88 protein-coding genes, 1 pseudogene and 1 riboswitch are annotated in these 93,218 nt (G+C 46.4%); of the genes and pseudogenes, 8 read left to right on the top strand and 81 right to left on the bottom strand.

All coding sequences use genetic code 11. The annotated features are described in order from the left end of the window. Positions 1-215 (top strand): hypothetical protein (locus tag ACFVS2_RS31140; RefSeq protein WP_390240319.1); only part of this gene is annotated, 215 nt, incomplete at its 5' end. 297 nt (positions 216-512) lie between these two features. Here ACFVS2_RS31140 and ACFVS2_RS31135 read toward each other — a convergent pair. From ACFVS2_RS31135 to uvrB, 15 genes are all read right to left on the bottom strand, one after another. Next, the gene (locus tag ACFVS2_RS31135; protein ID WP_390240317.1) at positions 513-1,079 is read right to left on the bottom strand and encodes a GNAT family N-acetyltransferase; all 567 of its coding nucleotides are present in this window, start codon (positions 1,077-1,079) and stop codon (positions 513-515) included. Positions 1,080-1,238: 159 nt separating this feature from the next. After that, positions 1,239-1,883 carry a bifunctional phosphoribosyl-AMP cyclohydrolase/phosphoribosyl-ATP diphosphatase HisIE gene (hisIE, locus tag ACFVS2_RS31130; RefSeq protein ID WP_390240315.1) on the bottom strand — a complete coding sequence of 215 codons (645 nt, stop codon included), beginning with the start codon at positions 1,881-1,883 and terminating at the stop codon, positions 1,239-1,241. Further along, complete coding sequence (gene hisF, locus ACFVS2_RS31125; protein WP_017252223.1) at positions 1,880-2,638, bottom strand: imidazole glycerol phosphate synthase subunit HisF; 759 nt, start codon at positions 2,636-2,638, stop codon at positions 1,880-1,882. Before hisF ends, hisIE begins: the two co-directional genes overlap by 4 nt. Then, entirely contained in the window at positions 2,628-3,377 is a 750-nt protein-coding gene (gene hisA, locus ACFVS2_RS31120; protein ID WP_390240313.1) for a 1-(5-phosphoribosyl)-5-[(5-phosphoribosylamino)methylideneamino]imidazole-4-carboxamide isomerase, read from the bottom strand. Before hisA ends, hisF begins: the two co-directional genes overlap by 11 nt. Next, complete coding sequence (gene hisH, locus ACFVS2_RS31115; RefSeq protein WP_390240311.1) at positions 3,374-3,988, bottom strand: imidazole glycerol phosphate synthase subunit HisH; 615 nt, start codon at positions 3,986-3,988, stop codon at positions 3,374-3,376. Before hisH ends, hisA begins: the two co-directional genes overlap by 4 nt. A 1-nt stretch (position 3,989) precedes the next feature. Further along, positions 3,990-4,589, bottom strand: a complete 600-nt coding sequence (gene hisB / locus ACFVS2_RS31110) for an imidazoleglycerol-phosphate dehydratase HisB (RefSeq protein ID WP_017252226.1) — start codon at positions 4,587-4,589, stop codon at positions 3,990-3,992. Then, positions 4,586-5,884: a histidinol dehydrogenase gene (hisD, locus tag ACFVS2_RS31105; protein ID WP_390240309.1), complete on the bottom strand. Its 1,299-nt coding sequence runs from the start codon at positions 5,882-5,884 to the stop codon at positions 4,586-4,588. The genes hisB and hisD overlap by 4 nt, the downstream gene beginning before the upstream one ends. A 19-nt stretch (positions 5,885-5,903) precedes the next feature. Beyond that, positions 5,904-6,551: an ATP phosphoribosyltransferase gene (gene hisG / locus ACFVS2_RS31100; protein ID WP_173619613.1), complete on the bottom strand. Its 648-nt coding sequence runs from the start codon at positions 6,549-6,551 to the stop codon at positions 5,904-5,906. 3 nt (positions 6,552-6,554) lie between these two features. Then, positions 6,555-7,730, bottom strand: coding sequence for an ATP phosphoribosyltransferase regulatory subunit (locus ACFVS2_RS31095; RefSeq protein ID WP_173619614.1), 1,176 nt, complete (start codon positions 7,728-7,730; stop codon positions 6,555-6,557). A gap of 182 nt (positions 7,731-7,912) precedes the next feature. Further along, positions 7,913-8,416 (bottom strand): acyltransferase, encoded by a 504-nt coding sequence (locus tag ACFVS2_RS31090; RefSeq protein WP_017252230.1) that lies wholly within the window; start codon positions 8,414-8,416, stop codon positions 7,913-7,915. 15 nt (positions 8,417-8,431) lie between these two features. After that, positions 8,432-9,367: an HPr(Ser) kinase/phosphatase gene (gene hprK / locus ACFVS2_RS31085; protein WP_007718288.1), complete on the bottom strand. Its 936-nt coding sequence runs from the start codon at positions 9,365-9,367 to the stop codon at positions 8,432-8,434. 155 nt (positions 9,368-9,522) lie between these two features. Then, complete coding sequence (locus ACFVS2_RS31080) at positions 9,523-9,891, bottom strand: phage holin family protein (protein WP_047069714.1); 369 nt, start codon at positions 9,889-9,891, stop codon at positions 9,523-9,525. A 39-nt stretch (positions 9,892-9,930) separates the two neighbouring features. Continuing rightward, positions 9,931-10,560, bottom strand: coding sequence for an HD domain-containing protein (locus ACFVS2_RS31075; RefSeq protein WP_390240306.1), 630 nt, complete (start codon positions 10,558-10,560; stop codon positions 9,931-9,933). Positions 10,561-10,626: 66 nt separating this feature from the next. Continuing rightward, positions 10,627-13,494 (bottom strand): excinuclease ABC subunit UvrA, encoded by a 2,868-nt coding sequence (gene uvrA / locus ACFVS2_RS31070; RefSeq protein WP_173619617.1) that lies wholly within the window; start codon positions 13,492-13,494, stop codon positions 10,627-10,629. A 15-nt stretch (positions 13,495-13,509) separates the two neighbouring features. Beyond that, positions 13,510-15,486: an excinuclease ABC subunit UvrB gene (gene uvrB, locus ACFVS2_RS31065; RefSeq protein WP_007718279.1), complete on the bottom strand. Its 1,977-nt coding sequence runs from the start codon at positions 15,484-15,486 to the stop codon at positions 13,510-13,512. Between the two features lie 181 nt (positions 15,487-15,667). Between uvrB and ACFVS2_RS31060 the strand changes: the two genes are divergently transcribed. Then, entirely contained in the window at positions 15,668-16,600 is a 933-nt protein-coding gene (locus tag ACFVS2_RS31060; protein ID WP_390240303.1) for a flagellar hook assembly protein FlgD, read from the top strand. Between the two features lie 64 nt (positions 16,601-16,664). Here the strand turns inward: ACFVS2_RS31060 and ACFVS2_RS31055 are convergent, their stop codons facing one another. The 6 genes from ACFVS2_RS31055 to ftsE all read right to left on the bottom strand — a co-directional run bounded on the left by ACFVS2_RS31055 (position 16,665) and on the right by ftsE (position 24,237). Next, positions 16,665-18,374, bottom strand: coding sequence for a hypothetical protein (locus tag ACFVS2_RS31055; RefSeq protein ID WP_390240301.1), 1,710 nt, complete (start codon positions 18,372-18,374; stop codon positions 16,665-16,667). 121 nt (positions 18,375-18,495) lie between these two features. Further along, complete coding sequence (locus ACFVS2_RS31050; protein ID WP_390240299.1) at positions 18,496-19,857, bottom strand: PDZ domain-containing protein; 1,362 nt, start codon at positions 19,855-19,857, stop codon at positions 18,496-18,498. Between the two features lie 15 nt (positions 19,858-19,872). Beyond that, a complete protein-coding gene (locus tag ACFVS2_RS31045) occupies positions 19,873-21,342 on the bottom strand; it encodes a S41 family peptidase (protein ID WP_390240297.1) in 1,470 nt (489 codons plus the stop codon). Positions 21,343-21,434: 92 nt separating this feature from the next. Continuing rightward, entirely contained in the window at positions 21,435-22,637 is a 1,203-nt protein-coding gene (locus ACFVS2_RS31040) for a murein hydrolase activator EnvC family protein (RefSeq protein WP_390240295.1), read from the bottom strand. Positions 22,638-22,664: 27 nt separating this feature from the next. Next, positions 22,665-23,561 carry a permease-like cell division protein FtsX gene (ftsX, locus tag ACFVS2_RS31035; protein ID WP_173619623.1) on the bottom strand — a complete coding sequence of 299 codons (897 nt, stop codon included), beginning with the start codon at positions 23,559-23,561 and terminating at the stop codon, positions 22,665-22,667. Further along, positions 23,551-24,237 (bottom strand): cell division ATP-binding protein FtsE, encoded by a 687-nt coding sequence (gene ftsE / locus ACFVS2_RS31030; RefSeq protein ID WP_173612226.1) that lies wholly within the window; start codon positions 24,235-24,237, stop codon positions 23,551-23,553. Before ftsE ends, ftsX begins: the two co-directional genes overlap by 11 nt. A 336-nt stretch (positions 24,238-24,573) precedes the next feature. On the opposite strand from ftsE, the gene ACFVS2_RS31025 reads away from it, so the two are divergent. Continuing rightward, on the top strand, positions 24,574-25,731 hold the full coding sequence (locus tag ACFVS2_RS31025; RefSeq protein WP_390240292.1) for an iron-containing alcohol dehydrogenase: 1,158 nt from the start codon (positions 24,574-24,576) through the stop codon (positions 25,729-25,731). A 56-nt stretch (positions 25,732-25,787) separates the two neighbouring features. Here ACFVS2_RS31025 and ACFVS2_RS31020 read toward each other — a convergent pair whose 3' ends face one another. After that, positions 25,788-26,888, bottom strand: a complete 1,101-nt coding sequence (locus tag ACFVS2_RS31020) for a GerAB/ArcD/ProY family transporter (protein WP_390240290.1) — start codon at positions 26,886-26,888, stop codon at positions 25,788-25,790. 139 nt (positions 26,889-27,027) lie between these two features. On the opposite strand from ACFVS2_RS31020, the gene ACFVS2_RS31015 reads away from it, so the two are divergent. Then, a complete protein-coding gene (locus ACFVS2_RS31015; protein ID WP_390240288.1) occupies positions 27,028-27,939 on the top strand; it encodes an acetamidase/formamidase family protein in 912 nt (303 codons plus the stop codon). A gap of 59 nt (positions 27,940-27,998) precedes the next feature. Here ACFVS2_RS31015 and argH read toward each other — a convergent pair whose 3' ends face one another. Both argH and ACFVS2_RS31005 read right to left on the bottom strand, forming a co-directional pair. Continuing rightward, entirely contained in the window at positions 27,999-29,444 is a 1,446-nt protein-coding gene (argH, locus tag ACFVS2_RS31010) for an argininosuccinate lyase (protein WP_007718258.1), read from the bottom strand. After that, positions 29,441-30,700, bottom strand: coding sequence for an argininosuccinate synthase (locus ACFVS2_RS31005; RefSeq protein ID WP_390240286.1), 1,260 nt, complete (start codon positions 30,698-30,700; stop codon positions 29,441-29,443). The genes argH and ACFVS2_RS31005 overlap by 4 nt, the downstream gene beginning before the upstream one ends. 276 nt (positions 30,701-30,976) lie before the next feature. Here ACFVS2_RS31005 and ACFVS2_RS31000 point away from each other — a divergent pair, with 276 nt between their 5' ends. Beyond that, positions 30,977-31,516 (top strand): histidine phosphatase family protein, encoded by a 540-nt coding sequence (locus ACFVS2_RS31000; RefSeq protein ID WP_390240284.1) that lies wholly within the window; start codon positions 30,977-30,979, stop codon positions 31,514-31,516. A gap of 28 nt (positions 31,517-31,544) precedes the next feature. On the opposite strand, the gene ACFVS2_RS30995 is transcribed toward ACFVS2_RS31000, so the two are convergent. From ACFVS2_RS30995 to ACFVS2_RS30950, 10 genes are all read right to left on the bottom strand, one after another. After that, positions 31,545-32,882: an HD-GYP domain-containing protein gene (locus ACFVS2_RS30995; RefSeq protein WP_173619628.1), complete on the bottom strand. Its 1,338-nt coding sequence runs from the start codon at positions 32,880-32,882 to the stop codon at positions 31,545-31,547. Continuing rightward, positions 32,866-33,417: a DUF5317 family protein gene (locus ACFVS2_RS30990; protein WP_173619629.1), complete on the bottom strand. Its 552-nt coding sequence runs from the start codon at positions 33,415-33,417 to the stop codon at positions 32,866-32,868. Before ACFVS2_RS30990 ends, ACFVS2_RS30995 begins: the two co-directional genes overlap by 17 nt. Positions 33,418-33,847: 430 nt before the next feature. Further along, the gene (gene argF / locus ACFVS2_RS30985; protein ID WP_390240282.1) at positions 33,848-34,819 is read right to left on the bottom strand and encodes an ornithine carbamoyltransferase; all 972 of its coding nucleotides are present in this window, start codon (positions 34,817-34,819) and stop codon (positions 33,848-33,850) included. Next, positions 34,764-38,006, bottom strand: coding sequence for a carbamoyl-phosphate synthase (glutamine-hydrolyzing) large subunit (gene carB, locus ACFVS2_RS30980; protein WP_390240280.1), 3,243 nt, complete (start codon positions 38,004-38,006; stop codon positions 34,764-34,766). The genes argF and carB overlap by 56 nt, the downstream gene beginning before the upstream one ends. Beyond that, positions 37,999-39,105 carry a carbamoyl phosphate synthase small subunit gene (locus tag ACFVS2_RS30975; protein WP_173619631.1) on the bottom strand — a complete coding sequence of 369 codons (1,107 nt, stop codon included), beginning with the start codon at positions 39,103-39,105 and terminating at the stop codon, positions 37,999-38,001. Before ACFVS2_RS30975 ends, carB begins: the two co-directional genes overlap by 8 nt. Positions 39,106-39,253: 148 nt before the next feature. Next, complete coding sequence (locus tag ACFVS2_RS30970) at positions 39,254-40,438, bottom strand: aspartate aminotransferase family protein (protein ID WP_390240277.1); 1,185 nt, start codon at positions 40,436-40,438, stop codon at positions 39,254-39,256. A gap of 18 nt (positions 40,439-40,456) precedes the next feature. After that, positions 40,457-41,254, bottom strand: coding sequence for an acetylglutamate kinase (argB, locus tag ACFVS2_RS30965; RefSeq protein WP_390240275.1), 798 nt, complete (start codon positions 41,252-41,254; stop codon positions 40,457-40,459). Between the two features lie 13 nt (positions 41,255-41,267). After that, positions 41,268-42,308: an N-acetyl-gamma-glutamyl-phosphate reductase gene (gene argC, locus ACFVS2_RS30960; protein ID WP_390240273.1), complete on the bottom strand. Its 1,041-nt coding sequence runs from the start codon at positions 42,306-42,308 to the stop codon at positions 41,268-41,270. Between the two features lie 136 nt (positions 42,309-42,444). Beyond that, entirely contained in the window at positions 42,445-42,834 is a 390-nt protein-coding gene (locus ACFVS2_RS30955; protein ID WP_026043384.1) for a c-type cytochrome, read from the bottom strand. Between the two features lie 76 nt (positions 42,835-42,910). Continuing rightward, positions 42,911-43,180 (bottom strand): YciI family protein, encoded by a 270-nt coding sequence (locus ACFVS2_RS30950; RefSeq protein ID WP_173619636.1) that lies wholly within the window; start codon positions 43,178-43,180, stop codon positions 42,911-42,913. A gap of 143 nt (positions 43,181-43,323) precedes the next feature. On the opposite strand from ACFVS2_RS30950, the gene ACFVS2_RS30945 reads away from it, so the two are divergent. Further along, positions 43,324-44,760 (top strand): PAS domain-containing sensor histidine kinase, encoded by a 1,437-nt coding sequence (locus ACFVS2_RS30945; RefSeq protein ID WP_390240270.1) that lies wholly within the window; start codon positions 43,324-43,326, stop codon positions 44,758-44,760. Here the strand turns inward: ACFVS2_RS30945 and prfB are convergent. From prfB to hpf, 4 genes are all read right to left on the bottom strand, one after another. Continuing rightward, positions 44,750-45,863 (bottom strand): peptide chain release factor 2 gene (gene prfB / locus ACFVS2_RS30940; RefSeq protein ID WP_173619638.1). Its coding sequence is split into 2 segments (ribosomal slippage): positions 44,750-45,781 and positions 45,783-45,863, totalling 1,113 coding nucleotides; the frame shifts between segments, so codons are not numbered across the junction. The two genes, ACFVS2_RS30945 and prfB, sit on opposite strands and share 11 nt — an antisense overlap. 114 nt (positions 45,864-45,977) lie before the next feature. Continuing rightward, entirely contained in the window at positions 45,978-46,439 is a 462-nt protein-coding gene (locus ACFVS2_RS30935) for a hypothetical protein (protein ID WP_390240268.1), read from the bottom strand. A 245-nt stretch (positions 46,440-46,684) separates the two neighbouring features. Next, a complete protein-coding gene (secA, locus tag ACFVS2_RS30930) occupies positions 46,685-49,204 on the bottom strand; it encodes a preprotein translocase subunit SecA (protein WP_390240266.1) in 2,520 nt (839 codons plus the stop codon). Positions 49,205-49,404: 200 nt separating this feature from the next. Further along, a complete protein-coding gene (gene hpf / locus ACFVS2_RS30925; protein ID WP_017252261.1) occupies positions 49,405-49,968 on the bottom strand; it encodes a ribosome hibernation-promoting factor, HPF/YfiA family in 564 nt (187 codons plus the stop codon). A 209-nt stretch (positions 49,969-50,177) separates the two neighbouring features. Here hpf and ACFVS2_RS30920 point away from each other — a divergent pair, with 209 nt between their 5' ends. After that, on the top strand, positions 50,178-51,230 hold the full coding sequence (locus ACFVS2_RS30920) for an HD-GYP domain-containing protein (RefSeq protein ID WP_390240263.1): 1,053 nt from the start codon (positions 50,178-50,180) through the stop codon (positions 51,228-51,230). A gap of 66 nt (positions 51,231-51,296) precedes the next feature. Here ACFVS2_RS30920 and ACFVS2_RS30915 read toward each other — a convergent pair. The 5 genes and pseudogenes from ACFVS2_RS30915 to ACFVS2_RS30895 all read right to left on the bottom strand — a co-directional run. Then, positions 51,297-51,371 (bottom strand): annotated as a pseudogene (locus ACFVS2_RS30915) (S1 domain-containing protein); the annotation flags it as partial. An 18-nt stretch (positions 51,372-51,389) separates the two neighbouring features. After that, the gene (locus tag ACFVS2_RS30910; protein ID WP_007718198.1) at positions 51,390-52,064 is read right to left on the bottom strand and encodes an amino acid ABC transporter permease; all 675 of its coding nucleotides are present in this window, start codon (positions 52,062-52,064) and stop codon (positions 51,390-51,392) included. An 87-nt stretch (positions 52,065-52,151) separates the two neighbouring features. After that, complete coding sequence (locus tag ACFVS2_RS30905; RefSeq protein WP_048035008.1) at positions 52,152-52,943, bottom strand: basic amino acid ABC transporter substrate-binding protein; 792 nt, start codon at positions 52,941-52,943, stop codon at positions 52,152-52,154. Between the two features lie 289 nt (positions 52,944-53,232). Continuing rightward, entirely contained in the window at positions 53,233-54,018 is a 786-nt protein-coding gene (locus ACFVS2_RS30900) for an OmpA family protein (RefSeq protein WP_390240260.1), read from the bottom strand. After that, positions 54,011-54,820, bottom strand: coding sequence for a motility protein A (locus ACFVS2_RS30895; RefSeq protein ID WP_106838069.1), 810 nt, complete (start codon positions 54,818-54,820; stop codon positions 54,011-54,013). The genes ACFVS2_RS30900 and ACFVS2_RS30895 overlap by 8 nt, the downstream gene beginning before the upstream one ends. Positions 54,821-54,977: 157 nt before the next feature. Here ACFVS2_RS30895 and ACFVS2_RS30890 point away from each other — a divergent pair, with 157 nt between their 5' ends. Beyond that, positions 54,978-55,154, top strand: coding sequence for a putative motility protein (locus ACFVS2_RS30890; protein ID WP_390240258.1), 177 nt, complete (start codon positions 54,978-54,980; stop codon positions 55,152-55,154). A gap of 36 nt (positions 55,155-55,190) precedes the next feature. Here the strand turns inward: ACFVS2_RS30890 and ACFVS2_RS30885 are convergent, their stop codons facing one another. The 38 genes from ACFVS2_RS30885 to ACFVS2_RS30700 form a co-directional block, all read right to left on the bottom strand. Continuing rightward, positions 55,191-55,547 carry a flagellar protein FliT gene (locus tag ACFVS2_RS30885; RefSeq protein WP_390240256.1) on the bottom strand — a complete coding sequence of 119 codons (357 nt, stop codon included), beginning with the start codon at positions 55,545-55,547 and terminating at the stop codon, positions 55,191-55,193. 10 nt (positions 55,548-55,557) lie between these two features. Continuing rightward, complete coding sequence (gene fliS / locus ACFVS2_RS30880; protein WP_390240254.1) at positions 55,558-55,935, bottom strand: flagellar export chaperone FliS; 378 nt, start codon at positions 55,933-55,935, stop codon at positions 55,558-55,560. A 15-nt stretch (positions 55,936-55,950) separates the two neighbouring features. After that, positions 55,951-57,426, bottom strand: coding sequence for a flagellar filament capping protein FliD (gene fliD, locus ACFVS2_RS30875; protein ID WP_390240252.1), 1,476 nt, complete (start codon positions 57,424-57,426; stop codon positions 55,951-55,953). Positions 57,427-57,438: 12 nt separating this feature from the next. Then, entirely contained in the window at positions 57,439-57,774 is a 336-nt protein-coding gene (gene flaG / locus ACFVS2_RS30870) for a flagellar protein FlaG (RefSeq protein ID WP_390240250.1), read from the bottom strand. Positions 57,775-57,857: 83 nt separating this feature from the next. Beyond that, positions 57,858-58,823 (bottom strand): Gfo/Idh/MocA family protein, encoded by a 966-nt coding sequence (locus ACFVS2_RS30865; protein WP_390240248.1) that lies wholly within the window; start codon positions 58,821-58,823, stop codon positions 57,858-57,860. A 14-nt stretch (positions 58,824-58,837) separates the two neighbouring features. After that, positions 58,838-59,869, bottom strand: a complete 1,032-nt coding sequence (locus tag ACFVS2_RS30860; protein WP_390240246.1) for a Gfo/Idh/MocA family protein — start codon at positions 59,867-59,869, stop codon at positions 58,838-58,840. Next, positions 59,866-60,750, bottom strand: coding sequence for an SGNH/GDSL hydrolase family protein (locus ACFVS2_RS30855; protein ID WP_390240244.1), 885 nt, complete (start codon positions 60,748-60,750; stop codon positions 59,866-59,868). The genes ACFVS2_RS30860 and ACFVS2_RS30855 overlap by 4 nt, the downstream gene beginning before the upstream one ends. Before the next feature lie 39 nt (positions 60,751-60,789). Beyond that, positions 60,790-61,617: an SDR family oxidoreductase gene (locus tag ACFVS2_RS30850; protein ID WP_390240242.1), complete on the bottom strand. Its 828-nt coding sequence runs from the start codon at positions 61,615-61,617 to the stop codon at positions 60,790-60,792. Beyond that, positions 61,598-62,317: an acylneuraminate cytidylyltransferase family protein gene (locus ACFVS2_RS30845; protein ID WP_390240240.1), complete on the bottom strand. Its 720-nt coding sequence runs from the start codon at positions 62,315-62,317 to the stop codon at positions 61,598-61,600. Before ACFVS2_RS30845 ends, ACFVS2_RS30850 begins: the two co-directional genes overlap by 20 nt. Then, positions 62,314-63,225 carry a Gfo/Idh/MocA family protein gene (locus tag ACFVS2_RS30840; RefSeq protein ID WP_390240238.1) on the bottom strand — a complete coding sequence of 304 codons (912 nt, stop codon included), beginning with the start codon at positions 63,223-63,225 and terminating at the stop codon, positions 62,314-62,316. The genes ACFVS2_RS30845 and ACFVS2_RS30840 overlap by 4 nt, the downstream gene beginning before the upstream one ends. After that, positions 63,222-64,271: a nucleotidyltransferase family protein gene (locus ACFVS2_RS30835; RefSeq protein WP_390240236.1), complete on the bottom strand. Its 1,050-nt coding sequence runs from the start codon at positions 64,269-64,271 to the stop codon at positions 63,222-63,224. Before ACFVS2_RS30835 ends, ACFVS2_RS30840 begins: the two co-directional genes overlap by 4 nt. A 21-nt stretch (positions 64,272-64,292) precedes the next feature. Continuing rightward, on the bottom strand, positions 64,293-64,916 hold the full coding sequence (locus tag ACFVS2_RS30830; RefSeq protein WP_390240234.1) for an acetyltransferase: 624 nt from the start codon (positions 64,914-64,916) through the stop codon (positions 64,293-64,295). Beyond that, a complete protein-coding gene (gene neuB / locus ACFVS2_RS30825) occupies positions 64,913-65,989 on the bottom strand; it encodes an N-acetylneuraminate synthase (RefSeq protein WP_390240232.1) in 1,077 nt (358 codons plus the stop codon). The genes ACFVS2_RS30830 and neuB overlap by 4 nt, the downstream gene beginning before the upstream one ends. A 34-nt stretch (positions 65,990-66,023) precedes the next feature. Beyond that, on the bottom strand, positions 66,024-67,190 hold the full coding sequence (neuC, locus tag ACFVS2_RS30820) for a UDP-N-acetylglucosamine 2-epimerase (RefSeq protein ID WP_390240231.1): 1,167 nt from the start codon (positions 67,188-67,190) through the stop codon (positions 66,024-66,026). After that, positions 67,177-68,364: a LegC family aminotransferase gene (locus ACFVS2_RS30815; RefSeq protein ID WP_390240230.1), complete on the bottom strand. Its 1,188-nt coding sequence runs from the start codon at positions 68,362-68,364 to the stop codon at positions 67,177-67,179. The genes neuC and ACFVS2_RS30815 overlap by 14 nt, the downstream gene beginning before the upstream one ends. After that, positions 68,361-69,371, bottom strand: coding sequence for an NAD-dependent 4,6-dehydratase LegB (locus tag ACFVS2_RS30810; RefSeq protein ID WP_390240229.1), 1,011 nt, complete (start codon positions 69,369-69,371; stop codon positions 68,361-68,363). The genes ACFVS2_RS30815 and ACFVS2_RS30810 overlap by 4 nt, the downstream gene beginning before the upstream one ends. Positions 69,372-69,386: 15 nt before the next feature. Beyond that, positions 69,387-71,258, bottom strand: a complete 1,872-nt coding sequence (locus tag ACFVS2_RS30805; RefSeq protein ID WP_390240228.1) for a motility associated factor glycosyltransferase family protein — start codon at positions 71,256-71,258, stop codon at positions 69,387-69,389. Further along, complete coding sequence (locus tag ACFVS2_RS30800) at positions 71,245-71,823, bottom strand: hypothetical protein (RefSeq protein ID WP_390240227.1); 579 nt, start codon at positions 71,821-71,823, stop codon at positions 71,245-71,247. Before ACFVS2_RS30800 ends, ACFVS2_RS30805 begins: the two co-directional genes overlap by 14 nt. 129 nt (positions 71,824-71,952) lie before the next feature. Then, positions 71,953-72,777, bottom strand: coding sequence for a flagellin N-terminal helical domain-containing protein (locus tag ACFVS2_RS30795; RefSeq protein WP_390240226.1), 825 nt, complete (start codon positions 72,775-72,777; stop codon positions 71,953-71,955). Positions 72,778-72,952: 175 nt separating this feature from the next. Beyond that, positions 72,953-73,201, bottom strand: coding sequence for a carbon storage regulator CsrA (gene csrA / locus ACFVS2_RS30790; protein ID WP_390240225.1), 249 nt, complete (start codon positions 73,199-73,201; stop codon positions 72,953-72,955). Between the two features lie 11 nt (positions 73,202-73,212). Next, the gene (gene fliW, locus ACFVS2_RS30785; protein ID WP_390240224.1) at positions 73,213-73,629 is read right to left on the bottom strand and encodes a flagellar assembly protein FliW; all 417 of its coding nucleotides are present in this window, start codon (positions 73,627-73,629) and stop codon (positions 73,213-73,215) included. Positions 73,630-73,642: 13 nt separating this feature from the next. Further along, positions 73,643-74,221, bottom strand: coding sequence for a DUF6470 family protein (locus ACFVS2_RS30780; protein ID WP_390240223.1), 579 nt, complete (start codon positions 74,219-74,221; stop codon positions 73,643-73,645). 19 nt (positions 74,222-74,240) lie between these two features. Next, positions 74,241-75,143: a flagellar hook-associated protein FlgL gene (flgL, locus tag ACFVS2_RS30775; RefSeq protein ID WP_390240221.1), complete on the bottom strand. Its 903-nt coding sequence runs from the start codon at positions 75,141-75,143 to the stop codon at positions 74,241-74,243. Positions 75,144-75,160: 17 nt separating this feature from the next. Then, positions 75,161-76,648 (bottom strand): flagellar hook-associated protein FlgK, encoded by a 1,488-nt coding sequence (flgK, locus tag ACFVS2_RS30770; protein WP_390240219.1) that lies wholly within the window; start codon positions 76,646-76,648, stop codon positions 75,161-75,163. A gap of 12 nt (positions 76,649-76,660) precedes the next feature. Further along, entirely contained in the window at positions 76,661-77,152 is a 492-nt protein-coding gene (locus tag ACFVS2_RS30765) for a flagellar protein FlgN (RefSeq protein ID WP_390240217.1), read from the bottom strand. Positions 77,153-77,224: 72 nt separating this feature from the next. Then, the gene (gene flgM, locus ACFVS2_RS30760) at positions 77,225-77,500 is read right to left on the bottom strand and encodes a flagellar biosynthesis anti-sigma factor FlgM (protein ID WP_016742371.1); all 276 of its coding nucleotides are present in this window, start codon (positions 77,498-77,500) and stop codon (positions 77,225-77,227) included. 110 nt (positions 77,501-77,610) lie between these two features. Then, entirely contained in the window at positions 77,611-78,039 is a 429-nt protein-coding gene (locus tag ACFVS2_RS30755; RefSeq protein ID WP_390240215.1) for a TIGR03826 family flagellar region protein, read from the bottom strand. A gap of 87 nt (positions 78,040-78,126) precedes the next feature. Continuing rightward, complete coding sequence (locus ACFVS2_RS30750; protein ID WP_390240213.1) at positions 78,127-78,906, bottom strand: ComF family protein; 780 nt, start codon at positions 78,904-78,906, stop codon at positions 78,127-78,129. After that, positions 78,903-80,891: an ATP-dependent helicase ComFA gene (locus ACFVS2_RS30745; RefSeq protein WP_390240211.1), complete on the bottom strand. Its 1,989-nt coding sequence runs from the start codon at positions 80,889-80,891 to the stop codon at positions 78,903-78,905. The genes ACFVS2_RS30750 and ACFVS2_RS30745 overlap by 4 nt, the downstream gene beginning before the upstream one ends. A gap of 149 nt (positions 80,892-81,040) precedes the next feature. Then, a complete protein-coding gene (locus ACFVS2_RS30740; RefSeq protein WP_173619921.1) occupies positions 81,041-81,406 on the bottom strand; it encodes a glycosyltransferase family 2 protein in 366 nt (121 codons plus the stop codon). A gap of 70 nt (positions 81,407-81,476) precedes the next feature. Next, positions 81,477-82,184, bottom strand: coding sequence for a response regulator (locus tag ACFVS2_RS30735; RefSeq protein WP_015893575.1), 708 nt, complete (start codon positions 82,182-82,184; stop codon positions 81,477-81,479). A 33-nt stretch (positions 82,185-82,217) separates the two neighbouring features. Beyond that, a complete protein-coding gene (locus ACFVS2_RS30730; RefSeq protein WP_173619671.1) occupies positions 82,218-83,360 on the bottom strand; it encodes a sensor histidine kinase in 1,143 nt (380 codons plus the stop codon). Then, positions 83,357-84,373 (bottom strand): polysaccharide deacetylase family protein, encoded by a 1,017-nt coding sequence (locus tag ACFVS2_RS30725; protein WP_390240209.1) that lies wholly within the window; start codon positions 84,371-84,373, stop codon positions 83,357-83,359. The genes ACFVS2_RS30730 and ACFVS2_RS30725 overlap by 4 nt, the downstream gene beginning before the upstream one ends. Before the next feature lie 151 nt (positions 84,374-84,524). Beyond that, a complete protein-coding gene (metK, locus tag ACFVS2_RS30720) occupies positions 84,525-85,730 on the bottom strand; it encodes a methionine adenosyltransferase (protein WP_217367744.1) in 1,206 nt (401 codons plus the stop codon). A gap of 133 nt (positions 85,731-85,863) precedes the next feature. Further along, a riboswitch (SAM riboswitch) is annotated at positions 85,864-85,965 on the bottom strand. A 61-nt stretch (positions 85,966-86,026) separates the two neighbouring features. Next, positions 86,027-88,603, bottom strand: a complete 2,577-nt coding sequence (locus ACFVS2_RS30715) for a S8 family peptidase (protein ID WP_390240206.1) — start codon at positions 88,601-88,603, stop codon at positions 86,027-86,029. Positions 88,604-88,782: 179 nt separating this feature from the next. After that, positions 88,783-89,778, bottom strand: a complete 996-nt coding sequence (locus ACFVS2_RS30710) for an SLAP domain-containing protein (RefSeq protein WP_390240204.1) — start codon at positions 89,776-89,778, stop codon at positions 88,783-88,785. A gap of 41 nt (positions 89,779-89,819) precedes the next feature. Continuing rightward, a complete protein-coding gene (locus ACFVS2_RS30705) occupies positions 89,820-90,767 on the bottom strand; it encodes an SLAP domain-containing protein (RefSeq protein WP_390240202.1) in 948 nt (315 codons plus the stop codon). A gap of 96 nt (positions 90,768-90,863) precedes the next feature. Next, complete coding sequence (locus tag ACFVS2_RS30700) at positions 90,864-91,805, bottom strand: accessory Sec system S-layer assembly protein (RefSeq protein ID WP_390240200.1); 942 nt, start codon at positions 91,803-91,805, stop codon at positions 90,864-90,866. Positions 91,806-93,218 lie beyond the last annotated feature (1,413 nt).

Raw genomic sequence — 93,218 nt, 5'->3', positions numbered from 1 at the left:
GATCAAACTCTCCAATAAAGTTTGTTACTGGTTCAAAGCTGGCAAATCATTTAATGATAGACTCATTAACGCTTTCGCTGTTCAGTTTTCAAAGAGCATTTTTTGTCGAACGTTTTACATCTTATCACGTTCGTTATTATCGAGTCAAGAAGTTTTTTATCGAATCTCGTTTTCTTTTCTCGTATTTTGTCGTCGTTCTTGGCGACAAGGAATAATCTATCACATATAAAATTCTAAATCAAGAGTAATTTTAAAAGTTTTTTTATCGGTAAACGAGAAACAGCTAAAATATCGCGATACGAAAGGAAAAAGAGCGAAAAGACATCTCGCTCTTTCTATCAAATATCTCTACTATATTCAGGCTTGAACTACATACCCGTTTCTTTCCTTACGATATTGAAAGATTCCTACTCCAGCCATAAGAGCCAGTCCTGCGCCCATCGCCAATCATTCCGCGAAGATGAGCAAGATCCCCCTATGCAATTGCCACTAGCGAAAAAGCAACAGGAGACCTATTCCTTTGCTCGCTGGTAAAACTCTTCGCGCAGTAGCCCCATCATGATGGTGTCGTAATACTGCCCATCTACAAATTCATTTTGGCGCAGTCGCCCTTCTATCACAAAGCCTGATTTTTCATAAGCGCGAATGGCACGCGTATTTCCGCTCCACGTATCCAGCTGCACCCGATTCAAGTTCAGCTTGGAAAAGAGGAAGTCGAGTAGGAGACGCAATGTATCTGTACCGTAGCCTTTGCTCCAATACTCTTTTGCCATGATCGCAATGCCAATCGTGGCTGTCCGCGTAATGGGATTCACATCTCGGTAATCACAATTGCCGATGTGTTCTCCGTCCAAGGTATAGACAGAGAATACAAAACCCTTTACTTTATCATCCGGCCGTGAAGCGCGAACGTTTTCCTCATACATGGCTTTTAGTGAGTCGAGTGAAACATAACTATAGGTTACCAGGTCAGAGCCCGCTGCCCATTTGGCCGCTTCTTCGTCGTTGCGCCAATGGAACAGTCTCTCCATATCCTCAGCAATAACTGGTCGTAATTCTACTAAATTCCCTTTGATCATTAAGTATCCTACCCCTCGATTGGTGTTTGAAAATGGAGTCTCTTTGGTTTGAAGTGAGTTTGAATTTATTCATGGTCACCACACCTTTCGAAGTAAGATACCGATTATTCTAACAAAAAAACCACGCTCTGGAAACAGAGGTGGTTATTACTTCATTTGTTAACGACGCCTCTGAAGTTCCGTCAGTACTTCATCCAGCGGCAGCTTTTGCTCGCGTAACAAAACCATCAAGTGGAAGATCAGATCAGAGGCCTCGTACCGCAGCTCCTCACGACTTCGATTTTTCGCTGCAATAATGACCTCTGCAGCCTCTTCCCCGACCTTTTTCAGGATTTTGTCTACGCCTTTTTCGAACAAGTAGGTGGTGTAGGAGCCTTCCGGGCGCTCTACCTCCCGCGCAGCAATCAGTTCCTCCAGCTCACTCAAGATCGCAAACCGATCTGCTTGTACTCGCTCATCTTCTGTATCGGAGAGAACTTCCTGCGAGAAACAGCTGTACACTCCCGTATGACAAGCTGGCCCATTCGGCTCGACCATCACAACCAGTGCATCTCCATCGCAATCATACTGCATAGAGACGATCCGCTGTGTATGACCCGAGGTCTCACCCTTGTGCCACAATTGTTGTCGGGAACGGCTCCAAAACCATGTTTCTTTGGTCTCCAATGACTTTTGTAGCGATTCTTCATTCATATAGGCAAGCGTCAAGACTGTCTTGCTTCCGGCATCCTGCACGATGACAGGAATCAAACCCTTTTCGTCAAAACGCAATTTTTTCACTGCAAACGCTTCTGCTCCTGTCATGGTCGTACGACAACTCCTTTGGTTTGCAAATACTCTTTCACCGAGTGAATCGACGTCTCGTCATAGTGAAAAATGGAAGCGGCCAGCGCGGCATCTGCCTTTCCTTGCGTCAGCACATCGTAAAAATGCTCCCTCGAGCCTGCTCCACCAGAAGCAATGACCGGAATCCCGACCGCTTCTGATACCCGCTTGGTCAATTCGAGTCCAAAGCCTTTCTTTTCCCCATCGTCGTCCATGCTAGTCAACAGGATTTCGCCCGCTCCGAGCGCTTCTGCCTCCTGCGCCCAACGGATGACGTCCCTCCCCGTCGCATTCCGTCCACCGTGGGTATACACTTCCCAGCGATCTTCCCCGACACTTCTCGCGTCGATCGCCACGACGATACATTGTGAGCCGAAGACCGTCGCTCCCTCGCGGATTAATTCTGGACGCAAAACAGCAGCTGTATTCAACGAGATTTTGTCCGCACCCGCACGCAATATCCTTTTCATATCGTCGACGCTGTTAATGCCACCACCAACCGTGAAAGGAATCGTAATGTTTGCGGCCGTTTTTTCGATGACATCCACCATCGTCTTGCGCCCTTCGTGGGACGCAGAAATATCGAGAAAGATCAGCTCGTCTGCTCTTTCCTCGCTATACTTTTTTGCCAGTTCAACCGGGTCTCCTGCATCGCGAAGTCCGACGAACTGCACGCCTTTTACCACCCGTCCGTCTTTTACATCGAGACACGGGATGATTCGTTTAGCCAGCATTCGCTTCACGCCCCTCCATACGCTGTAGCGCTTCTTTCAATGTAAAAGCGTCCGTGTAGAGTGCTTTGCCAACTATGGCACCAGAGACTCCGTCTGAAGCATGGACAGCCAGCGTCAACAAGTCGTCCAGTTGGCTGACGCCTCCCGAGGCAATCACCGATTTACCTGTAGCCATCGCCAAGGCTGCAATTTCTTCTACATTGGGTCCTGTCATCGTGCCATCACGGGCGATATCGGTGTAAATAAACGTCTCGGCGCCATACGTAACCAACCGCTTGGCAAGCTCTGTCGCTTGCACATCTGTCGTGGTCAACCACCCTCTGGTAGCCACCAGCCCATTCCGGCAGTCCAAACCAATCGCAATCTTGTCTCCATAGCTTTGAAGAATTCGCTTCGTAAAAGGCTCGTCTTCGATAGCAGCGGTCCCGACGATCACTCGCGCAACACCCGCTTCCAAATAGTCCGCGATCTGCTCTTCTGTTCGAATGCCGCCTCCAACCTGCACGGGTACAGGGATCGAGCGCGCTATCTCTTTGATGAGCGCTGCATTTGCTGGCTTGCCTTCCTTTGCCCCGTCCAAATCTACGAGATGAACCCAGGTCGCCCCTTGCTCTACCCAGCGCTTTGCCATCGCGAGCGGTGAATCAGCGTACACTGTCTCTTGCCCGTAATCTCCTTGGAAAAGTCGAACACACTTGCCCCCGCGAATATCGATCGCCGGATAAACGATAAAGCTCATGTCAAAACCCCCTCGCATTGAACGGCAAAGTTACGCAGTAGCAGCATTCCTGTCTCTCCGCTCTTTTCCGGGTGAAACTGCATACCGTATACGTTGTCACGATTCACAATGGCTGTGACCTCCTGGTGATAGTCACTCGTCGCAAGCAAGACATCAGACTGGCACAAGACATGATACGAATGGACAAAGTAGACGTAATCGCCATCCTGCACACCGTTTAGTAACGGTTGCTTTTGCTTTATTATCAGTTGGTTCCAGCCCATGTGCGGTACCTTGTAATCCCCGCGAAAACGAACGACCTCACCACCGAGCAGTCCCAAACCCGTATGCTCGCCATGCTCCGCGCTTTTCTCAAATAAAAGTTGCATGCCGAGACAAATGCCCAAGATCGGACGACCTGATACTGCGTATCCCTTGATCGCTTGCTCTAATCCAAGCTCACGTATGTTGGCGATAGCATCCCCGAACGCCCCGACTCCCGGCAAAATCAACCCGCTATATTCTTGCAGACGCTCAGCCTGCGATACGAACTCGTATGAATAGCCCAGCCTTTCCAACGCCTTGCTCAAGCTGTACAAATTCCCCATGCCGTAATCGATGATGCCGATCATGTTACAAAACCCCTTTTGTTGACGGGACCCCTTTTACACGCGGATCGATCGTCGTCGCTTCATCCAATGCACGGCCCAGCGCTTTGAAAATTGCCTCGATCATGTGGTGCGTATTGTGACCGTAGTGCAGGATCACATGCAGATTGATCCGCGCCTCTAGTGCGAGCTTCCATAAAAATTCGTGTACCAGCTCTGTCGGAAACTGACCAACCATATTGGTAGGGTACGTAGCGCGATATTCCAGATGAGGACGGTTGCTGATATCAATGACGACCTGCGCAAGCGCGTCATCCATCGGGACAAACGCATTTCCATAACGCTTGATGCCTTTCTTGTCTCCCAACGCTTCCCGCAGAGCATGCCCAAGACAAATCCCAATATCCTCCACCGTGTGGTGATAGTCGATTTCGATATCTCCCTTTGCCTTGACAGTCAGGTCAAAATGTCCGTGTCGGGTAAACAGGTCTAGCATATGATCCAGAAATGGAACACCCGAATTTTGCTTACTCTCACCCGCGCCGTCTACACCAAAGGAAAGCGCGATCTGCGTCTCATTCGTATTGCGTTCGATCTGTGCTGCACGTTGTTTCCCTTCACTCATCTCTTTTCACTCTCCTGCTCTTCGGTCTCAAAATCTCGCAATCGCGAAAGGATAGCTCGACCGTGCCCAGACAATCCTTCCTGCTCTGCCAGTGCCACAATTTTATGTCCATTGTCTCGCAAATCTCGCTTGCTGTAGGAAACAACACTCGACTTCTTGATAAAATCATCGACGGATAATGGCGAGGAAAAACGCGCCGTTCCATTCGTAGGAATCACATGATTGGTACCAGCAAAATAATCGCCGACTGGTTCTGAGCTGTATGGGCCGAGGAAAATCGCACCTGCATTTTCCACTTTTCCAAGATGCTCAAACGGCTCCGCCACCATGATTTCTAAATGCTCGGGTGCCATACGGTTGATGACGGCAAAACCTTCATCCAAATCGTCGACGAGTAAAATAGCGCCGTAATCGCGTATCGCCGCTTCCGCAATCGATTTGCGTGGAAGATCGGCAAGCTGTCGCTCGACTTCCTGCGACACCTGCTCCGCCAACGATTGCGATGTCGTAACCAATATAGCGGCTGACATCGGATCATGCTCGGCCTGAGACAGCAGGTCTGCCGCAACGTAACGCGAGTTGGCCGTCTCATCTGCGATCACCGCAATTTCACTAGGACCTGCCACCATGTCGATACTGACCAATCCGAAAACTTCTCGCTTTGCCAGTGCCACAAAAATATTGCCGGGCCCGACGATTTTATCAACCGCCTTGATTTGCTCCGTTCCGTAGGTCAGTGCCGCGATCGCCTGTGCCCCACCTACCTTGTATATCTCGGTTACTCCTGCGATTTGAGCCGCAACGAGTATCGCAGGGTTGATTTTCCCATCCGCTCCTGGTGGTGTCGTAATGACGACTTGTGGAACACCTGCGATTTTGGCAGGGATGGCATTCATCAATACACTGGAAGGATAAGCTGCCGTTCCGCCTGGTACATACAATCCTACGCGCTGCAATGGACGTATCAATTGGCCTAGCAAGGTGCCACTCTCTTTGGTGGTAAACCAGGACTGACGCACTTGTCGCTCGTGAAATGCCCGAATATTTTCGGCCGCTTCTATCAATACCGTTTTGACTAGTGGAGAAACGAGCTCACTTGCTTCTGCAAATTCACCTTCGCTCACACGGAAGTTTTGTAGAAGCACACGATCAAATCGTTCTGTGTAATAGCGCAGCGCTTCGTCCCCTTGCTGGCGAACCGAGGTGAGGATCGCCTTCACCGCTTCTTGCTGTTCTCTCGTCCCTGCGTCTACCGATCGTTTCCCGTCATACTGGCTGGCTGACATGATACGCATGACTGTCTCCCCTTTTTCTCTAGTTCCCGCGAGGAATGACCTCTAAAAATTTTCCGGCGATCTCGTCCACCGCTTCACTTTTCATCCGATAGCTGGCTCGATTGGCAATCAGCCTCGTCGTAATTTCACAAATGCTCTCCAGTTCGACCAAGCCATTTTCCCGCAATGTCCTACCTGTTGAGACAATATCCACAATACGATCAGCCAGTCCAATCATCGGTGCAAGCTCTACTGAACCATTCAGCTTGATTACCTCAACCTGCTGTCCCTGCTCACGAAAATAACGTGACGCAATCTTCGGATATTTCGTCGCAACACGCAGCGCTTCCGACGGTTTCCAATCTGGCAGACCCGCTACCATCATGCGACAATAGCCGATATGCAAATCCAACAGCTCGTAAACATCTCGTTCTTCTTCCAATAAAACATCCTTGCCGACGACTCCAACGTCAGCCACCCCATACTCGACATAAGTAGGAACATCGGTAGGCTTCGCCATAATGAATTCAAGCTTGGCATTTTCCACAGGGATAATCAGTTTACGAGAATCTTGTAGATCCGCAGTGACCTGCAAACCAGCCTGCTGGAGGAAGTGGACGGCCTCTTCAAAAATCCGCCCTTTTGGCATGGCGATCGTCAGCTTTTGGTCGTTTTTCGTGAGTGCCATCTCCTACTCCTCCTGTTGTGTCATGCAAATGACCTTAGTATATCCCGCTTCTTGTCCAACCTGTTTCTCATCTATTCTGGAAACGAGACGTGTCACCACCACGAGCCCGTTCTCACGCAATTGCTGTGCCTCTGCCAAAGCGGCGCCGCGGCAATCCTCGGTGTATACAAGCAAAACTCGCGCAGGTGCTTGCCCTTTTTCGAAAGGAGTGACCTGAAGCAGCCGATCCATCTTGATCGCAAAGCCTGTGGCCGATGCCGCACGCCCAAATTGGGAGAGCAACTGATCGTAGCGTCCTCCGCCCAATAGTGGGGAGCCCAGGTCTGCCGCGTACCCTTCGAAAACGACGCCTGTATAGTAGTTCAAATTGATGATCAGATTGAAATCGATCAGCAAATCCTCTGTCACTCCGTAGGCTTCTAACGACTCCCACAAGGAAGCAATCGTCTCGACTGCCCTCCTTGCCTTTCCGTTGCCTGCCAGTTCACGCGCGACTTCAATCTTCCCTTTTCCCCCTTGCAGCCGTAGCAAGGCTTCCAATCGGCTTTTTGCCTCTGTAGGGATGTCTACTGTTGCTAGTAGTTGCCGGAAGCCAACGAAGTCCCGCTCGTACAAAAACTGGCGGAATTGATTGCGAACATGCTCATCCTCAATTTCTTCCTCCAAAAGACCGTCTACGAAATCGACATGCCCAATAGCAATGCGAAACGTCTCTACACCCGCTACCCGCAAGCAAAACACAGCAAGTGCAATTGCTTCCGCATCCGCATCAACAGACGCATCTCCGATCAGCTCGATCCCGGTTTGACAAAACTCTGCATTCCGTCCCGCTTCTTTTTCTTGTGCCCGAAACACATTTGCCTGGTAATACAACCGAATCGGCAATGGAACATCTTTATAAAGGGAGGAAACAACCCTTGCAATTGGCGTTGTCATATCCGGACGCAGGACTACGGTGTGGCCTTGTTTATCCAGGAGGCGAAACATCCGGTCTGTTAGTGTCGCACTTGCTGCTCCTACCGTATCGAAGTACTCCAGAGAGGGTGTGGATATTTCCTCATAGCCCCATCTTTCGATACACTGCCGCAGCTCCCGCTCCAAGTACCGTTGTTTCGCCAGTGATTCCGGCAGTATGTCCCGCATCCCAAGCGGCTTTTCGAATCCCAAGGGTTTTGCCATCCTTGTTCCCTCCATCACATTCGCTTTACTCTGCTAATATGGTAACAAACTAAAGTGTTATGAAGAAGATTACCACGTCGAGATTCTTAGGTCAACCAAGATAAGAATAGTCGGAAAATTTAACACAAAACAAAAAAACCGCCAGGATAAACACCTGACGGCTGATCATAATGGAAGAGACTCTACATGACTTCTTCCTCTGAAGCTTTCATTCGAATGAGCTGCATGGGGTTCCCACCTACAAAGGCACCAGGCGGGACATCTTTATGAACAACCGTTCCCGCTGCGACAATGGCCCCTTTGCCTATCGTTACTCCAGGCAAAATGGTTGTGTTGGCCCCCACCAGGACAGCATCCTCAATAATCACTTCTCCCAAACGGTATTCATCTATCAAATATTCATGCGCAAGTATGGTCGTATTGTACCCGATCACGCAATTACGACCGATCTTGATTTTCTCGGGAAACATAATATCCATCATCACCATCAACGCAACCGCACTATGCTGCCCTACTTCCATACGCAAAAATGTGCGGTACATCCAGTTCTTCCACGAAACGATCGGCGTATATCTGGAGAGTTGGATGACGATAAAATTTTTCATGACTTTCCAGAAGCTTACCGTTCGATACATGTGCCAAAGCGGATTTACCCCATTTACGGGATAACGTGTTGTCTTTCTCATATGCGTCTCTTTCTCCTACAAGTCAGAATCGGCATCTTCTAAAATGGCATTCGACTGTTTCCGTGTGAAGTGCATCGCTGCGTTGTAACCCATCCGTTTCAGACGGAAGTTCATCGCTGCAACCTCAATGATGACTGCCAAGTTTCGTCCTGGTCGAACAGGAACGGTAATAATCGGAATTTCGGTATCCATGATCTTCAATGTTTCCTCATCGAGCCCCAACCGCTCGTACATTTTATGTGGCTCCCACAGTTCTAGCTGAACAACCATCTCGATGTTTTTTACATTGCGCACGGCACCTGCACCAAACATCGTCATAATGTTGATAATCCCCACACCGCGGATTTCCAAGAGATGCTGAATCAGTTCAGGGGCGCTACCGCTTAGCTGCCCACCCTGTGTCTGCTTAATCTCCACTGCGTCATCTGCTACGAGTCGGTGTCCGCGCTTTACAAGCTCAAGTGCGGCTTCACTCTTCCCGATCCCGCTCGATCCCATAATCAAAACGCCGACACCGTAAATGTCTGTAAGTACCCCATGAATCGTCGTCGTTGGTGCAAGACGATTCTCCAGGAAGTTGGTCACTTTCCCGACTAGCGTCGTCGTTGCGAGCGGGGACTGAAGTACAGGTACCCCCAACCGATTGGAAACGTCAATCATCTCTTCAGGCACCATCTGATTACGGGTCACACAGAAGCAAGGAACCTGACTTTGCATGAGAAAATTCATCCGTTCCAGCCGTTCCTCTGGAGTCAGCGTTTGAAAAAAGTTGATTTCCGTCAAGCCGAACAATTGAATCCGCTCTTCCGCATAATACGAATAGTAACCGGCTAACTGCAGGCCGGGGCGACTCAAATCCGTTACGGTAATCTCACGCCCCAAGCCCTCTTCCCCGCTCAAGATCGTCATATTGAAATGGTCCACTAGATGGCTCACATTCGTCTTACGCATGAAGCTTCCCCCTCACATGGGATTTTCCGTCCCTATGGTTGTGTCTCTATTGTATCGAAACCTCTGTACTTACGACAACCTAATAAGACCGAGCATCCTTATTAGGCAAAAACCCCGCGACTCGTTTGAGAGAATACGGGGCTTTTTCGAACATACTACCTCTTTTCTTTTTTCATCCCTACTACAACTTCAATGAGGTAGCCAAAAATACTCATCAGTGCTGCTGCCACAATGACCGTGCCAATGTTATCAGGCCATGGACCCACTTCAAATCCATCAATAAAATAGGCAGTCAACGCAAACGTCACGGCATTAATGACAAACCAGAACAAACCGATCGTCAATACTTGCAAGGGAAAAGTAAAAAACAGCAGAATCGGCCGAATCACTGTGTTGACCATCCCTAAAATCAACGTAGCCCATAGTGCTACAGTGAAATTCGCGACATAAATGGAATGGAACCAATTGCTGATCAAAAGTAGCGCAGCCCCATTTAAAAGCATTTTGATTATCCAGCGGCTCATGGTGCATTCCCCCTATACAGTCTTGCCTTCGCGCAACGATTAACGATTCCCCGTTACTTCCCATTCCCATTGCTCAAAAAACGTTGTCATGAATCGATGTCTGTCTTCGGCGATTTTCTGGGCAGTCTTGGTGAAAAGCTTGTCTTTGATGCGCTGCAGCTTCCAAGTGTATTCCTTATACGGTGTATGCTGATTGGGATCATCCGATTGTATGGGTTGCCCAATAACCCCAGTATAAGCAAAAACCCGAGCCACTCCAATAGCCCCAATCGAATCCAGCTTGTCTGCATCAAACAAGACCTTTTCTTCCAAGGTATGTGGCGGTCGGTTTTTGCGAAAACGATGGGCGAGAATTGCAGACTGTACACGTGAGATGAATGCTTCCGTCATACTGCGTTCGGAGAGCCATTCCCCTGCTAGTCTTGCGCTGATTTCGGCATGGCACTCGCCTGTTTGCCGTTCTTCTGCTCTCCCGATATCATGCAGCAAAGCAGCGAGGCGCAGCACTTCCATATCTGCCCCTTCCTCGCAGCCAATCCGCTCACACATCGCCATCACACGCAAATTATGCTGCCAATCGTGTGCAGGATCTTGTCCATCAAAGCGCTTCTGTGCTTCTGCCACCAGATCGGCAGGTAGTGCGGCAAGAGAATCCTTCACGTAATCCATCTTTTCCTCCCCCTTTGCGTCCACCTAGAAAAGATGCCCCCCTGGATCAGGGAGGCTATCTCTCGATTACTTCGAAACGAATTGCTCTAGCTTGGCATTCGTCCGTTCTTTATCGCGTTCCAAAATCGGCTTCAAATAGATACCCGTGTACGAGCCTTCCAATTGTGCCACTTCTTCCGGTGTACCCGTTCCGATAATCTCTCCGCCGCGGGTACCGCCCTCTGGACCTAAATCTACGATGTAGTCCACCGTTTTGATGACATCCAGATTGTGCTCGATGACCAGCACCGTCTCCCCGTTTTCCACCAATCGTTGCAGTACCTTCAATAAACGATCAATGTCATCCGTATGCAGACCAGTTGTCGGTTCATCCAGAATGTAAAGCGTACGCCCTGTGCTGCGTCGATACAGCTCAGATGCGAGCTTGACACGTTGCGCTTCCCCGCCTGAGAGCGTCGTAGCAGGCTGCCCAAGCTTTACGTATCCTAGCCCTACGTCTACAATCGTCTGTAGTTTGCGCTCAATCTTTGGCAGGTTGCGGAAAAACTCTACGCCATCCTCAATGGTCATTTCCAGCACATCTGCAATGTTCTTGCCTTTGTATTTTACATCGAGCGTCTCGCGGTTGTAGCGCTTGCCATGGCAAACTTCGCAAGGCACATACACATCCGGCAAAAAGTGCATCTCGATTTTAATGATCCCGTCACCACTGCACGCTTCACAACGGCCGCCCTTGACGTTAAAGCTGAAGCGACCTTTTTTATAGCCGCGCACTTTGGCTTCGTTGGTGGAAGCAAACAGGTCGCGAATATCATCAAAGACACCTGTATATGTCGCCGGATTGGAACGTGGTGTACGTCCAATTGGAGATTGATCGATGTCGATCACCTTATCCAAATGCTCCAGTCCCAGGATGCGGCGATGCTCACCTGGCTTCACCTTTGCCTTATTCAAATCACGAGCTAGTGTCTTTTGCAAAATTTCATTGATCAGCGTGCTTTTTCCTGAGCCAGATACACCTGTTACGGCAACAAAAACGCCTAGAGGAAGCTTCGCAGTGACGTTTTTCAGGTTGTTTTCCTTCGCGCCCTCAATCTTGATCCATTTATCCGAAGGCTTGCGACGCTCCATCGGAACAGGGATGAATTTGCGCCCACTCAAATAGGCACCCGTCAAGGAGTTAGGGTCCTTCATGACTTCATCCGGAGTTCCTGCCGCTACGATTTGACCGCCATGTATGCCAGCGCCCGGTCCAATATCAATAATATAATCGCAGGCCATCATCGTATCCTCGTCATGCTCGACGACGATCAATGTATTCCCCAGCTTGGTCATATGCTCCAACGTCTTGATCAGACGCGCGTTATCCCGCTGATGCAATCCGATACTCGGCTCATCCAAAATGTAGAGAACCCCCATCAGACTAGAACCGATCTGCGTAGCCAGTCGAATCCGCTGCGCTTCTCCCCCGGACAATGTTCCCGCCGCTCGGCTCAGCGTCAAGTAATCCAGTCCGACATCAATCAAAAAGTTCAGTCGCGCCTTGATTTCTTTTACGATCAAGTTCGCGATCTTCGCTTCCCGCTCTGTCAGTTCCAGCCCATCGACAAACTGATGCGCATCGAGAATCGACAGTATAGTCAGCTCGGAAATACTGCGCTCCCCGACCTTTACTGCCAAGCTCTCTTGACGCAAGCGTTGGCCTTTACAGACAGGACACGCCTTTTGGCTCATGAAGCCTTCGATTTGTTCGCGGATGTAATCCGAGCTCGTCTCCAGATGACGTCGTTGCAGGTTGATGACGACACCCTCGAACGGTACGACTGCCTCGCGCACCTGCCCAAACTCGTTCTCATAGCGGAAGTGAATTTTTTCGCCTTCACTGCCGTACATCAAGATTTGTCGGTGCGCTACCGTAAGCTCCTCATATGGCACATCCATCCGAATGTTAAAGTGACGGCAAGCTGATTCCAACAATTGTTGATAGTAAGTAGAAGTCTTCGGCTCCCATGCGCCAATCGCCCCGTCATCGAGCGTCTTCGTCACATCGGGAACGACCATATCCGGGTCTACCTCCAATTTGACACCCAGTCCATCACACTCCGAGCAAGCACCAAACGGGCTGTTAAAGGAGAAAATCCGCGGCTCCAGCTCTCCGATGGAGAATCCGCATACTGGGCAAGCATGCTTTTCACTGAACAGCAGCTCCTCTTGCTCCATCACATCGACGATGACCTTGCCATCTGCTAAACGAAGTGCCGTTTCCAGGGAGTCTGCCAGACGCGCCTGTACATCCGGCTTCACGACGATCCGGTCAACGACAACCTCAATGTTATGCTTCTTGTTCTTTTCCAGCTTGATGTCTTCGGACAGATCGGTAATTTCACCATTGACCCGCACACGGACGAAGCCTTGCTTGCGGATGTCCTCGAGCAGCTTGACGTGCTCTCCCTTGCGTCCTTGTACCATAGGCGCGAGAATCTGCATTTTCGTGCGCTCAGGATACTCCAATAGGCGATCGACCATTTGTTCAATGGTCTGGGATTGGATCTCGATGCCATGCTCCGGACAAACCGCTCTACCGACACGCGCATACAAAAGGCGCAAATAGTCGTAGATTTCCGTAACCGTACCTACCGTGGAGCGAGGGTTGCGGCTCGTCGTTTTCTGGTCAATCGAGATCGCAGGGGAAAGTCCCTCAATCGAATCCACGTCCGGCTTGTCCATCTGTCCGAGAAATTGACGGGCGTATGCGGACAGTGACTCGACATAGCGTCGTTGTCCCTCTGCGTAAATCGTGTCAAAAGCAAGCGAGGACTTACCCGAGCCAGACAAACCCGTCAGAACGACGAATTTGTCCCTCGGAATCACTACATCAACATTTTTTAGGTTGTGGGCACGTGCACCCTTTACGACAATATGTTCTAATGGCATGAAAAAAACCTCTCCTTAGAGTTCCGCCTTCAGCTCAAGAATCAAATCACGCAATTCGGCCGCACGCTCGAACATGAGGTTGCGTGCTGCTTCCTTCATTTCTTCTTCCATACGTTCTATAACAGCCACGCGATCCTTCTTCGGCATTTTCTTGAAATCTGCATGTGGCAAGTAATCTGCTTTTTCCTCCGCTACCTTGGTCGCCTCGATCACTTCGCGGACGGACTTTTTCACGGTTTGCGGCGTGATGCCGTGCTCTTCATTGTAAGCCATCTGAATAGAACGACGACGGTCTGTCTCACGAATCGCAGAGGTCATCGAATCTGTCATTTTGTCAGCGTACATAATAACGCGTCCCTCTGCGTTCCGCGCAGCCCGACCAATCGTCTGAATCAGCGAACGCTCATTGCGAAGGAAGCCTTCCTTGTCTGCATCCAATATCGCTACGAGTGATACTTCCGGCAAGTCAAGACCTTCCCTCAATAGGTTGATCCCGACTAGCACGTCGAATTCACCCAAACGCAATGAACGCAAGATCTGCATCCGCTCAATCGTTTTAATATCCGAGTGAAGATAGCGGACCTTGATTCCGATTTCTTTCAGATAGTCCGTCAAATCCTCAGACATTTTCTTCGTCAGAGTCGTGACGAGAACCCGCTCATTTTTCGCAATCGTGGCTTGAATTTCGCCAATCAAATCGTCAATCTGTCCCTTGATCGGACGTACCGTAACCGTTGGATCAATCAAGCCTGTCGGACGAATCACCTGCTGTACCATTTCCGGACTGTGTTCCAGCTCATAAAGACCAGGTGTAGCCGAAATGTAGATCGCTTGTTTCAGCTTTCCTTCAAACTCCTCGAACTTTAGTGGACGGTTATCGCGTGCAGAGGGCAAACGGAATCCGTGATCGACCAGTACATCCTTCCGTGCGCGGTCACCGTTATACATCCCCCGAACCTGCGGCAAGGTCATGTGCGACTCATCCATCATGACGATAAAATCTTCTGGGAAGTAATCCAGCAAGGTATAAGGAGCATGCCCGGCAGGCAGTCCCGTCAGATGGCGAGAGTAGTTTTCAATACCGGAGCAAAAGCCCATCTCCATCATCATCTCAATATCGTACCGTGTGCGTTGCTCCAGTCGCTGTGCTTCCAGGAGCTTGCCCGCATCACGGAATTCTTTCAGTCTTTCTTCCAGCTCGGCCTCGATGCTTTGGACAGCCAGCTTCATTTTTTCCTCGCGCGTTACGTAGTGAGATTTAGGGAAGATGGCAATGTGATCACGCTGTCCCAAAATCTCGCCGGTCAGTACGTCAATCGAAGTAATCCGTTCTATTTCATCTCCAAAAAACTCAACGCGAATCGCCTGCTCACTCTCTGAAGCAGGGAAAATCTCCACGACGTCACCCCGCACACGGAACGTACCGCGCGTGAAGTTGATGTCGTTGCGTGTATACTGGATATCGACCAGACGATGCAAAATCTCGTCCCGTCCTGTTTCCATGCCAACACGTAAAGACAAGAGCAGCTCCCGATACTCCTCAGGAGAACCCAATCCGTATATGCAGGAGACGGAGGCAACGATGATCACATCTCGGCGTTCAAACAACGCACTGGTAGCGGAGTGACGGAGCTTGTCGATCTCGTCGTTAATGCTCGAGTCTTTTTCAATAAACGTATCCGATTGGGGAATGTACGCTTCGGGTTGATAGTAATCGTAGTAGCTGACGAAGTATTCCACCGCGTTGTTCGGGAAAAACTCCTTAAACTCTGCACAAAGCTGAGCGGCCAGAGTTTTGTTGTGTGCCATCACGAGTGTTGGCCTGTTCACCTGAGCAATTACCTGGGCAGCCGTATAAGTCTTTCCCGTTCCCGTCGCACCCAGCAATGTCTGGTGTCGCTTGCCAGCCTGTAACCCTGCCACCAGCTCGGCAATGGCGGTCGGCTGGTCACCGGACGGTTGAAACTCCGATACCAATTCAAAACGCTCCATTCCCTCGTTCATCTCCTCATAGCATGACTGTTTCTACTTTCCATTATAACACAATTCCGGCTAGTTTAAGCCCAAAATTCGAACAAACGTTTGTCTTCATCTTTCCACCGATTTTTCCGATATAAGATGAAGGAAGTGCAAACATGCGCAGATAGACTCGCCACCTTCAGGGAGGATTGACATGTCAGATACCGGAACAACCGTTAAAAATAACCCTTATATACAACCGCATTTGAGCTATAAAGGCAAAAAAGAATTCACCACCGAGCTCGACCAAAATGCCTTTATGAAGCTCATGCTCGAGCAGTTAAAGCATCAAGACCCTATGTCCCCAATGGACAACTCTCAATTCATCCAGCAAACAAGTATGCTGACCATGGTAGAAAAAATCACAAAAATGACCACGCTGATGGAGCAATCGAACAACAGCATGGTCACTTTGGAAAAGTATGAAAAGCTAGTAGGTCGTACAGCCTCGTATTCCCTTACTACAAAAGACGAGATGACGGGAGAAACTTCGACACAGAAGAAAGAAGGCTTACTTGATGCCGTCTACATGGATCAAGGCAAAATCTACTTCCGCATCGCAGGCGAATCGACACCGATTCCTCTGGCAGACGTCTCCGGACTGGAATCGCAAGGTCTGGCTGGTAATACGCTCGATAACAGCGTGAAGTACATGGAAATGATCGGTCGAGAGATTTCCTATAAAGTTACCAAGGAAGTCGACCGGGATGGCAATCCAGATACCACACACGACGTTTCCAAGGTGGATGAAATCTTGAATGGCGTCATCACTGGCTTTACTACCAAAAATGGTACCGCACAATTCCAACTGGATAATGGATCAACCGTAAAAGCCGAAGAAATCGTAGGCATGACGGTGAAACCTGAAAACAGAACAATGGGCAACTCCCTTGCCTACGCGCAAATGATCGGCTACAACATCACATACAATCAGTCTCAGACGAATCCAGACGGCACCACTACCAATACGCCTCTTACAGGCGTGGTCAAAGCTGTCAGCATGAAAAACGGAGTAGTCGAGTTCGTCCTCCAGGATGATAAGAAAGTCGCTCTCAATCAAATCACAGGATTCGAAGCAACTGCCTAGAATCCCATACAAAAAGCCGCACATCTTCGCAATCGGAGAAGGCGGCTTTTTCTTTTGTAAGGTGCTATTCGTTTACGATCACTTTTCCGGTTATCGCATCCACATAAAACGTATCATCTACTTTAAATTCTCCCCCGCAGAAGCAATGCGAGCGAGCTTGGCGAAACGAAAGGTCATAGCCGAGCTTCCAGGTAATCGTGTCTTTCTCGTGATCTGGCTTGTGGATGTAGGTCAGCTCAAGTGGATAGGTTTGGAGTAAACGGGTCATGGCCACTTGTTCTTTAAGCGCTTGGGAACGGGCCGGGTATTTGACACTTGCCGGTTTGTTTATGCTCACCTGCTCCCATTTACCGGTCCATGAATCGATTCGAATCGTATACATCCCCTGTTCCACACTCTGGTTGATCCCATAAACCGGAATGCCGTTCACAAGGGGATCAGCTACGATCGAGGTGTACCTTTCACCTCCATCCTCCTTTACTTGTATCTGATTGCTTCCAGACGGAGTCAGTCTTTTCAAAAGCTTTTCCGCTTCCATTCGATCCCGCTTCTTATCCGTTTTCACGTTAGACCCTTGCGGATTGTTCACCTTAGTAGAAAATTCAAGCAATTCACCAGTCTTTGCATCCGTCACGAGGAGATGGTGCTGCTCGCCGTTACTGCTTCCCTCAGGAAAGGTCGCCATTCGAGATATCTTGTCGGCATAGGGAACCCCCTCACCAAAGTTTCCCCATATGAAATAACGAAGGGCTGGACCATCATCGTAACTCGCCTCGTAGATGGATAGCGGCAGCTTTTCTGTTTCGATTCTAAACAGCATGCGTAACAAATCACGCGCTTGCGTCTCTGTTTGCGCTACCCACTTTTCACCTGTTCCAGTCACATTGATGGTCTGAGACGGGTTGGTTGTCGCTCGGGTATTCGTTGTTAATAATCGTTTACCACTAAAGGCATCCAATGCACTACCTGTATGTTGTTGCGTTATGATTCCATTTTTCAGGACATAAGCGAGTTTTGCTTCTACCTGATCGCTTTGATTATGAATGGGTAATAAATAAACAAGTTCTAATGGACGGCTTTCTTGCCACTTTCGTACTGCTTGTTCGGAGGAGATGACGCGCTGCGGAGATGGGAGTGAAGAGGGACTTACTTTTTCGTATAATCTGCCATCAAACGTAGAAAACCAAACGATTCTTCCCGATGCATCAAAACTGACTAGACAATCATAATCGTCATCGAGCACCACATTATTCAGGACTCGCACCAGTCGAACCGTCAATAAGTCCTTATTTTTATAAACCTCTCTCGCTTGATAAGTGTTACCTGTGCCTGTTCCCTGCAAACCAGCGACAAAAGCCAGCGCACGCGTTTTTGCCTGCTGCTCAGTCGGATAGGTAGGCTTTGTTGCTGCTTTCGAGGTAAGATTCAGTCTGAGCAACTCCCCTGTCTGTCCGTCAAAAATCGCATCATCCATAGACGATTCAGCCTCAGCAGCAGACTGTGCAAACGTGACCACCACCCCGCTAACACCGGGTCCATCCACTTCACCACCGTAAACGACATAGCGCGAAGACAGCTCCGGTAAAAGCTTGACTAGCTTTTGGACACCTTTCGTCACATGCATCGGCACAGCCACAACCGATTGAGCCTGCGCTACGGTCACAGGACTCGTTGCGCCTACTCCAGACAAGGGGGAGGCAAAAACTGTGGCGGCAGCTAAAGTACCTGACAAAAACCACGAGACCGTTCTTTTCACTTTGAACACCGAACCCACTCCCTCTTTTTTCCTCCTACATTGAGACGCAACAGCCACCCGTAAGTTTCCGAATGGACAAGCTATACTCGAAAAAAAGAAGGTATGCACGTTTGTCTGCATACCTTCTCCCCAACTATCCTTATGCTCCTACATTCAGCTTCTCCAGCTTTTGCTTGATCAGCTCGACTACACTGGCGCGTTTCAAATCAACAAATGCACGGGTATTTGCATCTGGAACCACAATGATCCCCAGTTGGTGATGATTGCCCGCATAGACCGCACACTGTACGAACTTCAGCTCGCCTTCACGCGTGAGTACTTCCATTTTGCAAAAGGCAGGATTGGCTTGTAACGCTGGATAAAGATCTTCTTTTTCCCGCACCGAAATGCCATTTACTTTCACGATAATCTCACCGGGCGTGATGCCGATCTCCTCTGCTCTCGTACCCGGAATGACACCCATTACTTTTACACCACGCGAAGACTGGATGAAATAAGGCGAACGCTTTCTTTCTTGATACTGACTCCAGAAAAACAACGCCTCATGACCGAATAGTGCAAAGATCGCGGCCAGCAAGATCAACGGATAAAACCATACAGCCAGAGCACATAACCCCAACAAACCAATCGCATACAGCGTCAAATTTTTCGCAACCTGCGTTGCTTTTCTATAAGGTGTCATCGTTTGCGTCATATCGGAGAATCCGGTCACCGTCGGCAAAAGCATCAGTCCGAATGAAGCGGCTTCCGGCGAAAAGAACGGCCACCCCGGATACAACGCACCACTGATAGCACCTGGCTCCATCTGTACGAACAGCACGGCTGGCGTCAGCCAAAAAGAATGAAGCAAATAGGCACCGACGATCCGACCACGCTGCCCTTCCACGAACAGCGGAGAAGCGTCCCGCCCGCCATTCCAACGTACGAGCATCGCTTCAATCAGATGCATGACCGCAACTAACGCAAGCAACGGCAAAGGTTTCGCCTGACGAATCATTTCCCAAACAAAGCTCAATCCAGGAACATCCGTAACTGGTGGAATGACCTGTGTGATCGCGTGTAAAATCGCCAAAATCCCTGCAGCATATGCGAAACAGAGAAACCGTAAACGAATCAGCGCCAAGATGAGCGCCAATCCCCATAGTATCCACAAATCCTGTGCTTGCACGACCACGCCGAGTCCTGCGCTAAGAAGAGAAATAAGCAAGCCACCCACCAAGCCCATCCCTACAGCCCGTATCGTCGAGAGCAAGGGGGACTGAATGCGTGCAGAAAAAAGCTGCCTTTCCAGGTTCATCTGTCTGCGATAATGCAAATAAATAAAAACCAGAAAGAGATAGAAAACAGGATTGATAAAAAATGCGGCAAAGCCATATGCAATGGTAAGCATATCTGCCTGTATCGCCAATTGCCTCACCTCAACTAAAAGAAAGAAAAACCACGGCATTTGATTTGCCGTGGTTATCATTTCTACGGATAGAAGGTAATTACCTGCTTCCATTTTCTTGATTATTCATTACTTGCCCGTGACTACTTCCAGAGCTTTTTGCAATTGCAGGTCATTTTCTGGCTTCGTCATCGTTTTACGGAGACTTTCTTCCAGCGAAGAGCGTGTCTTCGCGTCTACTTTGCCAGTTACCTCAAGCTTATTGGAGGTTTGGAACTGCTTGATTACTTCCTCTGTCTTTTCATCAAAATAGCCATCTTCTCGTCCTGGGGACAGATTCAAGCCCTTCAGGATGAGCTGCAGGTTTTTCACGTCCGTACCGGCCATATCGCGCTGCAATACTTTATCTGCCGGCAACAGAGTTGCGTTGAAATAGTCTGGTTGCTTGACTGCAAAGTCTGGCGTAATGCCTTTTTTATGGACCCATTCACCCTTCGGTGTGAGCCACTTGGCAATCGTCAGCTTCAATTGGCTCTTGTCGTTCATTTCCATGGTACTCTGAACGGTTCCTTTACCAAATGTCTTCTCACCGACCAGCTTGTAGTTGCCGCTATCCCGCAGAGCACCTGCGAGAATCTCCGAGGCACTGGCGCTTCCGCCATTAATCAGTACCGAGATTGGGTAAGGCTTAGCAGCTACTGTAGTCGAGAAATACTCTTCCTTTTGCTGTCCGCCATTTCCATACTCGATTTGCACGATCTTACCTTTATTCGGTACGAGGATTTCTCCGATTTCTTTCACGGCTAACAAATACCCGCCCGGATTGCCTCGAACGTCAATTACCAAACCGCCAATCCCCTTCTGTTCGAGAGCAGCCAACTGATCTTTGAAGTGCTTAGCTGTTTCTGTAGAGAATTGGGTAAGGTTGATCACGCCTACTTTGACACCGTTCTTCTCGAGTATCTGACTGTTTACCGTCTCAATCGGAATATCGTCACGTACACACACGATGGTAAGGGGCTCCGGTACTCCGGCTCTCACAACTTTGAGAACCGCCTTTGTTCCTTTAGGCCCGCGAATCTTCGTCACTGCCTGATGCAGGTCCAATCCTTCCAGGGATTCATCATTTACGCTCAAAATTTGGTCGTTTGGCCGCAGCCCTGCACGCTCCGCTGGGGAGTTTTTGAATGGCGAAACAACCGTTACCCGACCATTTTGCATCGTAACTTCTGTCCCGATCCCTTGGAAAGTCGAGTGTAGGGTAGATGTGAACTCCTCAGCAGAACGAGGGTCCATGTAATCACTGTACGGATCTTCGAGCGACCCGACCATTCCGCCAATTGCACCTTCTACTAACTGCTCATTGGTGACATTTTGGATGTAATCTTTCTTGATTGTTGAAAACGCCTCGTACAGCTTCTGGAACTCTTTCGGATAATCTCCGCTCCCAGAAAACAGCGCCATGCTGGATGCTGTTAAAGCCCCACCTTGACTCGAACTGGCGCTAGCCGATGTCTTCATGATCGCCATCGTAATAAAACTGCTGGCTACCATCGAGATGAGTACAAGCGCGATTACGGTACGTCCTTTCCATCTCACTGTTACGTCACCATCCTTTGTGCTACCGGAAAAAGATATGCTGCTAGTGTATGCATGTTCCGTTAACAATATTTGTCTGGTCGCACGAGGGTCTACTTCAAGTACGGCATTGGGTTAACTGCTACGTCATTTTTATAGACGGTAAAGTGTACGTGATTTCCGGTTGAGCGACCTGTTGACCCTACCTCTGCGATCTTTTGACCTCTCGATACGGCTTGCCCAACAGAAACCTTGATACCTCCCTCGCGAATATGACCGTACAGAGTGGTATATTCCGCGTTATGCTTGATCATTACTGTATTCCCGTAGCCGCCGTTATATCCTGCAAAGAGAACGATTCCGTCAGCCGCTGCCATAATAGACGTTCCTTTAGGTGCTGCCATATCTAAACCATTATGCCCAGCCGAGCGGCCTGTAAACGGGTCTGACCGCATTCCGAAGCCTGAAGTGAAGCGAAATTGTCCACTTGCGACAGGCAAGCCAAACTTACCACCCTTGTAGCCTGTACTGGAGGCGCTCATCGCACGTACTCGCTCCGCGTATTTGGCTGATTCCTGTTTAGTGATAGCCAAAAGCTCCTGTCCATACTGCTCTAAATCTACTTCCAGTGCAGATTCTTTCTTATCCAGTTCAGCCTTGACCACTAGACTTTGCTTGTACTGCTTGTCCAATTCGACTTTGAGTTCCTCAGCCTCATCGAACATCCCGGAGTACACAGTCAGCTGATGATCAATTTCTTTCTTTTTGGTCTCGATGGTTTCCTTATCGCGAATGTTATCCTCTAAAATACGCGTGTCCTGCTCCAAAATAAGCTGCAAGGCCTGCATACGCGTCAAAAAGTCCCCAAAGTCAGAGGAACCGAGAAGTACATCCAAATAGGAGATCGTACCGCGTTCATACATGGAAGTCACACGTGTTCTGAGCAAGGCATCCCTTTTCGCCACGCGGTCTTTTGCTTCATCCAGATGATCCTGAGCGTTTGCTGCTTTTTCCTTGGTATCATCCATTTGCTGCTCAAGCTTGTCCAGCTTTTTCTGTGTATCGTTGCGCCGCAAATCGATTTGCATCAATTGCGTTTCCAAGCCCTTTTTCTCTTTTTGCACGACATTGATCTGTTCTTCGGTCTTCTTCAATTGCTGCTGCTGGCTTTTCTTCTTCTTTTGGATGTCTTTTAGCTCTCGATTAATCTTGTCCAAAGAGGCCTTACTAGGCGCTGCCAAGCTCACATTTGTCGGGAGCACAGTACCGACCACAAGCCCAGTGATTACGAGTGCTAGCAGGATTCTCTTTCTCATGTTACTCCTCCCACGCTCTTCAAATTATTAAACTCGCAAGAAGCGACGTACAGACACCAAACTTCCCCAAATCCCGATGAATGCACCAATCGCAAGCAAAGCCAGCGCCACTTGATACACGAGCGGGAATAGCGGCAACAGTTTAAACAGTTGGGAAGCTTCAAAGCTGGAGTGAATGGCATCCAGGAGGTAGTAATACCCAACCGTTAACATAATGGTCGGAATCAATGCCCCTGCCACACCCATCAACAGCCCTTCCACAAAGAATGGCCAACGGATAAACCAGTTCGTGGCCCCAACCAGCTTCATGATTTCAATCTCTCTGCGGCGTGCCACAATCGTCAGCTTAATCGTGTTGGCAATCAAGAACATCGCCGTAAAGCCAAGTCCAATAATAAAGGCAATCCCGACATTACGAACTGCTCCTGTCAAGGAAAACAGCTTATCCACAGTGCCTTCCCCGTAGGTCAGGCTTTTGACATACTGGAGATTTTTAATTTGAGCGGCAACAGCAGCAGTGTCTTGCGGTTGCTTCGTTTTTACGGTAAACGCATCCGGCAGAGGATTGCTTTCCTCCAATCCTTCAAACAAGTACGCTTTTTCACCAAGGCTCTCTTTAAACTGCTTCAGTCCTTCGTCTTTCGGTATAAATGAAACAGACTCCACTTGCGGAAGTTTCTTGATGTTGGTCTCAACCTGCGTGATGTTTTCTTTTGTCGCAAGCAAGTCCATGAAAACGCGAATTTCCACTTGTTTTTCGACGGATTGCGCAAAGTAATTGACGTTCATCGCCAACACGAGAAAAACTCCCAAAATAAACAGGGTAATGGTCACGGCACTAATAGAAGCGAACGACATCCAGCCGTTCCGCCCGAGGTTTTTGACCCCTTCACGGACATGGCGCCCTAGCGTCCTAATCTTCATAACCGTATTCCCCTCTCTGCTCATCACGGGCAATTTGGCCTGCTTCGATTGCAACTACCCGTTTTCTCATGGTGTTTACAATTTCCCTGTTGTGGGTCGCCATGACGACCGTCGTTCCTCGCTGATTGATTTCTTCAAACAGCTTCATGATTTCCCAAGAGGTCTCTGGGTCCAAGTTTCCCGTCGGTTCATCCGCGATAATAATTCCCGGGCTATTCACCAGCGCTCTCGCCAAGGCAACACGTTGCTGCTCACCACCGGACAGCTCGTTTGGCAGCATTTTGGCTTTATGCTTGAGCTTTACGAGGCCCAGAACATCCATCACACGCGGCTTGATTTGTTTAGGATTACTCTCGATTACTTCCATCGCAAATGCGACGTTTTCGAAAACAGTCAATGTCGGCAGCAGCTTGAAGTCTTGGAACACAACACCGATACTGCGGCGGACTAATGGAATTTGACGTTCTTTGATTCTGCTGACATTGAAGCCACCCAAAAAGATTTGTCCTTTCGTCGGCTTCTCTTCACGGTACATCAATTTGATAAACGTAGATTTACCCGCTCCACTGGGGCCAACTACGTACACAAATTCACCCTTTTCGATTCGAATGTTGATACCTTTCAAAGCATTCGTACCATTCGGGTATGTTTTCCACACATCGAACATTTCGATCAAGCAAATCACATCCTACTTCGTCAGATCCTTCTTTATGTATCTTGATCCTGATTTTTTGTTAACGGTAAAATCGACAAAACCCCTCTACCCACTAGCAACCGCTGACATACCTTGTTGAAAAACAGCGGGATTTCCCATCTTATCCATTATACCACCACGATTCAAGGATGGTATCCACTAAATCTCTCATTTCTTGTCGAAACAGCTTCGATTGTTAACAACTGTCACGAATTAGGGAGAAAATAAGATTGCACATTCCCGCCTAGCTTCATGGAAAACAGTTGGCTACAATGAGTGTGACAAGAAAGTCATCATGTAAAAGGAGCTGGTTATACCGTGGAAAATTTTGTTTACCATAACCCGACACAGCTGATTTTTGGACGGGGTCAATTGGCCCAGCTCGAGGAAAAAGCAAGACAGCTAGGTCCCACTGTTCTTTTGGTATATGGTGGTGGCAGTATAAAGCGAACTGGTCTCTACGACAAAGTGATTTCTCTCCTCCAGTCTGCGGGCTGCCGCGTGCATGAGTTGGCAGGAGTGGAGCCAAATCCACGTCTGAGTACCGTGAACAAAGGAATTGAGCTATGTCGCCAAGAAGGCGTTAATTGGATACTCGCTGTTGGTGGAGGCAGTGTAATCGACGCGGCCAAAGCAGTTGCGATTGGTGTGCCCTACGAGGGAGATGTATGGGATTTTTATACGCGTAAAGCGGTCGCACAAGAGGCCCTACCCCTCGGTACCGTACTGACACTTGCTGCTACTGGTTCTGAAATGAACCGGGGAAGTGTCGTCACCAACTGGGAGACACAAGAAAAGCATGGAGCTGGCACGACGTTTCCGGCGTTTTCGATTCTGGACCCTGAGCATACGTTTAGCGTACCTCGCGACCAAACAATCTACGGAATCAGCGACATTTTGTCCCATGTATTCGAGCAGTATTTCACGCATACAACCGAAATTCCATTGCAAACACGTTTTGCTGAGTCGATCATGAAGACCGTCATCGAAAATGCAGAACGCGTCCTCACCAATCCGGAAGACTACGATGCCCGCGCCAACATCCTGTACTGCGGAACAATGGCATTGAACGGCACACTCCCGGTTGGCGTCACAACAGACTGGGCAACCCACTCTATTGAGCATGCTGTCAGTGCTGTTTACGACATCCCGCACGGTGGCGGTCTGGCGATCATCTTCCCGAAATGGATGCGCTATGTGTACCGTGAAAACGTCGCTCGCTTCGTGCGCTTCGCAACAGAGGTATGGAATATCGATCCTTTCAGCAAAACAGATGATGAGATCGCCTTGGAAGGGATTGCCGCTACAGAAGCTTTCTTTGCGCGTATCGGTGCCCCGACCCGATTTGCTGATTACGACATCACCGATGAGCACTTGCAACTCATGGCCGAAAAAGCCACTCCGTTTGGGCCGATCGGTCAGTTTAAGACGTTGACGAGTGACGATGTGGCACAGATTCTTCGCATGTCTTTGTAAACACAAACAAACGCCGCCTTCCAGAAATGGGAGTACGGCGTTTGTTACTTTGATCGTCAGTTTTGATTCAGCCATTTTTTCCGAATTAGATTTCCGCATAACAGCACCAACGGTACACCGATGCTGTAGGTAAAATCATAGAATGGCCAGTACTTCGAAATGATGTCTCCAAAGACGACAATATTGGGCGAGAATATCGTGGACATCACCATGAGCAAAACGATGTACGGCAAGATCAAGACCTTGAAGTTGTCGATTCGAAAGACATGACGGATTCCCAAATGAAAAAACAGGCAGTACAGCGTAATTTTGACGCTCACCGCGATAAACCAGATCACCGCAATAATCGCCTCTAGCCGCTGAATGAAATCCCCGAGCTTTAGCTGTTTGATGAGAACATAGGTCGGATAAAAATGCCGCGCAGTCTGATCTGCCCCCAAAACAAGAATACACATCAGCATGATGATGAACAGGACAATTCCCCCAAGCAATGTCCCCAAGAAAAACGATCTCATCCGTTTTTGGATGGGCGAGACAAACGGAAGAACCGCCATAAAAATGACCAGCTCTGAATAAGGAAAGGCAATTGCCGCCGTAGATCCCTGCAAAATAGGCTTCCACCCGTTTTCAAATACAGGTTGAATTCTCGATATTTCTGCCTGTGGCAGTAGAGTAATCATGAGTAAACCAAAAAAGAAAAAGAACCAGACAAAATAGATTTCTGCCGATTCTGCGACTGTTTGCAGTCCCAAACTGACACCAAACATAATCACAATGACAAACAACAGCTGTATCGCGAATCTTGGAGTCGAGACTAATAGATGCGTGCCAACAAAGTCGCCAATTTCCATCACATGCGCCCCTGCTGAAAACAGCGTATAGCTAATAAACGAGAGTGTAATGATCGTTCCTAGTACTCTCCCAACCGTTTGATCAACGAAGGTGAAAAAGCTTTGATTCGGATAAAGCTTCCCCACAGCTATGAGTAAGACAATATTGAGCAGTCCCACCATAAGGCCGACCAGGACAGATATCCACGCATCCTGTTTAGCAAGTGCAGCCGTCATGCCAGGCAGGACGAGAACGGAGTCCCCAATGGTAACAAGGGTGACGAGCATCAATAGTTGACGGGGACTGATCTTGTTGGTCTCTTGCATGATTGCTCCCTGCTCTCTTTAGGCCTTCGATCCCTTTGTACAATTATTTCCTCCATGATTCGGCGCTAAACACATAAGCATTTCATGCTATGATAAAGAAATATATGTAAATTTCGAAATGGACTGGAGGACTGCAACGATGTACAGAGTAAAAAAGCAGGACGTGATTTATGCCATGTCTCCTGAGAATCAGCCGGTCTTGAAGGTAGAAGCAGGCAGTATCGTAGCGTTTGAAACCTGCGATTGCTTCGAGGACCAAATCCAATCGGCTGACACCGTGTTTCAAGAGCTTGATTGGAATCGGATCAACCCTGCTTCCGGCCCTATTTATATAGAAGGAACAGAACCAGGCGATATTTTGGTTGTTCATATTCAGAAAATTGAGATTAAAAATCAAGGCGTAATGGTTACTGGACCAGAACTGGGTGTAATGGGATTCGCCCTGCAAGAAAATGTGATCAAAATGATTCCGATACAAGATGGACAAGCTGTCTTGTCAGACAAGCTTCAGGTTCCGGTCAATCCCATGATTGGCGTAATTGGAACAGCTCCTGCCAAAGAAGCCATTTCGTGCGGTACGCCAGGCGATCACGGCGGCAACATGGACTGTAAGCAAATGCGTGAAGGTACTACATTGCTTTTACCCGTAAATGTTCCCGGCGCATTATTTGCCCTGGGTGACCTTCATGCTGCAATGGCTGACGGTGAAGTAGCTGTATGTGGTGTGGAAATTGCCGGGGAAGTAACCGTAAAGCTCGATGTGATAAAAGGAAAGCAGTGGCCGTTACCGATGGCAGTCAACCAAGAGCACCTGATCACGATTGCGTCAGAAAAAGAACTGGACAAGGCTGCCGATCGAGCGGTAATCAACATGGTACAATTTCTACACGAAGAGCTGGGCGTAGAAAAGGCCGAAGCCACCTTCCTGCTCTCCGCTGCGGGCGATTTGCGTATCTGTCAGGTCGTCGATCCTTTAAAGACAGCCCGTATGGAGTTGCCTCTAGCGTACGCAACCTCATTAGGCTTTGATTCAAAAATAATCGGTAGATAAGGATAGAACGCAAAAAAACCCCAAGCTTTGGGGTTTTTGCTTTTCCTACATGTACGTTTTTATGCAGGTGAACCGACATCGATCAGGGATTCAATCATGACCTTTTGACTGTTTTTGTCCACCCAAGCATGTGTTTCTACCAGTTGCTTGCGGTACCAATCAATTTGTACTTCTACCTGATTACGAGCGGTCCCACCCAACACGTTGCGTGCATTGACAACTGTCTCAACAGCTAGAGCGTCATACACATCTGCCCCAATATCCTCTGAGAAGCTCTGGAATTCTTCCAAGGTCAAATCGAGAAGATATTTTTGCTGCTCGATGCAGTACAAGACGGTTCTCCCTACGACTTCATGCGCCTGACGGAACGGCATGTCTTTGCGAACCAAGTAATCTGCCAAGTCTGTCGCATTGGAAAAATCGTTGGTAACTGCTTGACGCATGCGATCTGCTTTGACATGCATCGTCTTAATCATCGGCGTGAGCAACGCTAGTGCCCCATGAATGGTCGCTACCGTATCGAACATGCCTTCTTTATCTTCTTGCATGTCCTTGTTGTACGCCAGCGGCAAACCTTTCAATACGGTCAACAATCCAAACAGATTGCCGTAAACACGCCCTGTTTTTCCGCGAACCAGCTCTGCTACATCAGGATTTTTCTTTTGCGGCATGATACTAGACCCCGTGCAAAATGCATCGTCTAGCTCCACAAAGGAGAATTCCTGGCTGCTCCAGATGACGAGCTCTTCGCATAGACGGGAAAGATGGGTCATGACCAAAGAAGCGTCTGCCAAAAATTCGACGATGAAGTCACGGTCACTCACCGCATCCATGCTGTTTTGATAGATACCGTCAAATTGCAGCAATTCCGCTACAAACGTGCGGTCGATCGGGAATGTCGTACCTGCGAGTGCGCCTGCTCCAAGCGGTAGCACATTCACACGCTTCCACGTCTCAGTCATCCGTTCGATATCGCGTTGCAGCATGGACACATACGCCATTAAGTGATAGCCGAACAATACTGGTTGCGCACGCTGCAAATGTGTATAGCCTGGCATGACGGTATCGAGATGCTGGCTCGCTTGCTCGAGCAATGCCTCTTGCAAATACATCGCCAATTGGATAATCTCCATCAGCTTTTCTCTGAGGTACAGGTGCATATCCAATGCAACCTGATCATTACGGCTGCGGCCAGTATGGAGTTTGCCCCCCACCGGACCGATCTCTTCAATCAGCATCTTTTCAATATTCATATGCACATCTTCATGCGCTACGAGAAACTCAGCTTGCCCGCGCTCAATTTTCTCTTTTACTTTTTTCAAGCCAGCGATGATCTGTCTTACTTCCTCCATCGGCAGGATGCCGCACTTGCCCAACATGGCAACATGAGCCAGGCTTCCGACGATGTCCTGTCGCCACATTTTCTGGTCGAAAGAAATAGAAGCGGTATACTCTTCTACGAGTTGATTCGTCGGCTTCGTGAAGCGTCCTCCCCAGAGTTTCATTGCTTGATCGCATCCTTTTCATCCAAAATCTTAATGGCAGTGTTTTTATTCTCGTTCAGTACACCCTCGTTTACCTGTGCGTATACCTTTGTAGGCAGACCCCACAGCTTGATAAAACCGAGTGCTGCTTTGTGGTCGAATTGGTCACCTGCATTGTAAGTCGCCAGCTCATGGCTGTAGAGTGACGATGCAGAGGTACGGCCTACAACAATCGCATGTCCTTTGTGCAGCTTCACGCGTACAACACCCGTTACGTGTTTTTGCGTTTCTTCAATGAATGCCTGGACAGCATTGCGAATTGGCGAATACCAGAGACCCTCGTAAATCACTTGCGCCAGTTTCTGTTCGACAATTGGTTTGAACTGAGCCACCTCACGAGGTTGCGTCAAGAATTCCAGCTCACGGTGAGCCAAAATCAAGGTAGTCGCAGCCGGTGTCTCGTAAACTTCGCGAGATTTGATGCCCACCAAACGGTTTTCCACATGGTCGATGCGGCCTACGCCATGGTTTCCAGCGATTTTGTTCAGCTTGAGGATCAGCTCAGCAAGCGGGAGCTCTTCGCCGTTCAATGCAGTTGGCTTCCCTTGCACGAAAGTGATTTCGATTTCTTCTGCCTCTTCTGGTGCATCTGTGATCGACTTCGTCAGATCGTATGCACCTTCTGGAGGAGCTGCCCATGGATCTTCCAGAACACCGCACTCGCAGCTTCTGCCCCACAGGTTTTGGTCAATGCTGTATGGATTGTCCAGATCGATTGGGATCGGGATATTGTTCTTTTGCGCATATTCGATCTCTTCGTCACGCGTCCAGCCCCATTCACGAACCGGTGCCACGATTTTGATATCCGGGTTCAGCGCTGTAAAGGAAACATCGAAACGTACCTGGTCGTTTCCTTTTCCTGTGCAACCGTGTGCGACAGCTACCGCGCCTTCTTTTTCCGCGATTTCAACCAGCACGCGCGAAATCAGGTAACGCGACAGTGCAGACACTAGCGGATATTTCCCTTCGTACATCGCGTTTGCCTTCAGAGCTGGCAATACAAATTCCTCTGCGAATGCATCTTTTGCATCCACTACGATGGATTTCAATACCCCAACCTGCAATGCTTTTTTCTGTACGAAATCGAGGTCTTTCCCTTCCCCTACATCCAATGCAACTGCAATGACATCGTAGTTATACGTATCTTGCAACCATTTAATTGCTACCGATGTATCTAAACCGCCTGAATAGGCCAACACAATTTTATCTTTTGCCATCATTCTCTCTCCCCGTTTCGAAGTTTCTCTTATGCGAGTAATTATACAAACGAACTAATAAAAATACAACTATTTTTCTTGTATATTTCTTGTGAATTCACAGACAAAAACGGAGATGCAGAGGAATTATACATTTTTCGCATAAAGAGTATCTTGTTTTTATGCATACTCATCATCTGTTTATGCATAAACGTTGCGAGATTGAAAGGGAAACTTATCCAAGGTAGAGAATGAATGAAAGGAGGAATTCCATAGGAGATATCTGTTGGAGGGATTATGAAAACAATTTATTTGGTACGTCATTGTCAGGCTGCTGGCCAAGAACCCGAAGCACTGCTCACGGAAAAGGGAGAAGTACAAGCTCGGGAGCTTGCCACCTTCTTCGCAGGTTCCCCCATTGATCGAATCATTTCGAGTCCGTATCATCGGGCGATTGCTACCATCCAACCACTTGCACAGGAACTCGGAATCGTGGTTGAAGAAGACACGCGTTTGGTTGAGCGCGTCCTTAGCGGAGTACCACGTGAAGATTGGTTCGAACGACTGCGCGATACGTTCAATGACCTGTCGCTTGAATTCGAAGGGGGCGAATCCAGTCTTACTGCTATAAACCGGGTAAATTCATTGCTCACTGAGATTTTGGCAGATGCGCATAAAGAAATCGTGCTTGTTAGCCACGGATGCCTGCTGGCCTTACTCATGAAATCAATTGATGACCGCTTTGGCTTTCACGATTGGGAGAAATTAAGCAATCCAGATGTATTCAAGCTTACCTACCATTTAGAAACCAAAGAGCTCGTCCGCATATGGTCGTAAACGAATAAAAACAGTTACAAGGGGCAGCTTATCTGATTGCCTCCTGTAACTGTTTTTGTGGGATGGACTCCATTCCGATAATGCTCTGCAACTCTTCGTATGGCAGTCGCTGAACGATTCTGATAAAATGCTCCGCCAATATCGGATCAAATTGGGTACCGGAGCCCCGTCTGATTTCTTGAAGCGCTTCCTCCACAGGCAAGCCTTTTCGATATGGCCTGTCCGCGACCATCGCATCGAAAGCGTCTGAAATGGCTAAAATTCTCGCCATCAGTGGTATCTCATCCCCAGCTAAACCATCCGGGTATCCCCTTCCGTCTATTCGCTCATGATGGGAGCGGATCGCAGGAAGCAATTCATTGAACATCCCTGCTTGCAAAATAATTTCGTAGCCAATGACCGTGTGCTGCTTGATCTTGTCATACTCTTCCGGGGTCAACTTTCCTTTTTTATTGAGAATTTCGTCTTCGATGCCGATTTTTCCAATGTCGTGCAGGATTCCCCCGATATAAACATCCTCCACTTTTCTTTCGGATAAACCAATATCTCTCGCAATTTCTCTTCCCCAGTAAGCTACACGCTGAGAATGTCCACTTGTGTATCGATCTCGTGCGTCAATGGAAGCAGCCATCGTCGTTAAGAAGTTGTGATTGAATGATTTGACCTCTTCTACTTTTTGCTGAAGCCTTTGAAGGTTGTCATAGTAATGATGAAATACGTAGCTGATCGTAATAAACGCAATCATCATAGGAATTAGTGTTAGCGGGCCATATGACTCTACTAACCGTGAACCTACTCCGGCTAGAATTAAAAGCAGCAAGTAAGTCGAGGTGAAGCCTTTTGCCATCATCTTTACGGTTCTCGCCCAAGTCATTTGATGAAAATAGGAGATACCCAATCCACATAAAATCAGGTTCACAAACCAATACACACCAGCCAAAAACAAATCGCTAATAATGGGAGAAATGGTTCCGAAGCCCTCGATCCAATCCTTCAAAAACGCTACTGTCCATATTGTCATTAGCAATTGCCCAATATTAATGATAGCTTTTAGCGGATTAAACCTTACCAGGAAAGCAATGATTAAAGATTCAATAACAGCAGCCCATACTCCGACCCATACTCCGTACAACAAAATACCCGAAAAGATTACAGCATTGTTCACTGTTAAAATCGTATTCGATATACGCACGGGAGCAAAACAGGAGAAAATGGTCAAGAGGGTATAGGTAGATAATACCCCCCAATGCTCACGAGCAGTCCATTCAGATGAAGATGTGTAAAAAATATAGATTGCTGCAATGACAAATCCAACCTGTACAACAATCCCCTTTATCCAAACCGCATAATTAGTTTTTTGTCGCATAACTTTTACCTTCGCGAAGTTGTAGTAATGAAATAGGTTTATTCATCAATCGCTGAACAAGTAAAAAGGCTCCTAACATAATAAAAATATCGCCGATGCTAATAATCCGAGGAATGATAGATGGCATGTAGATGACATCGGTCAAAAATGGAAAATTTGAACTTTCCGTCAATACACTATGCTTGAAATTCGTTCCATTTATAACTGGTTCTAAATCATAAGGAAGCTTTGCTGCTTGGACTAAATCGATTGGCATTTTTCCATTGTTAGACCAAATTGCAATCGCATTCAGAAACCAGCCGATTAAAAATATCCGCATATCTTCAAATTCTCGATTAAAAACGAGGAAAGCCAAAATAAACACATACGCGATCGATATGAAAAGGCCACCGATCGTAGGGAAGATGACTGCACAAGCCTGCAGCAATATGGTAACGATAAGAAGTTTTAGTTGATTGAATTTAGGAAATTCCTTGATTCTTCCCCCTCGCAGCAATGCTACGAGAAAAGATAGGGCAATTACATCCAATAGCATGTTGTTTCCTCCAAGCTTGAAGAAAAAACACCACTCAGCCAAGCGGTGTTTGTTTCTCCAATACGCTTATTATCCAATATGGAAGTTTGCAGAAGTAGCTGCTACGATTGCAACCACCATCATAATTGCCGCGAACCATTTTTTCATTTTCTTTTCCCCCCTTCAGGCATAGTGGAGAAAGCTGGCTTCGCTACTGTCCGTGATGCAGAGGCCAAGCGACCAAGTACAGCCCCTGCTCCTCTTTCCTTTTCCGTTATGGAAAAGGTTGGATTCGCTACTGGCTCCATACGGACCAAGCGACCAGATACAGTCCGTACTTCTTTGCTTCTTTCCTACCTTTATTTTACACATAAGTGACAAAATTCGGCAATCATAGATTCATAGTCTATTCGATTTAATTACAGCTAGTTCTATTTAACTAGAACTATGTTCACACCAGCGCCGCCAATATCGCCTTTTGTGCGTGCAATCTATTTTCAGCCTGATCAAAAATGACAGAGCGCGATCCGTCGATGACCCCGGTTGTCACTTCTTCCCCACGATGTGCTGGCAAGCAGTGCAAGAAGAGATAATCACGATCTGCCGCTGCTACCAATTTTTCGTTCACTTGATAGTCGGCAAATGCTTTCAATCGCACCTCATTTTCTTCTTCAAAACCCATACTAGTCCAAACGTCCGTGTATACAGCATCTGCCCCCGTGACAGCCTCTGTCGGATCGGTGGTCACCATCATGTTTCCACCACTTTGTTTCGCGTATTCTGTAGCCTTTGCGACAATTGTTGCATCCATTTCGTAGCCTACCGGAGTCGCCACCCGCACATCCAGACCTAGCAGAGCTGCGCCCAGCACCAGTGAATTCGCCACGTTGTTACCGTCTCCTACATAGGCGAGCTTGACTCCTTTCAGCTTGCCTTTATGCTCCCAGATCGTAAGCAGATCAGCCAACGCCTGACACGGATGGTACAGATCGGTCAAGCCATTGATAATGGGGATCGACGCGTGCTCGGCAAGCTCTTCTACATAAGAGTGGGAAAAGGTGCGAATCATGATGGCATCCACGTACCGAGAGAGAACTTTCGCTGTGTCGCTGATCGGCTCCCCGCGTCCGAGCTGTAGCTCTTTTCCGCTCATGAACATCCCCAAGCCGCCCAACTGATGCATCCCTACTTCAAAGGAGACGCGCGTGCGGGTCGAAGCCTTGTCAAAGATCATCCCCAACGTCTTGCCTTGCAAAGGCTGGAATGGCTGTCCCAGCTTTTGCAATTGCTTGACGTGAGCAGACAGATGAAGCAGCTCCATCAATTCCTCTCCGTTGAATTCATCGACGCGTAAGAAATCTTTTCCTTTATGCTTTTGTAACGGTAAGTTTTGAAAGTGTTCCAATATCTTCACAGGCTGCATACGAGCCACCTCTTTTCTTCATAATAGACTTCACGTATAACTCGAACGTATCGACAGCGGAGAACAACGGCACACCTTGTTGTACCAGACGGCTTCGCAGAGCAAATCCTGTCCGGCCCTGACGATTGCCTTTCGTCGCAGTAACGATTGCAAAGGCCGCTTCTTCCTTTTGCAATAGCTCGATCCACGCCGCTTCATCTGCCACGACATGCTTCACGACAATTCCTTCGGCTTTCAGCCACTCGGCCGTTCCCGGAGTCGCCGCCAGATTGGCACCGTCTGCTTGAATTTGTCCAATCGACTCTCTTACGCCGTCCTGCTTATCTCCATCTGCCAGAGAAATCATGACCAACTGACCTTTTTGCCAGTCGCCGTACAAATTGTCTTTGAAAGCAAAGGCTTTGCCTGCTGCCTCTTCGAAAGAATGCCCCAGGCCAAGAACTTCGCCCGTCGATTTCATCTCTGGACCTAGTACCGGGTCTACGCCGTTCAGCTTGATCGTGGAGAAAACTGGCGCCTTGACGACTGCAAACGGAATCTCTGGCAAAAGCCCTGTACCATAGCCCATCTCCGACAGCTTTTCACCCAATTGTGCGCGAACCGCTAATTGAACCATCGGGATGCCCGTCACTTTGCTCGTAATCGGCACGGTCCGTGAAGCACGAGGATTTACCTCCAGTACATAAACCGTTTCGCCATCAATGACGAACTGGATATTGATTAACCCGACCGCTTCCATTTCCCTCGCGATTGCTTCTGTATAGCTCGCGATTTTGTGCTTGATGTCATCCGTCAGTTGAGGAGCTGGGAACAAGGCTACACTGTCACCAGAGTGGATGCCCGCTCTCTCCACATGCTGGAAAATCCCTGGGATAATGACAGATTGTCCGTCGCATACCGCATCTACTTCTGCTTCCTTGCCTGGGACGTATTTATCCACGAGAAGTGGGAAAAACATGCTCATGTCCGGATGGTTCAGCCAGTCGTGAATGGTAGCTTGCAGTTCCTCGATATTGTGGACTACTACCATACCTTGCCCGCCGATGACGTACGAAGGTCGCATCAAAACAGGGAAGCCGATTTCATCCGCTATCGCGGTCGCATCCGCCAAAGACGATACTCCTTTACCGGGGATATGAGGAATGTCCAGCTTGCGCAGCATGGCGTAGAACAGCTCGCGATCCTCCGCACGTTCGATGGCTGTAAGCGACGTACCCATTACTTGCAGACCCGCATGCTCCAGCTTTGCTGCCAGATTGATTGCGGTTTGACCCCCAAACTGAACCATGACGCCCTCCACCTGTTCGCGTTCTGCGATATGCAGCACGTCTTCTACGTGAAGCGGTTCAAAATAAAGATGGTCGGCTGTTTCATAGTCAGTGCTGACCGTCTCTGGGTTGTTGTTCACAACGACAGCAGCAATACCGCTTGCCTGAAGTGCTTTGGCTGCATGTACGGAGCAGTAGTCAAACTCGATACCCTGACCGATGCGAATGGGACCTGAGCCAAGTACCAGTACTTTGCGGCCAGACAGTGACTCGACCTCATCTATTCCTTGCCAATCTGAATAGTAGTAAGGGGTTTGGGCATCAAATTCTGCTGCACACGTGTCCACGATTTTATAAGTAGGCGTAATGCCCGATTCTTGACGAAGTGATTTGATTTCGGTAGGTGTAGCACCCACTAGTGAAGCGATGGTTTCATCGGCAAACCCGCGACGCTTTGCTTCCAACAACAGCTCTGGGGTCAGTGTTTTCCTATCGTGGCAAGACAGCTCTACTTCCAAGTCCACGATTTTACGCAAGCTCCGCAAGAAAAACGGATCGACACCAGTCAGACTGTGCAGCTCACTTTCTGTAAAGCCTTTGCGGATCGCCTCAGCAAAAACAAACAGTCTGATATCAGTCGCTTCCTGTAAGGAATGTGCAAGCTCCTCACGCGTCCAGGATGCCAGCTCTGGTCGAGTCAAATGTGTGCAGCCCTGTTCCAGAGAACGAACTGCCTTCAAAAGTCCTGCTTCCAGATTGCGGGCGATCGACATGACCTCGCCAGTCGCTTTCATTTGCGTCCCCAGCTTGCGGTCTGCCAGTGGGAATTTGTCAAATGGGAAGCGTGGTATTTTGACAACGATGTAGTCCAACGCTGGTTCAAAGCTAGCGTACGTATAGCCCGTGATTGGATTGAGTACCTCATCCAGTCCGTAGCCCAATGCGAGCTTGGCGGCGATCCGCGCGATTGGATAGCCTGTTGCTTTAGACGCCAACGCACTTGAACGACTGACACGAGGATTTACTTCGATCAGCACATACCGATCGGAATTCGGATCAAGCGCAAATTGAATATTGCAACCGCCTACTACCCCAAGCGAACGAATCACTTTCGTTGATACGCTGCGCAGCATTTGGTACTGGCGATCTGTCAGCGTCTGAGAGGGCGCGACGACAATACTGTCTCCCGTATGAATACCTACTGGGTCCAAATTTTCCATATTGCACACGATTATGCAGGTATCATTTGCGTCCCGCATGACCTCGTATTCAATCTCTTTCCAGCCTTTTACACTGCGCTCAATTAATACCTGACCAATTGGGCTAGCCGCAATGCCACCGGCTGCAACCTTTCGCAAGGACGCTTCATCCCCTGCGATCCCGCCACCTGCTCCTCCGAGTGTATAAGCAGGACGGACAATCACTGGATACCCTATCGCGTTCGCAAACTCGATTGCTGCTTCTACAGATTCGACTGTATCGCTCTCTGGAACAGGCTCTCCGATTTGTTGCATCAATTGCTTGAACAGCTCACGGTCTTCCCCGTTTTGAATGGCAGCCAACGGCGTACCCAACAGCTGCACACTGTATTTTTCCAGCACGCCCGCTTCTGCCAGCGAAACAGCAAGATTAAGTCCCGTTTGGCCGCCTAACGTAGGCAAGAGGCCATCGGGACGCTCTTTTGCGATAATAGCTGTCACGGATTCCACCGTGAGCGGCTCCAGATATACTTTGTCCGCTACTTGTTCATCTGTCATGATCGTTGCCGGATTGTTGTTCACCAGCACGACCTGCACGCCAGCTTCTTTTAGGGAAAGGCAAGCCTGTGCACCTGCATAATCAAACTCCGCTGCCTGCCCGATGACGATCGGACCAGAACCGATGACCAATACTTTATGAATGTGTGGCAATTTAGGCATATCTCTTCGCTCCTACTACGCGCATCGACTGCAAGAATTGGTGGAAAATGTGGGACGTATCACTAGGGCCCGGATGTGCTTCCGGATGGAACTGCACACTGAAAACAGGCAGACTGACGTGTCGCAATCCTTCGACTGAACCGTCATTGACATTGCGATAGGAAACCGTTAACTGACGTTTATCCAGAGACTCTTCCTTGACCACGTACCCGTGATTTTGTGAACTCATATATACTTTGCCAGTCATCAGATCCTTGACCGGATGATTGCTGCCGCGGTGACCGTATGCGAGCTTTTCTGTCTTGCCGCCGTACATCAATGCCAATACTTGATGCCCCAAACAAATGCCCAATGTCGGGTACTGCTCCACGGCTTTGCGCCATTCGCTGCAATACGCAAGCAAGTGCTCCGGATCGCCAGGCCCATTGGAAAATAACAAGCCGTCTGGTGCGAGAGCATTGATTTGGGCAAAACTCGTATCAAAAGGAACGACCGTAACACGGCAGCCCTGCTGGAGAAGAGCATCCAAAATCGATTGCTTCATGCCGAGGTCAATCAAGACGACATGCTCCCCTATTCCTGGGTACCGCTCTACCTGTTGTCTGGATACATTGGCAACTAATGATTTCTTGGCGTGCTTGTAGCGCAGGGACACAACTTCCTCCACCTGCATAGGCTGATCGGAAATGACACCGAATACAGTACCGTCTTGACGGACGCGCTTTGTAATCGTTCGCGTATCAATCCCTGCAAGGATCGGGAATCCAAATGCTTCTGCCGCTTGGGCCAAAGTCATGTTTGATTCGTAATGGCTTGGCTCCATGCATAGCTCGCTGACAATCATCCCTGTCAAAGCTGGCTTGGCTGCCTCATAATCCTTTTCGTTGATCCCGTAGTTTCCGATCAAGGGATACGTGAACGTAACGATTTGCCCTGCAAAAGAAGGGTCTGTCATCACCTCTTGATACCCCGTCATTCCTGTATGAAAAACCACTTCTCCGAATCCGTTAATTGGGGCGCCATACAGCTTCCCTGTAAAAACCTCGCCGTTCTCCAGCGTTAAATATCCTGTTCCTAACGATTGATTCTCTCTATCCATCTATAAAGCCACTCCTCTCCAATGGGCACCGGACTGATCGCTCTTATCGAAAATTTATGCAACCTTTTGTATTAATATACATTTGAGATTATAAAAATGCAACGAGTTTTTTGACCACTTTCACTCGTTGCATTCTTTGCTTTTTCATCTAAACCTGAGATAGCGCCTCGCTTAATACAGCAACGGCCTGCTTTACTTCATTATCGGTCGTTACAAACGAAGGCAAGAGTCTCACTACTTGTGGACCAGCCATCAGCAGAATGACTCCTTTTTCCCGTGCATACGCAACCAGCTCACCAGCAGGAATCGTTAGCTCCACACCGAGAAGCAATCCTTTTCCCCGAACCGTAACCACTTTGTCTGGATGCTCTGCCTTGAGCTTCTCCAGCTCTTTGATCAATACGTCATGGATATGGGCTACCCGCTCCAAAATCTGCTCTTCTTCCATCGTCGCAAGTGTCGCGATTCCAGCAGTTGCTGCCAATGGATTCCCGCCAAAAGTAGTCCCATGCGTACCCGGAGCAAACGCTTCTGCTACTTCCTTAGTCGAGACAACCGCACCAATCGGGAACCCACTTCCCAAGCCTTTTGCCAATGAAATCGCATCTGGCTTCACGTCATATTGCTGGAAGGCAAACCATGTACCCGTGCGACCAACCCCAGTCTGTATCTCATCGATTAACAGGAGCAATCCGTGCGTATCGCACAATTCACGCAGCGCCTTCACCCACGCCTCTTCTGCCGGATGTACGCCGCCTTCACCCTGAACCAGCTCCAGCATGATCGCGCATGTCTTGTCTGTAATTGCTGACTTGACTGCATCAAGGTCGTTGTAAGGAACGGTGACAAATCCTTGCGGCAATGGTGCGAATCCGTCCTTCACCTTTTCCTGTCCAGTAGCCGTCAGGGTAGCCAATGTCCGTCCATGAAAAGACTGTTCAAAGCTGATGATTTCGTAACGGTCAGTCCCTTTTACTTTTTGTGCATAGCGGCGGGCGAGCTTGATCAACCCTTCATTCGCCTCCGCCCCACTGTTGCAGAAAAAAGCTTGATCCAGTCCAGACAGACGGCTCAGCTTTTCCGCCAAAATCTCTTGCTGAGGAACATGCACCAGATTCGAGCAATGCCACAACGTATCGAGCTGTTCGTGCAGCTTTGCCGTTACTTTTGGCGGGACATGCCCTAACGAGGTCACGGCAATTCCTGAGGTAAAATCGAGATATTGCTTGCCTTGATCATCCCACACCTGGTTTCCTTGTCCTTTTACCAAACTGATTGGCCATCTCGCATAGTTATTCATGAGATGCACAGGCGTTGTTGTTGTTGTATGCATATTCATTTCCCTCCTCACCTAAGCGTAATTAACATTCATACGAACGGTTGTCCCAACTGCCTGCCCCGCACAAACACCGAGCAGATCTTCAGCGGTTCCCCGGCAGATGACAACCTGGTCCACACCCTGTCCAAGAGCATCGAGAGCTGCCTGAACCTTCGGAATCATACCACCAGTAATAATCTCTGCCCGAATCATTCTCTGAATCTCTTCTGCACTTGTGGCTGGCACTACTGCCTTGGTTCCGTCTGGCTGAGGTTGCATGATGCCCGGAACGTCAGTCACCATGATCAGTTTTTCGGCGCTAAGTGCTGCTGCAATCACTCCTGCGGCTACATCAGCATTGACATTAAATGTCTCTGTGCCATCTTCACTAACGGAAAGGGGAGCAATCACCGGGACATAGCCCTGCCCAAGAATCGCTTTCGGAATGGTCGTATCAGCCTTCTTGATTTCTCCTACCCATCCGAGTGGCTTTGGCGTTTTTGTTGCCAAAAGAGTCTGACCATCGATGCCACTAACTCCCCATGCCTTGGCTCCTGCCTGCGTCAGCCTTTTTACCAGCGTCTTATTGATACTACCGCACAAGACCATCTCTACAACACGCAGCGTGTCCTCGCAGGTAACACGAAGCCCATCGACAAATTGCGGAGTGATCTGAACTCGATCGAGCATACTGTTAATGGCTGGTCCGCCCCCATGGACGATGACGATCTCTTGTCCTTGCGCCTGCAGTCCGGCAATCGCCTGAAAGAAGGAGTCAGGTAGCTGATCCATGGTGCTACCGCCACATTTGATCACGACAATTCCTTGCATCTGCTCTCCTCCTCTACGGGTACACGGGTACAAGTGGCAAGCCCGTTTTCTCAGGCAAATCAAACATGGCATTCATGTTTTGCACAGCTTGACCAGCTGCGCCCTTCATCATGTTATCGATTACTGACAGCAAAATAACACGCTTCGTGCGCTGATCAACATGAATAGCGATATCGCAGTAATTGGAACCATAAACTTCTTTCGTATGTGGATGACTGCCTGCAGGACGTACACGCACAAAAGGCTTATCCGCATAAGTAGCTTCGTATAGCTCCTGGATTTGTGCTTGTGTGACATCAGTGGTTAGTTGTCCGTAAGCCGTGACTAAAATCCCTCGGGTCATCGGTACTAGATGTGGCGTAAATTGAACAAGCGTCTCTTCCCCGCTTTGTTTTTGCAGCTCCTGTTCAATCTCTGGTGTATGCTGATGATTCGCAACTTTATATGCATGAATGCTCTCATTAATCTCGCAGTAATGAACACCGAGCGATACTCCACGTCCAGCACCGGACACACCTGATTTGGCATCGACGATCCAGCTGTTAGGCTGCACCCAGCCTGTCTTCACCAGCGGAAGCAGGGCGAGGAGCGTAGCAGTTGGATAGCAGCCTGGATTTGCTATGAGACTGGCACCTGCCACTTGCTCTTGATTCCACTCGGTTAAACCATAAACCGCTGTTTCTACCCATTGGGAAGGGGCCGGCTCATGTTTGTACCACGTTTGGTAGACCGCACCGTTTTCTAGACGAAAATCCCCAGATAAATCAATGACCTTTACGCCTTTTTCGACCAGCTTTGGAGACAGCCCGCTACTTACTCCCGCAGGCGTAGCGAGGAAGATCAAATCGTTCACACCGCTCATGCTGTCTGCATCAATCGGTGACAATGTGGGCAACCCGAGCCCAGCTGCATGTGGAAACGATTTTTCTAAGCTTTCTCCTTCTGATGAACTTGAATATAAATTGGCAATCTCAACATGCGGATGCCCAGCCAAAAGACGGATCAACTCCGCGCCACCATACCCCGTTGCTCCAACAATCCCGACCCGAACCATGCTCTCTCCCCTTTATTCTATTCTGTATTTTTATACATGAATAATAATAAAAATCCATATAGAATACAACAGAAAAACTTTTTTAGGTCCAAAGAAAAAAGCGCCCGATTGCTCGAGCGCTGGTTTGTTGCCCTGTTTACTTTTTGTCCGCTAACCATGCAGCGATGTTTTCTGCATCTTTTCCTTTGACGAGACCCGGAGGCATTGATCCTTTTCCTTTTTCCAAAATGCCCAGGATCTGCTCCTTGTTCAACTGACTACCGATCTTTTGCAAGTTCGGTCCAACTGCCCCTTCCAACGTCTGTCCGTGGCAGCCTGCACAGGTATTTTTGAACATGGTTTCAGCAGTGGCTGCATCATAGCTGCCGGATGGCGTCGTCGAAGGTGTTTCTGTCGCTGGTTTTTCAGCTGCCGGCGTTTCTGTCGCTGGTTGTTGTGCTGGCGGCTGTGTTTGCTTGCTGGTACCACAGGCACTTAGCGAGAATGCGAGTACAGCCGCTGTCAAAACGAGTGGAATACGTTTCAAGGCTGTTCCCTCCTTTTTTCGGATTTCTTCGCTAAGTATGCCTCCGACTACCACTTCTCATTCTTGCTACAGCCATTTAGGACAAAGGAAACTCTAACGGGCTCCATTCACGTAACTCCAACGTCCGTGCGCCTTCCACGACAACTGGATCAGCCTCAGCCAATTTGCGAGCTTCTTCTAGAGAATCCGCTTTGTAAATAACTAATCCGCCAAGCTTATCTGTGAAGGGTCCTGCCATGAACACTTTCCCCTGCTTGTACAATTCATTGATATACGTAAGATGCGCAGGTCTTACTTGAGCATTCAACTCTTGATTCACGATTGGCAAAAATGCAGCATACAACATGGACGGTTCCTCTCCTTTTTCATGACCTTGTTCTTTCATGAAGTATAACATAATTAAGAATACGGACTTTTGTCCGGTAGGATTTTTCCTTTCTACAGCGAACGATTCAAAGGTAGCAAGTAGCAACAGAGAGGCGGATAGGTATGGGCACGCAGATACAGTTATATACATCTCTCTTCCACAACAATCCTGACGCTGTTTTCATGTTCGACATGCAGGGCAGATTCACAGGAGTAAACGCTGCTGGTGAAGCATTGGTAGGATACACCTCTCAAGAATTGCTGCACATGCAAATTTGGGAAATTCTCGCTTCTACAGAAGGTCTCGACAGTAAGGAACAACAACAAATCCTCTCTGCAAGAATCCGAAAAAATAAGCATTATCAGTTGCGCCATAAAAACGGACAGGTTGTAGATATTATCGCTTCCAGCTTTCCCATTTTTCAAAACGGCGAAATTATTAGTCGCTATTCCATTGCGAAAAACATCACACAGCAAAAGAAAGTGGAAGAGGCTCTTCACCAGATGCAAGAGAACTTTCGGTTAATATCTGAAAACATTATGGATTTGATTTTTATTGTAAATATGGATGGAATTATTACCTACGCTTCCCCTTCTGTTCAGGCGGTTACTGGTCTCACGATTGATCAAGTGATCAATCAGCATTTTTCGATCTTAATTCATCCTGACCAAGTAACCAACGCAAAGAGCGATTTTGCTCAAATGATGAAACAGAAGATCACACTCGACGCCGAGTACCATTATCTGCACCCAGACGGAAGAATGTTGCTATTCGATGTGAAAGGAACACCTGACATTTGTTCGTACGGTCATATTCTCAGCACGGTTTTTGTGGCACGTGATATTACAGAACGTCGGCAATCAGAGGATTTGCTTCGTTACTCTGACAAGCTGTCGGTTCTAGGAGAGCTTGCCGCGGGAATCGCCCATGAAATTCGCAATCCACTTACGGCCTTGAAAGGGTTTATTCAACTCATGGAAGGCGACGAGTTCGCCAATCAGCAATACTTGCAAATTATGCGATCCGAAATCGACCGGATCACTTCGATTACCAGTGAGCTCTTGATAATGGCGAAGCCGCAAGCGTTGCGATTTGCTCCCAATGGCCTTTTGCCATTGCTTTTGTCTGTCATTAAACTTTTGGAACCACAAGCACTTCTTAAAAATGTATCCATTCTTACTGATTTTCCGCAAGTCACGTCCCTCATCTTGTGTGAGGAATATCAAATCAAACAAGTCTTCATAAACATCATAAAAAACGGCATGGAAGCCATGCCGTTAGGTGGAAATCTCACAATCAAGGTTGTAGAGCGCTCTTCCGATGTTATCATCCGAATCAGCGATCAAGGACAAGGCATCCCTGCTGAGCTACTTCCCCGATTAGGAGAGCTTTTTTATAGTACAAAAGAAACAGGAACTGGCTTGGGGTTAATGGTAAGCACAAAAATTATTCGCGATCACGGCGGTACAATCAACATCGCCAGCGATGTCGGCAAAGGAACCACCGTATCAATTTCCATACCAAAAGCCTTGAAACCTTCTGTTTCGTTTAACGATTAATCTGCGCGCGCAGATAGGCATCGATAAACGAATCAATGTCACCATCCATGACTGCTTGAACGTTTCCTACCTCCATATTCGTCCGGTGGTCTTTTACCAGACTGTATGGGTGGAAGACATAGGAACGAATTTGGCTGCCCCATGCAATATCTTTTTGTTCACCTTGAATTGCGGCCAACGTTTTCTCTTGTTCTTCCCGTTTTTTCTCAAACAGTCGTGCCGTCAGCATCTTCATCGCACGCTCCCGGTTTTTAATCTGGGAGCGTTCTGTTTGACACGTCACCACAATTCCAGAAGGCAAGTGAGTAATCCGTACAGCGGAGTCAGTCGTGTTGATATGCTGACCACCCGCACCACTGGAACGATACGTATCGACTTTCAGGTCTTCTGTACGTATGTCTACCGCATTATCGTCTTCGATCTCCGGCAGGACGTTGCAAGACACAAACGATGTGTGACGACGTCCAGAGGCATCAAACGGAGATATCCGCACAAGACGATGAACCCCTTTTTCTGATTTGAGGTAGCCATACGCATTGTAGCCCTTAATGAGGAGAGTGACACTTTTTACACCGGCTTCATCGCCAGGCAAATAGTCCAATGTTTCAACCTTGAAGCCCTTGGCATCCCCCCAACGTGTATACATACGTAGAAGCATGGACGCCCAATCCTGGGACTCTGTACCACCCGCTCCCGGATGTAGCTCCAGAATGGCGTTGTTTTTGTCGTATTCATCACTCAAAAGCAATTCCAGCTCAAAGCTCTCAAATGACTTCCGCAGCTCCTGCGTACTGTCATACAGATCTTGAATGAGGGACGAATCCCCTTCTTCGATGACGAGCTCCAGCATTACCTGGAGATCCTCATACTGAGAATCCAGCTTGGTCATCGTCTCTACGAGGCTTTTGATTGCATTCAGTTCACTGATTGTCTTCTGCGCTGCATCATTGTCATCCCAAAAATCGGGTGCCAACATGCGCTCTTCCAGTTCACCAATTCGTTCCTGTTTTACTGGGAGGTCAAAGAGACCCCCTAATATCCGCTAAACGCTTAGCCATGCTAGACATCTCTTGTTTGATGTCCGCAATATCGATTAATGCCATGTTGCGAATCACCTTCTCTTTACGTAAGCTATGTTTTATTGTAACGTAATTTGCCAGATGCGCAAATACGGCAGCTTGTCACGTTTAGAAAAGGGACTTCGCCGCTACACTTTGTCACGTTGCCACCGGTGGTGATGGCGAGGATCTCAGGTCTCGGATTTCATGTGGTTGTTTATTATCCGCCTGTGGTGCGGTAACCAGATAGAGATGGGTACGCCGAGCTTCGCTTGCTTTCAGCTGGTAGGCTTGCTTGATGAAGGCTTGTCGCTTCCAGTTGTGTGTTTTTCGATATTTTTTGGCTAGCGGACTTTCACGCGTTCGATCCACCATTCCATTCGGCGGTGCAATCAAGGCCTCATTCCAATTCGGCTCCGGAATTTCCTCTATCAGTCGCTTGTCCTCAAAGACCGGGTCTTGCGCTGAGATGACTCTCGGTAATTCCATTCCCTCCTCCTTTTCAATCAGCTGTATTTTTTTATTTTCTTTTCCTGTCTTTAACACTGCTTTTAAAGTAACAGAAATGCGCTCCATTATATTCTTCGTTTGTATCCCCATCACGTTCACTGACGTTCTCATTTGTTCATTCCCCCGTCTTCGTGAATTTTTGGTAAAAGTGTTGTACTTACGATTCTATTTATTTTTCAGATAATTACCACTTGAATCGTTCGATCACATTTACCAGTGTTAGACAAATTGATCGTTAATATCAGACGAGGAAGAATAGATGAGGACGAATACTGTCAAGGCATTAGGAATGGGCAAGAAAAAAACATCCCCCTCGTACCGAATTTGCCGATACGAGAAGAATGTTCTGTCCTTGCTTAGTGTTTCTTATTTTGACGTTTGCGTTCCTGCTCCTGAGCGCGACGCTGTGCACGGTTTTTCGGATCAGCATCACCGGAGGTCTCCGGATCTGGACGATCAGATGGTCCGGAAGTTTGCAAGTTGTCCGGGTCGATTCCTTGACCGCGAATAACATCCTGACGCTCCAGGTTTTGGCTGACTTCGGCCTTCATGATATACATAGCGACTTCTTCCTGAACTGCAGCCAGCATACCTTGATACATTTCGTATCCTTCGAACTGGTACTCACGAAGCGGGTCGTTTTGTGCGTAGGCGCGCAGGTGAATCCCTTGACGCAACTGATCCATTGCATCGATGTGATCCATCCACTTGCTGTCGACAGCACGCAGAATGACGACTTTTTCAAACTCGCGAATCGATTCGCCAATTTCTTCTTCACGCTGTTTGTACTGCTTATCGACTTCTGCTTTCAACAGCTCGAGAATTTCTTCTGCTTCCATGCCTTTCAGCATTTTAGCCGTAATCGTTTCTTCATGGAGGAACCCATTATTGGCAGCATCGGCCATTGCTTGTAGATCCCAATCCTCTGGTACCTCTTCTTTTGGACAATGCAGAGACACTGCACGCTCCATAACTGCGTAGATCATATTTAAAGCAACATCGCTGAGATTTTCCTGTTCCAGGATGTCTTTACGCTGTTTGTAAACAACCAGACGCTGCTGATTCATCACGTCGTCGTACTGGAGAACGCCTTTACGTGCATCGAAGTTGGATCCCTCTACACGCTTCTGCGCGGATTCTACCGCACGAGTAACCAAGCGGCTCTCGATCGGCATATCCTCTTCCATACCCAGGCGATCCATCATATTCATGATATTGTCCGCACCGAAACGACGCATCAGCTCATCTTGCATCGAGAGGAAGAACTGGGATGAACCTGGGTCCCCCTGACGACCGGCACGACCGCGCAGCTGATTGTCAATCCGACGGCTCTCGTGGCGTTCTGTACCGATAATATGAAGACCGCCTACATCCGCTACACCTTCGCCAAGCTGAATGTCCGTACCACGACCCGCCATGTTTGTCGCAATAGTAACCGCTCCGTACACACCTGCACGTGCAACGATTTCCGCCTCGCGCTCATGTTGCTTCGCGTTCAATACGTTATGCGGTACGCCTTTTTGCTTCAGCATTTGGGACAAGCGCTCCGAGTTTTCGATGGAGATGGTACCTACCAAGATCGGTTGGCCCTTTTTGTGACGCTCGACAATGTCGTTTACAACCGCACGATATTTGGCTGCCTCTGTTTTGAAAACAAGGTCAGGTGAATCGACACGCTGTACTGGCTTATTCGTTGGAATAACCACAACATCGAGACCGTAAATCTTTTTGAATTCTTCTTCTTCCGTCTTCGCTGTACCTGTCATACCCGCCAGCTTCTCGTACATACGGAAGTAGTTTTGCAAGGTAATGGTCGCCAGTGTCATGCTCTCGCTTTGGACACGCAGACCTTCTTTGGCTTCAATCGCTTGATGCAAGCCATCGCTGTAGCGACGTCCAACCATCAGACGGCCGGTGAACTCGTCAACGATCACAACTTCGCCTTCCTGCACCACATAATCGACATCGCGCTTGAATAGCACTTGTGCTTTCAACGCCGCCGTAATGTGGTGGTTCAACGTGATATGTGCCGTATCGTACAGGTTGTCGATGTTGAATGCCTGTTCGACTTTGGTTACACCTTCATCTGAGAGGTTGACGATTTTCAGCTTCTCATCGATTGTGAAATCTTTTTCTTCTTCCAGGCGTTTCACAAAATGCGAGCAGATGTAGTACAGCTCTGTCGATTTGTTAGCAGAACCGGAGATGATCAACGGCGTACGTGCTTCGTCAATCAAAATGCTGTCCACCTCGTCGATGATAGCGAAGAAGAGCGGACGTTGCACCATTTGTTCCTTGTACAGAACCATATTGTCACGCAGATAATCGAAACCAAATTCGTTGTTCGTACCATACGTAATGTCACACGCGTATGCTTCGCGTTTTTCTTCAGGACTCAGTCCATTCTTGTTCAAACCGACTGTCAGTCCGAGGAAATTATACAGCCTACCCATGATGGTCGAGTCACGTTCAGCCAAGTATTCGTTCACGGTAACGACGTGAACGCCTTTGCCCATCAAGGCATTCAGGTATGTCGCCAGCGTCGCAACCAGCGTTTTACCTTCACCCGTCTTCATCTCGGAGATACGGCCTTCCTGAAGCACCATACCACCAATCATCTGGACGTCAAAGTGACGCATGCCCAGTACACGGATCGATGCTTCACGTACAACCGCAAACGCTTCATTCAAAATTTTGTCCAGTTCTTCTCCATTTGCCAAGCGAGCCTTAAACTCAGCTGTCTTCTCCTGCAATTGGTCATCCGAGAGTGCCTTAATCGTTGGTTCCAGCGCGTTGATACTTTCTACACGCTTAAACATTTTCTTTACTTCACGTTCATTGCTATCGCCGAATATCTTTTTAACGAGTCCTAACATGAGGACACCCCTTCCATATGCTGCCAAACAAAAATGCACAAGCCAGCATGAGTCCAGATAATAAAATAAGGATACCGATTCTACGAAAATAATACTTTCTAAAAAGATATTTTATCAAATAGAGCATCCTCTACACAAGTAAAGGGAGTTGCCAATAGCAACTCCCTAGTCTTATACGAATGAGAATGTGTAAAGTTTCGTTATTTTGGTTCAATCAATCCGTAACGCCCATCATTGCGGCGATACACCACACTGACGTCATTGGTGTCACTGTTTTGGAAAACGAAGAAGCTGTGTCCCAGCATATCCATCTGCATGACCGCTTCCTGTGCATCCATCGGCTTCAGATCGAAGCGTTTGGTTCGAACGATATCGATGTCTATGTCCATATCATCCTCATCCACATCCGGGATCATGACTGCTACAGGCTGACTCTCACGCTGTGCGATTCTTCCTGTCGAATCAACCCGAAGCTTCCGCATCAGCTTCGTTTTGTGTTTGCGAATCTGACGTTCCAGCTTTTCTACTACCAGATCGATAGCAGCATACATATCTTCGTGCGTTTCCTCCGCTCGGATAATGACCCCACTCAGTGGGATAGTTACCTCGATCGTGCCCTCTCCGCGATGTACATGCATGGTGACTTGTACTTCTGTAGGCTGTGGAGTTTCAAAATATTTTTCCAGACGGCCGACTTTCTTTTCGACATATTCTCTAAGCGCAGCGGTGACTTGAATGTTTTCTCCACGAATGTTAAATTTCATGGTTCCAACCTCCTTCCGTCTATACATACGTATTCGCCACTTCTGTAAATAATCCTTCCACTCAGATTAAAAAAATCTTTGCAAATCTTTTACAAACCATCAATATCCGACATTATTTTACCAATACTTACTAGATTCCCTATGCTATAATAGGACAGGTAGTCATCCAATCCTATATCGCGGTCGTACATCGCACTGGAGGAATCCTCATGGCCGAGGTAAAACCTTCCCATTCACTTATCGGAACAACACTCGCTCAAGACGTCTACAATGAGTACGGTCTGCTTTTACTACCCGCTGGTGCAATCCTTCATCTAAGTGATATACGACTGCTAGAGGCTCACCAGGTGGAAGCCGTACACGTTACTACTGACTCGGAAGCACCCGAAATGCCTTTTCCTCTCCTTCATTGGAGTGAGGCAGAGGCTGCAAAGGCCTATATGGTGGCCGTACAAAAAACCGAGTATTTATTTAACCAGCTCGCAAATGGGGATACCCCCCGACTGCAACAATTTAGCGACGCTGTTCATCCTATGCTCGATCAAGTTCTTCATCACATGAGATTTCTGCGCTTCATTTATTTGAATGAAGGAACAGAAAGTTATACGTATCGCCACTCCCTGCATGTAGGTATCGTGGCAGCTTTAATCGGAAAAATCATTGGACTGCCTCAACGTGATGTTCATTTTTTAGGCCTTGCAGGTCTTCTCCATGACATCGGCAAGATGAAAATTCCCGATGAGCTGCTGTCCAAGCCAGAGCGTTTGACAGACGAAGAGTATACGATTATGAAAAAGCATACCGTATACGGCTACGAGCTCTTGCGCACCATGGACGATGCCGACAACTTGCTAGCACAATGCGCTCTAATGCACCACGAACGTTGGGATGGAAGTGGATATCCCCTAGGACGAAAAAAAGATGGCATCCCTTTTGAATGCCAAATCATCAGTGTCGCAGACGTATTTGATGCGATATGCACAGATCGCGTGTATCGGAAGGGAACCTCTCCCTTTGAAGCAGCGAATGTGCTGTGGGAGTTAGCTTGTTCAGGCCAATTAAATCCGATGATTGTATCTCGTTTTATCCATTACATTATCTTACTTTACATCGGTTCCCATGCGCTTTTGAGCAATGGCGACCAAGTCGAAATCATTATGATTCATACTGATGAGCCAATGCGCCCTCTCGTTCGTAGAGGTAATGATTTTATAGACCTGAGACTGCAGCGTTCCCTACGCATTCAAAGAATGATCAGTTAAACACGTTGAAAAAACGAATCCCCCTGTCCGATCAAGGAACCAGGGGGATTTTGCTATTTGTTTCGATTATAACTTCACGACGTTCGCCGCTTGTGGACATCGGTCCCCTTCCACAATGTCGAATTCTACAGCCTGTCCCTCATTCTACACGCTCGCTCATTACCGTGTGGAATATTTTTTCTCAAGTCCTCGCACAACTACACGGGACAAGAACAACGTAAGTACCAAGTAAACCGCCGCTTCTGTTAAATACGGGGGATAGCGCTCAAATGTACTTTTCGCCACGTTCATGGCTGCGTAGTTTAATTCCGGTGTCGCGATTACTGCTAGAAGGGATGAATCTTTTAAGAGAGCAATAAACTCATTTCCGATCGCAGGCAGCATACGTGTAAACGCTTGCGGAAGTATAATTTGACGCATAGCAAGGCCCTTGTTCATGCCAAGTGATCGTGCCGCTTCCATTTGTCCCGGATCAATGGATTGGATGCCAGCCCGAAAGATTTCCGCCATATAGGCAGCCGCATTGAGCGAAAGCGCGACAAAACCTGAATAAATCGCTTCCGGGCTGCTCGCTCCCGGATACAGAATACCCCAAATCGACGGAATCACCGCGAAATGAATCAGCAAAATTTGGACCAACATCGGGGTTCCCCGAAACAGCTCTACATAAATCGAACAGGTCCACCGCACGATTCGTTTGGAGGACATTTTGCCCAAGCTGATGAACAACCCCAAAAATGTTCCGCAAACCGTAGCCACTGCCGTTAGTAAAATCGTATTAATAATGCCTCGGATAAACAGTTCCCGGTAGTCGTAGATGACACTCCAGTCCAATGGCTAATCCTCCCTTCTCATGTCAGCAAGCCAAGTTGCGAACAAACGCCGGCTACGTCATAGGGACGCACCCGGCCATTTTGCTGCCTACTTATTGCCAAAGTACTGGGTGTAAATTTCCTGCAGCTTTCCATTTTCTTTTATCTTTTTCAATCCGTCGTTGATTTTGTTCATCGCATCGGCATTGCCCTTTTTCACAATAATTCCGTAAAATTCCTTTTCAAAGGAATCATCTTTAATCAGCTTAAACTTCTTATCTTTTACTTTATTCACGTAGTATGACAAAACACCATTGTCGCCAATCACTGCATCGACGCGACCATTAAAGAAGTCATCGACGGAGGATGGCATATCATCATAGCCTTTCAAGCCTTCGTACGTATCTCCAAACGCTTTTTTGACCACTTCTTCACCCGTGGTCGCAGCTTGAACCCCGATCTTCTTGCCTTTCAAATCTGCCAGCTTCGTCACTGGAGAATCTTCCGCTACCAGAATGAGTTGGTTCGCTTCAAAGTATGAGTCCGAAAAATCGTATTTCTCCTTGCGCTTCTCCGTGATCGTGATGGACGAGATCCCAATATCAACCGTCCCTTTGTCCAGTCCATCAAAAAGCGGGTCCCACCCGGTGTTTTTCCACTCGATCTTGAATCCGCCAGCTTCCGCGATCGCGTTCATCACATCGATGTCATGCCCACTAATCTTGTCAGCCTCAAGCATTTGGAACGGTGGATATGCCGCATCTGTACCGACTACGTACACCTTGTCACCCGAACCGCCACTGCCAGACGTTTGCTGACCACCCGATCCACAGCCTGCGAGGAGTACCCCCACACCGACGACCAACGCAAGCGATTTGAACCAATTTGTCCCGATACGCATTTCGAAATCCCCCTTGTGTCTCTCTATCTGTCCATTTTGTCCCCAGCAATGTCCACATGGAAATTACGGATTTTTTGCGTTCTCCACAGAGTTATCCACATTATCCACATCCCATTGTGCACAAGCTGGGTATAACCTTTTTCCTGTATATTCTGCCACTTTAGTACGAAAGTAAGGGGAACGAAATGGGAGTATAAGTGGATCTAGCAACAAAAAAACAGGATTCATATATACGGGATATAGTTCTATCCTGCATATAAAAATCCTGCTTTTATCTGAAAATAATGAATTATTCTTTTTCCCCCAAAATCACGATCTCTACCCGGCGATTCTTCGCACGGTTCTCCGCGTTGGAATTGTCCACAAGCGGTTTGTATTCCCCCAAGCCTGCCACTGTAAAGCGAGACGCTGGTAAAGAGTGGGCATCCACCATTTCACGCATGACAGAGATCGCGCGCGCCGAGGATAGCTCCCAGTTGGATTGGTAAGAACTGCGCGATATCGGCACATCATCTGTATAGCCCTCGATCCGCACCTTGTGCTCAAATCGCTTCAATACCCCCGCTACCGTACCGACGACTTGCTTCCCTTGGGCCTGTAGGTCTGCCGAACCACTCGTAAACAAGATCGTTTCCGGCAAACGGATACGCAAGCCTTCTTCTGTCTCCTCGTAGTCGAGATTCAGCTCAGCCAAAGCGGAGGATAGCTGGTTACGCACCGTCTCCATATCGCGCTCACTCGAGTCAGACATGCCCATTGGCGGCTTCGGCACGTTTACGGTGTCTTCGGAGCCTTCTTCTTCTTTTTCGCCTTTGAGCTCCTTCTGGCGAGCCTCCAATTGGTAGACCTCTCGCTGCAGCTCCAGCTTTTGCAGGTTGAGCAGGTCGAGACTCTCATGCACCTGCTCCAAGCTCGCTTTTTCCTTTTGGACCTCTTCCTTTTGTGACTGAATGCTCTTCGTCTGCATTGCCGCGATAATAATCACGATCACGAACAACAGTGTAATCAGGTCACTGTAACTGAGCAGCCAGCTTTTTTCTAGCTCTTTTTCGTCGTATAACCGTTCGTCATGCATAGCGGTCCTGCCTTTCAATCGTGCCCTTCATGCTGCCTGCCTCTTTAATCAGCACCAGCTTTTGGTCACCTGGCAAGAATGAGTTCAGCTTCTCAAACAACAAGCGTGGTGTCTCCATGCGCTGCAAGCCAACGCAACCTTCGACGAAGAGACGCTTTTCAAACATTTCCCGGTCGTACAGATCCATCAGACGGTAGTAGCATGGCAGCGCGAACAGGTTCGCCAAGAGCGCGCCATACAGCGTCGCTACGACCGCTGCGCTCAGACTGTGTCCGGTCAAGGCCATGTCGGAGAGCGACTTCAGTACACCCGTCATCCCTAAAAGCGTACCAACCAGCCCCATCCCCGGCGCCAACAAGCTAATAAGGCGAAAGAACCCTGCCGACTGTTGGTAGCGATACTGCTCGCCCTTGAGCTCGTTCTCCAGGATCAGGCGCAGTTCTTCTTCGGGAACACCCTCGATCGCCAGTAAGCTGCCGCGTTGGACAAACGAATCGGGTTCTTGTTGCAGCTCCTTTTCGAGCGCGATGTAGCCCTGTTCCTTCAGAACGAGCGCGTAATAGTAGAAGCGCTTGATCGTTTCTTCGACGTTGCTTTGCCGGCCGTGGATGAGCAGCCGCCAGATTTTTTTCAGGTCGAGATGCTTGCGTTTGACTGCATAGGACATGACTACGGAGAGCGCGACTAGCTCGATAGCGGTTACGTTGAGGAGGTCCGATAGGGTTCCGTTTAGGTAGACCGCGTGTATGAAGATGAGGAGTACGGCTCCGATTAAGACGAGTGAGCGGCGTTTTGTGGACACAAGTGATTCACCTTCCTAGTTTTTCAACAAGATGTTCTTAAAGTATAGCAGATGGTGGAAAAAAGATGAGAGAATAGAGTCATGGTAATAGTGAAGCTTGGTATAGAAAATGTCGATAATGATAAAGAAAGTAATTCTAGCAAAGAGGTGATCATCTGTGAATGCCGTACAATTAAAGCAAGCTGTTACTATTAGTTTGACGAAGCAAGTGCAGGAGACTGCGCAAGCCCAAGCTTCCATCATGTTGGAGGGTTTTGCTAAGACGCAGCAAAATGTTCAAGCGGCTCAGGCAAGTCATCCGTCTCTTGGAAAATCGATCGATATTCGTGCATAAGTTGTGAAAAGAAAACGGCCGGTTCCCCGGCCGTTTTTACTTTTTGCGGTCGAAAAAGGCACCGTAGCCGTTTGGACCTGCTTCGTTGTACGTATTCATTGCGAGCTTGCTGCGTTGGAGGTTGTTAAGTTGTGTTTGCACGCCTTGCTTCCGCCCGTCGATCAAAGGAATTACGCGTTGGTTGATTTCGTGAATCTCTACCATCTGCACACGTTGGGCGGATGTCAACTCCACCTCTTCTACACGTTCTTTCAAAGTGCCGATCAATACTTCTCGCTCGTCGAGTATCGTAAGCCATTCCTCAGCGTCTGAATCCTTCAGTCTCACAGCCTGCTCTAGGCGTTGGGTAGCCTGAAGCAACTCCCCCAAGAGAGCATCTATTGTCATTTCCATGTGTATTTCCTTACCCTTGCCTTTTTGCTAATTGCATAGCTTCTTTCCATGTATCACGGAATTGGATGAACAAATCTTCCACCTCATTCAGTATATCAAGATCCTTCCGAATGTTTGCCTCGATTGTACGCTGGAGCATATATTCATAGAGTGTAACGAATTCTTTCGAGATTTCGTATTCACTTTTTAAGGTAGACATTAGTTCATACAAGATGTTCTGTACTTTGAGTGATGCCTCATGAGCTTTCGCTACATTTTTTTCCTCGATTGCGCTTTTGGCTTGTTTGATAAACTTTAGCGCACCGTTATAGAGCATCAGTGTTAAATCGGCAGGAGTTGCGGTTGTTGCTTGATTTGATTGGTACGCCTGAGCAGCATTCTGTAACATCTGCATCACTCCTTCTTAACGCTGGCCTAGCATTTGTGCAAACCATGAGCCTTGTGATTGTGACTTGGACATAGCTTTTTCCATTGAAGAGAATTGTTTCCAATAACGATTCTCGATCATTTTAAGGCGATCTTCCCAACGATCTATGTCTTTGTTGGTTTGCTGGATTTTTTTAGAAAGATAGCTATCGTCGTAAATAGATCCAGATGACCCAGCTTCGATTTTAATTTTATCCATGACCTCACTCAATTGACTGTACAAGCGCTCAGCAACGCCACTCTCATTATATTTTTTTCCAAGGTCATTTTTTTCATTGCTGAAACTTGTAAACAGTTTCATTACATCTTCGCCATTGTTCCGAATTGCCTCGCGAAGTTTGGTTTCATTGATGAACAGCTTTCCGTTTTCTTGATATGCGTTTTTCCCGCTTGGTGGACCGCCAATACCGATTTCGGATAATGTATCAAAAGCTTTATTTACACCATCGATTTGCAAAGGAGCACTCGTAGCTCTGCGAAGTTCACTTAAGCCACTTGATAGAATGGGATCCCGCAGAAGTATACCACTTTTTGCCATGAGATCCATTTTCTCAGCCGTTTTTTCAGGTAATGCTTCTTTTTCCTCATCCAACAATGGCTGGTAACCCTTGTACTTTGGTTCTGATATCTTTTTATTAATCGTTTCAAGGACAGCATTGTACTTGTCGACGAAATCTTTCACCATGTTGTAAATCGTGTCTTCGTCAGATTTCGTATTAATCGTTATTGGCGCATTTTTGTTGGCTTGCTTCAATGAAATTTCCATGCCATCGAAAGTAATTGTATTTTTATCAGATGTGTAGGATACTCCATTAATTTTAAAGGAAGCAGGTGTGCCATCTATTTTTGTCGCGGTTGCATCCTTCAATCCTAAACTATTCCCAGCTGGAGCCTGTACAGTAAAATTACTACCATCATCTGAAGACAATACGAATTGATTATTGAAATAGGTAGCTTTCACACCTGAGTTAGAGCTGTTAATTTTACCGATAATCGTTTCAATCGTATCTTTATCCTCAATTTTAACAACTGTACTTGCCGCACTTGAATCCTTTTTGAGTGTTAAGTCAAATGTTGACCCGATAGCTGTCTTCGTATCAGGTAAAGTTGAAGTAAACGCAGCAGTAGCAGGTTTTCCAACTACTGCCGGGTTTTCTATCTCTATCGTATAACTGGACAATGATGGCTGCCCCACTACTTTAGCTGAAGCGATAGAGTCATTTTCGGATGTCGCTACTTTTTTGTTAAAGCTACTAGACAAACGCAGATTTTTCACCGAGTTTTGAAAATCTGCAAAGACCGTATTCATCTCTCGGTAAGCATCACGTTTCCACTCAGTACTGAACTTAGTACGTTGCAAACGATTAACAGGCTCTCTTTGAGCCTTCATCAAATCTTTAATAATTTTCTCCGTATCCATTCCTGAAGCCATACCTGACAAACGGATTCCCATCTTACTTACCTCCTATCTTTTCTCGTCCACTAGTATTCCGATCATTTCATGCATCTTCGCAACCATGTCCATTACTTTTTTCGAAGGAATTTCACGAATGACCTCATTTGTTTGGTCGTTGATGACCTGCACATAGTATTCATTGAGATCTTCATGAAGGGTAAACTTGACATGCGAGCTAGTTGATTGAAGCCATTTATTTATGCCAGCTATTTCTTGTTCTAGATTCTTATTATTCTGCTGCTGTTCTTTTACCGGCACCGATTGCTCCTGAGGCTGACTATTCGTTTGAGGAAAATTATTGTGCGCTTTCGCTTTCCCGAATCCTTGTACTGATCCAACGTCCATCCTCAATCCTCCTTAGGATTTTTTTCCTAAGATAGTTATCGGTTTTTTCGGGAAAAAGCTTTACCTTCTCTATTTACTTAATTTTACGTTTGCAACGATTCTACGAGAGCCATCGTATTTACTGCGTCATGGATGGACATTTCACCTTCATAACCTGAATTACCGGAGAAGTGTATTACCTGATTCAAGAAATGCATCATCTGTTCAGCAAATCCTGGCTTTGTATCCCGATCTGCTTGATTGGGAGTTAATCGATAAGGCTCTTTATTCCGAAAAGAAACAAGTGCCTCTTCCATATTGGTAAACTGAATTTTTCCATCCTGCAAATACAATTCGTAATTCCAGTTCCCCATTGAATGCCAATACGCTTGAAATGTTATCGGTATGTTCCTCTTTGCGACGATTAATGCTGCATATCGATGATTAAAAGGCTCCTCAGACGATTGATTAGAAAAAGCATGAATGGCATCAAGATCTCCGCAGTAATAGCGAATTAAATCTATGCAATGAATACTATTAGCTGTAAACAGCTTCTCTAATTTCTCTGAAGGATAACCGTTTTCTCGCAATAGTCTATAGCGTTCAAAAACATCCATTCTCATTCCCAGCAGACCGCCTGATTCTTCTATCAGTCGTTTCGCCTGATCGACCACACTATAGAAGCGGCGGTTAAATCCTACCATTACACTCGCCTGATGCATTCTCGCTAACTGCGACAATTGTTGGGTTTGCTCCATAGTTAGACCCGGCGGTTTTTCAATTAGCAGGGGAATCCGCGTAGGAATTAGATTCAAAGTAACTTCATAAATGCTAGGAAAAGGAACAGCAACGATAATACCGTCCAGTTTCTCCCCAGAAATCATATCGTGAATACTAGTGTACGTCTTTGGGATCCCTAGCACATTTCTTGCTCTTTCATTACTGGCTTCTGTGCGATTAACAGCTGCAATTACTTTTATTTCCGTTTCTCTGTGTTGATTTAACCAATGGATGGCTTGTATATAATGGGGGGCTATTGACCCCGTACCTATTATTCCTAGCGATATCATCTGTCTCCCCCTCACTACGTAAACGAAAACAGTTTGTTACAATATTCTTCATCGGTTATAGGTAAATTTATTACTTTGTTACCTAAGTGGTGAGAGTAATGAATCCCGATGACTGTTTCTAACGCATCGACAGCAAATTGAGGATTGGCTGGTATGCGGTCCTGTAACATGTTCATTAATAGATTTTGGCAAAACTCAATAATGTTTAACTCCAGTTTACACGTTTGAGTTTCATGTAAAGGTGTCCCATAACGAGTGACAGGAAGTTCCCGATCCTGCTCATTCCTCGCTTCAATAAAATAAGATCGTTGGAGCTCGTTAACAGTAATCCGCCCATATTTCCCGTTAATAACTAGCACAGGAGGAATGCCAAGATCTTCGGTTAATTCAAAGAACATACGAGTTCCAGCACTGAAGTGTATAATGGCATATCCACCAGGGTCTTTAAAATGTGCTCCCCGCGGATTCGGTACACCTTCATCATTTATAAATCCGCACACTTGTTCAACCTGATCGTCCAATAGGAAACTAGCAAGATCAATAAAGTGAGTACCATTACACCCCATTTGACCACCTCCCATAGAAAACATCATGCTTTCTACAGGACCGATAACGCCAGATTTCAATTTTTCCCGTAAAAGTAAGTAGTCAGCCGCCCATCTCCGACCATGATTGACAGCTAGCTTCACTCCTTTTTCACGTGCAATCGACACCATTTCTTGCGCCTGGTGAATTGAAGTAGCAATCGGTTTCTCACAGATAACCCTGTTAACTCCAAATTTTATTGCATCTAAAAACAAAGAGTAATGACTTGGTCCATTCGTAGCGATAATCAAGACATCTAGCTGCTCACTCTTCAACATGTCCTCATGATTTGTGTAGACACTAAATTCCTGTTTCGGATACTTTGCCTTTGCTTGTTCAATCACTTCTGTTCTCAGATCTGTAACAGCGATTTTAACTGGTTCAAGCAGCATTTGAATTGCTTCTACGTACCTATGTCCCATCGGTCCTAAGCCAATAATCCCTATGGTACTCATACTCATGAGTTCATTTGCTCCTTTATCATGTCCACAAGTTGAGGTAAGGCTGGATGCTGTATTTGATTCATCCGAACAAATTTTATATACTCAATTGTCTTTCCCCAATCTTGCATTTGGTAAGATAAGTAAATTAAATTGTATAAATTATCACCAAAGTACGGGAAAATTTCATGCGATTTTATAAAATGCTTGTAGCTAAGCTCCGCATCAGTCTCAAACATCTTGCAGCCTGAAACATTTTCTTGAAATGCCTTTATTATCTCAACAAGACGTCTACTGATTAATTCATTGCCTTTTTTGTTCAAGTGATGATCATCTGGCAAGAGATAGACTTGAGGATTGTGACTGTTAATGTACGACTCCATCTCCATAAAAAATACTTGGTGATGATTTTCTCCACTCTTCAATACTTGATTGTACAAGTTTATCTGCTGCAGGATTCCTGGATAGCGCTTTTCCATTTTTATAGAAGTAGGGCAAATTCCCACGACAATAAGTTTGGTTTCTGGTCGTTTCTGCAAAAGGGTAAGAATAGCACGATAATGCTGTTCAAATTCGACAATATTGACCAGTTGTTTACCACCAAGCTCATCTCTTATCCAGCAATCAACAATGCCTACCTGCATAACGATAACATCTGGCTGAAAGTAAAAAAGATGATCGCCAAATTGAGCAGCTATATCCTTAATGGTCGTGAGCCGTTGCGCACGATTGGTAACAGAAAACCGAACTGTCGGGTATGCGTTCAGTAGTTCGTTCTGTAACAAACAACCGTACGTTTCATCAAAATGAACGGCCAATTCTTTATCCACTTCAGGATCGAAACTTTTTATTCGATGTGGCCTTGGTAAGGCAAGCGAGTCCCCAAGTATGATTATTTTCATATTAATCTCCAACTTTGTGATGTAATTAGTAGTGATCGATTACCAGACTGACAAACCGCCATCAACTACTATTTGTTGGCCGGTGACATAACTAGATGAATCTGAAGCTAGATACACCAATGCTCCTACCAGCTCTTCTGGCTGCGCCATTCTTGCTAAAGGTACACGGTTCGAATATTTTTGTTTAAACTCCTCATTTTGGCCGCTTTCTACCCCGCCAGGTATGAGTGTATTGACTCGAATCCCCTGTGGTGCCCAATACGTCGACAAGTACTTCGTCAGCCCAAGAACAGACGATTTTGATGCGGAGTAGACTGCTGGCGTATTAATTTGCCTGTCCAAATAAAACGAGCCTTCGTATATTCTATTATCCGGTGCAACAATTCCGTAGATGGAGGCAGTCTGTATAATGGAGCCTCCCTTACCCTGAAGGACCATTTGCTTACCGACAGCTTGTGCAACTAAAAACATGCCATCTATATTGACAGACATAATTTCACGCCATTGTTCCATAGAATATTCTTCAAATGGCGCAAAAAAGGCATCTAGATCCTTGGATTTACTGGCAGCATTATTATGCAGAATATGTATCTCCCCAAATGCATTTACGACTTCCTCTACCATCTCATTGACTGACTGCTGAGAAGAAACATCGCAAGAGACCCCTAAGCACTTTACTCTATAAGAGGCTTCGAGTTCTTGAGCAAATGCTCTCGCACCTTCTAAATCAAGGTCAACTACTGCGACATTAGCTCCGAATTCAGCTAATCCTCTGCAGAAGTGCCTTCCCAAAATACCGAGTCCTCCTGTAACAATTGCTGTTTTTCCCTGTAAATCGAACAATTTTTTATAAGAATAAGGTTTCATATAGATCCCTCTTTTGGTTTAGTAAAAAGTCAACAAACATAAAGTCAACTTCAGAGTCGATATCAATAGACCGTTCCTCTGGCATTTCAAAAAGCATGGTATCTTCATAAAAAACCGAATTCGCCCCGTAGAACGCATCTCGACTCCAAACATATATCGAAGCATTCATGTCATAGCATTTTGGTGAATCTTGTCTTCTTACAATAGCTTGGTCTAACTTTTTAGAAAGTTGAACAAAGCCACCTTTGTTTAACTCCACTAAATTAAAGTAGGGTGATCTTCTAGCTGGTGCAGCCGTTATCACATTGGAGCATCGTTTCCTCTCCAACAATTCAACTGCTCCTTGAATATCCTCAACAATGCGCAACGGAGATGTTGCATCCAAATCAACAAGGGTATCAAACGTGACCTTTAATTGTTTTTCAACTTCACTAACGCAATGTTGAATAGCAGGGATTTTTGCTGACTCATCCGTTGCCATCTGATCGGGTCTCTCAATAAGAATATCTGCCCCATATTTCCGAGCTGCTTCCAGTATATCCTTAGAATCGCTACTAACTGCTACGCAGTCGAACAAACCCGATTGTTTCGCCTGTTTTATACTAAATGCAATAAGAGGATAATCCATGATGGGACGAATATTTTTATTCTTCACCCCTTTTGAGCCTCCTCTTGCGCATATCGTGCAAAGCCTCTTCATTTCGAGACCCAACTCCTTTTCTCATTTGCCTCTTCAATTGCGTTTATCATATTCATTACATCCATTGCTTCTTCTGAATAACAGACATCTCCTACCTTACCTGTCAATACCGCTTCATGCTGCATTTTATATGTATAATCTCTAGAAACCTCAAATGGTTCTGTCCGTTCATTCACAGTTAATGTATTTCCTATCATATCCACTTTTATCGTATCCTGATCTGTATTCACGATAATAAATCGCTTAGGACTCTTTTCGATATAATTAATATTTATGGTTACAACAGGACACTTTTTCGTCTTTAGCATAATGGAGTAAATATCATCACTATCTATTTCTAACGGGCTGAATTTCCCGCCGACTGCGGTTAAGCTTTCCCATCCATCTAATAACCAATTTACATAATCCAACTCGTGACTCAAGTCTCTGAGAACCCCTCCACCCTCACTTTTCTTAGCTGAATACGTCTTTCGGTAGTCTGCGTGAGGGCGCCATTGGGGAAGATACTGACCGGTATAAACATGAAGAGATAGTATTTTTTGACCCTGCATGAGCATTTTCAGCTTCTGAATTGCAGGATGGAATCGGAGATTATAGCCAACAAAAATGTTCTCAAAGCCATGAGGTGGCATATTTGCTTCGAATTGAAAAAGCGGTTTCTCTACAAAAACCTTCCCTCTATAGCCTTGATCTTCTAATTCTAAAAGCGTCTGATAATGCTCTGATGTTTTATTTGCAACAATTACATACTGCGGGTTCTCTATTTGCAAGGCATCGGAAAGAGAATGGTAGGAGCAATCCCAATCAATCTCTCGACTGCTAACCACACAAACTTTGCACCCTAACTCTCTCAATATACGTGCATGTCTCATTCCGATTGAACCAAAGCCAATGACGAGCGCCCTCAACTGAATACCTCCATATACTCTTTGTTCGCTTTTTCAAAGTCAGCAATGCGCCCAATATCCAACCAATACTCTCTAATCGGAAATGCGATTGTTTGCTGTTCCTGCTTCATCAATTGCTCAAACAAGCTTGGCATATCCAAGTATTCATTATGTGGAATGTGTTCTAAAACTTGCGGATCCATGACATAAATGCCTGCGTTGACAAAATATCGCTGAACCGGCTTTTCCTCTATAGCTGTCAGTCGATGCTTATCTAACCGGACAACACCATATGGAACTTGATATTCGTACTCTCGAACGCACATTGTTGCTTTTGCTTGATACGTCTTGTGAAAATCTAGAAGTTGTTCGAAGTTTACTTTTGTCAGTAAGTCACCGTTCATGACAAAAAAAGGTTCCACTGGCTTGTCTGGCAATAAACTTAACGCTCCTGCCGTACCCAATGACTCCTTCTCTTGCAAATAGCAAATAGTGACACCCCATCGCTCACCGGTGCCAAAATAGTCCTGAATCATCTCTGCCTTGTATTTCACTGAGATATAAAACTTATGGAATCCTTGATCAATGAAACTCTGCAAAATCGTTTCCAATAATGGCTTGTTCCCAACTGCCAATAAAGGTTTGGGGCAATCATGCGTTAATGGATGAAGGCGAGTTCCCAATCCACCGGCCATTAGAACCACCCAATTGTCCTTTTTTTTCGGACGCAAAAGGTCATTTAACATCTCTACATGCACAATTCGCCCGTCTTCATCAACAATCGGAATTTGATGAAGATGCTTGATTTTCATGAGGGCAAGGATATTCTCTTTCGAGTCATACGGAGAAGCTACCGTAGGATATGGATTCATTATCGTGGAGGTAGGATCTTGAAGCCCTCTTCCCTTTAGCAAGCCTCTCCGGATGTCACCATCTGTTACAGTGCCGAGCAATCTATCATTTTCATCTGCAACTAAGGCAATTTGTCTGGCATTCTTATCGATAATTTCCAATGTATGAATGATAGGCGTTTGCGGTGATACCAAAAGGTCTCTCCAATTCACCACTCCCCACCCCTTTCTTGTTGCTTATCCAATCACGTTTGCAGGCACACCTGCTACTTTTCTATTTTTCGGAACATCCTTGATAACAACGGCTCCGGCCCCAACAATACTTCCTGTCCCAATCTGAATGCCTTGAATAACTACAGCACCAGCGCCAACGAATGCACCTTCTTCAATATGCACACCACCGGAAAGAGTTACCCCTGGCGCTATGTGTACATGGTCATTAATCTTGCAATCATGATCAATAGAGGCTCGTGTATTTACAATAACATTACTGCTTATATGTACATCTGCTTGCACGACAGCGCCAGCCATTATTTGAGCGCCTTCACCAATGACTGCTCGAGGGGATATGATCGCAGTTGGATGAATAACACATGCAAAACAGTATCCCCGCTCTTTATAAAAACAGAATAATTTCTTTCGGATTGAATTATTGCCGACTGCACCGATCCCATTTACTAGTACCAAATCTTTGGGAGAAAATTTTTCGATCTCTGCATCATGACCTAGATACGGAATTCCCCATATGCTAGCTTGGGACTGGAGGTCCGTGAATCCCAAGATATTGTGACCCTGTAAAATTAACGTATCCAACAATACTTTGGCATGTCCACCGCCACCAAGTACAATTACAGGCTTCATTCCTGAATCAACTCATCTTGTTCGTAATCTTTACTTGCGACTTTCCCAATCAAATCCCAGATTCGAATCGGAGGAATACCTGTTCCTGGTCGTTTTGCAGTTAGATTGTCGATTGTCAATATTTCACCTTTTTGAATACTACATGCTGCAACCAAGCTCTTGCGGGCGATGAATTTGTTTTTTTGTTCCGAAGGTGTAGGCATTTTATACGCTTTACCCAGCGATAGCTCCACTTGCCGAATCGAATCAATCATTTGCTTGAGTTCTGCCCCCTCTAGGGAAGCCTGATGATCAGGGCCTGGCAAAGTTCTATCCAGCGTAAAATGCTTCTCAATGACCTGTGCACCTCTAGCCACAGCAGCAATCGGAACAGCTATTCCAGGGGTATGATCGGAAAAGCCTACTGGAAGATGAAAGGCTGCAGACAAGGTATCCATTGACCTCAAGTTCACATCGACATATGGTGCCGGATATTCAGTTGTACAATGAAGTAACGTTACTTTTTCACGGAGAACTTGTTGCCCCTCTTCACTTGCATACGCCTCTTGAAACCCTCTGATAGATGGTGCCTGCGAGAAACGTAAGTAGCCAAAAGCCAGAACTCCTAGAGCCTCTTCGATTTCCCCCAGATTAGACATTCCAGTAGAGAGGATAATAGGTAGCCCCGTTAGAGCTGCTTTTAATAAAAGCGGTGCATTTGTTATTTCTCCCGAAGGTAGCTTAAGTAAATCTACACCGATTTCCTCAGCCAACAGGTCTACGCTTTCAAAATCGAACGGGGTGGACAAAAATTTAATGTTACGTTGTTTACAAGTTTCTACGAGTTCTTGATGCATTTCCAACGACAATTCCAATTTCTGCACCATTTCTAATTGCGACTCTTCAATATCGGTCGTTCTCTTCTGATAATCGGCTTTTTCCGCATGTTTACTTATAATACTTTTGGCCCTAAACGTCTGGAATTTTACTGCATCAGCACCTGCTTCTGCAGCACAATAGACGAGCTCTTTAGCCATTTCCAAAGATCCATTGTGATTTACACCAGCTTCGGCAATAATGAATGTCTTCGTCATAATAGTACCTCCTAGAGCTGTTTGAACACCTCTACTAATCCTCGATGTCAAAAAAAGTTTTATGCAGCAAATTGTCCAAGCTTACTTCTTTCAGTACATTTTTCACTTTCGCCGAAACATATTCCTTACCGTAAGGAGACTCCATACTCTGTAGCTTTTCCTGGAACTCGCTAGAGAGAGCTTGTCTAATGGCTGAAATAATGGATTCTTTTTGTTCTACGCAATCAATAACGGATTCCGCGCGAATCCTCCCTTTTTGGCGATCCCCGATATTAACTGTACCCTTCTGAAAAAAAGGCACTTCGATAATGCCGCTTGAAGAATTTCCAATTACGGCATCTACATGTTGCAGTGCGCTTAAATAACGTAATTGTCCAAGAGAAGTAAACGAAACACATCTGGAAGAATTATTCTCCACGTATCTATCGATCATGTCACAAATAACGCGCCCCCCCATATCCGCATTTGGCTTTGTGAATATGCAAGTTGCATCAGAAAAATGATCAAGTGCTTGTAAAAGCTCCAGCATTGCAGATTCAGAATGATTCTTCTGCAATGTAACGGGATGATAAGTAATGAGAAAGCTTGGCTTGCTTAAAGCAAAATCGATAGACTTTTCAAAGGCTTCCTTATTCAGAAGCGGTAATTTTCGTATATTATCAAGCCCGATTGCACCCACGTTAAACACTCGATCTGGATTCTCACCTAGTTGAATAACTCTTTTTCTGTATTCATCTGCTGCTACAAAGTGTAGTTGCGACATTTTGGTCACGGCGTGTCTTATCGATTCGTCAATGACTCCTTCTGTTGTTTCCCCTCCATGCAAATGAGCGATGGGAATTCTTGCAATCATTGCAGCTTGAGCCGCAGCCAAAATTTCAAAACGATCCCCAAGCAGTACGACCAGATCAGGTCTCAGGCGTTCATACGCCTGTGAAAACCCAATTGTCCCTATGCCAACCGAAGTTGCAATTCCGACCGAGGTATCGCTGGATAAAAGCATTTCAATTTTTTCGTCAATAGCAAAACCATCCTGCTCTATCGAGCGATACGTCAAACCAAATTCAGGAGATAAATGCATGCCAGTTACAATAATCTGTAATTGCAAATCTGTGTCTTCTTGTATTTCTTTCATAAGATGATACAACAGGCCATATTCGGCACGTGTACCTGTAACTACACAAAGTTTACGTCGTGACATAACTAGCCCCCAGATTAGAGCTGCTTGGAATATTTATGATTCTTTCTTCGAGCTGTTTTGCTACCGCGATATCCATCTTCGGAGCATCCTTATACATTGGCAATTCGTGAAGCAGTTTCCAGGCCGGACGAGTCATCAATCCTTGTTCGTTTGTCATTTCCAGCAATTGATCGCGACTTTTCACCAGCTCAGGCGATAGCAAAAGCACATGTAACCAGTAATTACTCGTCGCTAATTGCGGCTCATGAAAGAATGTGATTTCAGGAATAGACGCAAATACCTGTGCATATTTTTGTGCCAGTGCCCTTTTCCGCTCAATAAACGTTGGCAACTGTTCTAATTGCGCGCATCCTAATGCTGCATTGAGGTTTGGCAGACGATAATTGTAACCGATTTGGTCATGTTCAAAGGCCCATTTATGCGGCATTTTCGCAGTCGTTGTTATATGCTTTGCGTATTTGCCTAAAGCCTCATCGTTCGTTAATATTGCTCCTCCTCCACCAGTCGTAATTACTTTATTTCCATTAAAACTGAGGGCCGACACACGTCCCCAATTTCCTGTATGAATCCCTTTGTAATAGGAACCTAGTGATTCAGCTGCGTCCTCTACAAGTTCGAGATGAAACCTCTCGCATACATCTATCAGTTCATCTAATTCAACAGGATGCCCAAATGTATGCATAGGAACGATAGCTTTTATTCTTTTGCCAGTTTTTTTATTAAAGCACTCCTTGCCCCTTACCTCTGCAATTTCAAGTAAATAATCATTTAATTTCTTGGGATCTACACCAAGAGTAGTAAAACTGCTATCGATAAAATGGGGAGTCGCCCCACAATAGGCAATCGCATTAGCGGTAGCAATAAACGTGAGAGCCGGCATTAATACTTCATCTTCCGGCTCTACTCCAACTAATTTCAGACATATATGCAAAGCGGCCGTGCCATTCATTACGGCCACAGCTCGCTTCACCCCCGTATATTCTTGTAGCTTCTCTTCAAACTGATCTACGTATTTCCCTACTGACGATACCCATCCAGTATCTATACACTCTTTCACATACTTCCACTCATTCCCTTGAAAGCATGGCTCATGCAGAGGAATAAACTTGTCCGCAAAATGGGTGACTTCTTTCAGTTTGGCGACTATTTGTTCCAGCGAGGTTAGCTGACTCATAGGTTATAAATCCCTGCCTTATATTGGGATAGATGAACGGGATTAGTGAACCACTCGATTGTTTCACTTAGTCCCCGTTTGAAGCCTTCTACTCCCCCATATTCGGGGTGCCATCCAGCTAATCGCTTCGCCTTCGAATTATCAGCCCATAACCGCTCTACTTCGCTCTTCTCCGGACGAATACGCTGGTTGTCTGTCTCAATGTGTATTTCTGCACCCATTAATTCTGCAATAAATTGTACTGTCTGACCGATTGAAACCTCGTAATTACTTCCTATATTTATTACTTCTCCAATGGAACTGTCTGATTGAGCAACCGACAGAAACCCTTTAACGGTATCTTTCACATAATTGAAGTCTCTTGTTGGCGAAAGCGAGCCAAGTTGAATGTTTTTCTGTCCATTGGCAATTTGTGTGATAACTGTAGGAATCACCGCACGAGCTGACTGCCTAGGACCATACGTGTTAAAAGGACGGATAATGGATACTGGCAAATCAAACGAGCTAAAGAAAGACATCGCCATCTGGTCAGCACCAATTTTACTCGCGGAATAAGGAGATTGTCCTTGAAGTGGATGCTCTTCAGTAATCGGGACAAAACGAGCAGTACCATAAACTTCACTGGTTGAAGTGTGTACTACTTTTTCCACGTTTAATTCTCGAGCAGCTTGAAGTATATTCAATGTACCTTTTATGTTCGTGTCCACATACGTTTCTGGAGAATGATAAGAATATGGAATCGCAATTAAGGCAGCCAAATGAAGAACAACATCGCATCCCTTCATTGCTTGTTTAACACCATAGGGATCACGAATGTCCCCGGCAAATACCTCAATTCCTTTCAATATTTCTTTCGGTAAATGATCGAGCCATCCCCATGAATTAAATGAATTGTAATAAACGAAAGCTTTTACATCATGACCTTGACGTACTAGTTCTTCTGTTAAATGTGAGCCAATGAAACCATCTGCTCCTGTTACTAGAATTTTTTTGTTTTTCAAATCCATAAAATCATCTCCGTATCAAGTTGCGCTGCCTTCCCCAATCACTTTCTCGTACATATCTTCTAGCAATCTTTTAATTGCGATACTGTCATTTTTAGTGGCAAACAAATAGTTTTTAAACTGATCGATAACTCTGCGTGCTTTCATCACGGTATCTGAATAAGACCGTACCTCATCAAACATCTTGAGTATTAAATTAAACTCAATATAATTCATGGATTGAACGATTCTTAGGTAGTACTTATTTCTTTGCAAGCGATCAAAGAGCTTATCAAATTTGTTAAAACACAAATCAAGCTGTCGGGAATTTTGACTAGAGATGTAATGCTCCATCTCATCAAACAACTCTTCAAATCGCTTGAAAACAACTTCTAGTTCCGTACTTTCTTTTGTCATTGTTTTCACAGTCATCTTGAAATGTTCCAAGTCGTAAGAAAACGTATCATTAATTAAATCTATCCAATCGTGTTGAACAATCCCCGTTGTACTTAGTCTTTCACGAATGACGGTTTCCAAGGGTGAGAAGACTGTTCCTTCGATATGAGCCCCTTCTTTTGTGGAATTGATGATATCTGGATGTGAGACGCGTTCGATCAACTGCTCCATCTCATCTTTCATAGACAAGAAGAGCTTACTGGTGTATGTGTCTTTCCCTTCAACATCCTTTACAACAATAGCCTGCTCTTTTCTCCAATCAGTCAACTCAGTTTCCGTATAATTGATACCTTTTGCATATATTTCATTTCCACGAAAGGCAAGGTTGATACCCACTAAAATAATCGGTGAAAATTGAATATGGCTCAAAACTTGTAGTGTTAAGGTCGCAATACTTCCAAATCTATCAATGTAATGGAATGTGTTATCGTCATTTCGTTTAATAAACATGTCCATGATGTAATCGTCACGAACCAAGAAGTTCGCCATTTTACCATGATAATTATTAACGGTTTCAAAACCCATTGTACTACCAAACACTAAGGGAACATTATCGATTTTGCTATCAATCACTTTTTCAAACACCTTGGAGTTCAATGCACTACCATCATAAGCAAAAGTCGCATCCGGTGTAATACCAGCATTAATCAATTGGTTAATGGCTGAACCTACGGAAAAAATGTATGCAAGTCCATTTTCTTTGATGTAGCGCAAGTTCTCAAACTCATCGTTCAAGGATGGACCTGCCCCCACAATGATGGCTGGCTTATCTTTAAAATGTCCTCCATGGCCATCTAAAATATTTGGGGTTTTCATAATATGAGGCATGTTGAACAAGCCATTGATTGCCATCCTTTTCGCAAAGACTTGACCTGTTAACAATCTGTTACGCGCCTCATAGACAACATCTCTAAATGTATCAATAAAAGCTTTCGTTTGCTCTGCAAAAATTCTCTCGTAGCTGGGATGAACGACCACATATACTTCTTTATCTTGCAAATGCGTAAACTGCGATAATTGGCTCTTCACATCTTCTGCCCGTACCTCTAGCATCAAATGGACAAGCTTTTTCGAAGGACCCCAATCCTCTAGCGATCTACTTTCCACTAACTTTGAAAAAATAGCAGCGTTAGGCTCGTAAATGGAAAACATGGCCGATGGATGCAATTGTATAAATTCATCAATGTGATAACCGAGACCGACACCATAAAACAGGACATGGCGATCTCCGATATCTTCGAGAGTTTGAATAAAGCGTTGTGCTTCTTGTACCGGATTGTATTTGCTGTGTATATAGTTCCATCCAGAATTGATCTGGACAGCGATCGTGCTTCCACCTGTTTTCGTTTCTTCCACACGTACTTTTTCATTCTCATTTCGATCATATTTCTGAAAGTTGTCCCAGAGCTGCGGGTAGAACTTTTTCAAACACGTTAGGTTATCAATTTGCATCATGCTGGCCCACCTCATGCATGGAGAGTTCACCAATTCCTTGATGCAATGCTTCATATTTCGTAATGATTTCATATTGAATAATATCTGCAATCATCGTATGGTCTTGTTGCATAACAGCGGTATTCAAGTCTTCAAGCTGTTGCGTAAAAACAAAGCTATCAACAAAATCAAGGTCAGCGTAATATTGTGAAGAGTTCTGTATCCACTGTACACCCTCGATCATTTGAGATAATTTTGTCCACTCCTCTGAAGAAGGGCTACCAGAATAGAACGCCTCAACAACCCCTGGGAGTATCGTTAGCGCTCTGCTCACATACTCACGAATGGAGATAAGCGTTTCTTTTGCAAGTTGCTCTTTTGTCATCAAAATCAGCTCAATAACTTGAATCGATTCCTTCTCGGATAAAAACTCTTCAAAATGATCGTAAATTTCCTCTCCATCCACGTTCATCCCACAGAAAACCATTGAGCTTTCAGCAATAATTTGGTTTATAAAAGATATAATAGAAGTAACGGTTTGTTGATCTTGTATATGAAACTCTTGTTTATTCGCAATAATTTTCATAAGTGCCTCCTTAATGTCAGTCATTATGTATATCGGAAACTTTTAGACGTTCAATTATATGATAAAGATGGAAATAAAAAAAAGCACGACTTCTGCAAAGAAGTCCGTGCTTTTTTAAAGGAGAAAAGATTAACGCAGCAATTGCAGAACACCTTGTGGCAATTGGTTTGCTTGTGCCAACATTGCTTGAGAAGCTTGAGTCAGAATGTTGTTCTTAGTGAACGCCATTTGCTCTTTCGCCATATCTACGTCACGAATACGAGATTCAGCAGCAGTCAGGTTCTCAGCAGTGATGTTCAGGTTGTTGATTGTGTTTTCCAGACGGTTTTGGTTCGCACCCAGGTAAGAACGAGCTGCGGAAACTTGGTTGATCGCAGCATCGATGCTACCCAATACGCTCTTAGCTCCGCCTTGGGAACCGATTTTCCATTTTTTAACCATATCCTCAACGGATTTCAGGTCAAATTTGGAAGTAACGAGAGTCAAAGATTGTGCTTTTTCTTGACCAATTTGCAAATCGATGTCTTTGCCACCGTTTCCATCCAGCAAAGAGATGCTGTTGAATTTGGTGTTGGACATGATGTTTGTTACCTCTTTAGTCAACTCATCCAACTCTTCTTGCAGACGGGAACGGTCAGTAGAATCTTGGTAAGTACCGTTTGCAGATTGAGTAGCGATTTCTTTAACGCGAACGAGCATGTTGTTAACTGTTTGCAATGCACCCTCAGCAACTTGGATCAGAGAGATACCATCTTGGGAGTTGCGGGAAGCTTGTTCCATACCACGAACTTGTGCGCGCATACGCTCGGAGATGGAGAGACCAGCAGCGTCGTCAGCAGCACGGTTGATGCGGTAGCCGGAAGACAGTTTCTCAACGTTTTTGGAAAGGTTACCGGAGTTTACACCCAGTTGACGGTGAGTGTTCATTGCGGACATATTGTGTTGGATAATCATGTAAAGTTCCTCCTTGAGTTGTCGACAGTCACGTCCCTGTGACTGTTGCAATATTTTGAGACGATTCACAATCGCGCGCTTGTGACTTTGTCCCTACACTATAGTTATCGGTTGGGAGCATTTGTGTGTTTAGTGTTTTTTCTACTTTTTTCTGCAAAAAAAGAAAAAAGATGATCTACTGACCATCTTTTTTCTCCTTGCTTGTTTGAAAAAGCTGCTTCACAGCAGCCCAATCACTCTGATTCTTCGTAGCAAGCCGATTCTCTTCCTGAATGGCTTCAAAAATCTCTTTTCTATGCACATCCAAATTACGCGGTGCTTCGATGCCAAGTTTGATCTGATCTCCATCAATGGAAATGATTTTAATTTCGATGGTGTCTCCAATCATGATCGATTCATTTTTCTTTCGAGAAAGGACGAGCATGCAAACACCACCTACTTTCTGTTGACAGCTTGTTGCTCGAACAACGGCTGACGAATGGAGTATATATCTTCCTGTATAATGACCTGCCTTCCCATCCGATTCGACAGGTTGACAACAATTGGAGCCTTTAGGTTTACTGTTGCTTGATTGTTTCCCCGGATTGTAACGATAGAAAACACTCCGATTGGCGAGTCCTCTTCCACTCGTAATGCTTCTTTTGCTACATTGGATAGTTCAAACTTGTAGTCAGGGAAAAAGGAAAAAGGATCAATGACCCAAAAACCAATATCCTTCTCTTCTGTCGATTGAATCAGAAAAAAGGGACTATCCTCTTCTTGCATCAACTGAAAAAACTGCAAATGAGAAAACCCCGGGATGCCATCCTCAAAAAAAAGCCTACCTAATTCAATCTGTTGACTTCCACTCATGTTTTCCCCTCGCTTACATCATTTGATCCAGTTGACTTCCTGTCACGCTAATCTTCAGGCTATTATATTGTATCATATAAGGCTCTACCTTACCCGGAGTATAGGAAAGTTCCGGAGGTCTTGATACAGGGTCAATGCTCATGCCATTCCGCGTGACATGGATGGACACCGGGTGTACCTGAAAATTAATATCAACACCCTCATCATTAGATGTTGACGGTGGTCTGTACCCGCCCTCTAATACTTTTAAGCCTTTTTCTCTGCCAATTTCCGCGATCGCATTCTCTTTTGTGTAAATTTTCATCATACGGTCGCCATCTTGACTTTTCTCAGCGATCGCCTGTAACCATTTCTCCCGCCCATACGCTGCGTTCTTGTCACTAAACTGCATCGAGGTCATGATGCCGATGTTTGCGCGTGCCTGGCTAGAATCGATCTGTAGCTCGATCTTTCCTTGTTCAACATTGAGCTCTGCGGGCTTTTGGCTAAGGTTCATTTCCGCTTGAGGCTGCTTGATTTCCTGTATCGGTTTTCGGATATTTAGGCCAAGTTGCGCAAAAGTACTTTCCATGCGTATTTGTGGAATCTGCATCACGCCATCCTCCTACTCTCTATCTCAAAAAGTCTAGCAGAGTTGGTTGAATAATGCGGGCTCCAGAACCGAGTGCTGCTGAATGTACACTTTCCTGCGTTTTTAGATCGGTCATAACTTCAGCCATATCAGCATCTTCATTCTTCGACATTAATCCCGTAATGCTTACTTCTTGGGAATTGAGCCTCTCCGCAATTAAGTCCACACGATTCACACTAGCACCTAATGATGCTCGCTCGGCTAAGAGCTTATCATACTGCTGATCTAATCCTCCAATAAATTGGGAAGCAGATCTTCCGTTATTCAGTTCAGTCATAATGTTATCAAGCAATTTAAACATATTATTTGCATTGTCAGGGAAATTAAAAATGTTTTGGGCATTGATATTCGATGTAACAAATACATTTTGACTCACTTCTAAATTAATGGGAGAACTATTTGTACTTACAAAATCTCCTTTACCGCCGTTTGCATTTGGATCATAGGGAGCTTTATTTGTATCAGTTCCCGCAAAGATATACTTTCCATTTATTTGCTGGTTAGCAAGAGTTCCTAAATGATTCTTCAGTTCCTGAACTTCGGATCCCATTGTTTTCAAGTCGTCAGGCGAAATGGCGCCATCCCCAGAGTAAACTAACAGTTCCTTGATACGCTTCATGACGCTACCCACTTCATCCATGGTATTGTCTGTCATGTCCATCCAAGACTGTGCTTCATTCACATTCCGCTTATACTGGTCATTCTCCATCAGCGAAGAGCGGTAAAACATTCCACGCGCCGCTACGACTGGATCATCAGAAGGTTTCTCAATTTTTCTTCCAGAAGACAATTGATCCTGCAAACTATCCATATTCCGCATCGATTTATGCAAATTCCGCAGCATATTACTATTCAGCATGTTCTGCGTTACACGTACTGCCATAATCTATTCCCTCCTAATTAGAGGCCCACTCGGCCCATGCCGTTGATGACTTTGTCTAAGATCTCGTCCATGCTTGTCATGACGCGAGCAGAGGCACTGTATGCATGCTGGTATTTCACCATTTCTGCCATCTCGTCATCGATCGATACGCCAGATACAGATTGACGCTGGCTATCTACGGTACCGACGAGCATTTCGGAGTTTAATTGGTTACGCTCAGCTTCTTGGGCGTCAACACCCAATTGGCTAATCGTATAACGATAGTAATTATCTAATGTAGAGCTTTCTGCCAAATCGTTTGGTCCTGCACCCGCAGCCAACACCTTGAACTTGATCGAAGCGATGGCGAGAGCGCTCTTGTTATTCCCTACAGGAGTGCCGCCTGCTTCTGCTTGTGCTGCCGCAATCGCATCCAAGCTCTTCATAATTTCTGGATTAATTACAATCCCAGATGCACTTGTTGGATAGTTTTTGGATGCCGGATTAGCAGCCAGTGAGTTCGCATCTACGAAGAATGGCAGATCCTGTACAGTGCCATTGTTAATATCACTCAAGCTTCGACCTGCCCGATGCAGATCATTGATTTCCTTCGTCAGATTCACAGCCAAAACATCCAAGCGTTTCAGCATGTTCGGTACGATCTGATCACGAGATTGGATCGTTCCTGCCATGTAGCCAGTTGTCGGCACAAATGCCGCTCCGCCCAGCGTCATGTCACTCAGGCCCGTAGCTGGATTCTGTACAGTAGCTACTGGCTGCGATGTAATTCCAGTAACAAATTCACGACCTTCAATGGTCACGTTTACCATACCAGCTGTTGATTGAGTTGCACGAACCTCCACCAGTTTGGAGAGCTTATCCAACAATACGTCACGTTGGTCATAGAGATCGTTTGGCTGATAACCATGCGGTACAACGTTAGCAATCTGATTATTCAAGCTAGCAATCTGTTGGCCCAAGGAGTTTATCTCCATGGCTTTTACGTTAACCACATTGTTGAGATCTGTTTGTACTTCTTGAATATGTTTCGTTAGCGTATTGAATGTATCCGCTACTGCCTTGCTTCGTTCCCGAACAACTGCCCGAGCAGATGTATCTGTCGGATCTTTGGCCAAGTCCTGCCATGCTTGCCACATTTGGTCCATGACCTTTTGCAAGCCAGTGTCAGAAGGCTCGTTCATGATCCCTTCTAATTTCTCCAACGTTTCCAAACGACCATCCCAGTAGCCTTGGCGTTTGTATTCGTTCCGATACTGAATATCCAAAAACTCTTCTCGCAGACGCTGAATACTAGTAGCTTGCACACCGGTACCGAGCAAGCCTGGCTCTATACTTGCCTGCATCCCCACATAAGGCAAACCATTCGTAGCCTGCATATTCACGCGCTGGCGGCTGTACCCTTCCGTATTCGCATTGGAGATATTGTGTCCCGTTGTATTTAGCGCGGACTGTTGAGCGAACAAGCCGCGTTTGCTGACTTCAATTCCATGAAAAGTAGAGCGCATTTCGACACCTCTTTACGCTTTTTTATTGAAAAAAGTTCGATTAGCCTGACGATACGTATCCGAGGTCGGCCTTCCGTAGATGAAGTCGTCCTCGGGCGTATCCGTGATCAGATCGAGCGTCATGTTTACAAAAGAAAGGGATTGCTCCAGTAACTGCTGATTCAGGTCGTTAGCATCGCGCAGTTCGGTCACAATCCGGCTTAGCTCATTACGACAGGAAGTGAGTCGCATTTTCTCTTCCGCACTGGTCGTCAACTTGATCAATTCAGCCAGTGTGCCTTCTTGCAGCGCAAAGCCCTTCTGTGCTGTCAGTTCTTTTACGACTTGCTGGCGGCCTGCTTCAGCTTCTGTGACGCCCTTGATCAGTTTTTGCTCCTGGCGTGTAATGGCTATAAGTTCATCCACATTCCCTCTTACCAGCACTTCTTTCTTGTGCATGGCTAAGGTGTACAAGGCTTTGTGCAACTGGATCAAGTTGTCGAGCAGATCGTAGAGTCTGTTCATTCCTTGCTTCTCCTCATCTTCCATCGAAAACTATTTAAAGAGGCTGTTCAAAAAGCCCTCTCTAGATCTGTGTTACAGCTTTTTCCAAAAGGACAGGAGCTTATCAGCGATCCGCTCACTTGAGACGTGATATTTTCCTTCCTCCACTTGCTTCTTCAACTGCTCCACTTTTTCCCGACGTTGTGGAGAGTTGACATCTTCTACTTGCTTTTGCATTTCTAGCGCTTCTGTGGAAATGTTTACTTCATCCTTGCCCATCGGGATTTTGCCACTTTTGCCTACCTGGTTGTTACCTGTCTTGTTGTAAGCATTGATCATCCCGACACGGTTAGGTTCATTAATCCGCATCTGATTACCATCCTCTCATACCAACGGTCTTTTCATAGAAAAAACCGATGACACCTCTTAGTAGTATCATCGGCAATTTCATGATGTACGATTAGTTTTTTTGCACAAAACTATTCGTCACTATTCTGCTTTCTTCGATAAGCTGCCTTAGCCAGATCGGCGCGTTGGAACTCCTCCAATCGCTGCTCTACCTCGATTTGTTGCGTGATTTCATGCTTCAAGCCGTTTAGACAAGATTCGCAAATGTTGCCTGCTCGAATCAGAAAACCGCAGCGCTCACATGGATAACCAAGATTTGGATTTCCGGCAACCGAAATGCGCCCTTCCTTGATAAACTTCGTGATTTGCTTCACGCTCACAGCGGTGGCTTCGCTCACTTGATGAATATTCGATCCACGATTTTCACGCTTGCGTAAAAACTGGGCGCAGGCCTCATATTCTTGTTCCACTTCTTTACAGCACTTGGGGCAAATGTCACGGACTGCTTGTACAAATACAGCATCACACCGCGAGCAGTTTGCCAACTTGCCCATAGACATATCGGACTACCCCTTTTCCGTTCAGAAAGTTCATACGGTTCTACATCCGTTGTATGCCTACATCATAGCTTAATTTTTCCAAACTGGCTATCGGTATATTGTCAAGGAATATACTTCACAGCTTGGCCCCAAATGTGCTCTGATTGTCCTCGCGCACGAACGCAACGTCGAACCAGTCGTATAAATATCGTCAAGGAGCAAAATTTTAGCAGCAAAGGGCATATCCTCGCCATCCCACACAAAAGCTTCGCGCATACTTTCGTGGCGTGCTGCGCGCCCTTTTTGCTTGCTCAGCTTTGGGGTGTCCTTCGTTCGACGTAGCAGCGGTCTCACGGGAATCTTGATCGCTGCTCCTAAATAGCGGGCCAGCAAATCAACCTGATTGAAGCCACGATCCCGCAATCGTTGTGGATGTAAAGGAACCGTCGTGATACAGGTAAACCCCATAGACCTGTAATAACGCTGAACCGTAATGGCGAGAAGCGTACCGTAGTATAAAGCAAGCCGCTCGTCACCGCGGTATTTAAACAATCCGAGCAAATCCTTCTCTCCCTTTTCATAGCGAAGCAAGCTCCGATTTGCCACCAATATCTGCTCATCTTCTCCATGAACACAATCCCTGCATAGTCCTTCGTCGCCGATACTAACCTGCAGCTCCCTATCACGCCCGCACCGCTGGCAAATATCATGCCCGATCAACGGCAAGGAATCAAGGCAGACTCCACACAACACGATCCCTTTTAACATCCGGTAGATGACCGGATAGCTCGCCTGATCGGATAGCTGTCGCACCTTTTCACGAACGACCGTTTCCTTTTGGAGAGCTACGATATGTCCACCACAACGCACACACATCCTACTGGTCATGAAAGACCTCTTTGTTCCTCGAGACTTTGAGCCAAGCAGTTCATCTGTGATATCTGTCTGACGGCCCGCTTTGGAAAAGTAGCGCGTTCTGCTTGCAAAAATAAAACACTCCCCGTCGTATCATCAACGGATCGTCCTACTCGTCCTGCTATCTGCACCAATGACGCTTCGTCAAATACAGGTGCCTCCGCGCCTACCACTACTACGTCACTCTTTGGTATGGTCACACCCCGCTCCAAAATCGTAGTCGTCACCATGACTGTATAACGTTTTTGTCGAAATGCGAGTACCTTTTCCTCCCGCATAGGGTCTGCCGCATGAACACCAGCCATCTCCCCTGCATGATCAGGAAGCCATTTTTGAAGGTACGATAACACCCTGTCAATTTCATCAACTCGCGGGACAAACACAAAAACTTGTCGGCCTTCACTCAGTGAACTACTCACTGCTTCTATAAACGGTGCCACGATTCGATTCGACCGAACGCGCTTATGTAAGCCTTGTACCGTGAGAATCTTGGGAACAGGAAGCGCAGCACCATGATAGCGTCCAGGTAACAGAACATGCGTATCAGAGAATAGCGGTATCGCGCCAGACGAGCCTAGGAATGAGCGTCCTTTTCTAACGAGCCGCTTTTGCAAATATCCCGGAGGTGTCGCGCTTAAATAGAGGAGCTTCCCATTCTTTTTCACTGCTCTGGATAGAGCGCGATACAAAATAGGATCATTATGATACGGGAACGCGTCGGCCTCGTCGAGTACGACCAGCAAAAAACGCCGATGGTAGCGCATGACCTGATGCGTGGTCGCAATCGTGATGTCACTCTCTTCCCACTTCTCCGCGCTCGAACCGTGGACAGCAATCACTTTAGCCCCTGGAAAGACTCGCTGAATACGCGGAGCCAATTCCAACACGACGTCTTTTCGAGGTGTTGCAATCAAAACGCGACCGCCAGCGGCAAGTGCCTCTGTAACAGAAGGGAATAACAACTCCGTCTTACCCGCTCCACAAACTGCCCAGATCAAATATTCCGACAGCCCTGGTCTCGGATTGGCTACAAAGCAACGCGCACGCTCCGCTGCCCGTGATTGATCTGCCGAATACCTCCCCGCCCACTCCAATCTCGCCACGTTCTGCAAGTGTTCTGTACTACGGATAAGCGATGCTCCCACATCCATTAAAAAATACGGTGTACAACACTTACTCCTGCCCATCCCTAAACAAGCTGTGCAATAGGCGCAGCCTTGCTCACACGTATGACAATAAGTAAATTCCACCTTCGCTCCTGCACTTCCGCAGCGTTCACAGACCAACTCCAGCCGATTGCGCCACCATCCTTTTGTGACCGTAAAACGAATGCCAGGTCGCCACTCCGCTTTGTTTGCCAGCACGAATGAATGCAAAATGGCTGACAAATCATGTACGTCCACCCCTCGCTTTTTCAACACAGACTCCACTTCATCCCAAAGGAGCGCACGCCCGTCCAAAATCTCGCTCAAAACAGCTTCTTGTGGTTTCTCGCGCGATGAGCTCCTTCGAAGAAGTTCACGACCACCCAAAAGGCCCAACTGAGCACTCGGCAATTTCCCCAATACTTTGCTACCTTGATAAGAAACTTCCACACTCTCCTCGACTGACTCCCAAGAAAACCACCCCTGCCTTCGACGATCCAGTACGCTCACTGTTTCCCGTCCATATAAACTACTCGCTTCGCACACGCCACTTACCGCCAGCGCTCTCAACTCTTTTACATATCCATCAGTCAGCATCCGTCCCTTACCGACTTGTTCCATCAAATACCCGTTCACTTTCGCACGCAAGGAAAAAGCCAGAGCAAGCGACGATGTCTTCCCAATGACATGCAGGACACACCCTTCTCTTTCCTGCCAAAAAGAACGATCTATAGAAAAGCTCGGCGTAACATAAGTCTGCACCTGTGGTATTGATCCGCCGTAAGCTTTGATATACAGCAAATACTCACGCATACGCTCACTCCCCCGCCCTCTTGCCCTTAGTGTGCAAAAAGACAGACAGGTCCGGCAAATAAATTTCGGAATCAAAATCAGGCTGTAGAAAAATAAAAAAGCCGCCGATCTATTGTCGACAGCTCGTAATATTTACGCTTAATAAATTTTTATGCTCCCTCTTTTTTCTCCCGCAGATCAATGACGATGGTTCCAGCCGCCTTCTCCTCCTGTCCGTCTCCCAAACAATGTCCGTACGGATAACGATTCAAGACGGCTGTCATCTGTTTCGTATCATCGTCTGATCCATCATCTATCAAGGTAATTCGGATAGGTCTGCCACTCCAATACGAGCGAAACAGCAGACTCCGCACTACACGTTCTAGCACCTGTTCCGAATTGCGCACCAGCAACCGATAATGCTCATACGGGAGCTCGCTCGCGCTATCCGTCCGATTCGTCCAGCGCTCCGCGATCATTACCAACAAAGAGGAGCAGCCAAATGCTGCCAAAAGCCATACAATCAGCTCTTCCATCACGGTCATACCTCCTCCTATACCAAGGTATGCCGCACGGCTTGAACAGAGTGCAAATAGGAAGCGCTTCCTACAGTTTCACCCAACCGTTTTTAATGGAGATGACAACAGCTTGTGTCCGGTCTTGAACATTGAGCTTCTGCAAAATGCTACTAACGTGGTTTTTAACCGTCTTTTCACTAATAAACAAGAATTCCCCAATGGCACGATTGCTTTTCCCTTCTGCCATCAGCTGCAATACTTCCCGCTCGCGACGGGTAAGCGATTCGATCACTTTTGGATCGATGGCTTGCGATTCATCTACGGAGAAGCTACGTTCTGCCGTCCCTTCCTGCTCGCTCAGACGACGGAATTCTTCAATCAGCTTGCCCGTCACCTTCGGATGTATGTATGCTCCACCACTCGCCACTACACGCACAGCGTCAACGAGGTCTGACGTTCCCATTTCCTTCAGCAAGTAGCCAGAAGCTCCAGCACGGAGTGTACGATATACATACCCCTCATCATCATGAATCGAGAGCATAATCACACGAGTAGAAGGGCTTACAGAAATCACATTTTCTGCAGCAGAAACGCCATTTATGTTCGGCATGTTAATATCCATCAACAAGACATCCGGCTTGTGCTCTTCCGCCAATACTGTGGCTTCTCCTCCGTCCGCACCTTCACCGACGACCTTGAAATCTTCTTCCATTTCCAATATTCGCTTTACGCCTTCGCGAAATAATTGATGGTCATCCACAATCACAATGCGGAGTTCTTGCTGTCTCTTATCCATGGTTCATCCCCCAGTACTTGTTTACGTTTCATGTCACAATTTTATCGGTATTTGGAATATAACCTTGGTTCCCTCTCCCAGAGCGGATTGCAGCTCGACACTACCCTCTAAGAGCTGTACACGCTCACGCATTCCCAAGAGTCCAAAAGAGTTGCCATTCGCCATACGTTTTTCAAGATCGAATCCGACCCCATCGTCTTTGACGACGAGACTTAACGAATCTTGTACAAATTCCAGCTTCACTTGAACTGTCGTAGCGCCTGCGTGCTTCTCCACATTGTTCAAACATTCCTGAACCAAACGGAAGATCGCAGCCTTTACCGAACTACGCAAAGGAGGCTCCACACCAAATACTACCAGATCGATGGAAGACTGAATACGCTCTTCGCACGTTTGAATATATTTTTGCAAGGTAGGTACTAGCCCTAAGTCATCTAATGCCATTGGACGCAAATCAAAAATAATACGTCGAACATCCGCCAAGCTCAAACGTACCATTTCCTTCAACTCGTGCAGTTCCATTTGCGCTTCCAAAATGCGCTCGTTTTTCAACATGCGTTCTACAATTTCCGAACGCAGCACGACATTTGCCATCGATTGAGCTGGACCGTCGTGAATCTCGCGCGCGACACGCTTGCGCTCTTCTTCCTGAGCCTGGATTACCTTTAGGCCCATCAACTGATGCTGCTTAGCTGATTCCAGCGCCTCGCCAATCTTACTTAAGTCACCAGTCAAATATCCAAGCACAACGCCCATTTGAGAAACCAGCTTTTCTGCACGGACGATGGTTTCTTCCAAGGTACGCAGTTGACGCTCCAAATCATTTCTTCTGCGCTTCAAATTATTTTCCCGCTCGCGGTAAATGGACAGTTCTACCTGAATACGGCTCGCCTCTTCATACGCAACCCGGATATCTTCCTCCGTGTACATATGAAAATTACGACTGACCAACACGAGCTTGTTGCGCGATTTACGATACGCGAGTTCAAGCGCATCGACTTTTTGAATCACTTTGGAAATCTCTTGTCGAAGTTCATGTAGATCAAACTTCAATGAGTTGCCATGCTGTCTGGCGTTTTCAGCTATATCAAATATTTGGGTTTTACTCGTTTCTACGGTTTCAATCGTTCGCTTGATCACCCCGTCCAGCACGCTGATGTCTATCGCTTTGTTCATGATTGCTCTCCTTCAAACTCATTTTTAGCCTTCGTGAACAACTGTTGGAGGTGCTCTTCTTCTACATCTCGCAGTCCCATGTCATTGCGTGGAATGGCAAACGGATCTGTTCCTTGTTTTACGAATCCACGATTGGATGTAAACACATAGCGGTAGCCAGCTTGACGAGCTGTCTCCAGTACGATTGGACTTGTGTAGCCAAATGGCAACGAGATAGCCTCAACCTCTTTCTTCATCCATTCGCTTAAACTGACGCGAGATATACTGAAATCTACATAGAGGCGGTCCCTGTACTCTTTCTCTTCCTCTAAACGCTGCAAGTCTTTCAGATAGACCGGAGCTGTTTCTGGGCCAAGATCGCCCCACTCATTTCGTTCTTCCTCTTCATGCAGACTGTACGTGTGGGACCCGATCGTAACCAGTCCCGAATGAGTCATTTCGTTAACCTGTTGACGCGTAAGTGGTGGCGTCATATTCTCCCGTTTTCGATCAGCTACATCTCTTAAGCGCCCCGCAATCGCGAAGTTCACTGAAGGGTAGCCGTATGTACGTAAGATCGGAAATGCTTCTTTGTAATAACTCTCATACCCATCGTCGAACGTAATCAAAACAGCATTCTCAGTCGGTAAGGTACCCGTCTCCATAAATCGCAGGAACTCATCCAACGATATCGGATTCAGGTCGTTATCATGCAAAAATTTCATGTGTCGGGCAAATTGATCAGGAGCTATGACATACCGCTGATTCGATTGATCCGTGACATGATGGTACGTCAAAACCACAACCTGATTGTTATACCACTTTTTCGTTTGAACCGCTGCTTCTTCAATTGGTGTGACGTTTGGCTCAGCATTTTTTGTCTCACTTATGCTTATAGACGTATCCACTTGGGGAAAAGGTTGCACTTCTTGTTTATTCTTTTTTTCCAGAAAAGATTCGCCTAACAACCCAATAGCCACTGCAAAAAACAAAAAAGTAAGAAACACGATCAGGAAGAGCCTTCTGTTCGGCAAAAAAACCCCTCCTCTACTTCCTCACTAGGAGATTCGACACAGTCCTACAAATTCCTGTGCAACAATTGACCCAATAATTGGATGACTCTGCTCCTAAAAAGAAAAAGAGCCCAGTAGCAATACCAGGCTCTTTTTATGTCATTCAGCAATATTACAGTTGAGCAGCCTCTTGCTTCAGAACTTCTGCTTTGTCTGTTTGCTCCCAAGGAACATTCAGGTCATTGCGTCCAAAGTGGCCATATGCAGCTGTTTGTTTGTAGATAGGACGACGCAGGTCGAGCTGCTTGATGATACCAGCAGGACGCAGGTCGAAGTGTTTGCGAACCAATTTCACCAGAGCTTCTTCGGAAATGGTACCTGTACCGAAAGTATCTACTGCGATGGAAACTGGTTGTGCTACACCAATTGCGTAAGCAACTTGTACTTCGCATTTGTCTGCGAGACCAGCAGCCACGATGTTTTTCGCTACATAACGAGCTGCGTAAGCACCGGAACGGTCAACTTTAGTCGGATCTTTACCTGAGAACGCACCGCCGCCATGACGAGCATAACCGCCGTAAGTATCTACGATGATTTTGCGACCAGTCAAGCCAGCATCCCCTTGTGGTCCGCCAATTACGAAACGGCCAGTTGGGTTGATGAAGTATTTGGTATCAGCGTCCAACAGTTCAGCTGGAACAACTGGTTTGATTACTTGCTCAACCAGATCTTGCTTGATTTGCTCCAGAGTTGTTTCAGGAGCATGTTGAGTAGAAATAACGATTGTATCGATACGAACTGGTTTGTCGCCATCGTACTCAACGGTTACTTGTGTTTTTCCGTCAGGACGGAGGTAAGCAAGTGTTCCGTTTTTACGTACTTCAGTCAGACGACGAGCCAATTGGTGGGACATGCTGATCGGAAGCGGCATCAGCTCAGGTGTTTCATTGCAAGCAAAACCAAACATCAAACCTTGGTCACCAGCACCAATTGCTTCGATCTCAGCGTCAGTCATTTTGCCTTCGCGTGCTTCCAATGCTTGGTCTACACCAAGTGCAATGTCAGCGGACTGCTCGCCAATTGCAGTAATAACACCGCAAGTGTCAGCGTCAAAACCGAATTTCGCACGGTCATAACCGATTTCACGAATGGTTTCACGAACGAGCTTTTGGATATCCACATAAGTGTTTGTAGTGATTTCACCTGCTACGAGAACCAAACCAGTAGTTACGGAAGTTTCGCAAGCTACGCGAGCGTTTGGATCTTTGGACAGGATCGCATCCAAGATGGAGTCGGAAATTTGGTCACAAATTTTATCCGGATGTCCTTCAGTTACAGATTCGGATGTAAACAGACGACGACCTTTTTGCAAAGCCATGAGAAAATACCTCCTTTGACCTCATACAAATAGTGTGGTAGCCGAGTCAGGATTTTATCTACGTAAACGCAAATAAAAAACCTTTTCCATTTTTTAGGAGGAAAAGGTTTGAGCGTTTTTTGCTTCCTTCATCCTCTTATCGGCCAGAACAGATGTCCGTTCTGCTGGTTAGCACCGCTCTAGATCGGTTGCCGGGCTTCATAGGGCCAGTCCCTCCGCCTGCTCTGGATAAGAGTATCCATTACGGATAATAGAATAATTGTTTTTTTCAGAGATGTCAATAGGAAAATTTTTACTTATAGTTGATAGGCTTTGGAAAGTACCACCACTACCTCGGCGCGAGTTGCCCTTCCATTCGGTTTAAAGGAAGAACCGTACCCATTGACCCATTTTCTAGATGTTAAAGCCTCAATAGCAGGAGAAGCCCAGTGACTCGTTGGCACATCCTGATAATTCGATGTACCACGGTTATACATCAAGACATCACGTGCCCGCGCGATCATTACCGCCATCTCTGCACGCGATATCGGCTGATCCGGCTTCATTTCATTCTTCGGGTACCCTTTCAAAATCCCTAATTGATAGGCTACACCTAGGTTGTGATAAGCCCAGTGCCGCTTTGGCATATCCCTGAAGGTCGTTTTTCCTGTGTAGGTAGTCGCTACCTTGGAACCGGTCGCACGCATTGATTTAAGCAGCATCGTGGCAAACTCTGCACGGGTCACTGCCTGATTCGGCTTGAACGACGCATCATTAAACCCATTTACTATATCGCGAGAGCTAAGTCTGACGATCTCTGAGCGCGCCCAGTGGTCCGAAATATCGCGATAGCCCGCTATCAATTTCTGCTGTGTCACCGTGAGTCGGTACGATTCATATTTGAACGCAGTCCCGCTATTAAGGCGTACATAATATTTTCCTGGTTGCAAACGCAAACCGATAACATCGTTTCCTCGGTTAGACAGCTCCGCTACCTCATTCGTCGAAGCGATCGCATAGTTCATGTTTCGATCGCTATAGAGCGCAAAACGAAAGCCACTATCGACAGGAATGTACGGCGCTCGGAACGTCACATACGATTCACTATTCACAGTAAATTGGAACCAGTCGGAATCAGTAGCTGTCGGTATTGTGCCTGACATCACTGTTCCACCGCTTAACGGAGACGCTTTTTGATAAGTGTCATTCGGCTCATTAAAATCTTTTTTTACTGGCGTGTATCCCAGATCCAGCTGATATTCGCCATTCACCGCATTGCGATTGTACTCACTCACACGGATGTAATACTTGCCTGGTGACACTTCTTTTTGGGCGCGTTCTGTCGGATTGTCTTTCGTTCCATTATCGTAGTTAGGGTCCCATACAACCATCTTTTTTCCGAGCTCTTGTTTACCGATACTCAGCAATAGATCGAAACGCTTGTTATCAGGACTAACGGAGACATCCAAATGCCCGTATTCACGAACATAGTAGGAGAACCAATCCTGATCCCCTTCATCGTGGAAATTGCCTGTTACACTGATTTCGTTGCCTACGAGCGGCCTTGCCGTCTCTTGCGTATCGTTCGGTTCGTTACGGTCCGGATTGATGGTAAACTTACTCGTCAACACGTAGGTAAAAGCGTTGTTGACCCCTCCGTTACGCATTAACCGGATATTCATTCGTCCCGCCTTGACCGGGACAGTTATCGTATCCCCATTCCCGAAGTACTGCGTGATCGGCGGACGATTCTCTGGGTAAAAGGTAGCTGCCATCGCTGAAGAAACACCGGAAGTCACTGACGCTGAGAAGCTGACCTTCCCATCGTAAGGGATGTCCATCTTCAGCCAGTCTATCGTGTCTTTGGGCCCTAAATTTCCACGTATTTGCGATTCGATCGGAAACGCTTTGGCTGAGTACGTCTGATTATTTGGCTCTAAAAAGTCATGGGATAAGGCCGTTCGAACTGCCTTGTCGACATTTAACAACCCGTAGCCCGTTTTCCGATCCCATCCCTTTTCCCCTAAGTCCGTAGCCGTTTGAAAAAGCAATTGTCTCACATCAAATGGACTTAGTTTGGGATGACGAGCTAGTATGAGCGCTGCTGCACCCGCTACTTGTGGTGCCGCTGCTGAAGTACCGCTAAAAGAACCGTATTTTCCCCCAAGCTTGGTCGTATAAACATTGAAACCAGGCGCTACTAGGTTCAGCTCAGGTCCTGTATTGCTTTGATACAGCACTTCATTGTTACTCCTTACAGCCCCTACCGCTAACACCGTAGGATAAGCTGCGGGATAAGCCACACGGCTACTCTCATTGCCACTAGCTGCAATCAGAACAGCTCCGCTTATTTCCGCTCGTTGCACAGCATTCGCCAGTTCCTTAGAGTAGGCCATACTGCTTAGAGACATCACGATGACTTTGGCACCACGATCCAAGGCAGTATTGATACCCTTAGCAAGAGTCTGCACCGTTGTATCTCCATTTTTGGCCAAAACTTTAATCGGCAAAATCTTGGCATTCCACAAGACACCGGATACACCAATACTGTTATTCCCGCTAGCAGCCAGTACACCAGTTACTTCTGTTCCATGTCCGTTATCGTCCTGGGCAGATCTCCCGGGATTGACAAGATTCACACCCGGCAGAAGGTTGTCCTTCAAATCAGGATGCTTATAGTCCGCACCGGAGTCCAACACCGCAATGATAATCTGTTCATTACTATTTACAACTGACCAGGCTTGATGAGCTCTAATCTGACTCAAATGAAGCTGGTTACTTAAATAGTAGTCATTTGATGCTGGTGGTGCTGCAGCATAGATCGTTTGGTTATTTGCCATCACTAGCGCAACACTTAACGCAGTCGCTACTGACATGTTCACTGATTTTTTCATGCAAAACATTCCTTCCTTCTCTCCCCTGCACAATTAGCAGTCTAAAAGGAATTCAGGTATTTATCTTCTCGTCCTAGCATAGCGGATGAAAAGGGAGACATGCAACCCTGATCACCCAATATTTGGAACGTCATTACAGTACAAAACCCTTTTCACCATGGGCAAAAAGGGTTTTCTTCTTACTGTAACAAACCTTTATTGTCTTCCACTTCAGGTGTTACCTGAGCTTTTTCTTTTTTTCTTTGTTGTGCTTTCGGAATAAAAGCAGTCAGTTCCGCCAGATTTACCTCTTCCTTTTTAATCGAGGAGAACGGAATATCAAATGCCCATACACGATGGCTATTTGCTTCAACCTTCATGTTTTCTAAGGTGAAGTGTACACGTGCGACGGTATCGCCATCCTTATCATGAACGATAATCGGCACTTCGGTAAACTCCAGACGTTTTGCCAGACCGTTACGGAAAGCAACGATGACTTTCAGGCCGTTATCTTCACCTGGCTTGATGTCGAGGACTTGCAAATCTACTTCGCCCTCTACAATCGGAGCCTTCTCCGCTGCCTGCTTCATGTATTGCTTGGACTCATCTGCACTCAGACCCAAATTAAAGTTTTGGTTCTCTTCTACTTCGTGCTTTTTCGGCTTGATATAGGCCAGCTTCAGAGGAACCTCTTTTTCAGGGATGCGGTCAAACTCATCCCAGCGGAACATGAATTCCATTGGACGGCTGGACATTTCCATTACTGGGCCAGATGTGATCAGATCAAAAGTCTTTCTCGCGACTTCTTCTCCATCCTCCGTCACCAAAGACAACGGAAGCTTTTGCAGCAAAATGCTGCGGTCTGTCGCATTGCGAACGTAGGTAAGAACCAAGTAACCATCATTGGTAACCTGCGTAAAGAAAGGAATGATACCTACTTCGTTACGAACCACTGGAGGCATTTCATCATGCGCGTATTGCAAGAGCTCATGCTCCGCTTCGTCCAATTGATCATCCCACGGACCGTTCAGCACCAAAAACAATTCCTTGGATTCCACACGGTTCGCAGATTGCTGCGGATTATCTAATCCAGATACACCCAAATAAAACTCTCTATGAAGATTCTCATGAATATCCTCGCGTACTTGCTCCAAGCTCTCCTTGGAACCAAACCAATTTTCCAATAACCAACTCATAAGTCAACCTCCTCTTTCCCACACCTCAAAAGTATTGCGCCCTATTCTACCTCAAGCGTCCATCTTTTCAAGTCGGCATCAGGCTTTTTCACTAAATTTGGCGGGAACACAATCATCCACGGACGGCTGTAACCCGGCTTCACATTAATGCTACTTGCGTCCAGCACACCTGTTGCTACCAGATCACCATTTGCATCAGCAATCGTCAGCTTGATTTCATCTGGACGGTAATCGTGGGCCATCCCATTGCGGAAGAGCATCGCTGCTACCAAATGTCCTTCCTTTGTCATTCCGATATCAAAACCAGTAACCTGCACGGTATTAATCGGAATCAATGGCAAAGACTGCGTCAACGCTTCCAGACGATCCTTTTGGCGCTCAGTCATGCGCTTTTCCATTTCGGGATCGAGCTCCAGATTACGAGGCCATACATGCGAATTGCTACCCGCCTTCATAACCACTTTCCAACGGTTAAAGGTGAAATTATCATGCAGATAGCTCTCTTCCGGGAACAATACCTCCCACGGACGGCTGGTGTGCGGCGGAATTGCTCCCATATCTGACAAATCCACCTTGATCCGCGCAAACGCCTTATCATCGAGATAAATCGCTAATCCAACGTTTTTGATCCGCACTGGCTTATTCGTGGAGTTACGGAAGAACATAGCTACCGTCATGCCGTTTGGCTGCGGAATCATACTGAATCCCGTTACGCTAATCATGCCTTTACGAATCTCAGGCAATTCTTCTTGCAAAAAGCGAAGCGTATACTTTTTCTCGGAATCCAGCTCACTTTCCCAAATCGGACTCAAAGACAATTCCGTACGAATCTTTTCAGCTCCACCTACAGAAGCTTCCTGTTGCTCATTGCCTTCCATTTCGACCTCGGTGTTTTTCATCTCAGCGACATCAATGGCAGACTCTTCTTGAATATCTTTTTTCAGATCCTGTTGATCCTTACCTAATAAATTCTTCATAAAGGAAAACATAGGCTACCTCCTCACACGTCCGGACACGAACGAAGCTCTCTCATCATGATAAACTTTTTTGACTAGCCTATGCAAATTTGCTCTCTTGCATCAGGCTTATTGGGGAACGTTTACTTTCCAACGCGACAAGTCCAGCTCTTCCTTTTGAATGCTCTCTGGCGGGAAAATAAACAGCCACGGCTTGCTCGTATTTGCATTTACAGTCAGGCTTCCTAATTCAAACAGGCCCTCTGCCACTTTATCCCCGCTAGCATCATACAGCGCCAGCGGCAACGTTTCGATGGACAGCGACTGTGTAGAACCATTGCGAATCAAAAGCATCACATTCAGAGCACCACTTTCGGTTCTACGAATCTGCACACTCTGTATATTTACTTCTCCCTCTTTTAGAGCAGGAAGATTCTTCGCTAATTCAATTAAGGACGTTTTTTGTTCATCAGTCAGTGCCTTAATCCAGGAATCCTCCAGCTCCAGCTGCTGTGGAAGAACCATCTTCTTCTGCGCCATCTCAAAGGCAATCTTCCAGTTCACGAGAAGAACTTCAACTTGTAAAAAGTGTTCTCTGGTAAATACAAAAGACCACGGCCTTGCAGAACGCGGCGGAATTTCTCCAAGCTCTCTCAAATCAAAGGATTGGCGGGTAAACAGCTCCTGATCCCCAAACAGTACCACCAGTGTCATCTCATTCAGGCTGATTGGACGGTTCGTGCTGTTCCGAACGAATGCTACCACTTCAATCCCGTCGTCATGCGGAACGAGTGAAGTCCCAGCCAAGGATATATTCCCTCGTTGCAACGGTTCCAGTTCCTGAGCCATAAAGGAGAGCGAGTATTTCTCTTGCGCCCCCAACTGCTTCTCCCACAATTCATGCAGCGAGAGTGTTGTGATGACGCCAGTTGATTCCTCATGTACCTGTTGCGCTTCCTGATGAGACTGTTCGGTATCAGCAGCGGAAAGGATCGATTCCTCCTGCACCTGCTCCCGCACCTCATTGGTTGTCGGTTCTTTCCCCATTAAATTCTTCAAGAAGGATAACATATCGTCGCTCCCAACTTTTCTCTTCATCTATATATAGTTACATTCGTCATCCACTATAGCATAGTGACATCCTTTTGCAACATAGAAAACTTGGCATTCCAAGCAGAAAACAAAAGGCTTTTGCAACCTTTTCATTTCCTTATTCGTACTGTTAATTATGTTAGGATACCCGTACGCAGCAGGGGATGTCAAGGAATGGAAGGATGGGCGGTGGGGCAAAAAAGGAGAACCTGGTTTGCTCGCAGCCTCAAGGACCGTTTCTTAGTCGGTCTATAGCATTCAAACACCTTTGATCGTTCACCGTGTCTCAGTCGCATATCTAATGAAGAAAAAATTTTTATGCTATCGAGCCGTCGAAGGTTTCGTGTATAACATTTCCATAATGAGTTAAAGTTTACAACATTGTTTATTATTGATAAAATGTAAGGGTCTAAACAAATAACTTGGGGAATTGCTTTTTGGCCAACTGTCTTGTGCAGTTGGTTCTTTTTTTGCTTTCAAAAAAAAAATAAGAGCCTATCACGAATGCGATAGGCTCTTTCTTATTTGCTAATTTCCTAATGATGCTGGATCTATAGTCACATCAATTCGTAAACCTGTAGTAGCATTATCAACGGTAAACCACACATGCATGCTCATATACTGTTTGAGCTGTTTGATTTACTTGAACGAGTTTTATTCTTCCTTACTCTTCCACCTGCAAATATTCGGATAGTTTATTGTCCCCACCCATACCTTCCATCTAATGTACCTTGACTTGGACAAATGGATTTTTTCAGTTCCTTCTATATATAAGGATGATTTGATCAGTAACATCATCTGCGGATTTGCTTATATTCCGAGCGTTGCCGTCTGGTGGTATTTTTCGGTTTCTGGATTGCGATTTCCATGTCGCTTTTTTCACCTTGCGCAAAGGCTACCACCGGTTCGGTTATAAGATTGGAAAGACAAGTGCAAATGTAACAATAAGTGATAACATCGAAATTGATTGCAGGGATTTTTTAACATTTCTGCATATGCACATTTCGCATCAATAAAAAAAACACTCAAGGATAAGCGTTTACTTCAAGGTTAGAGAACTCTTCGCTAATAGAATGATCCTTTTTATTTTTACCAGTTTTATTTTGCTATTTTTTCAAAACATCAACTTGCAATGGCAGAACTACACTTCCATATTGTGGGGATTTCCATTACTTAGGAACAAGCTACATCCATATTCCTTTTTTCTACAAATGATGGGTAACATGGGCCCTATGAAAATACTGGTAGGACGTGATTTGCTGGAATTGGTGAACAATTAGAAATTATTGTAAGGGTTAGTGCTATTAACGGTACAACTGTTGAAGTTAAATTCAACAAAGAAGCAGATGCTGTATCTTTGTTCAAAAATGGTAAAGATGGCGAATTCGTAGA

Source organism: Brevibacillus sp. NPDC058079 (assembly GCF_042885155.1).
Lineage (GTDB): Bacteria > Bacillota > Bacilli > Brevibacillales > Brevibacillaceae > Brevibacillus.
Note: the sequence above shows the minus strand (reverse complement) of the source record. Positions and strands in the feature narration are given on the sequence as shown.

Bases quoted from the DNA above. Each gene is read 5' to 3' on its own strand.
- ACFVS2_RS30755 (WP_390240215.1), bottom strand. From the start codon at position 78,039: ATGTCTATGGGCAAGTTGGCAAACTGCTCGCGGTGTGATGCTGTATTT.
- argB (WP_390240275.1), bottom strand. From the start codon at position 41,254: ATGCAAGGAATTGTCGTGATCAAATGTGGCGGTAGCACCATGGATCAG.
- ACFVS2_RS30735 (WP_015893575.1), bottom strand. From the start codon at position 82,184: ATGGATAAGAGACAGCAAGAACTCCGCATTGTGATTGTGGATGACCAT.
- ACFVS2_RS30765 (WP_390240217.1), bottom strand. From the start codon at position 77,152: ATGAACAGACTCTACGATCTGCTCGACAACTTGATCCAGTTGCACAAA.
- hpf (WP_017252261.1), bottom strand. From the start codon at position 49,968: ATGAAATTTAACATTCGTGGAGAAAACATTCAAGTCACCGCTGCGCTT.
- metK (WP_217367744.1), bottom strand. From the start codon at position 85,730: ATGGCTTTGCAAAAAGGTCGTCGTCTGTTTACATCCGAATCTGTAACT.
- ACFVS2_RS30795 (WP_390240226.1), bottom strand. From the start codon at position 72,777: ATGATTATCCAACACAATATGTCCGCAATGAACACTCACCGTCAACTG.
- ACFVS2_RS30970 (WP_390240277.1), bottom strand. From the start codon at position 40,438: ATGCATACAACAACAACAACGCCTGTGCATCTCATGAATAACTATGCG.
- ACFVS2_RS31075 (WP_390240306.1), bottom strand. From the start codon at position 10,560: ATGGATTACGTGAAGGATTCTCTTGCCGCACTACCTGCCGATCTGGTG.
- uvrA (WP_173619617.1), bottom strand. From the start codon at position 13,494: ATGCCATTAGAACATATTGTCGTAAAGGGTGCACGTGCCCACAACCTA.
- ACFVS2_RS31040 (WP_390240295.1), bottom strand. From the start codon at position 22,637: ATGAGAAAGAGAATCCTGCTAGCACTCGTAATCACTGGGCTTGTGGTC.
- flgL (WP_390240221.1), bottom strand. From the start codon at position 75,143: ATGGCAGTACGTGTAACGCAGAACATGCTGAATAGTAATATGCTGCGG.
- ACFVS2_RS30805 (WP_390240228.1), bottom strand. From the start codon at position 71,258: ATGATGCAAATTGATAACCTAACGTGTTTGAAAAAGTTCTACCCGCAG.
- fliD (WP_390240252.1), bottom strand. From the start codon at position 57,426: ATGGGAATCCGTTTGTCAGGTATGGCTTCAGGAATGGATACGGAGAAA.
- ACFVS2_RS30945 (WP_390240270.1), top strand. From the start codon at position 43,324: ATGGGCACGCAGATACAGTTATATACATCTCTCTTCCACAACAATCCT.
- ACFVS2_RS30885 (WP_390240256.1), bottom strand. From the start codon at position 55,547: ATGGAAATGACAATAGATGCTCTCTTGGGGGAGTTGCTTCAGGCTACC.
- ACFVS2_RS30730 (WP_173619671.1), bottom strand. From the start codon at position 83,360: ATGAACAAAGCGATAGACATCAGCGTGCTGGACGGGGTGATCAAGCGA.
- argF (WP_390240282.1), bottom strand. From the start codon at position 34,819: ATGCAGCCTGTGAAGATATTGGAACACTTTCAAAACTTACCGTTACAA.
- ACFVS2_RS30800 (WP_390240227.1), bottom strand. From the start codon at position 71,823: ATGAAAATTATTGCGAATAAACAAGAGTTTCATATACAAGATCAACAA.
- ACFVS2_RS31135 (WP_390240317.1), bottom strand. From the start codon at position 1,079: ATGATCAAAGGGAATTTAGTAGAATTACGACCAGTTATTGCTGAGGAT.
- ACFVS2_RS30995 (WP_173619628.1), bottom strand. From the start codon at position 32,882: ATGCGACAAAAAACTAATTATGCGGTTTGGATAAAGGGGATTGTTGTA.
- ACFVS2_RS30810 (WP_390240229.1), bottom strand. From the start codon at position 69,371: ATGGATTTGAAAAACAAAAAAATTCTAGTAACAGGAGCAGATGGTTTC.
- hisIE (WP_390240315.1), bottom strand. From the start codon at position 1,883: ATGACAGGAGCAGAAGCGTTTGCAGTGAAAAAATTGCGTTTTGACGAA.
- ACFVS2_RS30845 (WP_390240240.1), bottom strand. From the start codon at position 62,317: ATGAAGAGGCTTTGCACGATATGCGCAAGAGGAGGCTCAAAAGGGGTG.
- hisB (WP_017252226.1), bottom strand. From the start codon at position 4,589: ATGAGTGAAGGGAAACAACGTGCAGCACAGATCGAACGCAATACGAAT.
- ACFVS2_RS30830 (WP_390240234.1), bottom strand. From the start codon at position 64,916: ATGAAGCCTGTAATTGTACTTGGTGGCGGTGGACATGCCAAAGTATTG.
- ACFVS2_RS30905 (WP_048035008.1), bottom strand. From the start codon at position 52,943: ATGCGTATCGGGACAAATTGGTTCAAATCGCTTGCGTTGGTCGTCGGT.
- flgK (WP_390240219.1), bottom strand. From the start codon at position 76,648: ATGCGCTCTACTTTTCATGGAATTGAAGTCAGCAAACGCGGCTTGTTC.
- ACFVS2_RS31005 (WP_390240286.1), bottom strand. From the start codon at position 30,700: ATGGCAAAAGATAAAATTGTGTTGGCCTATTCAGGCGGTTTAGATACA.
- hisF (WP_017252223.1), bottom strand. From the start codon at position 2,638: ATGCTGGCTAAACGAATCATCCCGTGTCTCGATGTAAAAGACGGACGG.
- ACFVS2_RS30975 (WP_173619631.1), bottom strand. From the start codon at position 39,105: ATGGATAGAGAGAATCAATCGTTAGGAACAGGATATTTAACGCTGGAG.
- ACFVS2_RS30715 (WP_390240206.1), bottom strand. From the start codon at position 88,603: ATGAAAAAATCAGTGAACATGTCAGTAGCGACTGCGTTAAGTGTTGCG.
- fliS (WP_390240254.1), bottom strand. From the start codon at position 55,935: ATGTTACAGAATGCTGCTCAGGCGTACCAATCAAATCAAGCAACAACC.
- ACFVS2_RS30990 (WP_173619629.1), bottom strand. From the start codon at position 33,417: ATGCTATTGGATGTAATTGCCCTATCTTTTCTCGTAGCATTGCTGCGA.
- ACFVS2_RS30745 (WP_390240211.1), bottom strand. From the start codon at position 80,891: ATGCGTGAGTATTTGCTGTATATCAAAGCTTACGGCGGATCAATACCA.
- ACFVS2_RS30935 (WP_390240268.1), bottom strand. From the start codon at position 46,439: ATGAGAACGTCAGTGAACGTGATGGGGATACAAACGAAGAATATAATG.
- ACFVS2_RS30920 (WP_390240263.1), top strand. From the start codon at position 50,178: ATGGCCGAGGTAAAACCTTCCCATTCACTTATCGGAACAACACTCGCT.
- neuC (WP_390240231.1), bottom strand. From the start codon at position 67,190: ATGTCACGACGTAAACTTTGTGTAGTTACAGGTACACGTGCCGAATAT.
- ACFVS2_RS30700 (WP_390240200.1), bottom strand. From the start codon at position 91,805: ATGTTATCCTTCTTGAAGAATTTAATGGGGAAAGAACCGACAACCAAT.
- secA (WP_390240266.1), bottom strand. From the start codon at position 49,204: ATGTTAGGACTCGTTAAAAAGATATTCGGCGATAGCAATGAACGTGAA.
- ACFVS2_RS31095 (WP_173619614.1), bottom strand. From the start codon at position 7,730: ATGGCAAAACCCTTGGGATTCGAAAAGCCGCTTGGGATGCGGGACATA.
- ACFVS2_RS31000 (WP_390240284.1), top strand. From the start codon at position 30,977: ATGAAAACAATTTATTTGGTACGTCATTGTCAGGCTGCTGGCCAAGAA.
- flgM (WP_016742371.1), bottom strand. From the start codon at position 77,500: ATGCGGATTAATGAACCTAACCGTGTCGGGATGATCAATGCTTACAAC.
- ACFVS2_RS30740 (WP_173619921.1), bottom strand. From the start codon at position 81,406: ATGGAAGAGCTGATTGTATGGCTTTTGGCAGCATTTGGCTGCTCCTCT.
- argC (WP_390240273.1), bottom strand. From the start codon at position 42,308: ATGGTTCGGGTCGGGATTGTTGGAGCAACGGGGTATGGTGGCGCGGAG.
- hprK (WP_007718288.1), bottom strand. From the start codon at position 9,367: ATGCGTAAGACGAATGTGAGCCATCTAGTGGACCATTTCAATATGACG.
- ACFVS2_RS30815 (WP_390240230.1), bottom strand. From the start codon at position 68,364: ATGAGTCAGCTAACCTCGCTGGAACAAATAGTCGCCAAACTGAAAGAA.
- ACFVS2_RS31050 (WP_390240299.1), bottom strand. From the start codon at position 19,857: ATGGAAGCAGGTAATTACCTTCTATCCGTAGAAATGATAACCACGGCA.
- ACFVS2_RS31090 (WP_017252230.1), bottom strand. From the start codon at position 8,416: ATGAGAAAGACAACACGTTATCCCGTAAATGGGGTAAATCCGCTTTGG.
- fliW (WP_390240224.1), bottom strand. From the start codon at position 73,629: ATGAGTGGAAGTCAACAGATTGAATTAGGTAGGCTTTTTTTTGAGGAT.
- ACFVS2_RS31080 (WP_047069714.1), bottom strand. From the start codon at position 9,891: ATGAGCCGCTGGATAATCAAAATGCTTTTAAATGGGGCTGCGCTACTT.
- hisG (WP_173619613.1), bottom strand. From the start codon at position 6,551: ATGGCACTCACGAAAAACGACCAAAAGCTGACGATCGCCATGCCAAAA.
- ACFVS2_RS30860 (WP_390240246.1), bottom strand. From the start codon at position 59,869: ATGAGTATGAGTACCATAGGGATTATTGGCTTAGGACCGATGGGACAT.
- ACFVS2_RS30710 (WP_390240204.1), bottom strand. From the start codon at position 89,778: ATGAGTTGGTTATTGGAAAATTGGTTTGGTTCCAAGGAGAGCTTGGAG.
- ACFVS2_RS30855 (WP_390240244.1), bottom strand. From the start codon at position 60,750: ATGAAAATAATCATACTTGGGGACTCGCTTGCCTTACCAAGGCCACAT.
- ACFVS2_RS31060 (WP_390240303.1), top strand. From the start codon at position 15,668: ATGTCAGATACCGGAACAACCGTTAAAAATAACCCTTATATACAACCG.
- flaG (WP_390240250.1), bottom strand. From the start codon at position 57,774: ATGGACGTTGGATCAGTACAAGGATTCGGGAAAGCGAAAGCGCACAAT.
- neuB (WP_390240232.1), bottom strand. From the start codon at position 65,989: ATGACGAAGACATTCATTATTGCCGAAGCTGGTGTAAATCACAATGGA.
- ACFVS2_RS30750 (WP_390240213.1), bottom strand. From the start codon at position 78,906: ATGACCAGTAGGATGTGTGTGCGTTGTGGTGGACATATCGTAGCTCTC.
- ACFVS2_RS30950 (WP_173619636.1), bottom strand. From the start codon at position 43,180: ATGTTGTATGCTGCATTTTTGCCAATCGTGAATCAAGAGTTGAATGCT.
- hisH (WP_390240311.1), bottom strand. From the start codon at position 3,988: ATGATCGGCATCATCGATTACGGCATGGGGAATTTGTACAGCTTGAGC.
- csrA (WP_390240225.1), bottom strand. From the start codon at position 73,201: ATGCTCGTCCTTTCTCGAAAGAAAAATGAATCGATCATGATTGGAGAC.
- uvrB (WP_007718279.1), bottom strand. From the start codon at position 15,486: ATGGAGCGTTTTGAATTGGTATCGGAGTTTCAACCGTCCGGTGACCAG.
- argH (WP_007718258.1), bottom strand. From the start codon at position 29,444: ATGAAACTCTGGGGAGGACGCTTCACGAAGCCGACGAATCAACTCGTA.
- ACFVS2_RS31020 (WP_390240290.1), bottom strand. From the start codon at position 26,888: ATGCAAGAGACCAACAAGATCAGTCCCCGTCAACTATTGATGCTCGTC.
- ACFVS2_RS30900 (WP_390240260.1), bottom strand. From the start codon at position 54,018: ATGCATGACGAACGGTTATACGACGAAAAAGAGCTAGAAAAAAGCTGG.
- ACFVS2_RS30705 (WP_390240202.1), bottom strand. From the start codon at position 90,767: ATGTTTTCCTTTATGAAGAATTTATTAGGTAAGGATCAACAGGATCTG.
- hisA (WP_390240313.1), bottom strand. From the start codon at position 3,377: ATGAGCTTTATCGTTTATCCGGCGATCGATATTCGCGGGGGCAAGTGT.
- ACFVS2_RS30780 (WP_390240223.1), bottom strand. From the start codon at position 74,221: ATGCAGATTCCACAAATACGCATGGAAAGTACTTTTGCGCAACTTGGC.
- hisD (WP_390240309.1), bottom strand. From the start codon at position 5,884: ATGCGTATCATGTCAGCCAGCCAGTATGACGGGAAACGATCGGTAGAC.
- ftsX (WP_173619623.1), bottom strand. From the start codon at position 23,561: ATGAAGATTAGGACGCTAGGGCGCCATGTCCGTGAAGGGGTCAAAAAC.
- ACFVS2_RS31015 (WP_390240288.1), top strand. From the start codon at position 27,028: ATGTACAGAGTAAAAAAGCAGGACGTGATTTATGCCATGTCTCCTGAG.
- ACFVS2_RS30850 (WP_390240242.1), bottom strand. From the start codon at position 61,617: ATGAAACCTTATTCTTATAAAAAATTGTTCGATTTACAGGGAAAAACA.
- carB (WP_390240280.1), bottom strand. From the start codon at position 38,006: ATGCCTAAATTGCCACACATTCATAAAGTATTGGTCATCGGTTCTGGT.
- ACFVS2_RS30865 (WP_390240248.1), bottom strand. From the start codon at position 58,823: ATGATATCGCTAGGAATAATAGGTACGGGGTCAATAGCCCCCCATTAT.